Genomic DNA, 111,577 nt, shown 5'->3' with positions numbered 1-111,577 from the left:
GACCTGCAGGCCGGGCCGACGCGGCTCGACGACGTCTTCCGTTCCATCGAAAACTCCTGAGAGGAGCAACCATGTTGACGATCGCCCGCAGCGAGCTGATCCAGCTCTTCCGGAACCGGCTCGTGCTGGTCACCGCCCTGGTGCTGCCGGCAGCGCTCAGCGCGTTCTTCATCGCCCGGCACGACGTCTTCACCGAGATGGGGAGCCTCGGCTACCTCGCGACGCTGACGTTGTTCTTCGTGCTGGGCATCGGCCTCTACACCACGACGGTGACGACGCTGGCCGCCCGCCGCCAGAACCTGTTCCTCAAGCGGCTGCGCTCGACCGCGGCCGGGGACGCCGGCATCCTCGGCGGGCTGCTGCTGCCGGTCACCGCGATCGCGGTGGTCCAGATCGCCGTGCTGCTCGCGGTGCTGGCCGTGGTCACCGGGAAGCCGGCGAACCCGCTGCTGCTGGCCGTGGCCGTCGTGGCCGCCGTGGCGATGATGCTCGCACTGGGCCTGGCCACGGCCGGGCTGACGAACTCGCCGGAACACGCGCAGGTGACCACCCTGCCGATCAGCGTCGGCGTGATGGCGGTGGCCGGCTGGGTCGGCCTCACCGGCACCGGCGAGCTCACGCTGCTCAAGCGCCTGCTGCCCGGCGGTTCGGCGGCCGAGCTGGTGCTCGACGCGTGGAACGGCGGGAAACCGGCCGCCGGCTCCCTGCTCCTCTTCGCCCCGACCCTGGCCTGGGTCTTCGTCGCGGTCGTGCTGGCGACCCGCCTCTTCCGCTGGGAACCGCGCCGCTGAGCGCGGTGCGAACGAAAGGAATTCCGATGCGCAAGACCTTACTGGTGGCCGCGATCGTCGTGCTCGGCGCGACGACCGTCGTCCCCGCGGCCTCCGCCGCGCCGAACACCCTGGACTGGGGATCCTGTCCCGCCGGGGCGTTCCCCACGCCGGACCTGCAGTGCACGACCATGAAAGTCCCGCTGGACTACCGGGAGCCCGGCGGGCGGACGATCGACGTCGCCGTGTCGCGCCTGCCGAGCAAGAACCCGGAGAAGCGGCGGGGCGTGCTGCTGACCAACCCGGGCGGCCCCGGCGGCGGTGGCCTCGACTACCCGCAGCTGCTGAAGTTCGTGAAGCTGCCCCAAGAAGTGCTCGATTCCTACGACATCATCGGGTTCGACCCGCGCGGGGTCGCGCACAGCACGCCGGTGACGTGCGACCTGACGCCGGAGCAGATCGCGGTCGGCAATCTGCCGTACGCGAAGGGCCCGGCCGACGTCGTGAAGCAGGCCGCGATCGCGAAGCGGGAAGCCACGCAGTGCGCCGACGCGAAGACCGGGTCGATGCTGCCGCACCTGACCACGGCGAACACCGCGCGGGACATGGACCGCATCCGGACGGCGCTCGACGAGCCGAAGGTGTCGTTCCTGGGCGCGTCCTACGGGACTTACCTGGGCGCGGTCTACACGACGCTGTTCCCCGAGCGCAGCGACCGGTTCGTGCTGGACAGCAACCTCGGGCCGGGCGGCTACGACATCGACGCCATGCGCGGCTTCGGGCGGGGCATGGAGGACCGGTTTCCGGAGTTCGCGGCCTTCGCCGCGGCGCACCCGGAGTACGGCCTCGGCACGACGCCTTCGCAGGTGACGGCCAAGTTCCACGAGCTGGCGGCGCGGCTGGACCGCGAGCCGGTCGAGGGCGTCACGGGCTCGATCTTCCGCGGTGTGACGTTCGAAGGCCTGTACGTGACGAACCTGACGCAGCTGGCCGAAGACTGGCAGGCGCTCGACCACGGGCGGGCCCCGAAGCCGCCGTCGGCACCGGTGACCGGGGTGGAAAACCTGCTGGCGGCCCGGTTCGCGGTGATCTGCGGCGACTCGGCGTGGCCACGCTGGATCGCGAGCTACCAGCTGGACGTCGCGGTCGACCGGGTCCGCTACCCGCTGCTCGGCGCGGCGAGCGCGAACATCGCGGCGTGCGCGTACTGGGCCCCGCCGGCCGAGCCGCGGGTGCGGATCACCGGCCACGGCCCGGCGAACGTGCTGATGATCCAGAACCAGCGTGACCCGGGCACGCCGTTGTCCGGGGCCCGCAAGCTGCGCGCGGCGTTCGGCGAGCGCGCCCGGATGATCACGATCGACCAGGGCGGGCACGGGGCCTACCTGTTCACGCCCAGCGAGTGCGGGAACTCGCTGGTGACCGGGTACCTGGTCAGCGGGAAGCGGCCGGACGACACCTTCTGCCCCGCGGGGAGCTGACCGTGGGCGGCGGTGCCACCCCTGTCACTCGGGTTGTGCCGCCGCCGTGCGTCGTTCGAGTACGCGGGAAACGGCGGCGTCGAAAACTTCGCTGAATGGGGAAGTGAACTGGGTGAACCTGGCCACCACCGCAGGTCCTGCCCCTTCCGGGGAGCCGGCGTCGAATGGCGGGTTCGGGTTGTACTCCATAGCGAGTTGACAGAATTTCGCCGACTCCTCGCCAAGGATATGAGCGACGAGGGTGAGGCCGAAATCGATTCCGGCTGTCACGCCACCGCCGGAAAGCCGGTTCCGGTCGATGCACACGCGCTCGGTCGATACCTCGACACCCAGCCGTGCCAGGTGCTGACGATTGGCCCAATGCGTCGCCGAACGGTAGCCGTCGAGCAGTCCGGCCGCCGCGAGGACGAGCGACCCATTGCAGACCGAGGTGATGAAGGACGCCCTCGCGCCACGGTTGACGAGGAACGAGATGGCTTTGTCGTCGAGCATCACCCGGTCCACTGCTCCTCCGGGAACGAACAGGATGTCGGGATCGGCAGGACATCCGGCGTACGTCGTGGTCGGCGAAACGGCGATCCCGACGTCGCCGGGCACCGGTTGAAGTGTTTCGGCGACGAGGTGGATTTCCATGCCCGCTGCTGCGAATGCCGTGTACGGGCCGACGAAATCGACGGCAGTGTGACCCTCGAAGAGAAGCATCTCGACAACGAGGGGACGTTCAGTGAAGATCGACATGTCGAAGCTCATGGCGATCACCGTACTGATCCTCGCATCGTAGGAAGAGTGGCTGATATGACAGCATGTGCTATTTTTCTGCCATGCAGGCTCGCTCGCACCCCCGCGCGGTGGCCGAGAAAATCGCCGTGCTGATCCTGGATGGTGTGGTGACCTTCGACCTCGGTGTTCCGCTGCTGGTGTTCGGTTCCTTGCCGGAGCACTACAAGCTCACGTTGTGCGCGCCCGACCTCGGCGCGGTGCTCAGCTCCGACGGTTACTCCTTGCACGTCGGGCACGGACTCGACGAGCTGGCTCGAGCGGACACCGTGGTCGTCCCCGGCTACGACCTGGATCGGCCGATCCCGGCGGCCGCGTCGACGGCGCTGCGCCGGGCGCACGCGGCCGGCGTCCGGATGGTGTCCATCTGCTCCGGCGTCTTCGCCTTGGCCGAGGCCGGTCTGCTCGACGGACTGACCGTCACCACGCACTGGCGGGCGGCGGAACTGCTCACCCGGAAGCACCCGAAGGTCACGGTGAACCCGGACGTCCTCTACCTCGATCACGGTCAGCTGCTGACCTCGGCAGGCGCGTCCGCCGGAATCGACCTCTGCCTGTACGTCGTCCGCCGCGACCACGGTGCCGTCGCCGCCAACACCGCGGCCAGGCTCGCGGTGGCCGCGCCGCACCGCGCCGGTGGTCAGGCCCAGTACATCGAGAGGGCGATCCCGCAGACATCCGGCCGGTCGCTCGCGCGGACGCGGGAGTGGGCGCTGCGGAATCTCGGCGAAGACCTGTCTGTGTCCCGGCTGGCCTCGCACGCGGCCATGTCCGAGCGCACGTTCGCTCGTCGCTTCGTCGAAGAAGCCGGTGTGTCACCGACGCAGTGGCTGCTGGCCGCCCGGCTCGATCTCGCCAAGCAGCTTCTCGAATCCGGTGCCACCGGCATCGACGAGATCGCACGTCGTGTCGGTCTCGGTAGCCCGGCCAACTTCCGTGCCCGCTTCCGCAAGGCGACCGGAACCAGCCCGACAGCGTACCGGCGGACCTTCGGCGTCCGGTGAGGGGTTTCCGGTGGCGGAACCCGTCGGCCCCGAAGAAGCGGCGACGCTCTAATCCTGGCTTCAGGTTGATCGGGGAGACTGAGCCGCAAGCATCGACGGGAAGGGGCGGGCCGGCGTGCGGATCATGATCGCGGATGACGAGGCGGCCATCCGTGAGTCGCTGGAGCGGGTGCTCCAGGTCGAGGGTTACGACACCAGCACCGTCGCCAACGGTCTCGCCGTGCTCGACGGCGTCGGCGAGGACGCGCCGGATCTGCTGATCCTCGACGTGATGATGCCCCGCCTCGGCGGGCTGGAGACCTGCCGGCGGTTGCGGGCGGCGGGCCGGGATCTGCCGGTGCTGATGCTGACCGCCCGGGATCAGGTCATCGACCGGGTCGCGGGGTTGGACGCGGGCGCCGACGACTACCTGCCCAAACCGTTCGCCACCGAGGAGTTGCTGGCCCGGGTGCGGGCCCTGCTGCGCCGGTGCGCGCCGGGCGACGACGAGTCGCAGATCCTGTCGTTCGCCGACGTCCGGATCGATCCCGACCGGTTCGAGGCGTGGCGGGGCGGGCGGCCACTCCGCTTGACCCGGACCGAGTTCTCCCTGCTGCAGGTCCTCGTGCGCAACGCGACCCGGGTGCTGACCCGCCCCGCGCTGTTCGAGGCGATCTGGGGCTTCGACATGAGCGTCACCGCCAACAACCTCCAGGTGTACGTGAGCTACCTGCGCCGCAAGATGGAGGCCGGGGGTGAGCCGCGATTGATCTACACGCTGCGCGGCTTGGGGTACACGCTGCGGGAGACTCCTCCGTGAGCAGGCCCGCCGGCCGGGGCTCGCGCCGGCTGACCCGCTGGTGGCGCCGGCGGTCCCTGCGGACCAGGCTGACGGTGATCGCGGCGACGGCCATCGCGGTCAGCGTGTTCGTGTCCTTCCAGGTGGCCAGCCAGCTACTGGCCTGGGAGCTGCAGGGCACCGCGAAGGATCAGCTACGCGCCGACTCCCGCGTCCTGGCGACGAACGCGGAAGGCGCCGGTCCGGCGCAGGTCCAGCTACCGCCGTATCCCGGCTCCGGCCGGCTGGTGCGGGTCATCCTGCCCGACGGCTCGATCCGGACGCCGGCCGGCCAACCCGCGTTGCCCCCGGTCAGCGAGGACGCGTGGCGCGTGGCGCAGGGCGCGTCGGCCGACCTGATGGAGTCGGGCGACAGCGATGAAGATGGCTACCTCGTCTACACGCTGCGGGCGGGCGACGGCGCGGTCCAGGTGGCCCGCGTCGCCGATGACAGCCCGCTCAACGAGTTCGGGTTGGGCATGCTGCTGATCGGGCTGCTCTGCGTGGTCGGCGGCGCCTTTGTCGGGCGGGCCGTGGCGCGGGCCGGGCTGGCACCGATCGACCGGCTGACCGCCGCCGCGGTCCGGGTCGCGCGCACCCGGGATCTCGACGCCGACATCCCGGATGAGGGCGGTGGGGAGATCCGGCGGCTGATCCGCTCGATCAACGACATGCTCGCCGCGCTCCGGGAATCCCGCCGGGCCCAGCGGCTGCTCGCCGAGGACGCCGCCCACGAGCTCAAGACTCCGCTCACCAGCCTGCGCCTCAACGCCGAGCTGCTGATCCGGCTCGATCGGCGCGGCACCCTGGACAGCGCACTGGCGCCGGAGAGCCGGACCCGGCTGCTCAACGACCTCGGCGCCCAGGTGGCCGAGTTGAGCACCCTTGCCGCCGAGTTGACCGACCTGGCGCGCGGTGACGTCAGCGACGAAAGCACCGAGGTGCTCGACCTCGCCGACGTGGTGGTGGCCGCCGCGACCCGGGCGCGTTCCCGGATGCCCGACATCGAGGTCGCGCTCGACGTGACCTCCGTGTGGGTGAGCGGGCGTCCCGCCGGCCTCCAACGGGCGGTGCTCAACCTCATCGACAACGCCGGCAAGTGGTCTCCCGCGCACCAGCCGGTCCGGGTCCGGCTCCGTGCCGTGGGCGCGTCGGCGGTGCTCGACGTCGACGACGCCGGGCCGGGCATCGACGCCGCCGACGTGCCGCGGGTGTTCGACCGGTTCTACCGTGCCGACAGCGCCCGGGCGTTGCCGGGATCCGGGCTGGGGCTGTCGATCGTGCAGCGGGTCGTCGACGCCCACGGCGGCCGGGTCACCGTCGCCCGGTCCGCACGCGGCGGCGCGCTGCTTCGGGTCGGTCTTCCGGCTGCGGCCCCGCCCGCGCGGCTCACCGCCGGGGGGTGACGACGGCCCGGCTCAAGCGCCCCAATGTGGCCTTGGTTGCGTCTGACGCACCGAAGGCCGCCTTGGGTGCGTCTGACGCACCGAAGGCCACATTGGGGCGCTCGTCGCCAGCGTCAAGATCCGGGACGGGCCTGGGGTCCCGTCCCGGATCTCGTCCGTGCCGCCGCGCTCACCGTCGCAGCGCGGGCTCCTCATCGTGCACGAGCGGCCGGTGACCGTCCGGCAGCTCCACCGGCCGGGACAGCCGGCTCGGCCACCACATCCGCCGGCCGATCAGCAGGGTGAGGGCGGGTACCAGGACCGACCGCACCAGCAGGGCGTCGAGCAGCACGCCGAAGGCGACCAGGAACCCCACCTCGACCAGCATCACCAGCGGAAGCGTGCCGAGGACCGCGAACGTGGCCGCCAGGACCAGGCCGGCCGAGGTGATGACGCCACCGGTGGCGGAGAGGGCTTTGAGCATGCCCCCTCCGGTGCCGAGACGCACGGTCTCCTCCCGGGCCCGGCTGGCCAGGAAGATGTTGTAGTCGACGCCGAGCGCCACCAGGAACAGGAACGCCAGCAGCGGCACCGATGAGTCGATGCCCTTGAACCCGAGGATCGTCTCGAAGACGAACACGCTGCCGCCGAAGGCCGCCGCGAAGGAGACGATCACGGTGGCCATCAGGACCAGCGGGGCCACGATCGCCCGGAGCAGCAGCCCGAGGACGAGCAGGACGACGGCGAGCACCAGCGGGATCACCAGCTTCTCGTCGCGGCTGGTGGTCACCTCGGTGTCGAGGTTCTCCGCGCTCGGGCCGCCGACGATCGCCTCCGCTCCGCCCACCGCGTGCACGGCGGTGCGCACCCGCTTGATCGTGTCGTACTCCGCGACGGTGTCCGGCGCGTCCTTCGGGAACACGGAGATGTCGGCCCAGCCACCGCTGGTCTGACCCGGAATGGCCACTGCCACACCGGGAGTGCCCTTGACGATGTCGAGCACCCGCTCCTGGTACGCCGGCCGCGTGAAGATCGTCATCGGCTGGCCGCCGAGCTCCGGGAAGTGCTGGCGGAGCACGGTGAAGCCGGTGACCGACTCCGGCGCGGACAGGAACTGGTCCTGCTCCCGCAGGGCGCCGGTGTTGCCCGCCAGGCCGATGACGAATACGCCGAGGACTCCGATCGAGCCGAGCGCCGCCACCCACCGGCGGCGGCTGATGGCGGTGCCGAGCCGTCCCCACAGCCCCGGCTTCTCTTGCACGGCCGTGCTGAACCGCGGGATGGCCGGCCAGAAGATCCGCCTGCCGAGCAGCACCAGCATCGCCGGGAACAGCGTCAGCATGGCCACCAGCGCGCACAGGATGCCGGCCGCGCCGATCGGGCCCAATCCGCTGGTGCTGTTCAGGTCCGCGGCGAGCAGGCAGAGCAGGCCGGCGATCACGGTGGCCGCGGACGCGACGATGGCCGGCGCCGCGCCGCGTAGCGCGTGGACCATCGCGACCCGGACGTTCTCGTGGTGGTGCAGTGCTTCCCGGTATCGGGCGATGAGCAACAGCGCGTAGTCCGTGCCGACCCCGAATACGAGGATCGTCAGCAGCGCCGAGTTCTGGTCGTTGACCACGATGCCGAAGCCCTTGACGAGCAGGTAGACGGTCGCCATCGCGGTCAGTGCGGCCGCGCCCACGGCCACCAGCGGGATGAGCCACAACACCGGGCTGCGGTAGGTGAGGATGAGCAGGAGCGCGACGACGAGGAGGGTGGTGAGGAGGACCTGCAGGTCGATACCGTCGAAGATGGCGTCCATGTCGCCGTCGACCGCGGCCGGGCCGGTCACGTCGAGTTCCAGGCCGGCGGGGCGGTCCTTCGCGGCGTCACGCAACGGGCCGACGATGGCCTCCGGTGCGCCGTAGGTCGTGCTCACGTCGAGGGTGAACATCATCGCCTTGCCGTCGCTGGAGGGTCTCGCCTGCGGGCCCCCGTCGTCCTCGCCGGCCGGGGCCACCACCTTCGGTGGGTACCGCTTGGCAAGGGCGTTGTAGTGGCGCTCGACCGTCGCGCGGTCGGCGTCGGTCATGCCGCCGTCGCGGTGGTACACGAAGACGAACGTGTTGTCTTCCCCGCCGGGGAGACTGTCCTCCAGCACCGCGACCTTGGTGGACTCGGCGCCGGCCGGCAGGGTGTCCACGGCTTTGTCGGTGGTGACCGAACTCAGCTTTCCGCTCAGTGGCCCCATGATCACCGCGAGCACCAACCACAAGCCGACCACCAACCACGGCACCCACCGGCCGGTCGACCGACCGGGCGGCACTTCGCCGGGCGGCGCTGCGTTGACTGCCATCACTGGCCTCCTACATAGGGATTACATCGCTTGTCTGACGCCGACTTCCTACCGAGCGAATCTGAAAGGACCGTTAATAACTCCACTGTGGACATAAATAAGTACCGTGGTACCAATCCCTCCCGAAAATGACGACCGCAGTACGATGAAACGGGACGGAATCGGGCCTAGCGTTCAGGCCATGACGAAACCTGATAGTCCACTGCGGAGGCTCGGGGTGGCCGCCATGGCGCTGGCGACGGCGTTCGCGGTTGTCGCCTGCGGGTCGGGCGCCGGCACCAGTGCGGCGCCCGCCGCGGCCGGCTCGCACAGCGCGCACGCGGGCCAGCCGGCGGCTCCACCGCAGCCGTTGCGCGCCGGCGAGCGGTTCGTCGACCTGAAGATGGCTGAGGACTACACGCCCGCGCCGCCGGAGGGCGGCGGCACGGACGAGTACCGGTGCCAGGTGATCGATCCGGGCCTGACCAAGGCGGCGTTCCTGACCGGGACCCAGGTCACGCCGGAGAACACCGCCCTCGCGCACCACGCCATCGTGTACGCGGTGCCGCCGGGCGGCGCTGCCGCGGTGCGCGAGAAGGACGCGAAGACCCCCGGCGCCGGTTGGCAGTGTTTCGGCGGGACCGGCGTGGACGGCGCCGAAGTGGAAAAGGGGGAAGCGTCCTGGGTGGACACCTGGGCGCCGGGCGCGACGGAGACGCTGTTCACCGAGGACGCCGGCTTCAAGCTGGAGCCGGGCAGCCTGATCGTCCTCCAGATGCACTACAACCTGCTCGCGACCGACGGCAAGCCGGCCGGATCGGACCGCTCGGCGGTGCGGCTGCGGCTGACGGACGGCACGCCGCAGACCCGGGAATTCGACACCTTGCCGCTCGACGCGCCGACCGACCTGCCTTGCACCGCCGAGGAGTCGGGTCCGCTCTGTGACCGGGCGGCCTCGATCGCGGAAGTGACGAAGCGGTTCGGGCCGGACGTCGGCGACAGCGCGGACCGCCAGGTGAAGGAGTGCGGCCAGAGCGCGCCGAAGCCCGGTGACACCCAGACCTGCGACCACAAGGTGCCGTCGCCGATGACGCTGTTCGCCGGTTTCGGCCACATGCACCTGCTCGGGCGGTCCATCAAGGTCGAACTCAACCCGGGCACGCCGAACGCCAAGGTCGTGCTGGACGTGCCGCAGTTCGACTTCGACAACCAGCGGCTGGTGAAGCTGCCGTCGCCGGTGGAGCTCAATCCGGGGGACACGCTGCGGGTGACGTGTACGCACGACGCGGGGCTGCGCAAACGGCTGCCGCAGCTGAGCAAGCTGCCGCCGCGCTACGTGGTGTGGGGCGACGGCACCAGCGACGAGATGTGCACGGGCATCATGACCGTCTCCCCCCGCAAGTCCTGACGAAGCGTCGGACGTGTGTGAGCTCACTGAGGTCAACCAGCTCTGAGCTCACCCACGTCCGCACCGAAATGAAGGGCGACTTTCCTTGTCCCCCAAGCCTTCCCTCGGCGAAACAACGCCACGGGCCGATGCGCCGACACCGATCTGGGCGCTCCTGCCGCTACGCGTCTTCCTGGGCGGCACATTCCTCTACGCAGGCCTGTCCAAAATCCTCGACACCGACTACCTGGACCCCACCTCACCTCTCGGCGTCCACGCTCAGATGCTGCACGCCGCGGCAACCTCCCCGATCGGCCCGCTGGTGTCCTTCGCGGCCGAACACCCGACCGTCATCGGCCTGGTCATCGCCATCGGCGAGGTCGCTGTCGGGCTGGGTACGCTGCTCGGGCTGTTCACCCGCATCGCCGCACTCGGCGGGTTTCTCCTTGCGCTGAGCTTCTTCTTCACGGTGAGCTGGACGACGCGCCCGTACTACTTCGGCGCCGACATCGTCTTCGCCGCCGCCTGGACCCCGCTGCTGGTTGCCGGCGACGCGGGCCTGTTCTCCACGACGGCCCGCCTGCGCGCTGCGATACGCCGCCGGCGCCCGCCGAACCACGCCCCGGACGACGTCGAGCGACGCATTCTGCTCTGGGGCGGCCTGATCACCGCGACGGCCGCGGCCTTCGGTGGCAGCGTCATCGCCCTTACCCATCGCACCACCACCAACCCGAAACCGAGCCGGCCGGGGGACCCGGGAACGAACTCCCAGGCGGTGATCGCCGCGGTCTCAGCCGTCGCTGTCGGTTCGTCGACAAGCTTCACCACCCCGAACGGTTCCGCCGCATATCTTTTGCGTCCCTCGACGGACACCTTCATGGCATTCCTCGCCACGTGCACACACCAGGGCTGCCCCGTCACGGCCGCCGGCTCCGGCTTCCGCTGCCCGTGCCACGGCTCCACTTTCGACGGCAACGGCCAAGTGACCGGCGGGCCGGCCACGAAACCCCTGACCAACGTGCCGGTGCGAGTCGTCGACGGGCAGGTCACCACCGCATAGCACCGACGAACGCGCTAGATCGGCCGGGTGAGTCTCAGGTCGTAGGCGAGGATGACGGCCTGGATCCGGTCCCGTGCGCCGATCTTGGCGAGGACCCGCCCGACGTGGGACTTCACCGTCGACTCCGACAGCGTGAACCGTTGCGCGATCTCGCCGTTGGTGAGGCCGTGACCGATGGCGACGAGGATCTCGCGCTCGCGGCCGGTCAGGGAGTCCAGCCGGGGATCCTCCCGCACGGGCCCGCAGAGGTCGTCGCCGAGCCGGTCGTCGAGCGCGTCGAGCAGCCGCCGGGTCAGCGCCGGCGCGATCACCGCGTCCCCGGCGGCGACGGCCCGGATGCCGGCGAGCAGCTCCTCCGGGCGGGTGTCCTGCAGCAGGAAACCGCTCGCCCCGGCCCGCAGCGCGGCGAGCGCGTACCGGTCCACGTCGAACGTCGTCAGCACCAGGATCCGCGAACGCCCACCGGCGGCGACGATGCGCCGGGTGGCCGCGATCCCGTCGACGCCCGGCATCCGGATGCCCATCAGCACCACGTCGGGACGCAGCTCGGTGGTCCACCGGACGGCCTCGGCGCTGTTCTCGGCCTCGCCGACGATCTCGGTGTCGGAGGTGCTCTCCAGCAGCATGCGAAACCCGAAGCGCTGCAGCGGCTGGGTGTCCACCACGAGCACAGAGATCATGAATGGCTGCCTTTCAGGGTCGCGTAGCCGGTCCGGTCGCCGTCCGATGCGGGGCCGGCGCTGACCGTGCCGCCGTGGAGCGCGGCGCGTTCGGCCATGCCGGCAAGGCCGAGACCCGCGTCGCCCGGCGACGCCTACTTCATATCGAGCGAACCTGAAACGACTGTTAAAACGGCGCTCAGGCCGGCGTGCCCAGCCACTCGAGAAGCGTTTCGTACACCACGTTGTCGTGGAGGAGGCTGAAGTGGTGCAGCCCGCCGAGCCAGGCGATGTCGGCGTCTTCGGTCAGGTCGTTGCCGGTGAGGGGTGACACGAGGAGGTCGCCGACGATGCGGCCCCAGGTGCTTCCTTCCGTCCGGGACAGCGTCGCGGACACGAACAACCGGCGGATTCCCGTCTCGTCTTCGGGTCGCCACGGTGATTGGGCGCCGGTTGCCCATTGCGTCCGGTGGACGTAGCCGTGGGCGAGGTCCTGGATGCCGTCGCTGCGGATGGCGAGCAGGCGGGCCAGGGGAGCGGTCAGGGAGGATTTGCTCAGCAGCCTGGCGAGCTGGGCGACGCGGCGTTCCAGTGGTGCTCCGGTGTGCGGGGTGCCCAGGCACACCAGCCGGCTGGCGAGGGGTAGCCATGGCGCGTTCCGCTCTTGTGCTTGGTAGAGGGCACTTCTGGCTACCAGGCCGCCCATGGAGTGTCCGATGAGGATGATGTCGGTGACGGGCACCGGCCAGGAGGCGACGAGCCGGGTCAGGAGGGTGACGAGGTCGCTGCCGTTGTCGGAGACGTGCCGGCCGGAGTTGTAGCGCACGTACACGGAACTGGTGCCCAGGTCGTCGGCGAGGCGTGCTCCGAAGCTGGTGCCGCGGAACCAGCAGCGTTCGGTTTCGACCAGTCCGTGCAGGAAGACGACCAGGCGGCCGGTCGCGTCGGGGAAGGCGGTGGTGAGGGATCGGTGGTCGAGGCCGATCGGTCGTCGGTCGGCCCGGACGGTCATCTCTGCGGTCGTCGCTCGTCCGGTCGTGGGCAGGTGGGCACCGAACATTCCGTGGGCGACACCGGTGGCGAAGTGTGCGGGGGGGCGATTCGAGGACGGAGGTGGCCCAGTGGTCCCGGGTGAGCAGGGCGGGCAGGTGGGACGTCGCCAGGGCGAGGGCTGCCAGCCCGCCCGTCATGTCGCTGAGCGCCGAAGTGGCCGTTTTGATCATGTGCTTTCCTTCGTCCGCGTCGCCGCAGGACCGGCAAGCTTCGAGGGTGGATACCCGCCGCGGGGCGCGCTATGCGGATCGGGGCGGGTTTCGACGTGACGCTCGGCGCACGGCAACCGGTAACGTCGTCAGCCGGCGTTCGGCGTACGCCTGCACCCGTGGATCGCCGCGCAGGGCACGCGAACGGCTCGTCCGTGCCCCTCGCTGCTTTCCTCAGTTACGGTGCTGGGGCAGGACCAGCAGGGTGATGGAGTTCGCCGGGTACGTCGTGGTGACCCGGCCGCGGTTCACCGGCAGATCGTCGCCCCGCACGATCGAGGAGAGATTGCCCGGGCTGTAGGTGAATCGCTGCGCCTTGCCGGTGCCGAACCCGGCGATCGACAGGGGAGAGCCGAGTTCGGCGCCCGTCTTGTTGATCACCATGAGGGTGAGTGCGCCGTCGCAGCGGCGTTGGGCGCCGTAGATGGCGAGCTGTCCCTGGTCGGTGCTGGTCGCCGAGACGCTGACGTCGCCGAACTTGCTTCCGGTCCCGTCGTAGTTGCGGTACATCCGGAACGCGTACGCGGCGGGGTCGGTCGGTCGGGGTTCGCCCCAGATGGTGGCGAGGTCGAGTCCTTCGCGTCCGAAGATGCCGAGGACGTCGGCTTCGGCGAGGGCGCCGTTGATGTCGTCGAGGGCGCCCCAGTTGTATTCGGTGATGGCGGTCTTGGTGCCGGGGTTGTACTGCGAAACCCACTGCTTCATCGTGCGGATGAACTGCAGTGGCGGGGCGTTGACCCCACTCGGGCCGATCCAGGATTCCTCGACGTAGGACGGGTCCCACAGGGAACGCGTGGACCGCAGCCGCCACGCGTTGGCTTCGGGGGTCTTGTCGCCGCTGATCTGGGGGTAGTAGTGCTGGTCGAAGTAGTCGAGCAGCCGCTTGCGGGCGGTGGTGCCGGCGTCTTTCATGTTCTTGAGGAACCACTGGGAGAGGTTGAGTCCGCCGTGGGCGGCGGCGTCGGCGCCCGGTGCGCAGCCGTCGATCCCGGAGGCGAGCCATTCGCAGTAGCCCCAGCCCGACGGGCCGAGCACCGCCGCTCGCGGGTCGGCGGACTTGATGGCCGCGGCGGTGGCGGTGCTCTTGGTGCCCAGTTCGTCGTCGGACACGGGCTGGGGGTGGACGTCGCGGTGGGTGGAGCTCCACAGCACCGGTTCGTTGTCGAGTTCGTAGATCGGGACGCCGCCACGTGCCGCGGAGCCGAACTGGCCGACCAGGTGCGAGACCATTTCGCCCGCGAAAGACGCGTCCGCCGGGACGGAGGTGTCCGTGGGTTCGGCACCGGTGAGGGTGGTGTTGTTCAGGCGGCCGTTGCCGCAGTTGGCGTCCCACTGGTCGAACGCGTCCTGGGCCGGGAAGCGGGTGGCCGGGAACCCGCAGGCGTGCGGCCACTCCGGCCCGTCTTTCGCCACCCAGCCGGACATCGGCACGGTGACGACCTGCTTGATCCCGCGGTCGCGGTTGCGCTGGACGTAGGCCTCGAGGGTGTTGTCCGGGCCGGCGACGATGTTCTCGAAGTACCAGTCGCTGCCGGTGTTGTAGGTGTGATTCTTGAAGTTGTAGCGGCTGCTCGCGTTGCCGCCCCAGCGCGAGACCGGGGTGCCGAGTTCGGCGACGAGCGCGGGATCGCCGCCGTTCATCCCGTAGATGTCCGGGCTGATCGCATGCCGGGCCGCGAAGAGGTCCACCGACAGGCTGAGCCCGGCGGCGGAAGCCGGTGGTGCTCCGGTGGTCAAGAGGGCCGCCACCAGGCAACCGCCCGCGGCGAGGGGCTTGCCGGACCGTAACCGATTACGCCGCTGAGCAGCCACCGGGAACTCCTGACGTCGTCGTATGGGAGCGCTCCCACACGATACCGGCCGGGCGTCGGTCGTCAATCGGCCGAGTGGAAGCCGGTGTTGTCTCGTTTGGTGACCAGCACATTCGCCCCGGCGGCGGCGGTAACTTTCCGCGAAGCCGGGGCGCTGTTCAGGCGGCGGTGTCCGGCCCGGTCGCGGTGCTGTCGAGGGCGGGCAGTGGCCGGCTGCAGATTTCGTGGGCTTCGGCCGCGGTGAGGCCGAGCATGCGCAGCAGGTCCTCGGTCACCTGGTCGGTCGTGGCGGCGTCGTCGCGCTCAGGCTGACAGTGCAGCAGGTGACCGAGGCCGAGCGCGGTCCCGGCGACGGTGACCATGGCGAGTTCGGTGTCGGCGACGGTGAAGCGGCCGGCTCGCACGGCTGCCTCGATGTCGCGGCGGGCACGGGGAGCGAGCCCGCTCTCCGACGTGGCGAGTTCGAGACCGTGGTGCAGGAGGACCTTGCTGAGTTCGGGATGCCGCCGGTGCAGGCGCCCGGTCAGCCGGAAGCTCTGCGCGAAGACCTGTGCCGGATCGTCCAGGCCGGTGGTCAGCTCGTCCAGCAGGGCGCCGTGGACGTCGAGGGCGTCCTCGACCGCGGCCTGGTAGAGCTGCTCCTTCGTCTCGAAGTGGTTGTAGAACGACCCCATTCCGACGTCGGCGGCCTGGGTGATCTCCAGGATCGGGACCGCGGTCTTCCCGTCGGCGATGAGTGCCTGGGCCGCTCGGACCAGGGCCGCGCGGGTGCGCGCCTTCCGCCGTTCCAGTCGGCTCGGAGCGTGCTCCGGCATCCGTGCTCCCGTCTTCGCTGGTCGTCGCCGCATCGTAGCTCATTGCGTCACTGATGAGGAAATCGTCAGAAGCTCTTGACTGATGACATGTTCGTAACTGACGATATCGTCATCAACGTGGATGGAGGGAGCAGCCGTGGGAGATCCGCACAGCGGGCTGCACAGCGAGCAGGGCGCGCTCGCGGGTGAGCACCGCGGCCGGGCGGCGAACCCGGTGATCAAGGTGCACGACCTGGCGTGGCTGGAGTTCGAGAAGCCGGACCTGGAGCGGGCGGAGGTGTTCGCGCGGGCCTTCGGGTTCACCACCGTGTTCAGCACCGGCCGCGAGCTGAACCTGCGGGGCACCGATGCCGGCGCGCCGTGCGTGCTCATCCGCAAGGGCGCCCGGTCGAAGTTCCTCGGACCGGCGTTCCTGGCCGCAACGCCGGGCGACGTCCTGAGGCTGGCCGAAGCCACCGGCCGGCCGGTCGCCAGGCTGCCGGAGACGCTGGGCGGCGTCGTCGTGGACCTGCCCGACCCGAGCGGCCTGCGGGTCCGGGTCGTCTCGGACACCGACGTTCTGCCCGCGCTACCGCCGCAGGCCCCGCATCCGCTCAACTTCGGGCACGAGATCCGGCGGGTCAACGCCACGCAACGCCCGCCCCGGGCCCCGGCACTGGCGCAGCGGCTCGGGCACGTGGTGCTGCAGACGACCCGCTACCGCGCGGCGCTGGACTGGTACCTGGACCACCTGGGCCTGATCGTCAGCGACTTCCTGTACCACCCGGGGCAGCGCGAGCGCGGCCCGGTGATGAGCTTCATCCGGTGCGACCGGGGTGCCACCCCGACCGACCACCACACGCTGGCCATGGTGCTCGGCCCGGCCGACCGCTACGTGCACTCGGCCTACCAGGTCGCCGACCTCGACGCGCTGGCCGCGGGTGGCGAGTACCTGCGCGAGCACGGCTACCACCATTCGTGGGGCATCGGGCGGCACATCGAAGGCAGCCAGCTCTTCGACTACTGGCGTGACCCGGACGGGTTCATGGTCGAGCACTTCAGCGACGGCGACCTGTTCGACAGCACTCTCGAGCCCGGCTGGGCGCCGATGACCGCGTCCGGGCTGGCCCAGTGGGGGCCGCCGGCCACCGCCGACTTTCTCGGCGTCAAGCCCGGCAAGGAGTCGTTGCGCGAACTGCGCGCGGTGTTCGCGGCGCTCCGCGAAGACAACGAATTCGACGCCCGGCGCTTGCTGGGCCTGCTGAAGGTGGCCCGTTCATGAGTTTGACCGTCCTGCGCACCGCCGACGCCTGGTACGTCGTCACTCCGGCCGGGGCGGCGAAGATCCCGACGGCCGCGAAGACCACCGCCGAACTGCTCGCCGACCGCCCGGCGATCACGGCCGCGTCCGCGGACACCGTGCCGGTGGCCTCGCTCGACCTGGTCTCCCCGGTCACCGCGCCCTGCCGCGTGGTCGCCCAGATGACCAACTTCACCTCGCACGTCACGGACGCCGGGATGGATCCGCGGACGGTGCCCCTGACGTTCTTCCGCAAGACGTCCGGGTCGATCAGCGGCCCCTTCGACGACGTCGTCAAGCCGGCCCACGTGACGTTGCTCGACTACGAGGTGGAGATCGGGCTGGTCATCGGCCGGGAGATCCCGGTCGGCAGCGAGATCACCGGGCCGGAGGAGTGCGTCGCGGGCCTGGTCGTGACCAACGACGTCTCCGCCCGCGACATCCAGCTGCCGCAAACGCAGTTCTACGAGGCCAAGTCGTACCCGACGTTCACCCCGGCCGGGCCCGCCCTCGTGCTCTTGGAGGCCGACGAGCTGAAGCGGTTCGCCGACCTGCGGCTGCGGCTGTCGGTCAACGGCACGGTCCGCCAGAACGCGGTCGTCGGCGACGACATGATCTACCGCCCGCTCGAGGCCCTGCGGGCCTTGGCCCGGTTCCAGCGGCTGGATCCCGGCGACCTGGTGCTGACCGGGACTCCGGCCGGCACGGCGCTGTCCGCACCGCCGAAGGCCGTGGAAAAGCTCGCCGCGCTGCTGCCGCCGGCCCTGAAGTGGAAGCTGTTCTTCAAGGGACAGGCGAAAAACCCGAAGTACCTGGCGGACGGCGACGTCGTCGAGGCGTCCGTCGCCACCGACGACGGTGCCCTCGATCTGGGCACCCAGCGCACGGTCGTGAGGTACCGGCGATGACTGGTGTTTCCCGGTGGCCGCGCTACGCCGAGCCCGCCGACCTGGCCGCGATCGAGGCCGTACCGCTCACCGAACGAGGCCTGCCGGAGTCGACCTACGCCCTGCTGCGGCGGGCCGCCGCGGCGTGGCCGGAGCACCCGGCGACCACCGTGCTGCCCGAGGCCGCGCGGTGGCGCGAGCCCGCCCGCCGCACGTTCGGCGAGCTGCTCGCCGATGTCCACCGCTACGCGAATCTGCTGCGCGACCTCGGAGTCCGGCGGGGCGATGCGGTCGCGTTGATGTCGCCCAACTGCGCCGACCTGGTGCCGGCGACCCTGGCCGCACAGCTCGCCGGCGTCGCGGCCCCGCTGAACGGCGGGCTGTCCCGCGACCACCTCGGTGAACTGCTTCGCCTGTCCGGCGCACGCGTGCTGATCACCGCCGGCCCCGAACTCGCGCCGCAATCCTGGAGCACCGCACAGACCTTCGCACCCGAGCTGGCCGCGATCCTCGTGCTGCGCCCGACCGGCGCGGCCGGCGAACCCGCCCCGCTGCCCGCGATCGACGGCGTGCGCGTGGGTTACCTCGCCGACCTCGCGGCCGCCCACGACGGCACCGACTTCGCCGGTGAACCCCCGGCGGCGTCGGATCTGGCCGCGTTGTTCCACACCGGCGGCACCACCGGGGCCCCGAAGCTGGCCGCGCACACGCACGCCAACGAGGTCGCCGACGCGTGGATGATCGCGGCCAACTCGCTGCTCGACGTCGGCTCGGTGGTCTTCGCGGCGCTGCCGCTGTTCCACGTCAACGCACTGGTCGTCACGCTGCTCGCGCCGCTGTTCAAGGGCCAGCACGCGGTGTGGGCGGGGCCGCTCGGCTACCGCGAACCCGCGCTGTACGGGGAGTTCTGGAAGATCGTCGAGCACCACCGGATCGCCGCGATGAGCGCGGTGCCGACCGTGTACGCGGTGCTCGCGCAGTGCCCGGTCGACGCCGACGTCGCCAGCCTGCGCTTCGCCATGGTCGGCGCTTCACCACTGCCGGCCGCCGTGCGCGAAGGCTTCCAGGCGCACACCGGCGTCACGCTGGTCGAGGGCTACGGGCTGACCGAAGCCACCTGCGCCAGCGCGCGCAGCTTCCCCGGCGCCCCGCGCCCCGGCACCGTCGGGCAGCGCCTGCCCTACCAGCGGCTGAAGGTCGTCCACCCGGAAACGGGGGAGGAGCTGCCCAGCGGCGAGACCGGGGTGCTGGCCGTCAGCGGTCCCACTGTCTTCCCGGGCTACGTCGTCGGGCGGGACCGAAACGGATACATCCTGGACGGGCTCGGCAAACTCCGCGACGGCTGGCTGGACACCGGCGATCTGGCCCGCCTCGACGCCGACGGGTTCGTGCACCTGGCCGGCCGGGCCAAGGACCTCATCATCCGCGGCGGGCACAACATCGACCCGGCGATGATCGAGGACGCCCTGCTGACCCACCCGCAGGTGACCGCGGCCGGCGCGGTCGGCCGCCCCGACGAGCACGCCGGCGAGGTGCCCGTCGCCTACGTGACCCTCACTCCCGGGGCCACGGCGAGCGAGGCCGATCTGCTCGCCTGGGCCGCCGACCGGGTGCCCGAGCGCGCCGCCGCGCCGAAGGCCGTCACCGTGCTCGACGCGCTGCCCGTCACCGACGTCGGCAAGCCCTACAAGCTCGGCCTGCGCTCCGACGCGACCCGCCGCGCGATCGCCGAAGCCCTCGCCCCGTTCGACGGGGTGACCGTCGACGTGGTGATCGAGGACGGCACCGTGACCGCCACGATCACCCTCCCGTCCGATGTGGACGAACCGAAGGTGAGGGCCGCCCTCGGCCGCTACACCGTTCCCGCCCGTCTGACATTCCGAGGAAACCCATGTCCGTCTTGATCGCACTGTCCGTCTTCGTGGCGGCCATCTTCCTCCTGTTCGGCGCGGCCAAGCTGTTCGCGCTCGCGCCCATGCGGGAACGCGCGGCGCACGCCGGATTCTCCGTCGACGCCTACCGCGGCATCGGTGCGCTGGAGATCGCCGGAGCCGCCGGTCTCCTGCTCGGCTCGGCCGTGCCGGTGCTCGGCGCCCTGGCCGGCGCCGGCCTGCTCCTCCTGCTCGCGGGCGCACTCGTCACGCACGTGCGCAACCACGACCGGGGCCGCGACCTCGTCCCGGCGCTGGTCTGCGCGGTGCTCGTCGCCGGCTACCTCGTGGCCCTCGGGGTGTCGCCGTGAGGGTGCCCGTCGTCATCGTCGGGGCGGGCCCGGCCGGGCTGACCGCCGCGGCGCTGCTCGGCCGGTACGGCGTCGAGTGCCTGGTGCTGGAGCGGTGGGAGTCGGTCTACCCGCAGCCCCGCGCGGTGCACCTGGACGACGAGGTGCACCGCATCCTCGGGCGGCTGGGGCTGGCCGGGGAGTTCGCCGCCATCTCCCGGCCCTGCCACGGGCTGCGGCTGCTCGATCCGGACCTGCGGGTGCTGGCGGAGTTCCGCCGTTCGCCCGGCGGCGGCCGGCACGGCTACCCGGAGGCGAACATGTTCGACCAACCCGACCTGGAGCACCTGCTCCGCACCCACCTGGCGACGGTCGGCACGGTCACCCTGCGCGGCAACACCGAGGTCACCGGGATCCGGCAGGACGGAACCGGCGTGCGGGTCGAGGTGACCGACCGCGGCACCGATGCGCGCGAGACCGTCCACGCGGACTACGTCCTGGGCTGCGACGGCGCCAACAGCCTCACCCGGACGGCGATCGGCGCGACGATGGCGGACCTGAAGTTCGACCAGCGCTGGCTGGTGGTGGACGTCGCCACCACCGCCGGCCTCGGCCAGTGGGAAGGCGTGCACCAGGTCTGCGACCCGGCCCGCGCGGCGACCTACATGCGCATCGGGAAGACCCGCTATCGCTGGGAATTCCGGCTGCTGCCGGGGGAGACCGGCGACGACTTCGGTCACCTCGACCGGCTGCACCCGCTGATCGCGCCGTGGACCGGAGACATCCCGCCCGGCGACCTGGAGATCGTCCGCGTCGCCGAGTACACCTTCCGCGCGCAGCTGGCGGACCGGTGGCGCGACCGCAGGGTGTTCCTGCTCGGCGACGCCGCCCACCTCACCCCGCCGTTCATCGGCCAGGGAATGGGCGCCGGCCTGCGCGACGCGGCCAACCTCGCCTGGAAACTCGCCGGTGTCCTGGAGGGAACCCTGCCCGCGAGCGCACTCGGCACCTACGAGGCGGAACGCAAGCCGCACGCCCGCGCGATGATCCGGCGGGCGGTGCTGGTCGGCAAGGCCATGACCGAAGGCGGCCGGTTCGGCGACCTCATCCGCCGGGTGGTCGCGCCGCACCTGAACGGCCGCGTCCTCGACAGCGCGACGCCGGCACTGCACCGCACGGACCTGGTCGTGCGGCCCCGGTTCGGGCGGTCCCTGGCGGGACGGCTGTGCCCCAACGCCCTGCTCGACGACGGAACCCGGTTCGACGACGTCGCCGGCGGCCGCTTCGCCGTCGTCACCACGAGCACGCCGTCGGAGACCGAGCGAGCCGCCATCCGGGAGTCCGGCGCGGTCCTCGTCACCACCCGGCGTTCCGGCGAGCTGCACCGCTGGCTGCGCACCGGCGCGGCCGTCGTCCGTCCGGACGGCACGGTGCAGAGCGACGGCAACAGCCTCTCCCGGTCCCTGCCGAGGTTCACCGCGCCCTGACAAGTAGCAACGATGCCCCGACGCCACGAAGTGCCGGGTGTACCGGCCGGACATCTATTCACCGCAAGCGATCCTGGACCCACCGCGTTCCATCGTCGCCGGCCGGCCTTGGCCGCGATACGCACCCCGTCGTCATTCCCGGACCAGGACCGGTCCGCGCGTCCCGGCGCGCAGCCACTCCAGGAACTGGACGATCTCGGCGGCCACGCTGCGATGTGCGACGTCGTTGAGCACGTCGTGCCGGCCGCCCTCGACCAGCACGAACCGGCCCGCGGGGAGCATTTCGGCGAAGGCGCGGGCGGCCTTGGCGTCCGCGACGGGGTCGGCGCCGCCGTGGAGGACGAGCACCGGGGTGCGCGGGAGCACCGCCGGGATGTCGGCGGGCTCCGAGAGCAGGGCACCGCGCCGCAGCCGGTCGTCGGTCTCCAGCAGCGTGCGGTGCTGCCGGCACGCCGTCCGGGCGTCGAGTTCGCCTTCCCAGGAGCGATCGGTGCTGTGCTCGGCCGTCAGCGGCAGGCCGGCCGCGACGACCGCGTGTACCGGCAGCTGCGCGGCGAGGGTCAGTGCGGTGATGGCGCCGGTGTCGCTGCCGAGCAGGACCACCGGGACCGGGCCGCCGCGGAGCACGCCCGCGACGTCGTCCCCGGAAGCCACCGCGACGACCCGGTAGCCGTCGAAGGCCAGCCGGGTGCCGAGGCGGGCGTAGAGGCCCGGGTGCTCGCCCCGGCCGGGCAGCAGCACGACCGTGCCGCGCGCGGTGCCGCCTTCGGCCGGTGTCCACAGTGCACGCGCCGCGGTGATCTTGCCGAGGACTTCGGGCATCGGGTTTTCCTTTCGCAGGCTCAGTCCAGCGTGACCGGTGCCGAACCCTCGAAGCGGTACCCGACGCCGCGGACGGTGGTGATCGGGTCCAGGTGTGGCTCCAGTTTCGCCCGCAGCTTCCGGACGTGGACGTCGACGGTGCGGTCGTTGCCGTCCTGCCGCGGCCACAGAGCCGACTTCAGCGCGGCCCGGGTGAAGACGCGGTCGGGGTGCGCGCGGAGGTAGTGCAGCAGATCGAATTCCAGGCGGGTCAGTTCCAGCGGCCGGCCGAACAGGACCACGCGCCGGGCCCCGGTTTCGATGTGCAGGACCGGGTCCGGGACCAACCGCAGGTGACTTCCCGGCGCCGGGCGGCCGGCGGTGCTCACCTCGACACTGGCGACTCCGTCGAGCGCCGCGGCCAGCCGGGCGGTGAGCACGGCGGCGTCGGCCGCCCGGCTGACGAGGTCGATCCGGATGCCGACGTGGATGACGTCGGTGGCCGCTCGTTGTTCCGGCGAGGTCGTCATGCGTCGGATTGTCGAGGCACCCGCCGGTGCGGCGTTAATCCGCCCGTCAGGTGAAACGGTTTGACCCGGCGGCGTTCCAGTGCCTGGCGAGCAGCTCGTAGGACCGGACGCGGTCGGCGTGCCGGTGGGTGATGGTGGTGACGACGAGCTCGTCGGCGCCGGTCGCGTCCTGCAGCTGTCGCAGCCGGTCGGCGACCGTCGCCGGGGAACCGGCGAACTGGGTGTCGACGCGGTCGGCGACCAGGGCGCGGTCTTCGTCGCTCCAGACGTGGGCGGCGGCCTCCTCGGGGGTGGGGAAGCGGATCGCGCCCTCCGCTCGGCGGATGCTGCGGACCCAGAGGCCGTAGCCGGCGGCCAGTTCGCGGGCGGTGTCGTCGTCTTCGGCGACGACGACGTCGGCCGAGACCGCCACGTAGGGCCGGGGGAGCGCTTCGGACGGGCGGAAGGCCGCCCGGTAGGCGTCGACGGCTTCGAGCACGCTGGACGGGCTGACGTGGTAGTTGGCGGCGAAGCGCAGGGAGTGGCGGCCGGCCACGGCGGCGCTCTGGCCGCCGCTGCTGCCGAGGATCCAGACCTCGGGCCGCGCGCCTTCGCCGGGAACGGCGTGCGCCTCCAGTCCTTCGGCGGACCGGTAGGTGCCGGCGAGGAGGGCGAGGATGTCGTCGACCTGCTCGCCGTAGTCGGGGGACTCGGCGCCGGGCTGCTGCAGGAGCTGGAAGGTCAAGCCGATGCGCGAGGAACGGGCCAGACCGCTGAAGTCGGGCTTCGGTGGGATCAGGAGGCCGTTGGCCGATCGCGCGGGTTCGGACGGCCGCGCGGCCGCCGCGGCGTATTCGCGGATGAGCTGTTTGCCGCTGCGGCCCAGGCCCAGATCGAGGCGTCCGGGGTGGAGGGCGTCGAGGAGGCCGAACTCCTCGACCACGGCCAGAGGGGTGCGGTGGGCGAGCTGGACGCCCGCGGAGCCGAGCCGGATCCGCGTGGTGGCGCCGGCCACGAGCGCGATCAGCACCGGCGGGGACGCTCCGGCGACGCCGGGGTTGAGGTGGTGTTCGGCGAACCAGTAGCGGTGGTAGCCGAAGCTCTCGGTGCGTTGCGCGAGGTCGACGGTGTTGCGCACGGCTTCGGCCACGTCGGACCCGGAGCTGACCGGGACGAGGTCGAGCACCGACAGGGGGACATCAGGCATGGCGGTTCTCCCGATCCGGCGTCGAGCGGATGGTCCACAGGTAGCCCTCGGCCGTCTCGGCCGCACAGGTGTTCAGGATGTGGACTCCCGGGCGCACGGTCGTGGACGGTTTCAGGTTCCGGACATCGTTGACAGTCCACGCACACGTGCTTACTTTCGGTGCATGGCAACGGGATGGACTCTCACACGACCGTGGTCGGCGGCCCGGGAGAGCCGGGTCTGTTGTCGCTGAGCGTGTCTCCGCGACCGATCCGTCCCGAGGAGTTTTCATGCGACCCGTTGCCGATCGTTCGGCCGACCTCGACCGCCTGCTCGCCCAAGGCCCGTTCCCGGCCGCGCTGCGGGCCGCGATCGGGGAGAGCGGGCTGTCCCTGGACCGCATCCGCCACCGCCTCGCCCGGCGAGGCCTCACGGTGAGCGTGCCGACGCTGAGCCTCTGGCAGTCGGGGCGACGGCGCCCGGAGCGCGCGGAGTCATTGCGCGTGCTCGCAGGGCTCGAGCAGCTGCTGGAGTTGCCCTCCGGCTCGCTCGGCGGCCTGCTCGGGCCGCCGCGGCCGCGGGGCCGGGCGCCCGGCCGGAACTCCCGGCTCATCGCGCTCAGCCAGCACGACCGGGCGGAGATCGACGAGGCCGGCCGGCTCGCGGCCGTCCGCGTGCGGGTGGTGCTGCGCGCCGAGGAGGCCGGGGCGCAGCGCTGGCCGGTGCGGTGGGACCTCGAACCGGGCGTGACGCCGAAGATCGTCGCGGACCGCAACTGCCGGGTCGGCAGCGTCGAGCACGACCTCGACCGGAGCCGGCTGACCGCGGAACTGGTGCTGGACGCCGCCCCGGCACCCGGGGAGTCGGTGATCGTCGAATACCGGGCGGCGTTTCCGGCCGGCCCGGCCGCACGGAGGTTCGTGCGCACCTTCGGGCAGCCCGTCCGCGACTACCTCCTGGAAGCCCGGTTCGCCGTCCTGCCGGCGCGCTGCGTCCGGCTCCACGACTTCGGCGGCCCCCGGGAGCTGAGCCCGGACTCCGGCGGCACCGTGCACGTCGCCGAGGCCGATGCTGCCGGCCGGATCGGGATCCGCTGGGAACCGTGAACACGGGTGGGGCCCCGGCAGTCGCCGGGGCCCCACCCTCTTTCCGGTTGCGGCGTCAGGGTGCGATGGAGAGCGTCCGGTTCGGGGTACCGCTGCCCGGGTTCTTCACCAGGTTCGGGGTGGCCGCACTGATCAGCGCCTGGCCGACCTGCGCGGCGGTGGCCGCGGTGTGCGTGGCGAGGTAGATCGCCGCCGCGCCGGCGGCGTGCGGGGCCGCGAACGACGTGCCGTTGCCGGTGTAGGTGGCGGTGTCGTTGGTGTTCCAGGCCGAGGTGATGCCGACGCCGGGCGCGAACAGGTCGACGCCGGCGCCGTAGTTGGAGAACGACGCGCGGGTGTCGGTCTTGTCCGCGGCGGCGACGGTGATCGCCTCGGCGACCCGGGCCGGGGACGACGTCGAGGCGTTGGCGTTGGAGTTGCCCGCGGCGACCGTCCAGGTGACGCCGGAGCTGATCGAGTTGCGGACCGCGGTGTCGAGCGCGGTCGAGACGCCGCCGCCGAGGCTGGCGTTGGCGACGGCGGGCTTCTTCGCGTTGGAGGTGATCCAGTTGACCCCCGCGATCACGCCGGAGATCGTGCCGCTGCCGTCGGAGCCGAGCACCCGCACCGGATACAGCTGGGCACCCTTCGCGACGCCGTACTGCGAGCCGGCGATCGTGGCGGCCACGTGGGTGCCGTGGCCGTACCCGTCGTCGGCGTTCGTGTCGTTGTCGACGAAGTCGTAGCCCTGGTGCACGCGGCCGCCGAAGGTCTGGTGGGTCGCGCGGATCCCGGTGTCGAGCACGTAGACGTTCACGTTCGAGGCGGTGGTGGCGTAGCTGTACTGGTTGTTCAGCGGGAGGTTCTTCTGGTCGACGCGGTCCAGGCCCCACGACGGCGGGTTCTGCTGGACGGCCTCGGCGTGCACGGCCCGGTCCTGCTCGACGAAGGCGACCGCGCTGTCGGCGGCGAGCCGCTTGGCGTGCTTTTCGTCCAGCCGCACGGAGAAACCGGCGAGGTTCTGCGCGTAGACCCGGCTCACGGTGCCGTCGTAGCGCCGGGCGAGGGTGCCGCTGTCGGTGTTCTTCGCGCTGTCCTTCAGCACGACGATGTAGCTGCCGGCGACCGTGCCGGGCTCGGCGGTGCCGAGCACCACGCCCTCCGCTGCCTGGGCCGGGGTGACGCTGGTGAACACGACGGCCGCCGCCACGGCGACCGCGGCTCCGGTGAATCTCGCTGCACGCATTTTCTGCTCCTACCGGGAGGGGGACGTTCCGAGAGCAAAACTAAGGCGGCGGAGGTTTCTTCGGGAGCAGCGGTTTTTTGCGTTTTTGCACGCGCTTTGCGATTCCACCGCGCGGGTTTTCCGCCCTACGAAGGTAGGTTCCCGCGAGGTGGACACGCGGCGGGGGCGTGGCCGACCACCACGGCGGCCGGGCGCCGGCGGCGGCCGGGCTGAGCTCCTCGGTGGCTCAGACGGCCGCGAGCCGCCGGAAGCGGCTGCCGTGGAACACCAGCGGTGGCGTGTCGGCCGTCTGCAGCCGGTGGATCCGCAGCAGGGCGATCAGGTGGTCGCCGGCGTGGACTTCCTCGTGCAGCGAACACTCCAGCCAGGCGCTGGAGCCGCTGACGAAGACGCTGTCGTCGGGGCCGGTTTCCCAGCCGACGTCGCGGAAGCGGTCGCCCTGCCTGGCCGACAGCCGGAGGCAGACGTCGTCCTGGCCCTCGGCCAGCACGCTCAGGCCCAGGCGGGGCCGGTCGCGCAGCAGCGGCCAGGTCGAGGACGTCCGCTGGATGCAGAGCGACACCAGCGGAGGAGCCAGCGAGACCGACGTGAAAGAGCTGGCGGCCATCCCTCGCGGGGTGCCGTCGACGAGGGCGCCCACCGCGGTCACGCCGGAGGGGAAGCAGCCGAAGGCCTCGCGCAGGTGGCCGTCGGACGTCACGGGCTGCAGGTCGATCATCTGCGTCCTTTCCGAAGCGTCGAGTGCCCGACTCCCAAGCGCCCCAAGGCGGCCTTGGTTGCGTCTGACGCACCGAAGGCCGCCTTGGGTGCGTCAGACGCACCGAAGGCCACATTGGGGCGCTTGAGTGCGGGGGAACCGGGGCGGGGTCGGCGAGCCAGGCGGGCTGGTCGTCGATGCTGCGGGTCTCCGCCGGAGGTCTCAGCTGTCCTCGCCGGTGGCCACCGGCCGGGCGGGGTCCGCCGACCAGGCCGACCACGACCCCGGGTACAACGCGGCCGGGATACCGGCGACGGCGAGCGCGGCGATCTCGTGGGCCGCGGTCACGCCCGAACCGCAGTAGACGCCGACTTTCGCGCCGCCGAGATCGCCGTACTTCTCCCGCAGCTCGCCGGTGGGCCGGAAGAAGCCTGCCCGCAGGTTGTCCGTCGTCGGGGCCGACCGGGCGCCGGGGATGTGGCCCGCGCGCGGATCGACCGGCTCGACCTCGCCGCGGTAGCGTTCGGTCGCGCGGGCGTCCAGCAGAACGCCGGTCTCCGCGAGTGCCGCGGCTTCGTCGGTGGTGAGCGTGGGCAGCCTGCCGCCGGTGAGCACCACGTCGCCGGCTGTCGCTGTTTCATCCCCTGTGGACAGTGCGAACCCGTGGGCTCGCCAGGAAGCGAGGGAGCCGTCCAGGATGCGGACGTCGTCGAGCCCGGCCCACCGCAGCAGCCACCACGCTCGCGCGGCCGCGGTTCCGCCGTTGTCGTCGTACACGACGATCGGACGTCGTGCGGTCACGCCCCAGCTGCGGGCGGCGGCCTGCAGGTCACCGACATCGGGCAGCGGATGCCGCCCCGCGGGTCCCGGTGGCGCGGCGAGCCGGCTGTCCAGGTCGACATAGACGGCGCCGGGGATGTGCCCGGCCCGGTAGTGGTCGTGGCCGTGCGGGTCGCCGAGCGCCCAGCGGACGTCGAGCAGCACCGGGGCCTGCCCGGCCTCGATGAGGGCGTGCAGTTCGGCCGCGTCGGCCAGCACGGCCCGCCGGGGCAGGTCGGGCAGTGTGGCGACGAGATCGGCGTCGTCCAGGCTGCCCGGGGCGATCTCGCCGGCTCGGTGGATGCGTTCGGTGAGGGCCGCGTTGTACGGCGCGTCGAGGCCGGCGAGCCGGGCCTGCAGCACGATCTCGCCGTTGAGGAAGTCGGTCTCGGGGGCCGCACCGCGCCGGAGGCTCTGCCAGGTCGAACTCCCGCCGCGCTTGACCGGCTCGCCGAGGTCGACGGCGGGCACGAAGTCGTCCGTGCCGAGCACGGTCCTGGCTTCCTGCTTGAGGATTCGCGCCGCGGCCGCGCGCAGGTCGCTGGGCCGGTAGAGGGCGTCGAGCACGTTCACCGTGTTCCCCACCAGCTTTCCCGCCTTCAAGCGCTGGATGCCGGGGACGACCTCGACGTGGAATCCCGCGGCCGTGAGGTCTTCGGCGATCCCGGCCAGGCGGGGATGGCCGCCGCCGGGGTAGGCGCCGAGCCAGAGGGCACCGGGGGACGGCGCCACGACTTCGCCGGGCTCGAGGTGACTCGACGGCATCCAGACGACGGCACCGATCACCCCGGCGAACCGGCGCAGCGCGGCCCGGTCGTTCTCGAGGCCGTTCTGGAGGAGCACGACCGGCAGCTCGGCGGCGGCCGTGCTCGCGTCCACCGGCTGCCAGGCCCAGGTGCGCAGGACGGCTTCGGTGTCCTGGGACTTGGTCGCCACCACGAGAACGTCGTCGGGGCGCAGCTCGATCTCGTCCGGCCCACCGGCCACCGGCACGTCGATCACCCGGGTTTCGCGCGGCCGCACGTACCGCAGTCCCTTGGTGCGCAGGGCATCCAGGTGGTCGCCGCGCGCGATGAGCGTCACCCGCCTGCCGGCCAGGTGCAGTTGCGCCGCGACGGTCGCTCCGACCGCACCGGCGCCGATGACCACGTAGCGCGTCATGTCAGAACCCCTTGCCCGGATTGAGAATTCCGTGTGGATCCAGGGCCGCCTTGATCGAGCCGTAGACCGCGGTGACGTCCGGGCCGGTCTCACGGGCGAGCCAGTCCCGCTTGAGCAGGCCGATGCCGTGCTCGCCGGTGACGGTCCCGCCGAGGTCGAGCGCCAGCGCGAAGAGGTCGTCCCCGGCCCGGCGCACGGCGTCGGGCAGTTCCGGCCCGTCGTAGGCGACGATCGGATGGAGGTTTCCGTCGCCCGCGTGGGCGAAGGCGTAGATGGCGACGTCGTATTGGCGGGCGATGCGTTCGACGCCCCGGAAGGCGGCGGCGAGCCGGGATCGCGGTACGCAGATGTCCTCGATCAGCGCGCGGCCGAACCGCTCGATCGACGGCAGCGCCATCCGGCGGGCGAACAGCAGCCGCTCGGACGATTCCGGGTCCACGCCGCGTTCCGACCAGGTCGCTTCCCGGCCCAGGACGTCGGCGATCGCCGCGATCTCGCCGTCCGCGGCCGGTCCGTCGGCCTGCGCGATCACCAAGGCTTGCCCGCGTGCGGCGAAGTCGCTGCCTTGGGCGCGATCGATGACCGCGAGGGTGGCGCCGTCGAGCAGTTCGAGCAGGCTCGGTTCACGCCGCTGCCGGATCAGCTCGCTGCACGCCTGCGCCGCGGCTTCGACGCTGTCGTACGCGGCCGCCGCGGTCAGGGTGCGTTCGGGCCGGGGACGCAGGCGCAGCGTCGCGCCGACGACGACACCCAGCGTGCCCTCCGAGCCGACGAACAGGGCCGTGAGGTCGAGCCCGGCGACGCCCTTGACGGTCCGCCGTCCGGTGTGGAGCAGCCGGCCGTCGGCGAGCACCACGTCGAGACCCAGCACCGCTTCCCGGGTCACGCCGTATTTGACGCACCGCATGCCGCCCGCGTTCGTCGCGATGTTGCCGCCGATCGTCGAGAGCTCCGCGCTGGCCGGATCCGGGGCGTAGCGCAGGCCGGACTTCTGCGCCGCCCGGTCCAGCTCCGCGGTGACCACCCCGGCCTCGACCACCGCCAGTTCGTCGTCCGGGTCGATCTCGACGATCCGGTCCAGGCCGCTGACGTCGAGGACGACCGCGCCGCGACCGGCCAGCGCGCCACCCGCGAGCCCGGTCCCGGCTCCGCGCGGGACGACCGGGACGCCGTGCTCGCCGGCCAGCCGGAGCGTGGCCTGGACATCGGCGACGTCCACGGCCCGCACGACGGCGAGCGGGAGCCCGTCCGGGCGCGCGCCGGAGCGGTCGATCGCCGCGGTCGCCAGGTCGGCCGGGGCGGTGGAGACGTCGGTGACAGCGCCGCGCAGGACGTCGAGGAAGCCGGTCATCCCTGGACGTGCTCCACGACGGCGGGCAGGTCGCTGCCGAGCTTGAGGCTTTCGAGGAACAGGACGACGGTGGCGGCCACCGAGCGGTGCGAGACGTCGTTCAGGACGTCGTGGTGCGCCCCGGCGACGAGGCTCAGACGCGCGGTCTTCGCGTCGCGGAAGGGGGCGAACGCCGCCTCCGGGGACGTGACGGGGTCGGCGCTGCCGTGGAGCACGAGAGCGGGCTTCGCGGGATCGCTCACCTCCCAGCCGGACGGCACCGGGCGGGCGAGGGCGCCGCGGACGAAGCCGTCGTCGTCGCTGACGACCCGGCGGTGCGTCGGGCACGCGGTGCGCGCATCGAGCTCGTCGTCCCAGCTGCCGACCGTCGCGCTTCCGGGCAGCGCCGGCCCGGCCAGCACCACGCCGTCGACCGCGGGCAGTTCGCCCGCCAGCCGGGCAGCGAAGGTCGCTCCCGTGTCGGAGCCGGCGAGGACCTTCGGTGCGGGCAGGGTGTCGTCGGCGAGCAGCGCCGCGACTTCCCGCCGGGCGAGCTCAAGGTTGTCGAGGTCGGCCCGGACGACGCGCACCCGGTAGGCGTCGGCCGCGAGCCTGCGTCCGAAGCGCTGGTAGGTCCCGGCAGTCTCGCCCCGGCCGGTGAGCACGACGACGGTGCCGCGCGCGGCAAGGCCGTCAGGCTCGTCCCAGGCGGTGGTGGAATTGGTCACCTCTGCACCCTCGCCCGCGCGGGGCGGACGCGTCCAAGAGCCTTTCGCGATCACTTCCCATGCGCGAGTGTGATGGGTGGCCGGAACACCAGGGGTGTCCCACATACCGGTAGCGGGCTCTCGGATCGTGCTTCATCGGCTCTAATCGGGCCATGACGAACTCGCTCGACCTCGAACATCTGCGCACGCTGGTCGCGATCGCCGAGTGCGGCGGGTTCAGCAAGGCGGCCGCCGTGCGCCACATCAGCCAGCCGGCGCTGAGCCAGCACGTCCGGCTCCTCGAACGCGGGCTCAAGCGCAAGCTCTTCGAGCGCGACGGCCGCAACATGCGGTTCACCCACGAGGGGGAGCGGGTGCTGGCCGAGGCCCGCCGGATCATCGAGGTCCACGACGCTTCGCTGCGCCGGCTCGAAGCCGCCGAGCGGGACCGGACGATCGTCGTCGGCTCCACCGAGCACAGCGCCGAGCAGATCCTGCCGGAGATGATCCGGGCGCTGCAGGCGGCGTTCCCCGGCTATTCGACCCGCTTCGAGATCGGCCGGTCCACCCAGCTCACCGAGGCCGTCGGCAAGGGCACCGTCGACTTCGCCTTCGTCCTCGACCCCGGTGGCCAGGGCGCCGGGCACCTCGTCGGCCGGCTGCCGCTGGTCTGGTACGCCGCGCGCGGCTGGACGGCGCCCGGGGAGACCTGGCCGCTCATCGCCTTCGAGGAGCCGTGCGGCCTCCGGCAGCGGGCGATGGCGGCGCTGACCGGCGAAGGACGGCACGTCGAGGTCACCGCCCAGTCGACGACGCTCGAAGGCGTGCTCGCCGGAGTTCGCGCCGGGCTCGGCGTCGCGCTGCTGCCGAGCGCGGGCGGCCGCCCGTCCGGGCTGAGTGTCCGCGCCGACCTGCCGGAAGCCGGCACGACCCAGCTGCGGATGGTCGCCCGGCGCGGGCTGGCGGCCGAGGTGGAGCGGACCGCGCTGGAGGCCGGGGTGGAGTTCTTCTCGCAACGGCCGCATCTCCAGCTCGTCCCGACCGCGGCCCGGGGTGCCTGAGTGTCCATAACGCGGGCCTATCGGTTCCCATCGCGCACTCGTCTTGGACGGAGATCCGGATGCCGCCCTACGTTCGAACCGTGACCAGCGCACCCGGCTTCGACGAGAAGATCCCCGAGACCGCCGCACAGACGGTCGAGTTCATCAGCCTGTCGCACCTCAACCCGTCGACCGAGCTGAACCCGATCCCGACCCGGGGCATCGACCTGAAGTACTTCCGCACCTACGTCCGCGCCCTCGAGGAGGGCGGGTACGACTACACGCTGCTGCCCTACGGCGCCGGCACCGCCGACTCGTTCGTCGTCGCCTCGGCCGTCGGCCAGCTCACCGAGCGGATCAAGCCGATCGTCGCGCTCCGGCCGAACACGACCTTCCCGCTGGTGGGTGCGCAGAAGCTCGCCACGCTGGACCAGCTCACCGAGGGCCGGGCCGTCGTCCACCTCATCTCCGGCGGCAGTGACGCCGAGCAGGCCCGCCAAGGCGACTACCTCCCGAAGGACCGCCGCTACGCCCGCACGTCGGAGTACATCGACCTGCTGCGCCGCGCGTGGACCGAGCCGGCGCCGTTCAGCCACGAGGGCGAGTTCTACAAGTTCGACGACTTCGGTCCCGGCTTCGCGCCCTACGACACGCCCATCCCGATCTCCATCGGCGGCCAGTCGGACGAGGCGTTCCAGGTGGGCGGCGAAAAGGCCGACGTCTTCAGCTTCTGGGGCGAGCCACTGGACGACCTGCGCGGTGAGATCGAGCGCGTCCACGCGATCGCCCGTGCCGCGGGCCGGACCACCCTGCCGCGGATCTGGGTGACCTTCCGGCCGATCGTCGCCGAGACCGACGAACTGGCTTGGCAGAAGGCACACTCGTATGTTGCCAAGATCGCCGACACGTTCGGCAAGTCCGCCTTCGGCAAGCAGCGCTTCCAGCAGGGTGCGCCGCAGAACGTCGGCTCGCAGCGCGCGCTGTCCTTCGCGGCTCGCAGCGAGCTGTACGACCGGGCACTGTGGACCCGGACCGCCGCCGTCACCAACGCGAGCGGGGCGTCGACGGCGCTGGTCGGCTCGCCCGAGACGGTGGCGGCCGCGATCCTCGACTACGTCGACCGCGGCGCGGACCTGGTCAGCATCCGCGGCTACGACACCCTCAACGACGCCGTCGACTACGGCCGCCACGTGCTTCCGCTGGTGCGTCAGGAACTCGCCCACCGCGAGGCGACCGGCACCCGCGGGACACTCCAGGCCGAGCACCTCGGCAACTACGCCGAGGACTACCGGCGCCACGCGACGGCGGGTCAGGCGTGACGAGCACCGCGTACGACCTGCCCGTCCCGGACCTGACGGACCTCGACGCGGTCACGGCCGAACTGGCCGAGACGGCGGCGGAGTACGACGAGAGCGGCGCCGTGCCGGTGCGGGGCCTGGAAGCCGTCCACCGCGCGGGCTTGTTCACCGCCACCGTCGGCCGCCAGTACGGCGGCTTCGGCGCCGGGCCCGTCGAGACGGCACGCATCCTCACCGCGCTCGGCGAAGGCGACCCCTCGGTCGCGCTGATCGTGGCGAACACCCTGATGGCGCACGCGGCCCAGGCGGCGAACGCCCACTGGCCCGCCGGGTTCTACGACGACGTGCTGCGGCGCTCGGCGGCCGGGCCGGCGCCCGTCAACGCGATCCGGGCGGAGCCGGAGCTCGGCGCCCCGGCCCGCGGCGGCCTGCCTGCGACGACGGCCCGCCGGACGTCGTCCGGTTGGATCCTCGATGGTCACAAGGCCTACGCGACGGGCGGCTCCGCACTGGCCTACCACCTCGTGTGGGTGGTCGCCGACGAACCGGGCACCGACGTCCCGCGCGTCGGCCACGTGATCGTCCCGGCGGACCTGCCGGGCATCACCTGGGTCGAAACCTGGGACCACCTCGGGCTCCGCGCGTCCAACACCCATGACGTGATCTACGAAGGCGTCGAGCTCCCCGAGGAGGCGTTCGTCGAGATCCCCCGCGGCCCGGACGGCGTCTACCGAGACCCGGCAGCCACGGCCGGGCCCAGCAGCTTCGGCCACCCGGCGCTCTACATCGGCGTGGCCAGGGCGGCCCGGCGGGCGTTCGCCGAGTTCGCGCGCTCCCGCGTGCCCGCGGGGCTCGGCAGGCCGATCGCCACGACCGAGCGGATCCAGTCGGTCGCCGGGGAAATCGACCTCCAGATCGCCCAGGCGGAGACGCTCTTGCACGGTGCGCTTGTGCGTGACGACGTGCTCCCGCAGCTGTCGGTGATCAAGGTGGCCATCGCCCGCGCGGCCGTGGCCGCGGTGCAGACGGCGGTCGCGGCACTGGGCAACCCGGGGTTGTCGCGGCGGAACTCCCTAGAGCGGCACCTGCGTGACGTGCTGTGCGTCCGGGTCCACCCGCCACAGGAGGACACGGCCCTGCTCGCCGCCGGCCGCCGGGTGCTCGGAGCCTGACGACCGCGGCGCCGAGGGGTCGTGAGTGGTATTTAGGGTTAGAACCCGAATTACCACTCACGACAACCCGCGGCAGACCACCGTTTGTCACTCACGAGGCCGGGACCAGGGGCGGTGGTTCGTAGGCGCGCACCGGCGGCACGGGTCCGTCGTACGTGAGGACGTTGACGTTGCCGTTGACGCAGTCGGCGACCTCCGGCGCGCTCGGGTCGAACCACGCTCCCGTGTGCATCTGCGCGACGCCGGGCAGCAGCACGTCGGTGACGACGACGCCCGCGAGCAAGCTCCCTTGGGCGCTTCGGACCAGTGCGACGTCCCCTGTGGACAGTCCGCGGGCGGCCGCGTCGGTGGGGGTGCAGGCGCAGCGGCTCGCGCCCGGCGACCTTGAAGGTGACGAGCAGGTCGGTGTGCCGCGCGATGTCGTCCCAGGATGCGGGCTGGTACCGCAGATCGAGGGTCGCCTGCGGGCCGATGAGGTGGGGGAGCAGGACCTGGCTGGCGCCGCGGCTGTAGTCGTTGACCGACCGGGTGTAGCCGCCGAACGCGTTGAGGAACCGGTGCAGCCGGCTCTGCGCGTGGTGCAGCCGGCCGGCACTGCCCCAGCCGTAGGAACCGCCGAAGATCGCCTGGTTGCCGAACCCGGACCGGACCCGCTCCAGTTCGTGGGCGAGCAGGTCGAGGGCGGTGTCCCAGCCGACTTCGACGTACTCGTCCGCGGGGTCGCCGCGGAGGGTGCCCCGACCGCCCTCGAGCCAGCGGCGGCGCACGCTCGGCCGCGCCACGCGGGAGCGATGGCGGTGGGCGTCCACGACGTTGCCGATCGCGGGGGCGGCGTCCGGATCACCGGCGTCGGCGGCGACGACTTCGCGGCCGTCCGCGGACACCTCGACCCGGTAGGTCCCCCAGTGCGCGCTGGTCTCCTGCCATCCCATGGCCGCCACGCTATCCGCGCGGGATCGGGCTGCCGATCAGACTCCTTGATGGGATCCGATCCCCATTTCGTCTTGGACCCGCCGGCCGGCCCGCTCCTAGGTTCGGCGTATGAAGACCTCCCGTGTACTCCGGACACTGCTCAGCCTGGTCTCCGTGGTCGTCCTCGCCGCGTGCGCGCCGGGCGGGGCGGCCACGGGAGGCGGCTCCGGCGAGCCCAAGCCGGGCGGCGGCATCACGTTCCTCATCGACTCCCTCGGCGACACCTGGATCCCCAACAACAGCGCGATCTCCAGCTTCCAGGGGCACATCTGGGGCCACGTCACCGACAAGCTCGTCTACGTCGACGAGAACGGCAAGGCCAGCCCGTGGATCGCCGAAAGCTGGGAGCAGAACGCCCAGGCCACGCAGTTCACGCTGCACCTGAAGAAGGGCGTCACCTTCTCCGACGGCACGCCGCTGGACGCCGCCGCGGTCGTCGCGAACCTCGACATCTGGGCCAAGGGCGACCCGGCGCGGGGGATCAACCCGATCGGGCTGTTCCCGAAGACCTACGACCATGCCGAGGTGGTCGATCCGGCCACGGTCAAGGTCTCCTTCAAGGCGGCGACGCTCGGCTTCATCCCGACGCTGGGTTACCACGGCTCGATCCTGATCTCGCCGAAGACCATCGCGCTGCCCGCCGCCAAGCAGGCCGATCTCGCCAACGACATCGGCAGCGGCCCGTTCGTCGTCGCCTCGTGGAAGGAGGGCGACAGCGTCGTCCTCAAGAAGCGTGCCGGCTACAACTGGGGTCCCGCGGCGCTCAACCACCAGGGCCCCGCCTACCTGGACACGATCACCTACAAGCTCGTCGCCGAGCCGTCGCTGCGCACCGCCGCCGTGCAGTCCGGCCAGGCCGACGTCGCCTACAACCCGTCGCCTCAGGAGCTCGCGTCCTTCAAGGAACAGGGCTTCACGACCGCGACCCCGCGCTATCTGGGCTTCGTCAACGGGTTCGCGGTGAACACGAAGGTCGCGCCCTTCGACGACCTCAAGGTCCGGCAGGCACTGCAGCACGGCATCGACCGGGCCCAGCTCATCTCCACGGTCTACACGCCGGACTGGCTGCCCGCGAAGTCGTTCATCCAGAGCAACGTCCCCGGCGCGACCGACCACAGCGGCGACTTCGCCTTCGACGCGGCCGAGGCGAACCGCCTCCTCGACGAGGCGGGCTGGGCGAAGGGCGCCGACGGCGTCCGCGCCAAGGACGGCAAGCCGCTGTCCCTGACGCTGTACCCGAACCCCTACCTGGCCACCTCGCGAGCGGTCGACGAACTCGTGGCCCAGCAGCTCGGGACGCTCGGGTTCAAGGTCACCCTCCAGGCCTTCGACGTCGTGACCTACGGTCAGCGCGTCAAGGTCGCCAGCCCGACCGTGCCCGCCTACGAGGTCACCCGCAGCTTCATCGACGCCGGCACGGTGGCCGGGGTCCTCACCGACGCCAACAAGGGCGAAAACTGGTTCGGCCTCGGCCAGAGTGACCAGAAGCTCGTCGAGCTCGCCAACGGGGTGGCCCGCGCGGACGACGCCGGCGCGCGCGCCAAGACCCTCGACGAACTGCAGGGGTACGTGCTGAAGCAAGGCTACTTCGTCCCGCTCACGCAGATCGTCCAGCGGATCTACCTGCAGTCGCCGAAGCTGCAGGGCGTCACGTACAACGGCATCGCCTACGCGAACTACTACACCGCCTGGCTCGGCTGAGCCGATGAACCGGAACTACGCGGCCTACGCGCTGAAACGCATCCTCCAGGCGTTCGTCGTCATCCTGCTGGTTTACGTGTTCACCTTCGTGGTGATCAGCGTGCTCCCCGGCGATCCGGTGACGAACACGCTGCGCAACCCGGAGAACGGGTTCTCCGAAGCCGACATCACCCGGATCGCCGGCTACTACGGGCTCGACCGCCCGGTGTACGTGCAGCTGTGGGAGGCCCTGTCCCGGTTCGTGACCGGCGACCTCGGTCTCTCGCTGCGGTCGGGTCTGCCGGTCAGCCGGATGATCGGCGAGGTGCTGCCGTCGACGCTCGTCCTCGCGTCGTCGGCGCTCGCCCTCGCCCTGGTGCTGGCGCTGGCCATCGGCTTCGGCTCGCAGTACCTGCCCAAGCGCTACGGGCAGGGCCTCCTGCGCACCCTGCCGTCACTGTTCAGCTCGGTACCCACCTTCGTGATCGGCCTGGTGCTGATCAACGTCTTCGCCTTCCAGCTCGGCCTGTTCCGGGTGATCGACGCCGACGGCGGACCGGCGACGTTCTTCGCCGCGCTCGCCCTCAGCGTGCCGGTCGCCGCCCGGATCGCCGAGGTGCTGGTCGCCGGCCTCGATCACGAAGCCCGGCAGGAATACGTCGCCCTCGCCCGCTCCCGCGGACTGGGCCAGGCCCGGCTGCTCCTGCGTCATCTGCTCAAACCGGCGTCGTTGCCGGTCGTGTCCGTCGTCGCGGTGACCGTCGGCGAGCTCCTCGGGAGCACCGTCATCACCGAGATGATCTTCGGGCGGGTGGGCGTCGGCACTCTGCTCCGGCAGTCGGCGACCACGCAGGACCTGCCGACGCTGCAAGCGATCGTCACGCTCGCGGCCGTGGTCTTCGTCGTCGTGAACCTCCTGTCCGACCTCGTGTACCCGCTGCTCGACCCGCGGGTGAAGCTCGCGGGCAGGCGCGAGAGGGCGGAGGTGGCGGCGTGAGCGTTTCCACCGTTCCCCTTGCATCGGCGGCGCGGATCCGGCGGGGCATCCGGGTTCCGCCGACGGTCGCTCTGTCGTTCGTGGTCGTGGCGATCGTGCTGGCCTGGTCGTTCGCCCCCGGCCTGTTCACCGGCGCCGATCCCGCGTTCGGCGTCCCGGCGCAGAAGTTCCTCGGACCGAGCGCCGCGCACTGGTTCGGCACCGACCACCTGGGCCGCGACCTGTTCACGCGGGTCGTTTACGGAACCTCGTCGTCGGTGGCCAGCGGACTGATCGCCGTGGGCATCGGCGTGGTGGTCGGCGGCCTGATCGGGCTGATCGCGGGGTTCGCCGACCGCTGGGCCGACACCCTGCTCTCCCGGCTGGTCGACGTGCTCCTGGCGATCCCGCCGTTCCTGCTCGCCATCATCATCGTCACCTCGCTCGGCTTCGAGACGGTCAACGCCGCGATCGCCACGGGCGTGTCGACGGTCGGCATCTTCGCCCGGGTCACCAGGTCTGAGGTGCTGAAGGCCCGCAGCGCGGTCTTCGTCGAGGCTTCCTACCTCCAGGGTGGCTCGTGGTGGCACATCCTGGCCCGGCACGTGCTGCCCAACGCCTCCCGCTCGCTGCTGCCGCTCGCCGTGGTCGAGTTCGGGTTGTCGATCCTCGTGATCGCCGGGCTCGCGTTCCTCGGGTACGGCGACCCGCCGCCGGCGTCCGACTGGGGCCTGCTCGTTTCCGTGGGCAAGAACTACCCGCTGGCGCCCTGGCTCGTCTACGCGCCCGCGCTCGTCATCATCGCCACCGTCCTCTCCGTGAACAGGATCAGCCGATGGCTCCGCAAGACCGCCTGACCCTCGACCGCGTCGAGCTGCCCACGGAACCCGCGACCGGCACGCTGCTGCGCGTCGACGGCCTGTCCGTGGCGTACGGCGACCACGAGGTCGTGCACGACGTCGGCTTCGACCTCCGGCGCGGCGAAAGCCTGGCGCTGATCGGCGAGTCGGGGTCGGGCAAGTCGACGATCGCCCGCGCGGTGCTGCGCCTGCTGCCTCCCGGCATCGGGCGAGCACGGGGGCGGGTGGAGTTCGACGGCCAGGACGTCCTTTCGCTGTCCGAGCGGCGCTTTCGGCCGTTGCGCGGACGCCGTATCGGGTTCGTGCCCCAGGACCCGGGCAACGCGCTCAACGCGGTGCGGACGATCGGCGCCCAGGCGCAGGAAGCGGCCGCTCTCACGGACTCGGCCCGGCGCGAGGAACTGGTGCTGGACACCTTCGCCCAGGTGGGACTCGACGACCCCCGCCGCGTCTACGACTCCTACCCGCACCAGCTGTCGGGCGGCATGCTGCAGCGCGTCCTCATCGGACTGGCCGTGCTGCCGCGGCCGGCGCTCCTCGTCGCCGACGAGCCGACCTCGGCGCTCGACGTCACCGTCCAGAAGCGCATCCTCGACCTCCTTTCGCGGCTGCAACGGGAGCTGGACATCAGCCTGCTCCTCATCACCCACGACCTCGCGATCGCCGCCGAACGCGCGGACTCCCTGGTCGTCCTCAAGGACGGTGTCGTGCAGGAGGCCGGGACCACGGCGACGGTGTTCTCGTCGCCCGCCTCCGAGTACGCCCGCCGCCTGCACGCCGACGTTCCGGCGCTGAATCCCGATCGCTACCGGCATCTGCGGCCCGGCGTGTTCGGCAGCGAACCCAAGATCGAGATCAGCGGTGTGACCAAGACGTTCACCGTCGAAGGCAAGGCGTTGACCGCCGTCGACGACGTGTCGTTCACCGTCCGGGCCGGCACCACGCACGCGCTCGTCGGCGAATCCGGGTCCGGGAAGACGACCGCCGTCCGGCTGCTGCTGGGCCTGGAGGAACCGGACCGCGGCAGCATCAAGGTCGCCGGCGAGGAGGTGACCGGCCGGTCGCCCGCGTCGCTCCGGACGATCCGCCGCCACCTGCAGCTCGTCTACCAGAATCCGTTCACCTCGCTGGATCCGACCTGGCGGGTCGAGCGGCTGGTGCGGGAGCCGCTGGAACGCTACCGCATCGGGACCAGGTCCGAGCGGGTTTCGCGGGTACGCGAGGCCCTCGAATCGGTCGGGCTGGGCGAAGAACTGCTGTCCCGCAAGCCATCCGCTTTGTCGGGCGGCCAGCGGCAGCGGGTCGCGATCGCCCGGTCGCTGGTGCTGCGACCCGACGTGATCGTCCTCGACGAACCGACCTCGGCGCTGGACGTCACCGTCCAGGCCGGCATCGTCGAAGTGCTGCTGACGCTGCAGGCCGAGCTGAAGCTGACGTACGTGTTCGTCTCGCACGACCTGGCGCTGGTCCGCCAGCTGGCGGACACGGTGTCGGTCATGCACCGGGGACGGATCGTGGAGAGCGGGACGGTTGCGGCCGTCTTCGACGACCCGCGGCAGCCCTACACGCGCGAGCTCCTCGAGTCGATCCCCGCCGGCGTCTCATGACCAGGCTCGGCTTCAACACCCGGGTGTCCTTCAGCGACGACGGCGGCCCGGCGCAGGGCCTGGCCGACGGTATCGAGCTGTTCCGCGCGGCCGAGGCACTGGGGTACCAGTCCGGCTGGGTCTACCAGCGGCACTTCGACCACTACCTGTCGTCGCCGCTGCCGTTCCTGGCTGCCGCCGGGCAGCACACGAGCCGCATCACGCTGGGGACCGCGGTACTCCCGATGCGCTACCAGGACCCGATCCTGCTGGCTGAAGCCGCCGGCGTCACGGATCTCCTGGTCGGCGGGCGTCTTCAGCTCGCCGTCGCGACCGGCGCCAATGCGGCCTTCGACGCGGTCTTCGGCGCGGTGGAAACGGATCCCCGGACCGAGGCCGAGCGCCGGCAACTCCGGTTCCTCGCCGCGATCGGCGGCGAGACGCTGCACGTCGTCGACGGGCCGGGCCAGGGCGCTCCGGCCGGGACCGAGCTCAGGGTCACGCCGCACAGCCCGGGCCTGCGGTCGCGAGTCCGGCAGGGCGCGGGCAGCCTCGGTTCGGCGATCCGGGCCGCCGAGCTCGGGATCGGGCTGATCACCGGGACCGTGCTGCAGGGCCTCGCCGACGGCGAGACGTTCGGGGAATACCAGGCGCGCTGCATCAACGCCTACCGCACGACCTGGCGCACCAAGTACGGAACCGAGCCACCTCCGGTGGCCGTCGCCGCGTCGATCTTGCCCGGTCCCACGGCGGAGCTGCGGGAGACCTATGCCGCGTACGACCGGCAGCGGCGCACCGAGGGCATGCACGCGTCCCGGCCCGGGGGAGCGCTGGAGCCGGTGCTCAAGGCCGACCTCCCGGCAGGCATGCGCATCAGCCCGGTTTTCCACGGCACCCCGGACGAGGTCGTCGAAGCGGTACTGGCCGACCCGGGCCTCGCCGGGGCCGACGAGGTCGTGTTCTTTCTGCCGCCCGCGTTCGGTCTCGCGGAGAACGTCCGGCTCCTCACCGATCTCGCGCGCACGGTGGCACCCGCTCTCGGCTGGTCCGCGGGATAGCAGGCGTCATCGGCGGAAGCGCGCTACGGCTCTGCCGTCGTAACGGCATCAGGCAGCGATCGTCAAATTGAGGGATGGGCCGAGAGGTGGCCGGTCAGCCGCTCCCAGTTGCCGGATCCGATGTCGGCCTTTTCCTTTTCGGTGAACGGTGCGTTTTCGAGGAAAGATCTGGCGACGCCGCGGCTGGTGTCGAGGAAGGGAAAGCCGTCTGGCCGGGTGCCGAAGGTGTAGGGGTAGTCGGTCGAGTAGAGCATGCGGTCGGTGCCGACGACCTCCGCTGTCCACCGCAGGTAACGTTCGCTGACGGTGCCGCTGCCGGCCACCCAGAAGTTCTGCCGGAAGTAGTCCGCCAGGGGCCGCTGCAGGTTGGCCATGCCCTGAAGGACACCAACGTGGTCCAGGTAGAACAGGATCACCTCGCCCCAGTGTCCGGCGATCACTTGCAGGTCGGGATGCCGGTCGAAGACTCCGGAGAAGATCATCCGCAGGTACTGCACGCCGAGGTCGTAGTACCAACCCAGGCCGGCGGTCGCCAAGGCCGGCCCCAGGCCGTCGGGCAGTCCTGAGTAATAGGCTTGCTGGACGGCCTGCACTGGCGCCTGCGGGTGAAAGTGAAGAGGTACGCGCAGCCGTTCGGCGGCCGCGTAGAGGTCGTCGAACTCGGGCGCGTCGGCCGGCTTGTCGCCGGTGCGGCCGTACAGCATGGCCCCGCGGAAGCCGTGCCGGGTGACTGCGCGCTCCAGTTCAGCGGCCGCGGCTTCGGGTGCGGAGGTCGGGATCGCCGCGAATGCCTGCAACCGTCGCGGGTTGCCGGCGACGATCTCGGCAAGAGTGTCGTTGGCCTCGCGCGCCACGCTCACGGCGTCGGCCGCGGGGAGGTTCTGCACGCCGGGACTGGTCAGCGACAGCACTGCGACATCGATGCCCTGATCGTCCATGTCGGCGAGGCGTCCGTCGCCGACGTCCTGCAAGCGCCGCGTGACCGGGTGGTCGTCGCCGTAGCGATGTGGTTGGACGCCCGCTCTCGCCCACGCGTCGCGCAGCACAGGGAGGAGCACGTGCTCCTCGACGCCGACTATGTGCAGCTCGTTGCCCACGCTGGCTCACTCCTTCATGATGATTCCGCCGATACCAAGATGACGTTATCACAGGTATTATCGACGTTCGCGACTTACTGATATCGCCGATGCAGGTGCGCTCCGGGCAGCTCGGGTCAGGCGGGAGGTGGGCGGTGGTTTCGGGCGTGCTTCCCAGCCGAGGTGCGCCGCCGGTGCGGAGACGTTCAGCGCGGCGACGACCCGGCCGCGGAAGTCCCGGATCGGCGCCGAGACACCGACCAGGCCCTCCTCGAACTCTTCGCGAACGCGCGCGTACCCGTCGCGCCGGCTTTCCTGGATCTTCGCCCACGGCTCGGGCAGGGTATGCACTTCGGACCGTGGCCGGTCCGCGGCCAGTTCCCCTGGGACCCGCCGGGGTGGACGTCCGAACGCCGGGACTTCATGCTCGCCGAGCCCGTGATGATCGGCCCCGCGGGTGAGGTCGAGGTGCCCCAGTGGCCCGGACCGGGCATCGAACTGGACGAAAAGGCGTTGCGGCGGTGGCGGATCTGACTCATCGGAGGCCGGCCGGCCGCCGCCGCTCGCCGCTCATCACCATGCTCCCCACGTCACGGGTCGTCGAGGAGGTCCTCCTGCGCGGCGGCGCCGCCGAGGCACTGAGCCCCGGCTCGCTGTGGATCGACATGTCGACTTCGACGCCTGCCGAGGCGGACCGCGTCGCCGAGGAGGCGCTCGATGCCCGGGGTGTGCGGCGGCTCGACGCGCCGGTCAGTGGCATGGCCCGCGGAGCGGAGGCGGGCTGTGGTTCTGCCACCTGGTGTCGCCGTCCGAGGTCCTCGCGATGGGCGTCAAGGCCGGCGTCGACCTCGGTGTGCTGAGTTCGGCGCTGCTGGCCGGCCCGGCCGCGTCGCACTTCCTTGAGCAGGACGGTGCCGTCCGCGCTCGTCGAGCAGATCTTCCGCCGCGCGAAGGCCGCCTACGGCGTCGAACGCGACCGGATTCCGGTGATCGCCGCCGACGCCGTCGCCGATGCGGTGACGAAGAACGCGCCGCGGCCCCAGCGAATCGGAGGTCGGCTCGCTGCTCCGTCTGTTTTCTGAGGCGCCGGCTCAAAGTGTCCCGCTCACCGCTGGAACGGCGCCTTGGCCCTGTAACAGAATCTTCCGCCTGACGACACAAGAGCAGACCGAACCGGAGGGCAAGATCGAATAAGAAAGTACGACCATGACGATCTGGATCGCCACTCTCTGCGGAGGAGTGGGCGGGTCGATCCGCGGAATTCTCGCCCTTTACCGGGGGATCACCACCTGGTTGCAGCAACGCCGGACCGTGCACGCATCTCCAGTTCCACGGCCCCGGTTCGCGGAAGCCGCCGACTGGACCGCCGAGCTCGTCGGAATGGCCGCCCAAATCGTCATCGGGGCTCTGGTCGGCTTCTTCCTCACGAACGCCGGTACGGTCACCGGTGTCTCCGGTGCGATCCTCGCCGGCCTCTCGGGCCCGGCCATCCTGGCTCAGCTGGGCGAAGTCCGGCTGACTCAGCATCTCGTTGCCGGCACGCCGGACGACCAGGTCCCGCCCCTGGAAGACCGGATGGGCGATGGCGTCGGCGGGGAGGTACGCCGTGGCGACTGAACCCCTGTGGAAGAGGTCGCTCGGCATCCTGCTCAGTGCCGGCCATCCGATGGTCGACGTCACGGTGAAGACCATTCGTGCGCGACACTCCTTGCCCCGTCGAGCCGCGGCCATCGTACTGGGTGTGGAGCTGGCCAACCGGCCGCCGACCGTGCGAACCACGGTGGACGGCACGGCCGGACCCGTTCGGGTGCGGAAGTACCCTCCCTTGTCCCCGCGTTCACGCTGGCTGGGTTCTCTTGTCACGGCCGCAGCTGTGGCGACGGTCCTCGTCGGGGTGCTGGCGACGGTCATCCCCCTCCTCCGGCCGGCTCGGGAGGTCTCCAGCGCGCAGCAGTGGCCTGCGGCCACCCCGGTGTTCAGCACGAACGCGGCGCTGCCCGCCTCCACCTCGGACTCCAAGCCTGAAGGCACGGCGAGGACGCAGCTCGAGCAGCGGGTCGTGGAGGACCGCGCCTCTGTGGAAGCACTGGTCGGGTCCTGGGTTCCCGAAGTGTCGGCAAAAAAGGTCGGGCTCGTCGTCAGCGGGACCACCTTCGACTACCCCGCCATTCTGGCCGAACATCGGCACCTGCTGGCTGTGTATCCCCAGGCATTGCTGCTGAAATCCCAGGATTACCAGACTTTTCGGCTGCCGGACTACTGGGTGACCGTGGTCGCGATCCCGTTCACCACCGCTGCCGGAGCCAACACGTGGTGCGACAACATGGGTATCGGTCCGAGTGACTGCCTAGCCGCGAGGTTGACCCACACCGCAGGCTCTCAAGGCAACACGGTCACCCGGAACCGTTGATTCGGCCCGGACGGATCCCACCAGGCCATCCGAGCGTCAGTCCAGCAGATCGAGAGCGCGCAGCAGGAAGAACGCGGCCATCCCGAGCACGATGATCGCGATGACGACGAGCGCAAGGATGGGTGCCTTCTTCGACGGCATCGGCTGCGGGTGGGACAGACCGGATGTCTGCCCGGCGTCGGGCGGGGTGTCGCCCGGGGTGACCGAACCGCCGGGTTCCAGGCCCGGCACGTCGTCGGGCTCCGGTCCGGGCGCGGTCATGAGCTCGTGGCCAGGTCGCCGGTCGCGGGTTCTGTCATCGGTGTCACCTGTTCCGTGGGAGGGGCGGGCCAGTGGCCGTGGAGGCGTTCGCCCGCGGGGGCCGGGTGGTGGACGGTTCCCGGTGTGGGCGGCCGGCGCGCGTGGGTGAGCACGGCCAGCCGGAGCAGGGGGCCGACGAGCCGGTCGTAAAGCCGGGGAAGCAGCCGGAATCCGGTGATGACGAGGGGATTGCCCGGGCCGATCGGCACGGACACGTGGCGGCGGGGCCGGTCGGCCAGCCGGGTGATCGCCGCGGCCACCCGTTCCGGTGCCAGTACCGGCCAGGGCGGCCGGGCGGCGTGGCCGGTGTAGTTGGCCGCTTGGTGGTAGATGGGGGTGTTGATGCTGCCGGGGCTGACGATGCAGACCGACACGCCGGGCTCGTCGCGGGTTTCCTGCTGCAGCGTGCGAAGGACGGCTCGCTGCCCCCACTTCGACACCGCGTAGGCGCCCATCTGCGGGACGGTGATCGACCCCAGCAGCGAGTTGACGCCGATGAACGTGCCGGCGTACTGGCGGCGCATCACCGGCAGTACCGCGCGGGCCAGGTGGAGGGTGCCGTGCACGGCGGTGTCGACGACGGCGGTGAACACGTCGGCCGGCATCCCTTCCACACTGCCGTACCCCATCACCGCCGCGGTGTGCACGACGACGTCGATGCGTCCGTGTCGGTGCAGGACCCGGGCGACGAGCCTCCCGGCTGCGTCGGGGTCACTGATGTCCTCGGCCACGGTGTCGACCGCGTCGGCTCCGGCTCGCCGGCAGGCCGCTTCGGCGGTGTCGAGCGCTTCGGCGCTGCGCGAAACCAAGATGAGCTTGCCCGGCTGGGCCGCGAAGGCGACCGCGGCGGCCAGACCGATCCCGCTGGAGGCGCCGACGATCACCACCACCCGCTCGGTGAGTCGACCGGCGGTGCGTGCTGAGCCTGTTTTCCTGCGGTTGTGCACGATGCTCCGTTCAGGTTCGGCAGTCAGGGAACAAGCGCGGAGGCGGCGCACAATGCGGCCCAAGCCACGGCGAAGATCGCGACTTTTCTGCGTGCGGAGCGGTCGGGCAAGCCGTTACCGAAGACGAGGGCGTCCGCGGTATCGGAGGCCACCCGGGCGGCGAGGGCGACCTGCAGCGGTCGGCCGGGTGCGGCGAACATCATGGCGAGGCCGATCGCGGCGTCCCGGGCGCCGATGCCGCCGATCAGCGTCCGCACCTCTTCGGTGACGTCGCCGGCCGGTGTGGTCAGGCCGCACGGTTTGGCCAGGACCTTCGGTGCGGCGATGATGGTCACGCTGTAGGCGGCGGTCGCCGCTCCGAGCACGCGGGTGAGCGCAGGCATCGGCCACTTCCTTTGCGTCGGTCTTGCCGGCCAGGTGTGGTGATTACCCGGTCAATTCGCTGACAAACCGATGCACCTGTGCCGCGACCACCGGGGGAACGACGATGCTGACGACCGAAGGTGTCGCTGGACTGTGGCTCGCGGTCAGGGTGTCGCTCGTGTCGCAGCTGCCGCACGCGGTGAGGGTGAGCGCGGCGGCCGCGGTCAGACCGGATTGGCCGATCGGGAAAGAAATTTTCAGGCTGCGGTGAACGTGACGTTGTGCCACCCGGTCGCGCCGTCGGGCACGGTGCCCGCCCGCTGGTCGGTCTGGGTGTACCCGGACTTGTCGGTGGCCCGGCAGAACACCTGGTGCACCCCGGCCGGGATGGCCACTTCGGTCCACCACATCCGCCACGTGTTCAGGGTGACCTCCTGCGACAGCGTGGTTTCTTGCCACGGGCCCTGATCGACGCGGACTTCGACCTTCTCGATACCCGTGTGCTGAGCCCACGCGACCCCTGCCACGCGCACCTTTCCCTGTCGGACGTTCGCGAAGCCGCGGTGGGAGTCGATGCGGGACTCGGTTTTGATCGGTGCTTCCTGGCTCCAGCCGCGCTTGAGCCAGTACGCCTGGCGCGCGGCCCACGTCGTGACTTCGATGTCCACGATCCATTTCGTCGCCGAGACGTATCCGAAGAGCCCGGGCGTGACCAGCCGCGCCGGGAACCCGTGTTCCAGCGGCAGTGGTTCGCCGTTCATCCCGATCGCGAGCATCGCGCCGCGGCCGCGGTCTTGCGCCGCGGCGACCGGTGTGCCGGAGGTCCAGCCGTCGACGCTGGTGCAGAACAGCTGCTCGGCGCCGGATTTCACGCCGGCTTCGGCGAGCAGGTCGGCCAGGTCGACGCCGATGAAGTTCGACGTGGACACGTAGTCGCCGCCGACTTCGTTGGACACGCAGGTCATCGTGACCGTGCGCTCGACCAGTGGCCGGTTGCGGATGTCGTCGTACCTGTACCGGATTTCGCGCTCGACCATGCCGTGCAGGCGCAGGCTCCAGTCTTCGGTGCGCACCTGCGGCACCGACAGCGCGGTGTCGACGCGGTAGAATTTGTTGTTCGGGGTGAGGAACGGCGGGGTGCCGAGCTTGGCGAAGTCGGCGTCGGCCGGGATCGTCGGGGCGGTGCGTGCCGGGATCAGCCTGCCGACCGCGTCCCGGGACGCGGTGGCGTCGCGGGAGGAGCTGATCAGCCGGCCGCCGAGGCCCGCCGCGCCGGCGCCGACGACTACGCCGGCGCCGCCGAGCAGGAACGCCCGCCGTGACGTGCCGGACTCCTCGCCGGTGTCCGGCTCCCGCCATGCGCGCGGTGCGATCCGGTGCAGCAGCAGGAACACTATGATGCCCACAACCAGGCTGGCGATCGGCGCGAGCAGCGCCACCAGGCTCAGGTCGGGTCGTTCGAACACGGCGAAGGCACCGATGAGGCCGAACAGGGCGATGAGCACGGTGCCCGGCGCCGGCGACCGTCGCGAAAGGACGCCCGCGAGCGCGGCGGCCCCGACCATGACCACGGCCATGCTGCCCAGCAGTACCAGCTTGTCGTAGGTGCCGAAGGTGCGGACGGCGAAGTCTTTCAGTTCGACCGGGGTGAGGTCGATGGCGCCGTTGCCGACCGCGAGGTAGGGCGAGGCGTTGACGCTGATTAATCCGGCCACCAGGTGCCCGGCCGCCAGTGCGGCGGCCAGCGCGAGGACGCCGGTGAACGCGGCCGCGAAGAATCGCAGCCGGGCCCGCGGCGGAGCTTCCGGGGCGTCGAGCTCGGTGGCAGTCATAACGGGGATTCGATGCGGCGCTGCCGAAGTATTGGTCGTGCCGGATCCGGCCCACCCCGATCGGGTGACAGAAGGGAAGCGATACGGGCGCACCGGCAGCGATCTCACGGCGCCTTCCCCGATCCATTGTGGACAGATTGGCTGCCCGGATGTGCGGGCGGCGACGGTCGACGCGCTGCTTCCGCACTCGACCGCTGCGCCCTTTCCTGAACCGCATTCATCGTCTATCGTCGATCAGCGATGAAAGGAGTCGCCGTGCTGGACCGGGAGACTGCCAAGACCTACGCCGAGTGGTTCCGCACGCTCGCCGACCCGACGCGGGTGCAGATCCTCAACCTGCTCGCCGAAACCGGCGGCCCGATGACGGTGGGGGAGATCGTCGAGCAGGTCAGTGTGGGCCAGTCGACCGTCTCCGCGCACCTCAAGGTGCTCGCCGATACCGGGTTCGTGCTGGTCGAGCCGCGGGGGACCGCTCGGCTCTACCGGGTCAACAAGGAGTGCGTCTCCTGCTTCCCGAGCGCTGCGGACGTCGTCATGGGCCGCGGGGTCCGCTCGTTCGCCGAAACCACCGATGAGGGGGCCCGATGAATCCCGACCGCGACGCCGTCCGCGACCGCTACGCCGCTGCCGCCCGGCGAGCCCTGGCCGGCGAGGGAACCGGCCTGCTGACCAGCGACCAGGATGCCGACCGGCTCGGAGCCGTCCACTATGCGGGCGCGGAAATCCCGGTCGAGGTGACCAAGACCAGCCTTGGCTGCGGCAACCCCCTCGCGGTCGCCGAGCTGAAGCCCGGTGAGTCCGTGCTCGACCTCGGCTCCGGCGGCGGGCTGGACGTCCTGCTCTCCGCCCGCCGCGTCGGGCCGGACGGCAAGGCCATCGGCCTGGACATGACCGACGAGATGCTCACCCTCGCTCGCCGGCACGCCGAGCAGGCCGGCGTGACCAACGTCGAGTTCCGCAAGGGCACCATCGAGCAGATCCCGCTGCCGGACGCCTCGGTCGACGTCGTCATCTCCAACTGCGTCATCGCGCTCTCGCCCGACAAGCCGGCCGTCTTCGCCGGCATCGCCCGTGTCCTGCGCGCCGGTGGGCGCCTCGGTGTCACCGACATCCTCGCCGACGACACCCTCACCGATGCCGAACGCGTGGCGCGCGCCGGTGCGGTCGAGTGCCTTGGCGGCGCGCTCACCGTCGACCGCTATCGGACGCTGCTGCGCGAAGCCGGCCTCGCCGACATCGAGATCGAGCTGACCCACGAGGTCGGCGACAAGCTCCACTCCGCGATCATCCGCGCCCGCAAACCGGTCGAGGTCGCGGCGATGACGGCTGAGCACGCGGATCAGGTGCTGGCGATCTACCAGGCCGGGCTCGACACCGGCCACGCGAGTTTCGAGACCGCCGCGCCGGACTGGAAGACCTGGGACGCCGCCCATCTCCCGGACCACCGGCTCGTCGCACTCGATCCGGCGGGACGGGTCATCGGCTGGGTCGCGATCACCTCCGTGTCTTCGCGGTGCGTCTACGAAGGGGTCGTAGAGCACGGCGTTTACGTCGATCCCGAGGCGCGTGGCCGCGGAGCCGGGCGAGCCCTGCTGACTGCGTTGATCGCCTCGACCGAGAGCGCGGGGATCTGGACGATCCAGAGCGGCGTGTTCCCCGAGAACACGGTGAGCCGGGAACTGCACCGCCACGCGGGCTTCCGGGAGATCGGTGTTCGCGAACGCGTCGGCCGGCATCACGGCGTCTGGCGCGACGTCGTCATGATCGAACGCCGCAGCACCAGCGTCGGCTCGTAGGAAGGCGAGCCGGTGCGCCCCTCGATCGCGCACCGGCTCCGGACCTCAATTGCAGCAGTCCGCCGGCTTGGCCGTCGCACCGGTTTCGGCGTCCGCCGTGCAGCACGTCGCCGGGGTGACCAGCGCCGCGCTGTCGCTGCCGTAGGACGCCGAGTCGCCCTTCACCGTGTAGACCTCCCACGGCTCCTTGCCGGGCCCGTGCACCCACACCTTGTCCTGCACCGCGTAGCAGCAGGTGGTGTCGTCCTCGGTGAGCGTCTCCAGGCCCTCGCCGGTGAGTCGCCGGGTCGCCGCGTTGACCTGGTCGGTCGACTCGACCTCGACGCCGAGGTGGTCCATCACTGTTTCCTGGCCGGGCTCGCCTTCGAGCAGGACCAGCTTCAGTGCCGGCTCCTCGACGGCGAAGTTCGCGTAGCCCGGCCGGAGCTTGGCCGGTTCGGTGCCGAACAGCTTCGAGTAGAAGTCGATCGAGCCCGCGAGGTCGCCGACCCTCAGCGCCAGTTGCACCCTGGACATCCTTGCCGCCTCCTTGGATAGATGGTTGTCTAACTAGGCGAAGTTAGATTGCCCTCTATATGCAAATCTGTCAATATAGAGGCATGTCGAAGCAACTGCCGCTCGTCGCGATGGACGCCTGCTGTGCGCCCTTGGCTCGGGAGCCGCTGACGCAGGACCAGGCGGTCGAGCTTTCGCACCTGTTCAAGGCGATGGCGGACCCGGTCCGGCTGCGCTTACTGTCCCTGATCGCCTCCCACGCGGGCGGCGAGGCGTGCGTCTGCGATCTGACCGACGCCTTCGACCTGACCGGCCCGACCATCTCCCACCACCTGAAGGTGCTGCGCGAATCCGGGCTCATCACCGGGGACCGGCGCGGCACCTGGATCTACTACCGCGTGCACCCCGAGGTGCTGGCGCGGCTGTCGGCGGTGCTCACCACCACCGGCGAAGCAGTCACGGCGTGACCGCGGCCGACACCAGGACGGCACCTCGCCTGTCCGTCACGGACAAGTTGCTGCCGGCCTGGATCGCGGTCGCCATGGTCGCCGGGCTGCTCGCCGGCCGCTGGATCCCTGGCTTGAACACCGCGCTGTCCGCGGTCGAGGTGGACGGGATCTCGCTGCCGATCGCGCTGGGGCTGCTGGTCATGATGTACCCGGTGCTGGCGAAGGTCCGCTACGACCGGCTCGGCACTTTCACCCGCGATCGGCGGCTGCTGTGGCCGGCCCTGGTCCTGAACTGGATCATCGGCCCCTCGCTCATGTTCGCCCTCGCCTGGCTGCTCCTGCCGGACTTGCCGGAGTACCGGACCGGGCTGATCATCGTCGGCCTCGCCCGCTGCATCGCCATGGTCATCATCTGGAACGACCTCGCCGGCGGCGACCGCGAAGCCGCCGCCGTGCTCGTCGCGCTGAACTCCGTGTTCCAGGTGCTCGCCTTCGGGCTGCTCGGCTGGTTCTACCTCTCCGTGCTGCCCGGCTGGCTTGGCCTCCCGCGAGCGGACCTCGCCGTGTCCGGCTGGCAGATCGCCAAGAGCGTGCTGATCTTCCTCGGTATCCCGCTGGTGGCCGGCTACCTGACGCGCCGGTTCGGCGAGCGGGGCAAGGGCCGGGATGGGTACGAGTCGGAGTTCCTGCCGAAGATCGGCCCGGTCGCGCTTTACGGGCTGCTGTTCACGATCGTCGTCCTCTTCGCCTTGCAGGGCGAGCAGATCACCGGCCGGCCGCTGGACGTCGCCCGGATCGCCGTGCCGTTGCTGCTCTACTTCGGGCTGATGTGGGCCGGGTCCTACGCGCTCGGCAAGGCCATGGGGCTGAGCTACGAACGCACGACCACGCTCGCCTTCACCGCCGCGGGCAACAACTTCGAACTCGCCATCGCCGTGGCCATCGCGACGTTCGGGGCCACGAGCGGCCAAGCGCTCGCCGGCGTCGTCGGGCCGCTGATCGAAGTCCCCGTGCTCGTCGCCCTCGTCTACGTCTCCCTCGCCCTCCGCCCCCGCTTCGCAAGGAGCCCTCGGTGACTGAAGTCCTCTTCGTCTGCGTGCACAACGCGGGCCGGTCCCAGATGGCCGCCGCCCTGCTGGCCCACCACGCCCAGGGCGCGGTCGAGGTCCGGTCGGCCGGCTCCGCGCCGGCCGGCACCATCAACCCCGCCGTCCGCGAGGCGATGGCCGAACTGGGGCTCGACCTCTCCCGCGAGGTCCCGAAGAAGCTGACGACGGACGCGGTCGAGGCCTCCGACGTCGTCATCACGATGGGCTGCGGCGACGCCTGCCCGATCTTCCCCGGCAAGCGGTACCTCGACTGGCAGCTCGAGGACCCCGCGGGCCAGGACGTCGACGCCGTGCGGCCGATCCGCGACGAGATCGACCGCCGGGTGCGTGAACTGCTCGCCGAACTCTTGGCGGCCGGAGCCTGACCGTGGTGGCTTGATCCTGCCGCCGAAAGGCCCGTCCCCTAGTCTCAGGTTCCGTCAGCCGTCACCGACGTCATGACCCGGAACAACCGGACCGCGCGAAAAGCGCTCGAGCACGAAGGAGCCGGCGGTGCGCACGTTCACCTGCCCGGAATGCGCCAACCTGTTGTTCTTCGAAAACTCCGAGTGCGTGGTGTGCGGGACCGGTGTCGCCTACGACCGCGCGACCCGGTCGATGACCAGAGCGGCCGAAGCCGTGGCGTGCGCCAACGCCGAGCTTGCCGGCTGCAACTGGGTCGCCGCCGGCGGCCCGCTGTGCGGCTGCTGCGCGTTGACCCGGACCCGCCCGCACGACGAGGACGACCGGGCCCGTCCGGCGTTCCGCGCCGCCGAGGCCGCCAAGCGGCGGCTGGTCCACCAGCTCGACGACCTCGGCCTCGCGGTGGTGTCCCGCACCGACGACCCTGAGCACGGCCTGGCGTTCGACCTGCTGTCCAGCGCCGAGCAGCCGGTGACCACCGGGCACGCCGCCGGGGTCGTCACGATCGACCTCGCCGAAGGCGACGACGGCTACCGCGAAGAGCTGCGGGTGCGGCTGGCGGAGCCGTACCGCACGTTGCTCGGTCACTTCCGGCACGAAATCGGCCACTGGTACTGGGATCGGCTCATCGCCGGCCGTCCGGTGCTCGAACGGTTCCGGAGCCTCTTCGGTGACGAGCGCGCCGACTACCGGCAGGCGCTGGCCGAGCACTATGCGACCGCACCGGACGCGGACTGGAACGAAAGCCACGTCAGCCACTACGCGGCCGCTCACCCGTGGGAGGACTGGGCCGAGACGTTCGCTCACCTGCTGCACATCCGCGACACCGTCCAGACGGCCGCGTCGTTCGGTGTCCTCGTCGCCGGAACACCGATCGCGCCGCACCCCGGCAGCCCGGTCGACGCCGTGCCCGAGGAGAGTGGTGGCAGTTTCGACGCGCTTGTCGCGACCTGGATCCCCCTGTCGCGCGCGGTCAACCAGCTCAACCGCAGCATGGGCAAAGCCGACCTGTACCCGTTCGCGTTTTCCCCGGCAGTGCAGGCGAAACTGCGGTTCGCCGACGAGCTCGTCACGGAAAACGCGTAGCGCCCGGGGAAGTCAGGCCGGCGATTCCGGTTCGGAGCCGAGGTAAGGTCGCAGCTGCCGGGTCAGCGACGTGCGTGTCGCCGTGGTCACGGCGACTGGATTCGCCGGGCCGAGGTGCTGTCCGGCGGCCGCGTCGGCGACGAACCGCGCGACCACGGCCGGCGTCGGCACGAGGTCCTCGCCGCCGTGGTGCGCGATGACTTCCGGAGCGGCAGTGGGCTCCGTTTCCACGGCGAGCGACCAGCCTCGCCGTTCACTCCACACCAGCATGACGTCGTGGTCGGGCCGGTCGAGCCAGCGCCGGGGCAACCCGAGGTAGGCGGTGGCGGTGTCGCTGATCTCCACCGTGGTGCTTTCGACCGGGACGCCGACCGCGCTCGCGACCGCCCGGACGTACTGCGCCAGGCCGCGTTCGAGGGTCCGGGTGTCGGATTCGGGGTGCTCCATGCCCGCCACGCTAGAGGACTGCCGACGGGCGTGCCGCCTACGGTTCGCCCTCGCGCACCACCGCGGGCCGGGGGTCGTCGTCGGCCACGGGGATGATCAACGCACCGGAGCGCAGCACCGCGCCGAAACGATCGTCCGGGTGCGCGCAGAGCACCAGTTCGTTCACGATCACGCCGTCGCTTCCCTCCGGTCCACCGCACTGCATTCGCCGCACAGCGGGGCCTGGATGGGGCCGATCGGGGAATCTGCCCGCGATGGGCCGAGGCGGCGGGCGCTCAGCTCCTTCGCGCGGTTGCGCGCACCGCAGGACGCTCAGCGGGCGGGCAGGTCGATCTCGGTGTGGCGGCCGGCGAGCGTCCGGGCGAGTTCGGCCAGCTTGACGTTGAGGCTCTGGGACGTCCGCCGAAGGACGTCGAACGCGGTTTCCGCGTCGACGCCCCGGCGGGCCATGATGATGCCTTTCGCCTGCCCGATCACGTCGCGGCTGTCGATGGCTTTTCGCAGGTGGGCCGCCTGGAGCTCCGCTCGGGTGACGGCGTCGGTGGTGGCCACGGCGAGGGAGGCGTGGGTGGCCAGCAGCAGCAGGACATCGCGGTCGGCGGCGTCGAGCCCGTGCCGGGACCGGGAGTAGACGTTGAGGGCGCCGCTGGACTCGCCGGTGGGCGGTCCGCTGATGAGGGCGGTGGACACGACGGAGCCCATGCCGAGTTCGGCGGCGGCCGGCGCCCACCGGGGCCAGCGCGGTTCGGTTGCGAGCTCCGGGGCGATCGCCACGGCGGGGCCGCCGGGGGTGGCGGCTTCGACGCAGGGGCCTTCCCGGAACCGGTACTGCAGCCGGTCGAGTTCGGTGGCGACCTCGTCGGTTTCGGCGGGGGTGTGGAAGTGGCCGTCGGCGTCGAGCAGGGTGAAGCTGGCGAGGTCGGCGGCCGGGACCATTACCGTGGTGGCGTCGAGGACGCGCTGGAGCACGTCTTCCAGGGTCGGAGCGGCGAGCAGGCTGCTCGTTAGCTGGGCGAACTGCCGGGCCAGGGGCCCGGGGGCGAGCCGGTCGGGCCCGTCGTTCGCGACGAACACGTCCTTGTCACGTTGCCAATCCTGCTCGGTGTCCACGCCGGTCTCCCTGGGTTGCTGCGGAAGACGGCTGCGTTCTCAACCATCGCGACGACCAACGTAGTCCGCGGGGGCGCCGAGCCGCTACGAGCCGTCGCGCTTGCGTGGCGCAACGAAGCGGTGCGCCGAGATCTCTCGGCAGCCTCCACCGTCCCCCGGGTTTAGACCGCAGTCAGCGGGCTATCCGGAACTCGATCGCCCCAGACCCCGGCGGACAGGTACGTCACGGAAAGAGCGATCGACATGACGCAAACGCTGCCACGTCCACCCCAAGCCGCGGAGCCGATGCTGGCGGGCGAAAAGTCGGGCACCGAAACCTTCCTGGTCAAGCTGTTCGCGGTCGTGCCGCTGCTGGCGTTGGCCGCGGCGGTGCCCGTCGCGTGGGGCTGGGGCCTCGGCTGGCTCGACCTCGGCCTGGCCGTCGGGTTCTACTTCCTGACCGGCCTCGGTGTCACCATCGGGTTCCACCGCTACTTCACCCACGGCGCGTTCAAGGCGAACCGCGGGCTGCGGATCGCGCTCGCTCTCACCGGCAGCATGGCCATGCAGGGCCCGGTGATCGGCTGGGTCGCCGACCACCGCCGCCACCACGCCTACGCCGACCGCGACGGCGACCCGCATTCGCCGTGGCGCTACGGCACGTCCGCCGCCGCCCTGGCCAAGGGCTTCTGGTATGCCCACCTGGGCTGGTTGTTCGACCGGGAGAAGACCAACGCGCAGCGTTTCGCTCCCGATCTGCTCGCCGACCGCGACATCGCCCGGATCGACCGCTGGTTCCCGGCGCTGACCGTCCTCACCCTGCTCAGCCCCGCGCTGATCGGCGGGCTGGTGACGATGTCCTGGTGGGGCGCGATCACCGCGTTCTTCTGGGCGAGCCTGGTGCGGGTGGCGGTGCTGCACCACGTCACCTGGTCGGTGAACTCCCTGTGTCACCTGATCGGCGAGCGCCCCTATGCAGCTCGCGACAAGTCCGCGAACTTCTGGCCGCTGGCCATCGCGTCCATGGGCGAGTCCTGGCACAACTCCCACCACGCCGACCCCACCGGCGCCCGCCACGGCGTCCGCCGCGGCCAGCTCGACATGTCCGCGCGCCTGATCTGGCTCTTCGAAAAGCTCGGCTGGGCCACCGAGGTCCGCTGGCCCAAGCCCGAACGCCTGGCCCGCAAGCTCAACCCCGGCTACCCGGCAGTCCCCCGCTGGTTTCGGTAAGCCGGAGCGGCGAGACATCGGACAGGCAGCACCCGGGAGCAGGTCAGGACCGCACCCGCCCTCGCCGGGGGTGCGCCGCCCGCGCTGAGCAATCCTTTGTGGACTCCGGAGTGAAAGGTGCCGAACGGTCCGCTTGTGGTGACCAACGGCCCTCACGCCCGCGGACGTGATCCGGTCATGCTGGGAGACGGCCGACCGGCTTCCGACGGCAGGAGTGCGCCATGCGGTTCCGTGATCGCCGGGAGGCGGGCGAGCGACTGGCGCTGCGATTGCGCCAGCTGCGCGGCGACCGCGCCGTGGTCCTCGGGCTGTCCGAGGGCGGGCTCGTGGTGGCCGCCGAGGTCGCCGACGTCCTCGGGGCGCCGCTGGACATCCTGCTCACCTCCCGGATCGAGGCCGCCGGGCCGCCACCGGTGCTGCTCGGTGCCGTCGGTGAGGGCGGCTTGGTCGTCTGGGACCACGGCGCGATCCGCCGGTTCGACATCTCGGCGGACGGGCTCACCCGGCTCGCCGACGGGGCGCGGGGCGGCTTGGCCCGGCAGGTCGCCGTCTACCGGCGCGACGTCGCGCCGGTGCCGATCGCGGGCCGCACGGTTGTGCTCGTCGATGACGGGGCCGCCAGCGGCATGACCGCGCACACGGCTGTCGGTGTCCTGCGCGCCCGCCAGGTGCGCCGGATCGTGCTCGCGGTCCCGGTCGCCCAGGCACCGGTCCTCGATCGGCTCGCCCGCGAGGTCGACCAGTTCGTCTGCCTGCGTCCGCTGCCCTGGCTGCACGCGGTCCGCAACAGCTACCGGAAGTTCCCGGCGGTGGACGGCACGGAGGCGCTCGAACTGCTGCACCGCGAACCCCGCCTGCCGGACGAGGTCCGCCGGTGACGTCCACGATGGGCCACCGAGTTCAGTCCGGCAGGCGCACGGCGATTTCGGCACTCAGGGTGGCGCCGCTGGTCAGGTCGAGGTGGTCGCCGCTCCAGAAGCGGCCCGGGTCGTACCAGTTCGGCCGGCGGCCCGGCGGCAGCAGGCCCATGGCTTCGTAGGTCAGCGCGACGATCTCGGCGCAGTAACCGGACTCGAGGCCGGTGTCCCGGGCGGCGTCCCGCTTCCTGGACGGCAGCCGTCCGCCGAGCCACCGGGACGCGAGGCGCGCGGTGGAGGGGAACGGTGTGCCGTCGAGCCGCGCGATCGTGCGCAGGGCGGCGTCTTCCAGGTCCGCGGTGATCGGGTGGTCGAGCTGGCGCAGCCAGACCTGCTGGTGGTATCGCTCGGTCCAGACGAGCACGGCTTGGCGCAGGTCGTGCAGCTGGGCGCCGCGGTGGTGGGTTCCCGTCCACACGTCCGGCAGGCTCCGCCCCAGCTCCGCGTGCCACATCAGCGGCGGCAGGTCCTCGATCACCACGGCCATGCCGACGTGGTTGACCGGGCTGTTCGTGACGACGCGGATCGTGCGGTCGGCCGCGGACCGGCCCCGGAACAGCCACAGGTCGCCGGTGCGCGTCATGGCCACGGCTTCGTCGAGATCGAGCTCGGTCCCCGGCACGGCTGTAGCCTAGGCTGATGCGCTGGTGGAAGACAGTGGGACTGGCCGGGCTGGTCGGGGTCGCCGCGACCGGGGTGGTGATCGCGCGTCAGGAACGACGGCGCCGGGCCTACACCCCGGACGAGGTCCGGGAACGCCTGCACGCCCGCCTCGCCGCCACGCCACCGCCGCCTCCCGCCTGATTCTCGGCGGTGACGGCCCGCCCGCGCCGCGCGGCCTAGAGTCGCGGGACCCTTGTCCGGGGGTCGTTCGGCGCGGCGGGCGTAGCCTGGAGCGGTGGATGACAGCCCGCAGCGCGCTCTGCCCGTCATCACGGTCTTCCTGGTCGACGACCACGAACTCGTACGGCGCGGCGTCGCCGAACTCGTCGGCGACGAACCCGGCCTGATCGTCGTCGGGCAGGCTTCGTCGGTGGCCGAAGCCCTGGCCAGGGTGCCCGCGCTGCGCCCGGACGTGGCGGTGCTGGATGTCCGGCTCCCCGACGGCAGCGGCGTGCAGTTGTGCCACGACCTGCGCGAGGCGCTGCCCGGTCTGCGGTGCCTGATGCTGACCTCCTTCACCGACGCGGATTCCATGGTCGACGCGGTCCTGGCCGGTGCCGAGGGGTATGTGATCAAGGATGTGAAGGGGCTGCAGCTGGTCGACGCGATTCGCCGGGTGGGGTCGGGTGAGACGCTGCTGGACGGCCGGGCGGTCACCGCCCTGGTGGCCGAACTGCGTGCGAAGACCGGGGCACCGGGTCCGCTGGCGGGGTTGAGCGAGCAGGAGCTGGTGCTGCTGGACCTGCTGGGGGAGAGCTTGACGAACCGGCAGATCGCCGAGCGGATGTTCCTGGCCGAGAAGACCGTCAAGAACTACGTGTCCCGCCTGCTGGCGAAGCTCGGGCTGGAGCGGCGGTCGCAGGCGGCGGTCCTGGTCACCGGGATCCACGGCGCGCAGCGGCGTCCGGGCGGTTAACGGCCGAACGGGTGGGCGTCGCTGATCACGACGTCCTCGAGCTCCGGCTGCGCCACGGACGGCACAGCGGTGCCGTGGCCGAGGCGCAGCATGATCTGCGGCCAGAGCCCGCCGCCGAGCAGCCGGCGCAGGTCACGCCGGGTCGCCGGAATCGCCATCGCCTGTGTGGAGAGCGTCGCCGACAGCCCGGCGGCGGTAGCGGTGAGAAGGACCCGCTGCAGGGCCTGGCCGGCCTGGAGCCGGCCGACGGCGGTGTCGTGCAGCGAGCCGATGACCACGACCAGCCGGCCGGGTTCGATGTCGAGGTCGGCTCCGCCGCCGGGCCCGGGTGTCGCCGGCGGGGTTTCGGTGCGGTGCATGATGTCGCGCAGCTGGGGCACCTGGTCGTCGGTGATGGTGGCCAGCCAGGCGCGTTCCACTTCGGCTGCCCGCCGGAGCTGCCGCTGCACCGCGTCGGGGACGACGGCGGCGGTGAACGGGCGCCGGTTGCTCTGCCGGTCGGCGATGGCCGCCACGAGTTCCCGGTCGTGCGGGGCGATCGTCTCGTAGCCGTTCGGTCGCACGACGGCGAGCAGGTCGGGCCGATCCGCGGTGGGGAACAGGCGCGTATCGGCGTGGCTGTTCTGCGCCTTGATCGCCAGCCGGAGGTTCAGCAGGGCGGCTCCGCAGTCCAGGAGCCGTTCCCGGTGCCGGCTGTCGGTGTCGGTGGTCAGCGAATCGGCGTACAGCTCGACGGCGTCCGGTGTGCACTGGAACCGCCACGGCCGCGCGTTTCGCAGGGGTGGCGGCGCGGTGGCCGCGAGGAGCACGGATCGCATCTGGGTGGCGCTGAGGTGCCCGACGGGCATGACACCGGTCTTCATGGACGGCTCCGAACTCCTGGACTCCTGGCTGTTCTCCACCGTTCGCCCGGGGCGGCGGCCCGGCCAAGTGCCGAACGACCTTCACCCGGCGGCGAAGGTCGCCGGTTGCGAACCGGTTCGGTGTACGCCGGGATCCCGCCGCGGGCCGGGCAGTTGTGTCACTGTGGAGGCATGCCCGCGGAAACGACGTCGGGCCGGGATCGGATGGACGCGTTGCCGGCGGCCGTCCTCGCCTTCTCCGCCGGTCTGGAGCTCGAGACCACGCTGCACCGGATCGTCGTCGCCGCCACCGGCCTGGTCGGCGCCCGGTACGGCGCACTGGCCCTGCTCGACGAGGACGGCCGGACCACCGGGTTCGCTGTGACCGGCGTCGACGACGCCACCCCGGTGCCGGCCGTCCTCGACGTCCCGCTCCTGGTTCGGGGCGTGGTCCTCGGCCGGCTGTGCCTCGGCGGCGAGCAGCCGTTCACCGCCGACGACGAACGGGCGATCGACGCGCTGGCGGCGGCGGCCGGGATCGCGGTGGACAACGCGCGGCTCTACGAGGAGAGCCGGAGCAGGCAGCGGTGGCTGGAAGCCACCGGGGAGATCTCCGCCGAACTGCTGGGCGGCACCGAGGTCCACGAGGTGCTGCGCCTGGTGGCGACCCGGGCCGCCGAGCTGACCGGCGCCGACGACGCCCTCATCGCGCTGCCCGTGTCACCCGGTGGGGCGCTGGCCGTCACGGTGTGCGCCGGCCCCGACGCCGAGGTGCTGACCGGCCGCCGGATCCCGCTCGACGGGTCGACCTCGGGAGCGGTGCTGCGCGACCACGTCCCGCGCAGCGTGCCGAACCTGGCCTACGGCCTCGGCGTAGACCTCGGGCCGGCGCTCGCGGTGCGGTTGCGCTCCGGCGAGTCCACCGCGGGCGTGCTCGTGGCGATCCGCGCTCCCGGCGCGGCGCTGTTCGACGAGCACGAACTGCAGCTCGTGTCCGCCTTCGCCGACCAAGCCGCGCTGGCGCTGAGGGACGCCGAAAGCCAGACCGCCCGCCGCGAGCTGGACGTGGCGGTGGACCGCGACCGGATCGCCCGCGACCTGCACGATCACGTCATCCAGCGGCTGTTCGCGGTCGGCATGGGAATCGAGGGCACCCGCCGCCGGGCGGACTCGCCCGCGGTCACCGCCCGGCTCACCCAGCACATCGACCAGCTCCAGGACGTCATCGAAGAGATCCGCAGCGCGATCTTCGCCCTGCACGGCCGGCCGGGAGCCGGCCGTGGCCTGCGGGCACGCCTGCAGAACGCGATCACCGACGGATGCGCCGACTCCGCCATCCGCACCACGGTCCGGCTGTCGGGAGCGTTCGACCGGGTGCCCGCCGGGCTGGCCGAACACGCCGAGGCGGTGGTGCGCGAAGCGGTCAGCAACGTCCTGAGGCACGCGCGTGCGGCGGAGCTGGCGGTCACCGTGTCCCTGGACGACGATCTGATGGTCGAGGTCTCCGACACCGGGATCGGGATACCGGAAGCCGTGGCGCGCAGCGGGCTGCGCAACCTCGAGCAGCGTGCCGCGGAAGCGGGCGGTTCGTTGCGGCTCGAACGCCCGGACGGCGGCGGCACCTGTCTCAGGTGGACGGTCCCGGTGCCGTGAGCCGCCGGGAGTGGTGCGGGTAGTCCGGTGCACGGTCCTGGAAGGACAGGATCGCGGGGTTGCGGACGACGCCGTCCTGGATCTCGATGGCCCGTCGCACGGTCTCGTTGTCGTCCCATGTGGAGTGTCCGGAAAGGACTGGACGCAGGTGGGGGAGCAGGGCTTCGCTGATCTCCCAGGTCGCGGAGTTCCACAAGTAGGACGGGCTGTGGTCGACGGCGTAGTAGGTGATGCCGTCGCCGACCGGGAAGGTCGGCCGGGCGAACGTCGTGGGCCGGGCCCAGCTGAAGCCCATGCCTTCGTCGCAGGAGACGTCGACGACGAGGCTGCCGGGGCGGAACGCGGCGACGTCGTCCTCGATGAGGAAGGTCAGCGGCGCATCGGTGTCCTGCAGCACGCAGTTGACGACGATGTCGTGCTCGGCGAGGAACCCGGCCAGCGGCACCCGGCCGTGACCGGTGTGCGCGTGGCTGCGCCGAGGATCGCCCGGGTTGTTCTTGTCGTGGTCGAAGTGCACCATCGTCGCGGAGTGGATCGGCGACCCGACCGCGCTGAGGCCGCGGGCGGTGAGGACTTCGACGTCGTGGATCCCGTGGGCGTTCAGCGCGGTCACCGAGCCGCGCGCGGTCGCGCCGAAGCCGATCACGACCGCCCGCAGCCGGCGACCGTAGTCGCCGGTCGAGCCCATCAGCTGCAGGGCGTGCAGGACCGAGCAGTAGCCGGCCAGTTCGTTGTTCTTGTGGAAGACGTGCAGCTCGAACGAGCCGTCGCGCCGCCAGTGGTTCATCGCCTCGAAGGCGATCACGGTCAGCCGCCGGTCGATCGCCAGCTGGGTCAGCTCGGCGTCCTGCACGCAGTGCGGCCACCCCCACAGCACCTGGCCGGGCCGCAATTCGGCGACGTCTTCCCGCAGCGGTTTGGCCAGCAGGACGACGTCGCACTCGGCGATCAGCTGCTCCCGCGTGCGCAGCCCCGCGACCGCACGCGCCAGGTGTTCGTCCGGCACACCGAAAGGTTCGCCGTAGCCGTGTTCGAGGTAGATGCGGTCCCGGAGATCGGCGTCGATCCGGTCGAGGTGGTGCGGGTGGATCGGTAGCCGCCGTTCGTTCTCCTTGCGGGAACGCGCGACGACGCCGAGACTGAGCTGGTCCACGAGGGCCCCTTTGCTAGAACCCAGTCTTAACACACCCAGCGCAGCCGTCGTGTACGCTGGGTGCTGTCCGAGAGCATTTCGTGCGCAAGTGGTCGAACCTGCGCCGTCCTCGGCCCAAATCCGGTGCTGCCAGTAGCCGGGGACGGGAGCACCGACATGTCGTCGGGCCCGAAAACCACTCTCACCGAAGTGCGGCCGCGCTGAAGCTCACGCCCGGGCTCGTCGACTGGTGACCCCGCATCGGTGACTCGCCGGCCCTTGCCGCTTGCCTGCCTGACGTCGCCCCTCCGGCGGCGTTGCACGAAAGGATTTCCCATCAGTACTCCCACCATGGACAGCTCGTTGTTCAGCCATCCCATCGCGGAGCAATCCCGCCCCGGAACGCTCACCGCACCCCAGGAGAGCCGGTACGGCGGCTTGTTCCGCCAGCCGGTGTACAGCCCGGCCCCCGCCGCCGAAGACGAGGCCGAACGCTCTCCGCGCCGCCGGCCTGCCGCACCCGGCAAGTGGGCGCACGACCCGTCCGGCCGCCGCGCCCGCCGGTGACATCGGTCCTTCGGCACGAGTGCTTTCCCGAAGCGACCAGGGGACCGGATTGCGGGTCGGCGGCCTGAACTGCACAGTCCTTCTCCTGCCGGGCAAAGCCGTGCCAGGTCGCCGCGATCGATTCTCCCTGTGATCGCTCAGGGCAGCTGGGTGCGCATCAAACATCTTCGAGACGGCGCTGCATCGTTTGCTCATCGGTCGTACCGTTGTGGTGGAGCGGTTCAGGACAGAGCCGTTGCACCACACCCGCAGCCCCTTTCACCGAGGGGCCGGCGTGGGACTGGACTGGAGCACGGGCGGTTTGGCCTCACCAGTGAGCCGAGAGCCGAGCCGTCATGCCACCGATGTTTCTTCCCTTGCCCCGCAACGGATCAGCGCACGCGCAGACCGCGTCGTTCACCGTCACCAGGACAGCCGAGTCGACCGTGGTCGCGGTCGCCGGCGAGGTCGACCTCGCCGTCGCCGGCCGCTTCGCCGCACTCATCAACCAGGAACTTCGCTCGAGTCCGCGGGCGCTGCTGATCGACGCCACCGAGCTCACGTTCTGCGCCGCGCGCGGGCTCACCGTGTTGCTCGACGCGACGGCCGACGCTGTCATCGCCGGAGTGCCGTTCGCGATCTGCGGCCGGGGCCGGCCGTTGCGGCGCCCGATCGACGTGCTCGGCCTCAACCAGGCCTTACCGCTTCACAGCAGCACCGCCGACGCGCTCGCCTGGCTGGCGTTTCTGCCCGGCTGAGCGGGGCAGGACATCCGCTGAATTCCCAGGTCCGGCTACGAACTGTCGGGATCATCGCAGTCGACGCGTCCCCAGACGAGCTTGCCGTCATCGTGGGCGCTCGCCCCCCACTCGGCACACACTTGATCGACGACCAGCAGTCCGCGGCCGCCGCTGTGGTCGGGAACGCGGATCCGTGGCTCGCCGGCACCGACGTCGGCGACCGCCACCGTGACCTTGCACGGGTCGTGTGCGTGGTGGATCCGAAGCTGATCCGGTCCATCGGCGTGCCGGTAGGCGTTCTCCAGTAGTTCTTCGGCGACCATCACCGTGTCGAGGCGATCGTTTTCACTCAATGTAGTCAGTCGGCCCTCGATCCATCGACGGGCGGCGGTCAGGGCCGAGGGGGTCGTGCCGGCCAGCTCCAGGACCTGCCAGCCGTCCTGACCGTATGTACTCCATGTGACGAGCACCGTGCGGCTCCTTAACTGTGCCGCGCCGGCTGCTGCGAGCGCGGCACTCCATCTCTTCGGGCTACCCCCGGTGCAGGTAGTTACTCGTCCTTCTGGCCACGATCCGTGACCGCCGGTCGAGGGTGCCGGAGAGAAACACTGGTTGCGCCGGAACTTGTTTCCTCGGCGCGGGAGCCGGGTTGATCACCGAGACCAGGTCATGGTGACACTGGTGCCCTCGGTTCCCTTGTCGATCGTGGCGTGGTCGGCCAGCGTGTGGATGAGCGGGAGTCCGCGGCCGTGCAGCAGACCGGGGCGCGCGGCGGGTTGCCACCGGCCGTGGTCGGCGACGGTCACGGTGAGGCTCTGGTCGCGGCTGCGGGCGAGCAGCGAGAAGGTGCCGAGCTGTCCGGGGTAGGCGTGCACGACGACGTTGGCCATGGCCTCGTAGACCGCCAGCTGCAGTCCGGGAATCCGATCGGGATGCAGGCCGGCGCGGGCGGCCCAGGCGGCGATCTCTTCGCGCAAGTGGGCGAGCTGCGCCGGGTTCGCCGGTGCAGCGGGATGGTAAAGATCCAAGACGTCGGATTCGCTCGTGGCGGAGCAGGGAACGCTTTCGTTGCCGGAATCGCCGGCTGGGGAATTCGGGGTGGGCATCGCGGATCAGGGCGAGGACAGAGCGTCGGTCCGGCTGGGGACGATCGTCAGGATCTTGTCGAGGCAGGTCAGGGCCATGGCCCGGTACGGCATGCCGTCGGCGGGGGCCACCACGCGGACCTGGCTTCCCGCGGATGCCGCCGTGTGGGCGTCGGCCAGGATCGACAGCCCGGAGGAGTCCAGGAAGGTGACCGCGGTCAGATCGATGATCAGCGTTGTGGGGTGCCGGGCGGTTGCGGCGGTGACGGTTTCGCTCACCAGCGGCGCGGTCAGCAAGTCGACTTCGCCGTGCAGGGCGATGACCAGTACCCCTTCGGGGCCTTCGACGACGTTCGAGCTGATGCGCACCGCATCGTCGGGTAGCCCGGGGTCTGCGCTCACGCAGCGCTCTCCATCATCGGCGCCATGAGGTCCTTCTTCCGCGCGAGTGAGGCGGATGCCCGCTTGCCCTGGGTACGTTACCCAGTCGAGCCACTGCTCAAACATCTGTGACCCACGGCCCTGGAGCACAGCGTTTTCCCGATGGCTCCGACCAACGCGGCGCCGGTTCAGCTCGGCGGTTGTAGCGGAAGCCTCTTGCCTTTGCCCTTGTTCTGGCCGTTGCCTCGAGTCTTGCCCTTGGCCTTGCCGTTCTCGGCGCCGGCGGTGCGCACGAGGTCCGGTCCGGTCGCGTCGGTGGGCCGGGACGCCTTCGGTGGCGGCAGCGAGGCAGAACCCTGCGGTGACCCCGCCCTCACCGTCGACTCGGGTGGCCTCTCGGAGGTCGCGGGTGCCGGACTGGGGGGAGTGGCCGATTCGGCGGCGGGCTCCCGCCCCGGTCCCGGTTCCGGGAGGTCGGGCCGGCCGAGGGGCCCGGTCGTGAGTGGTAATTAGGGTTAGAACCCGAATTACCACTCACGACGAGCTGCGGCAGACCTCGGACTTGCTAGCGCTTCAGGCCGTGTTCGATCGCCTCGATGATCCGCGGCCACCTCGCTGACCTTCTCCGCGCGGACCGCCAGCAGGGTGAGCGTTACCGCGGTGGCGGCGGTCGCGACGCTGCCGGCCACGACCCGTCCCCGCCTCCGGCGCACCGGCACGGTCTCGACCGGCTGTCGTAGCAGCTGCAGGACCTCCTCGGCCGTGGGCCGCTGGGCCTGGTAGACCCGGGCCGTGCCGCCGCGGCCGATCAGCCCGGCCACCTCGTAGCGGCCCGCGATCAGCTCAGGGGCATCGGCGGGAGAGCACCACGGCGGGACGCCGGCTGCATCGACCGAAAACCGCGGCGACGTCAGGGGGTCGTCTCCGGCGGGCTCACCGAGCATGGACACCCCTGATCGCTCGGGGCGAGGGCAGTGGGCCGGGCGTGGGATGGACCTCCGCGGGCGAGCAGGAACACCGGCCGCGGGCGTCGGCACGGCACCGGACTACGGCTGCTGGGCTGAACCGCGCAAGGCCTCCGACCCTACGTCGCCGAACGGGCGCCGGCTGCGCCCGTGTGCGAATCCCGACACTGTGGTTCACCCCGGCGGCGAGTGGGCACTTCGGCTCGTCACGCAGGAAGGGATAAGGAGCGATGACCGTTGTCGCGCGCGGTGCCGGACCTGGTCGCCGCCGACGGCGCGATTTCGCTGGAGGCGGAGACGACGGCTTCGGGCAGTCGTCGGTTACGTGAGGTCGCCGGCGCGCCGGCGATCGGCACTTGCCGCGGATCGGTGGTCGGCGGCCTTGCGGCGATGTTCCTGCGCGGCGGCGCCGCGGCCGTGCGCGGCATCTTCGTGTCGCTCGGCGGCGCGATCGTGAGCTTGTGCCGCGCGTCGCAGCGCGGCCTGCAGGCGGGCACGCGCGGCCCGTTCCCGCTGCTGCGCCGCCTGGAGCGCAGAGTTCGCGCGCTGCTTCCCCGCGTCGGCGTCGCCGGAGCGCCGGTGGGTGGCAAGGTCCGCTCGCCGCCGGCGGAGGTCGTCCACGCGCTCCGCGGCGAGGCGCGCGGCCTCCGCGGCGACCGCGCCAGGATCGACCGAGGCGTCCATCCGACGACGATCCCACGTTCCCCCGGCGCGGTGTCAGCCGGCGACCGGCGGTTTCACCGGAGCACTGGTCGGCTACCGGGTGTGTGTTGGCCCTGGCCGCGCTGGTCCGACGCCCCGGAGACCGCGGGACGGCGGATGTTAAGCAGCGCCGGGGAAAGTTGTCACGCGGCAGCGGCCTGGTAACCCGCCGGTGTTCCGGAGGAAACCGTCCGGAAATGGTTCGCCGGTGCACTGATCGGCATGACCTTCCAGCTCGACGGCCTGCACCGGCCGGTGATCGTGGTCGGCGGTGGCCAGGCGGGACTGTCGATGTCCCACTGCCTGACCAGTGCCGGGGTCGGGCACGTGGTGCTCGAACGCGAGCGCGCGGGGCACGAATGGCGGACCCGCCGCTGGGACAGTTTCTGCCTGGTCACGCCGAATTGGCAATGCCGGCTGCCCGGGTTCCCCTACCCGGGCGACGATCCGGACGGGTTCATGGTCCGGGACGACATCGTCGCCTACCTCGAGGCGTACGCGAGGGAGTTCGACGCCCCGCTGTACGAGGGAGTCGAAGCGACTCGGCTGCGGGCGCTGCCCGGCGGCGGGTTCCGGCTCGCGACCTCGGCCGGTGAGCTGACCGCCGATCACGTCGTGCTGGCCACCGGTCCCTATCAAGTGCCGCTGAAGCCGCGGACGGCCGAGCGGCTGCCCGAGCACGTGCTCCAGCTGCATTCGGCCGAGTACCGCAACCCGGCGCAGCTGCCGGATGGCGAGGTCCTGGTGGTCGGCACCGGGCAGTCCGGCTGCCAGATCGCCGAGGACCTGCACCTGGCCGGGCGCCGGGTGCACCTCGCCGTCGGGTCGGCGCCGCGGGTGGCCCGGCGCTACCGCGGCCGGGACGTCGTCGCCTGGCTCGACGCCATGGGCTACTACGCCCGGGGGATCGACGAGTTCGCCGACGCGGATGCCGTCCGGTTCCGGGCGAACCACTACGTCACCGGTCGCGACGGTGGGCACGACATCGACCTGCGCGCGTTCGCCGCGGACGGCATGCAGCTCTACGGCAGGCTGACTGGTGTCCGAAGTGGACAATTGAACTTCGGGGACGACCTGCGGCGCAACCTGGACGCGGCCGACGCGGTCTCCGAGGGCATCAAGGATTCGATCGACACCTTCGTCGCGCACCGCGGGATCGCGGCACCGCGGGAAGCGCGCTACCAGCCGGTGTGGCAACCGCCGGAGGGCTCGCGCACCCTCGACGCGGAAGCGCTTTCGGCCGTCGTCTGGAGCACCGGGTTCGGCCGCGACCACCGCTGGATCGACGTCCCGGTGTTCGACGGCAAGGGTTACCCGACCCACCACCGCGGCGTCACCAGCTGTCCCGGCCTGTACTTCCTCGGCCTGCCGTGGCAGCACACCTGGGGGTCCGGGCGGTTCTGCGGGGTCGCGGCGGACGCGGAGTACCTGACCCGGCGGATCACCGGCGGCGGTCGCGCGGACGTCCGGTGGCTCTCCGGCACGCCGGTGAGCACCTACCCGGCCGACGACGACTGGGTCGCGCCCCGGACGGTGGCGTGATGCGCTGGACCAACGACGCCCACCGGCACCTGGGCGTGCTGCCCGCGTACCCGTTCTACGGCGGTCCGCCGGTGGCCCCGGCCATCGGCAGCCGCGCGACGATCGGCGAACTGCTGGCCGACCTGGACCGCGAGGGCACCGAACGGGCGCTGGTGATCCCCAACTACGGTGTCCCGGACCCGGCGATCGCGTTCTCCTTCAACGAACTCTGCGTCGAGGCGGCGAGCGAGGACGACCGGATCAGCGCCGCGCTCTGGGTGTCCCCGCGTGCCGAAGACGCCGACCGCACCGAAGACGCCCTGAAACTCGCGGGCGAGGAAGGCGTGCGGGCGCTCAAGCTCAGCTTCCTGCTGGGCGGCAAAGCGTCCGACCCCGCCTGCAAGCCGCAGCTGGACCGGATCTTCGCCACCGCGCGGGAGCACGACCTCGTCGTGCACGTCCACACCTCGCCCGGCGCGGCGTCGGACATCGACGAGGTCGGCAAGCTCGTCGACGCCTACGCCGACGTGAACAAGCTGCACCTCGTCCACTTCGGCGGCGGGATGAGCGGGCACATCAAGCTCGTCGGCGGCCGGTTCTTCGACTGGATCGCCGCCGGCAAGCAGGTCTACACGGACCTGTCCTGGGCGATCGGCTTCACGCCGCGCTGGCTCGTCGAGGAGATCTCGCGCCGGGGTCTCGGCCACGACCGCGTGCTGTTCGCCTCCGACCAGCCGTGGGGCGATCACGAGGGCGAACTCGCGAAGCTGGCCGCCGCGGCCGGCGACGGCGAGTTCGCCGACCTGGTTTTCCGCGGCACGTTCGACGTGCTGTACGGACCGAAGAAAGGGAAATAGACCGATGGCAGAGCTGACCGAAACCGAGAAGACCAGCCTCGACGAGATCCCGCACCCGTCGCTGCCGCAGGGGTCGAGCCTCTACGGCGGGACCAAGGTCTTCCCGGACTACCAGGCCGAACCCGGCCAGAGCTACTTCACGCTCGTGCACGGCATCGCGCACGAGTCGTCGGTGAGCTTCGTGGCGATCCTGCAGGCCACCCGCGCGCTGCGGAAGGGCTTCGAAGCCGCGATCTACTTCTACGGCCCGGGTTCGCTGAACTGCCTGGCCACCCGCGGCTTCCCGACCACCGGCAACGCCGCGTTCCCCGGCGAGCTGAACATCAACGACCAGCTCAAGACGTTCATCAGCGAAGGCGGCAAGGCCTACTGCTGCCGGTTCGGCCTGTCGCTGCACGGCGCACGCGAGGAGGACCTCATCGAGGGCGTCATCCCGACCCACCCCCTGGATGTGCAGGACGCGCTGATCCACTACGCGCGCAAGGGCGCGATCATCAACTCCACCTACATGTTCTAGGAGCGGTAGTGCGCGTTGGCATCGATCAAGAGTTGGACATCCGCGCCGACATCGCCGTCCGCGGGGTGCGGGTGGACGCACCTGTGCAGCGCAGCAAGGGCGCCGGGCCGAGCGACGACGGCCACCTGGTCGTCGACGGTGCCAACGCGACCCTGCCGCTGAACGACGACAGCCCGTACGAGGTTCGCGACGGCCGCATCCACCGCGGCAGCGTCGACCTCGGCCTGAGCGTGACACCGGTGGCGCGGCCGCGGTTCTACGATCTGTCCACTTCGGACGGGGTGCCGTACCGGAAGATCGCGCTGCTGCACGGCAAGGACGTCCTCGCGACGACCGTCGTGCAGACGTGCGTCCGGTACCCGGAGGACCAGCGCTGCCGGTTCTGCACCATCGAGGAGTCGCTGCGGGCCGGAGCCACCGTGGCCGCGAAGACCCCGCAGCAGCTCGCGGAGGTCGCCGAAGCGGCGGTGCGCCTCGACGGCGTCCGGCAGATGGTGATGACGACCGGCACCACGGCCGGGCCCGACCGCGGGGCCCGGCACCTCGTCCGGTGCGTCCGGGCGGTGCTCGACGCCGTGCCGGGCCTGCCGATCCAGGTGCAGATCGAACCGCCGGGGGACCTCGGCGTGCTCAGCGAACTGCACGAAGCCGGAGCGACGTCGATCGGCGTCCACGTCGAGTCCCTCGACGACGACGTCCGGCGGCGCTGGATGCCGGGCAAGTCGACCGTGCCGCTGGCCGAGTACGAGGCCGCGTGGGCGGAGGCGGTCCGGGTGTTCGGCCGCAACCGCGTCTCGACGTACCTGCTGATCGGGCTCGGCGAGGACCCGGACGACCTGATCGCCGGGGCCGGGCGGCTGATCGGCATGGGCGTGTACCCGTTCGTCGTCCCGATGCGGCCGATGCTCGGCACTCTCGCTCGCCGTGACGGCGCCACCGCCCCTTCGCCGTCGCTGGTCGCCGAGGTCACCGGCCGAGTCGCGGCGCTGCTGCGGGCCGCCGGGATGACCGGGGCCGGTCAGGGCGCGGGCTGTGCCGCGTGCGGCGCCTGCGGGCTGCTCAGTGCGGCGGGAGGCTGACGTGGACCACGACATCCTCGCGCTGCTCGGCGACGTCCGCAGCGTCGCCGCCCGCCCGGCGTTGCACATCGAAGAGGCCGACCACAGTGGACTGGCGGCGTACCGCGCGTTGCGGCACGACGCGTTCGTGGCGCGGCAGGGCCTGTTCGCCGGGCACGACCTCGACGACCACGACAGCGACTCGCGCACGATCGTCCTGGTCGCGCGGGACACCGCCGGAGCCGTGCTCGGCGGCGTCCGGCTCGGCCCGGCGACCGACGGGCCCGACCTCGGCTGGTGGCGGGGCGGGCGGCTGGTCGTCGCGCCCGGCTCGCTGCCCGGGATCGGCTCGGCGCTGGTCCGCGCGGCCTGCGCGCGGGCCGAGACCGAGGGTGCGCTGCGCTTCGAGGCCACCGTCCAGACCCGCACCGAGCGCCTGTTCACCCGGCTCGGCTGGCAGCGGGTGCGGCCGGTGACCGTCGCCGGCCGCGGCCACGTGCTGATGCGGTGGCCGATCGGCCGGATCGCCGAGCTGGCCCGGTCGACGAAGGCCGCGCTCGGGCCGCTGCTGCGCGGGCTGACCGGTGTGCCCGGCTTCGTCGGCGACGACGGCGTCCCGCTGCCCGGCACCGATGTCGTCGCGGCCTGCGACGCGATCATCCCGGCCATGGTCGAGCGCGACCCGGAGTGGGCGGGCTGGTGCTCGGTGCTGGTCAACCTCAACGACCTGGCCGCCATGGGCGCCACGCCCACCGGGTTGCTCGACGCACTCGGCGCCCGGGACGCGTCGTTCGCCGCCCGTGTCCTCCGTGGACTACGGAAGGCGAGCGAGGCGTACGGCGTGCCGGTGCTCGGCGGGCACACCCAGTTCGGCGTCCCGGCTTCGCTGTCGGTGACGGCACTGGGCCGGACCACCGACCCGGTCCCCGGTGGCGGCGGACAGCCGGGCCAAGGCGTCTGGCTCACCGCCGACCTCGGCGGCGGCTGGCGGCCCGGCTACACCGGCCGCCAGTGGGACTCGACGAGCTTCCGCCGCACACCCGAGCTGCGCGCACTGCTCGGCTCGGTCGCGGCCGCGCGACCGGCCGCGGCCAAGGACGTCTCGATGGCCGGGATCGCGGGCACCCTCGGCATGCTCGCCGAAGCGTCCGGCTGCGGCGCGGTGCTGGACGTCGAACGGGTGCCGCGACCGCGGGGAGCGTCCACAGGGGACTGGCTGACCTGCTTCCCGGGCTTCGCGATGCTGACCACGGGGGCACCCGCACCCGCGAGCCCCGCGGTCACGGCGAACTGCGGTGAACTGGTCCCGGGCACCGGCGTCACGCTGCGCTGGCCCGACGGCGAAACGACGGCCGCCATCGACGGCGGCGTCACCGGATTGGGGAACTCATGACCACGCTCAGGATGGCCGCGGTGGCCGCGCCGTTCGACCGCGATCTCGAAGCCGACTTCGCCCGCATCGAGAAGCTGATCGGCGAAGCGAAGGCCGAAGGCGTCCGGCTGCTGGCCCTGCCCGAGGCCGCGCTCGGCGGCTACCTGGCCAACCTCGACGGCGGCGCCGAGGGGCCGCCCGCACTGGCCGCCGACGGTCCCGAGCTGAGACGGCTGGCCGCACTGGCCGGCGACCTGGTGGTCACCGCCGGGTACTGCGAACTCGACGGCGGCCGGCGCTACAACTCCGCGGTGTGCGTCAGCGGCGACGGCGTCCTCGGTCACCACCGCAAGGTCCACCAGCCCCTGGCCGAGAACGCCAGTTACGGCGCGGGCGGGGAGTTCGCCGCCTTCGACACGCCGGTCGGGCGGCTGGGCATGCTCATCTGCTACGACAAGGCGTTCCCCGAGTCCGCGCGGGCCCTGGCCCTCGACGGTGCCGCGATCGTCATCTGCATGTCCGCCTGGCCCGGCAGCCGGACCCACCCGGCCGCCGACCTCGCCGAAGACCGCTGGAAACGCCGGTTCGACCTGTTCGACCGAGCTCGCGCGCTGGAGAACCAGATCGTCTGGCTCTCGGCCAACCAGTCCGGCGCCTTCGGCGACCTGCGGTTCGTCGCGAGCGCCAAGGTCGTCGACCCCGGCGGCGAGATCCTCGCCGACACCGGCGTCGCCGAGGGCATGGCCATCGCCGAACTCGACGTCCACGAGGCGCTGGCCACCGCCCGGCGCTCGATGGGACACCTGGCCGACCGACGGCCCGATGCCTACGCGTTAGTGTCACGTGGATGGGGCAGATCCGCATAGGGGCCGTGGCCGCGCACTTCGGCCGCGACCTCGACTTCGACCTCCAGCGCATCGCGACGCTGATCGACCACGCGCGCTCGTCCGGCGCCGCGCTGCTGGTGCTGCCGGACGCGGCCCTCGGCGGCTACCTCGCCGACCTGCGCCACCCGGACCCGGACGCGCTGCCACCGGCGCTCGACCCGGACTGCGCCGAGCTGAAGACCATCCGGTCCCTGGCCGCGGAGATGGTCGTCTGCGTGGGCTACTGCGAGGCCGACGGGCCGCGGCGCTACAACTCGGCGGTGTGCGTCACCGGTGACGGCGTGCTCGGCCGGCACCGCAAGGTCCACCAGCCGCCGGGGGAGAGCGTCGCCTACGAGCCCGGTGACCGCTTCGCCGCGTTCGACACCCCGATCGGACGGCTGGGCATGCTGATCGACTACGACAAGACGTTCCCCGAGTCGGCCCGTTCCCTCGCCCTCGACGGCGCTGACGTCGTCGCTTGCCTGAGCGCGTGGCCGACCAGCATCACCAACCGGGCGCCGCGAATGGCCCAAGACCGCCAGTCCCGCCTCTTCGACCTCTACGACCAGGCCCGGGCGGCGGAGAACCAGGTTGTGCTGGTCTCGTCCAACCAGACCGGCGCGATGGGCGGAATGCGGTTCCTCGGCCAGGCCAAGGTCGTCGGGCCCGGCGGCGAGATCCTCGCCCGGACGTGGTCGAAGGCCGGGATCGCGGTGGCCGAGCTGGACGTCGCGCAGGAGATCGCCAACGCCCGGCGCGTCCTGCACCACCTGGGGGAACGGAAACCGTCGGTGTACCGGGAGGCTTGATGCGGATCGCCCTGCTGAGCTACTCGACCAAGCCCCGCGGCGGGGTCGTGCACACGCTCGCCCTGGCCGAGGCGTTGGCGGAACTCGGCGAGGACGTCACCGTGTGGACGCTCGGCCGCGGCGGCGACGCGGCGTTCTTCCGGCCGGTCGACCCGCGGGTCCGCCTGGCGATCGTCCCGTTCCCCGACGTGCCCGGCGAAGGTGTCGGCGAGCGGATCCTGCGGTCCATCGCGGTGCTGCGCGCGGCGTTCACCCCGGACGCCTACGACGTCGTGCACGCACAGGACTGCATCAGCGCGAACGCCGTCGACGCTTGCGTCCGCACGATCCACCACCTCGACACCTTCACCACGCCCGAGCTGGCCGCGTGCCACGAACGCGCGATCGTCCGGCCGTACGCGCACGTCTGCGTGTCGGCGTCGGTCGCCACCGAGGTCCGCGCCGGCTGGGGGATCGAGGCGGCGGTGATCCCCAACGGCGTCGACTACGACCGCTTCGCGACGGCTCGCCGTTCTTCGGCACGGGGGCGGTATGTCCTGGCCGTGGGCGGGATCGAGCCGCGGAAGGGCTCACTGGACCTGTTGGAGGCATACGCGCTGCTGGCCGAGCCGGACCTCCCCCTGCTGATCGCCGGCGGCGAGACACTCTTCGACTACCGCGAATACCGCACCCGCTGGGAGAAACGCGCCGCCGAGCTGGGCATCGAGCCAGTCGTCCTCGGCCCGGTCGCACATGACGAGCTGCCGTCGCTGATCGCGTCGGCGGCGGTGTTCGCGTTCCCCTCCACCAAAGAGGGCTTCGGACTGGCCGCGATGGAGGCCCTCGCCGCCGGGGTGCCGGTGGTGACCCGCGACCTACCCGTGCTGAGAGAGGTCTTCGGCGGAGCCGTGCGGTTCGCCGCCGACCCGCCCGGCTTCGCCCGGGAGCTACGCGCGGCGCTCGACGGCGCCGACCCGGCGCCCGGGCGGGCACTGGCCCGGCGCTACACGTGGGCCGCGGCCGCCGAAGCCCACCGGGCTTTCTACCGGGGCCTGTGACCGGTTTGCCTGGCGACGCGGGCAAGGCGGCGATCCGTTCGCCGGTGGCCGAGTTGCCCACGCGCGGCATCACCAGCTGACCTCGCCGGTGCACACCCGTTGCGGTCGCATCGGCGGCAATTTCGCGCAGGCCGCCGGCCCGGCATCGCTACGCCGCCGAGAACATCCTCGCCGTGGCGAACGCCGTCCACCACGCGACCGGCAACCGGGTGCGGGAGCTGCCGACCACCCCTGGACAAGCCGCTCTGAGCGACGTCCGGCGTCCTGGATGGCGGGGTCGCGGTGGAGGACGATGGCGGGGGAGGGGTGGTTCCGATGCCGCGTGAGGCGGAAGCCGGGGTGCTCCATGCTCGCCACGCCGGTGCGCACGGTAAGGCACGAAGGGATTACGGCTGGGCTACCGGCAGCACGTCATCGCAGCGCCGGTTGCGCTACACGGGTGACGACGGGTACACGAGAGTGTTGATCTTTGGGGTTCGAGGTAACCCGACCCGCCGGAATCTCGACCGAACCGGATAACGGATAGCGACCGTTGTCACGTCGGAGCGGGCGCTCGGCGGGGAGGCCGACAGGGCCGCTGGAGCAGTCGGGAGGCGGCCGGAATGAACGCACAACACCCGTTGCTCGGAGCGTTGACGTACCGGGCGCGGCACGCCCGCGTGCAGCCGCGGTGGTGGCTGCTGCCGGCGTTGCTGATCGTGGCCGCCGTCATCGCGATCGCCGACAGCCCGGGTGTGTTCGTCGCGGTGAGTGTGGTGGCCGCGGCGGCCGGGGTGTTCGGCGGGCTGTGGCGGCGGTGTTCGCGCGCCGCCGCTCAAGTCGAGGAGATACTCTCGACCGAGCTGGCTGCCGGTGAGGAGCCGCCCGGAGAGAGCCGTGGCCCGGTTCAGCGCGGTGGCGACGCGCGACCACCTGGTTGAGCCCACGTGGTGCCCGGCCGCCGGTCATGAGCACCGACATCCCCCGGTGTCCTCGTGGATGATGCGACGGCGCAGGCAGCTCCCAGGTCGAGGGTGCCGGAACGGCACCCTCGACCTGATCGAGAAGCCACGGCTCACCGACCTACGCCTACTAGTGCAGGGACAGTTCTTCGGTCGGCGTGGCAGTGGTGGCTGGTCTGCCGGGACAGGAACGGCCAACTCACCGCTCACAGCGGCCAACTCACACACCGGAACGGCCAACTCACCGGGCACGCGGGTGAGTTGGCCGTTGCGGTTGGTGAGTTGGCTGTTGCGGTTGGTGAGTTGGCCGCTGCGGGCTCCCCGCTGTAGGTAGTCACGTGACTGTTGGCCTAACGTGCCTTACCGCTCACGACCAGCCGCGGCAGACCGGCCAGCCGGGTTTTGCCAGGTCGCGCGCACAAGTGTCCCTGTAGTACTAGCACGCGTAGTTACTGCCCCTACCGGAAAGGTAGTAGTCGGAAACCCAGCCGAAATACCCGCCATAATGCACGGCGGACCACGTCGAGACACCATTGACCGTGTCGCCGAAGCGGTAGCAGTTGAGCGAGACCCAGTTGCCCCAGGGTACCCGGGTGAGGAGCTGGCAATTGCCGCCGGGCCCGGTCCGCATCGCCGGCCCGCTGTAGCCCGACACCTGGTTGACTGCCTGGGCGGAGTAGGGGTCGTAGTCCGGCGCGGACGGCCCGCAGGTCACCGCGGCGACGGCGGGCGAGGCGGTGGCGAGGGCGGGCGAGGCGGTGGCGACGGAGAAGCCGGCGATGGCCAGCGTGGTGGCCGCGATACCAAAACCGAATTTACGTAGACCTGTACGCATTGATCTCCCCTGATTCAGAGCAATTGATGATTTCGTGTGCAATTTCTTCTGATTCATCGGCGTGCTGCAGCCGACCCGGTCCGGCGGTCGGCCCCGCTGCAGTGCAGACGGTGGGCCACCGGTTCGTCATGACCACACCGCGTTCCGGCAATCGCCTGGTCAGCGGTCGCACGGCGGGTGGAGGCGGAGTAGTAAGGGGGGCGGGGAGGTAGGCATCGTGGGGGTAGAGCTGCGGGTGCTCGGGCCGGTCGAGTTGCGGGTCGACGATCGGCTGGTGGAGGTCGGTCATGCGCGGCAGCGGTGTGTGCTGGCGGTGCTGCTGGTGGAGGCGAACCGGGTCGTCACGGTGGAGCAACTGCTGGACCGCGTGTGGGCGGAGCGGTTGCCCTGCAAGGCACGGCAGGTGGCGAGCAACTACGTGTCACGGCTGCGGCGGGTGCTGGCGGGCGAAGTCGCCATCGTGCGGCAGGGCGGCGGATACGTCCTGCAGGTGGATCCGGAGGCTGTGGACCTGCATCGGTTCCGCCTGTTGGTGAAGCGGGCACGCGGGCGGCGCGGGGCGCGGGCGCTGGTGTTGCTGGAGGAGGCAGCCGGACTCTGGCAGGGCGAGGTTTTCGACGGGCTGGACACGCCGTGGATCGCCGCGGTCCGGGAAAGCCTGACACGGGAGCGGTTCGCCGCCGACCTCGACCGCGTGGACCTGGCGCTCGCGCAGGGGAGACACGCGGCCTTGTGCGCCGAGCTGGCCGAGCGAGCAGATGCGCATCCGCTGGACGAACGGGTCGCCAGGCAGTTGATGCTCGCCTTGTACCGCAACGGCCGCCAAGCCGAGGCCCTCCTGCGATTCGACAGCATCCGCGCCCGCTTGGCCGACGAGGTGGGTGCCGATCCGAGTCGGGAACTGCGCGACCTGCACCGGCGAATCCTGAACACGGACCCCGCTCTTGCGCACATCGCCGCGCCTGACGTGCCGCGGCAACTGCCTGCGCCCCCAGCGTTCACGGGCCGCACCGCCGAACTGACGCTGCTGGACGAGACACTGGCCGAAACGTCCGGCGCAGTGCCGATCGCCGCGATCGGCGGGGCCGGAGGGATCGGCAAGACCTGGCTGGCCCTGGCGTGGGCGCACCGCCGGCTGGACCGGTTCGCGGACGGGCAGCTGTTCGTGGACCTGCACGGGTTCCATCCCACCGCACCGCCCGTCGCGCCCGGCACGGCGCTGTTCGGCTTCCTCACCGCACTGGGAGTCGCCCCGGACCGCGTTCCTGCCGGCCTGGACGCCAGAGCGGCGCTGTACCGGAGCCTGGTCGCGGGGCGGGAAATGGTGGTGGTGCTGGACAACGCCGCCACCGCCGACCAGGTGATCCCGCTGCTGCCTGGTGGTCCGGCGTGCACCGTGCTGGTCACCGGCCGCACCAGGCTCGCCTCCTTGATCGACCGGCACGGCGCCCGCCACCTGCAGCTGGACGTCCTGCCCCGCGCCGAGGCCTGCGCCCTGCTGTCGGCACGCTTGGGCGCCGACCGGGTGGCTGCCGAGCCCGACGCGGTCGACGAGCTGGTCGAGTTGTGCGGCGGCTACCCGCCGGCCTTGTCTTTCACCACCCGCCAGGCCGCGACCCGCCCCGGCAGCTCGCTGGCCGAGGTTGCCGCGGATGTCTACGCGCGGGTCCTTGCCGCCACCCCGCCCCCGACCCAGACCGTCGAGTTCCCTGCACTGCGAAACGCGCGAGACCTGGTCGTGCGGCGCTCGATCGACGGGGAAGTGGCCGCCGGCAGGGTGTCACCGCCGTCCCCGGTCGAGCAGGACTGGGTCGGTCTGCGCCCGCACCTCACCCGGCTGGTCGGGCGCGCGGGCGACGCGGCCCGGTTGGCCGCACTCCTCGACCGCGAACGTCTGGTTTCGGTGACCGGGGCCGGTGGTTGTGGCAAAACGGCGCTGGCGGTGCATGTCGCGTACGAATCAGCATGCCGGAGGCAGCTGGCGGGTCTCGCGTTGGCCCTTGCCACGGTCAGGTCGGTCGAACAGGTCGTGCACGCCCTGGCCGCGCTGCTTCGCGCCGGCGATGGCGGGGACGACCTCGACGGCGCGTACGCGGCTGTCGAGCGGGCGCTCGCGGCCGGACCGCGGCTGCTGGTGCTCGACAGCTGTGAGCACCTCGTCGGCGACGTCGCGGACTTGGTGACCCGGATGTTGAGCACTTGCCCCGAACTGGTCGTGCTGACGACTTCCCGGCAGCCGCTCGGCGTACCGGGCGAGGCCGTGTTCGCGCTGGAACCGCTGCCCGTTCCGGTACCCGGTGCACCGGACGAGGCGGTGCTGGGCGTCCCGTCGGTCGAGCTTTTCGCCGAACGCGTCCACCGCGCCGCGCCATCGATCACCATCACCGGCGCGGACGTCGACCACGTTGCGGAACTGTGCCGCAGGCTCGATGGGCTGCCGTTGGCGCTCGAACTCGTTGCTGCCCGGGCTCGCGCCTTCCCGCTGCACGAACTCGTCGAGCGGGTCGGCCGCGACTTGACGCTGCTGTTCCGCACGTCGTCGAGTGGTGACTCGCGGCACACGACCCTGGACGCGACCCTCGATTGGTCCTTCCGGCTGCTGCCGCCCGATCAGCAGCGCCTCTTCGCGCGGATGTCGGTGTTCGCAGCCGGGTTCACCGCCGAGGACGCCGCAGAGGTGTGCGGGTTCGCGCCGCTGCGCTCCGGTACGGTCGCGGCGAAACTCGCCGCGCTCGTCGATCGCTCGCTCGTGCAGCCCTGCGACGTGGCCGGGATCCGACGGTACCGGCTGCTCAACGTGATCCGGACGTTCGCCGGATCCCGGCTCGTCGGCCTCGGAGAGTTCGAAACCACGATGCGCCACCACCTCGATCGGTGGCTCGCGCTCGCCAGGGACATCGACCGGCTGCCCCGCTACTCCGATCGCGAGCTGCGGTGGGCGGCCATGGAGCCGGACGCGGCGAACCTGCGCCAATGCCTGCAGTTCGGCCTCGACACCGACCACGCGCTCGACGCGGCCGAGATCGTCGCCAAGTCATTCGAGTTCTGGCTGGTGAACAAGGGTTATCTCACCGAGGGACGCGCCTGGCTGCAACGGATGCTGGCACTGCCCGGCCTGGCCGCCCGTCCCGAGATCCGCGCGCTGTTGCGGTTCCACCGCGGGCTCGTCGTCAAGATGCTCGGCGACATTCCCGGCAGCCTGACGCTGTTGTGCCCGGTGGTCGGCGAACTGGCCACCCACCGGCGTCGTGAACACCTCGAGGCGCGGGCGGGCGTGCTCAACGCCAAGATGCTCGCGCTCGACCCCTCGGTGCTGGACGACGTGGAGCCCGCGGTCGCTGCTGCGCTGGATTGGCCGAACAGCGACGACGCCCGGATGGTGTTCAATTCCGCCGGCAGCACGATGAACACCTGGGGCCGCTACTCCCGAACGTTGGAAATCGGTGCGGCCTACGACCAGTGCAAGCTCGACCTCAGCAGTTCCTCGATGGCCGCGAAGCTCACCGTGATGGTCGAGGCCCTGCTCGGCCTCGGTGACCTCGCCTGTGCCACCGCGCTGATCGACGACCTCATCGGCCTGGCCGGCCGGGTCACCCACGCCGCGGAGCAAGCCGCTCCGCGCCGGGTGATCGCCTCCCACTACCTGGTATGCCAGGAACCCGACCGGGCGCGGCGCTTCCTCGACGAGGCCCTCACCACGCTGAGCACGGCGCTACCGCTGCTGACCTCGCGGTTCGTCCCGCTGCAGATCCTGCTGGCCGAGGCGCAACGACAGTGCGGCGACCCCACGACCGCCCGCCACACCCTGCAGGACGTCCTGCTGAGTGCCCGCGGCCGGTCGGACTTCAAGCACACCTTCGCCGCCCCGCTGTGCGCGGCACTCATCGCGGCCGACCTGGGTGACACCGAGGCCGCCCACCGTCTGATCATCCGCTGGAACCATGCCCGGCGCACGCACGGGCTGCCCGTGCCGGTCGGCTTCGTCACGCCGGCCACCACACTGGACCTCGATCCGGCACCGGCCGGCCGACCGGCCAAGGTGTGGCACCCCGCGGCCTTCACCGCCTGCCTCGACGCGACCGGCACCTGGTGCGCGCAGCCGGGTCCCGCTCACGTGCCAGGGTGATCACGACCCTGATCGGCATGTTCCGACCGGCCTCCGGCCATGGCGTCGAAGGCCGGTCACGGTGTCACGAGCGCACGAACGTCCAGGTCACCGGGATGGTGCCCAGATCGGTGTCCGCCAGCTGGGCGAACGCCGGCTGGCTGAGGTCGATGTGCGCGCTGTCGCAGCTCGGGCACTTGTCGGCCACGGGCACGGTGATGGTCCGGCCGTTGTACGACACCCGGATGGACACGCCCCGGCACAGCGGGTCGTTGTTCGGGTTGGTCGTGGTCCAGTACGCGGTCGGCGCCGCGACGAGCAGCTGGGTGGCGACGTTGATCTGCGTGCCGCAGGCGCCGAAGCCGGCGTCGTTGTAGTAGGTGGCGCGGCCATTGACCGGCTGGTCGAAAGGAATGTCGGCCCATGCCGTACCGCTCGTGGTCAGGGGAAGTGTGGCTGCGGCGGCCAGCACGACGAGCTGTCATCGTTGACAATGGGGCGGAAACCAGTCGATTCGAAATCTACCGTGCGCCTGCCGCGGGGTGGTGCTCGAAGCGGGCGATCTCGCGGAGGGACTCGACTGCCTGGCGCACGGACGCTTCCCACAGCACCTCGCCGTAGCCCGGGGTCGCCTGCGTGGGGTCTCCGACGACACCGGGGGTGCCGAAGTCGTTCGAGAGCCAGCCGAAGCTCACGGGGCGGCCGTTGAAGCCGATGTGCTCGAAGGCCGCGAGGTGTTCGGGCACCCAGCGCTCGGCCCGCGAGAGGTCCACGAGGTCGGGGCGCAGGTGCAGGACGAGGGAGGTTTCCGCGGCGCCGCCGTGGATGCCGAGCTCCCGCTCGTCGAGCCCTTCGCCCGCGGGCGGGGCCGCGCGGACGAGCGAGGGCATGAGGAAGGTCTTGAGCCCGGAGCATTTGCGGATTTCCCGCAACGCCACTTGCAGGAGCGCGACGTTCCCGCCGTGCCCGTTGAGGAACACGAGCGTCCCGGCGCCCATGAGCGCTACCGACCGTCCGATTTCGACGGTGGTGCGCAGCAGGGTCTCGGCGTCGAGCCAAACCGTGCCGGGCGCCCAGCTGTGCTCGTCGGATTTCGTGTAGGTCAGCGTGGGGAGCTGCCAGACGTCGATGCCCTCGGCGGCAGCGCTTTCGACGGCGGCGCCGGCCACTGCTTCCGCGATCAGGGCGTCGGTGCTGAGCGGCAGGTGCGGCCCGTGGTGCTCGATCGCGCCGGTGGGGAGGACGATGATCGATTCCCGGCCGATCCGGTCCGCGAGGGACGGGCCCGCGAGTTCGGCGAGGGCGCGGTTCATATCTTGGCCTGCGCGGGCAGCGTCACGGCGAGCTCGGGCACGCCCAGGTGGCCGGGGTTGAGCAGCCCGTCCGGGTCGGTGCGTTCTTTGAGCGCGAGGAGCTCCTCGACGCCGTGATCGACGTAGAACTGGTGCGGGCTGTGGACGCGTACGCCGAGTTCGACGAGCTTCGCGTACCCCGCGTAGACGTCTGCCGCGCCCGTGTATTCCGCGACGAGCATCCCGATGGGGAAGCGGTGCGCGGCTTCGATGTGCAGGATACCGCCGGGGTACACGGCCTCGACCTCGTGGATGCGGTCGATCAGCGCCTCGCCGCCGACCTCGACGTGGAAGTAGTCCTTGCCGGGGCTTTTCTTCTTGAGCCACCAGATGGGGTGGTTGTAGGAGAGCATCGAAACCCGGATCGTCTGCTGGACCCCTGCGCGCACGTCTTCGACCGAGCCGCGGGCTCTTGCGATGAGCGACGACGCCGTATCGAGCGCCGTCACGTCGATGATCGCGCGCAGGCTCGCGCGCCCGGCGGGGATCGCCGGGTCCGTGGGGAGCCGTTCCGCCACGGCGGCCCGGTCCGCGCTCACCAGCCGGGGCAGCGGCTCGATCTCGCGGAGCGTCCGTACCGCGCCGAGCGCCTCCTCGAAGGTGGGGAAGCTCGCGTACACGGCCCGCCAGTCCTGGGCCGTTTCGAGCCGGACCGTCGCGCGGGCGATCACCCCCGCGGTGCCGTAGGTGTGCACGAAGGTCCGCGCGTCGTCGCCCTCGACGTGGGTGAGGGCCGGCGTGGTACCCGGGAGGGCGACGTCGAGCGCGACGACGAAGCCCTCCCAGTTCGTGCCGTGCGCGATCGACCCCGTGCCGCCCGAGCCCCCGGAGAGGAAACCGCCCAGGGTGGACTGCGCGGTCGACGGATACATCCAGAGCTGCTGGCCGCTCGCATCGGCCGCTCGTTCCAGGAGTGCCAGGGAGGCGCCGGCTTCGGCCGTGATGACGCCGTCGCCCACTTCGACGACGGCGCGGGCGCGCGTCGTGTCGAGGATCAGGCCGCCGTGCAGCGGGATGCCCTGCCCGTAGTTGCCCGTGCCCTTGCCACGGGCCGTGACGGGGACGCGGTGGCGGGTCGCGGCGGCCACGACCGCCGCGATCTGCTCCGCGTTCGCCGGGTAGGCCACGAGGTCGGCGAGGCCGAGCGGGAGCTGCTCGGAAAGGATGGGGCTCATCGTGGCTTCGTCGACCGAGGCGCGCTCGCGGGTCTTGAGGTCGGCGCTCACGCCGCGCTCGCCGAGCAGCCCGGCGAGTTCGGCGCGCAGCGCCTCGATGGTCTCAGTGCTGGTCATGGCGCTCCTGTTCACCAGCCGAGGCCGATTTTCGGGTCGAGGAACTGGTTCGTGACGAGGTCGCCGGGGACGAGGCCGCTCTTGACGTGACCGCCCGTCTTGGAAAAGACCGGCGCCGCGATCTTGATGAACTCGGACACGCGCTGGTCGTCCATCGCGCCGACGTGCTCGTTGCCGGCGTCGGTGGCGATCTTGAGGTCCTTCATCTGCGCGACGGCCGCCTTGCCCACGGCGGCGTCGTAGGTCCAGCCGTTGTTGTAGGCCTGCACGAGCTTGACGATGAGGTCGTTCGTCGCCGCCGGGTTCTTCAGGAAGTCGACATCGGCCTGCTGCATGACGGGCACGAGCTTCTTGAGGCACGGCGAGAGCGAGGCCAGTTCGGTGGTGCGGACCGACATCGTCTGGGGGTACGGGGACCACCCGGTGTCCGCGACGAGCTGGAACTTCAGCGGCTTGCCCCACGCGGCGACTTCGTTCTGGTAGACGTACGGCTCAGCGGTCGCGAAGCCCTGCTGCGCGTCCTTGCCCTTGGCGGTCACGAACTTCGCCGGGGCGCCGTCGTAGCTCCCGTCGAGGATGCCGGCGGGCAGGTAGCCCGCGTCGGTGAGGTAGGCCATGTAGGCGGCGCCGTTGAAGTACCGGACGACGCCGCCGTTCGCCTGGAGCTTGGTGCCGAGGTCCTTGATCGTGGCGACGTCCGGGTAGGTCTTCGGGTCCCACATGATCATCATCGGCGACTTGTCGTTCTGGGCGAACACGGCCGTGGTCGGCATGTCCCCGGAGAACTGGACGGCCTCGTCGGTGGAGACGTAGCCGAGGGTGATCGACTTGTCCTGGTTCATCTGGGCCGAGACCTTCGAGAAGCCGATCGCCGGCCCGCCGGCGCGGACCTGGAGCTTGACGCCGGTCGGCCGGCCGTTGGCGTAGAGGTCGCTCGTCACGGACTTCTGGCCGGCATCGATCGCGGGGTTGGGGCCGAGCATTTGGTAGAGGTGCCCGTGGTCGGCCTCGGGGTTCCAGTCGGTCTGGACGACGACCGTCGACGGGCACACGCCGGCGAGGTCGACGGTGGGTCCGGTCGGGACGGGCGCCGCGGGCGCTGCGCCGGCGTCGGCCGATCCGCTCGCGCCGCAGGCGGTGAGGGCGACGGCGAGCGTGGCGACGGACAGGATGGCGGCGGCAGTGCGGGATCGGGTGCGCATGGAACTCCGTTTCGGGGGTGCGGGGTGGGTCAGGTGAAGTCGAACCAGCGGCCGACCGCGAGCCGGCCGATGAGCCCGAAGGCGAGGAAGACGGCGATGCCGTAGAGCGAGGCGATGATGATCGTCGCGTACAGCTCGGGACCCATCAGCCGGGACGCCGTGACCTGGATCAGGACGCCCAGGCCGGGATCGCCGCGCTGGAAGAACTGGTCGCCCACGATCGCGCCGATCACGGACAGGCCCGCGGACGTGCGGAGGCCGACGAAGATCGAGGGGAGCGCGGCCGGGATCTGCAGCTTGACCAGGCGGGTCAGCCGACCGGCGCCTTGGAGCGCGAACAGCTCGCGTTGCGCACGGTCGGTGGAATGCAGGCCGAAGAGGGTGTTCGAGACCATGGGGAACAGCGCGATCATCACGGTGACGATCACGCGGGAGAGGAAGGCGTAGCCGAACAGCGCCCCGATGAGCGGCACGAGCGCGAGGATCGGCACGCACTGAAGCACGACAGCGTACGGATACAGCGCCTTCTCGAGGCCCTTGGCCTGGGCCATGACGGTGGCCCACAGGATCCCGAGGACGATGGCGGCGCCGAGCCCGGCGAGCGAGACGACCGTCGTGCGGCCGAGTGCGGTCCACAGTTCCGCGTTGAACCCGGTCGGGGCGCCATCGGGGCGGGTGTCGTTGATGATCGCCGTCAGCACGAGGTGCGGGTACGGCACGAGGTAGGGCGACTCGACCACCTGGTCGTAATACGCCGCCGCCGCGTACCACAGCCCGGCGAAGACGCCGAAGGCCACGACGGGCTGCCACCACGACGCCGGTTTCCGGCTGCGGCGGGGCTTCAGGCCGGAGCGTGCGGCGGTGGTGCGGCGTACCGCGGTTTCCTGCAGCGTGGGCATCAGCGGTGCCCCTTCCTGAGCGCGTGCGAGACATCGCCGACGAGCTCCGCGAACTCGGGGGTGAAGCGGATGTCGGGATCCCGCGGCATCGGGAACGGCACGTCGAACCGCGCGACGATGGAGCCCGGCCTCCCGGACATGACGACGACCTTGGTCGAGAGGTAGACGGCCTCGGAGACCGAGTGCGTGACGAACAGCCCCGCGAAGCGCTGCTCGGTGAACAGCCGCAGCAGTTCGTCGTTGAGGCGTTCGCGTGTGATCTCGTCGAGCGCCCCGAACGGCTCGTCGAACAGGAACAGTTCGGGGTCGAGCGTGAGCGAGCGCGCGAGGGAGACGCGCATCTTCATGCCGCCCGAGAGCTGTTTCGGAAGGTGCTTCTCGAAGCCGTCGAGGCCGACGAGGCCGATCGCGGCGGCCGCCTTCGCGGTCCGGTCCATTTTGGACGCCCGGTTGAGCTCGGCGAGGAGTTCGACGTTGCCCCGGACCGACCGCCACGGAAGGAGCGTCGCGTCCTGGAAGACGTAGCCGATCCGGCTCGTGTTCACGTCGGTCGTTCCGCCCGAAGCCGATTCGAGGCCCGACGCGATGCGCAGCAGCGTCGACTTGCCGCAGCCGCTCGGGCCCACGATCGAGACGAATTCGCCGCGGTCCACGGTGAGGTCGACGCCGCCGAGCGCCGCCGTGCCGTCGGGGAAGACGAGGTCGACGTCGCGGAAGTCCAGCAGGGTCGAACGGACGGCGGGCTCGGCCGCGGTCGTGGTGGACATGCGATTCCCTTCAGGATGCGGGGACGAAGACCGGCAGTGCCGGGAGTTCGCGGTGTGCCTCGGTGATCGCGACGACGCGGCCGCGGTGGATGACGATGCGGTCGGCGGGCGCGGTGGCGATCGCGTCGACGAGGTTCACGGCCCGGATGGCGAGGAAGTCGGCTTGGGCGCCGACCACCGCCCCCGCGGGTGGCAGCCCCATGACGGATCTCGCACCGGTGCTCACGAGGCCGTAGGCCTCCTCCGGGGAGAGATGGCCCGCCGTGACGAGCAGCGACGCGGTTTCGAGTGCGTCGCCGCGGCCCACGGGGTTGAACGGATCGCGCACGTTGTCCGCCCCGGCCCCCAGGCGGACGCCCGCGTCGAGAAGCTCGCGCAGCGGCGCGAGACCGCGCGGCGTCGAGACGGGGTGCTCCCAGCCCTGGAGGTAGAGATTCGTGATGGGAAGGGTGACGATGCCGACGTCCGCGGCCTTGACGTCCGCGATGATCGCGTCCCGGCGCGCGGCTTCGAGGGTGCCGAGCCGCACGCAGTGGCCTGCCGTGCGCGAGCGGCCGGCCGGCCAGTCGCGCACCGCGCGGGCATAGGCGTCGAGGGTGACGGGGCCGGAAAGGTTCTCGTCGGCGTGGAGGTCGGCACCGATCCCGCGCCGCTGCGCGAGCGCGAGCAGCCGCGCGAGGTCCGCCGCGGGATCGGGAGCGAGGTGCGGAGCGCCGCCGACGAGGTCGACGCCGGCGTCCAGGACCGCTTCCACGTGCTGGTCGGGGCAGTCCGGTGCGGCGAGCGCCACGAGTTCGATGTCCATCAGGCCCGCGAGCTCGTCCCGGACCTGTACCAGGGCACGGGCTCCGCGCGTCACGTCTTCGAGGCCCGCGCCGCCGTCGCCGAGGACGTCGACGTGGGACCGGATCGCGGTGGTGCCCGCGGCGAGCATCGCGAGGGCCTGCGCGCGGGCGCGCTCGACGATCGACTCGACGCTCATCGCCGACGCATGGCGCCGCCACGCGTCGATCGCGGAGCCGAGGTCACCGAGCTTCGGGTTGACGGCGTCGAAGCTCCGGGCTTTGTCGAGATGCGCGTGCGGCTCGGCCGGGGCGGGGAGCAGCAGCCGGCCACGCAGATCGAGCGTCGGCCCGAGCGGCTCGGCCGTGCCCGCGGCGGCGATCCCGGTGACCACGCCCGAGGCGATCGAGAGGTCGACGACGCGCCCGTCGGGCAGCTTCGCGTTGCACACCGCGGCAATCGGGCGGGGCAGCGAGTCGGCCATGTGCTCTCCGGTGTCGGGGTGGTGCGGAACCGCGGGGATGGTGTAAATGTTGACCGCATCAACATTGGCCGACAGTACGGAGCCGAGATTGCCGATGTGTAAAACCCCGTGTTCTTTGTGTTGCCCCTGCGACCCGGTGCGGCGCTCACCGTGAAGGAAGCCGACCCCGCGCCGTCACGCGTCGTGGACGAGCAGTCCGAGCGAGTCGGCGCGCGCATCCGCGAGCTGCGCCGCTCTCGTGGCCTCACGCTCGTCCAGCTGGCGGGGCGCACCGGACTTTCGCACCCGTTCCTCAGCCAGCTGGAGCGGGGCCACACCCGGCCGAGCATGGTTTCGCTCGACCGCATCGCGAAGGCGCTCGGCACGACCCAGGTCGAGCTCATCGCGGCCGGTGCCCCGGGTCTGCCGGACGCCGAGAGCGGGCGAGCCGACGTGCTGCGCGCCGGTGAGGGCGCCCGCAACCGGTTCCCCCACGGCGAGGTCAGGCTGCTCACGCGCGGCAGGCGGGCGTTCGATCCGATCGAGTGGACCGGGACCAGCTCCGAATTCGGGGACTACTTCCGCCACCCCGAGGACGAGTTCGTCCACGTCGTCGGCGGGGCGCTCCTGCTGGACCTCGAGAAGGACGGGACGGTCCGGCTCGACGTGGGGGACTCCGTCTACTACCCGGGCGGCACGGCACACCGCTGGTGCTCGCCCGACGGATCACGGTTCCACCTCGTCGTGGTGAAACAGGCGTGCTGACGATCCGGGGCGCCGACCGCATTCTCGTCGATTCGTCCACTGAGGACAGTGGTGATCTCGCGCTCGACGACGGTTCCCCGCACCGGACGGTACTCGACGCCTCAGGGTGCGTGGTGACGCCGGGGCTCGTCAATGCCCACCACCACCTCCTGCAGAGCGCGTTCCGCACCCTGCCCGGAACGCGGGGGGTGCCGATGGCCGACTGGCTGCCCGCGATGGCCGCCGCCTACGGGCGGGTGGGCCACGACCCGGAGGCCTACGCCGTCGCCGCCTCGGTGGGTGCCGCCGAAAGCCTCCTGTGCGGTGTCACGACCATCGCGGACCACCATCTGAACTGGCCGCACGGCGCCGCGATCGCGGACACGGTCGCCCTCGCGAGGGCGACGGCCGAGGCCGTCCGGTCCCTCGGTGCCCGGCTCGTCTTCGTGCGCGGCTCGGCGCGGGACGATCCGGAGTGGGCGGGCGAGTCCGCCGACGCCATCGTGACCGCGCTCGTTCCCGGGGCCGCCTGCGGGATCTCGCCGGACGGCATGCTCCAGGTCGCGGTCGGCCCCGCCGGGGTCCATTCCGACGCGCGGGAGACGTTCGCGGCCCTTGGTGCGGTCGCGGCCCGCTACGGCCTGCGCCGCCGGACTCAGGCCAACGAGCAGGTCGACACCGCGATCGCCGTCGAGCGCTACGGGCGCAGGCCGCTCCAGCTCCTCCACGAATGGGGCTGGCTGGCACCGGACGTCACCGTTGCACACCTGTGCGACGTCACGCCGGGGGAGATCCGCCTGCTCGCGCGGGCGGGGGTGACCGCGACCCACGCGCCGGGGTGCGACGTGCCCATGGGGTGGGGCGTGGCGCCGGTCGCCGCGCTGATCGAGGCGGGCGTCGTCGTCGGCCTGGGGACCAGTGGCGGGGGAAGCAACGACGCCGGGCACCTGCTCGCCGATGCGCGGCTCGCCCTTCAAGTGTCCGGTCTCGTGGGGGCACAGCTTCCCGCGCGCACCGTGCTCGGGATGGCCACGGCGGGTTCCGCCGCGGGGCTGGGCCGGCCCGAGCTCGGGCAGCTGGGTGCCGGGTCGGCGGGTGACCTGTGCGTGTGGGACGTGTCCGGTGTCGCCGATGCGGGCGTGCACGATCCGATCGCGGGACTGCTGTGGGCGTCGCCCGGCCGGCGGCCGAAGCACGTGGTCGTCGGGGGACGTGTTGTCGTGCGGGACTACCGGCTGGTCACGGCCGACGAGGCGGAGGTCGCGGCGCGCCTGCGCGAACGGCTCGCCCGCACACCACCGACGGTTTAACTGGATCGTGACAGAACGGCGAGGGCGGGGTAAAGGAAAGCCCGGACGCTGGCTGCATGACCGAAGCCGAGGTACCGCCGAAGACCGGCAAGCGAGCGAGGACCTCGATCAGCCGTGAGCTGATCGAGCTTGCGGCGCTGTTCATCGCCACCGGGGTCGCGGATCTGTTCGTCAGCACGTTGTCCCACAACAGCGTCGGGCCGGTCGTGCTGTTCGCGTTGGGTGGGCTGCTGGTGGCCACCGCCGGGTGGCGCCGGTGGTGGACCCACCGTCCGCGGCCGGAGCGGGCGCGCGGCACCGCGGACGAAGATCCACTGCGGACCGGGGTGGCGTGGCGGGTGCGCGCCACGGTGCGTGACGTGCCGGGGAGTTTGGCGGGGGTGACGGCCGCGTTGGCGGCGCACCGCTACGACATCGTCTCGTTGCAGGTGCTCGCGGTTCCGGACGGCGTGGTCGACGAGTTCCTCGTCCGCGCGCCGGACGGCGCGGCGGCGGCGGACATCGCCACGGTCACCGAACTGGGCGGTGGCCGGGACGTGCGGGTCGTCCCGGCGGACGTGCACGAGTTCGTCGACCTGCCGACCCGCGTGCTGACGATCGCGGCTGCGGAGGAACCGGACCTGGCCCGGTTGCTGACGGCGGTGCTGGGGGCTTGCGGCATCGAACGGAAACCCGCCGGGCGTCGCGGAAAGAGGGCCGGTGAAGGCATCGACGGAACGGTGCTGAGGCTGGTGGACACCGACGGCGTTGTGGTGGTGGTGACCCGGCCGTCGCTGCCGTTCACCCCGGTGGAGTTCGCGAGGGCCAAGGCCGTGCTCGACCTCCGGCGGCGGCTGGCCGGACCACGGGGTGGTGAACCCGGCGGGCTCGCCGCGGCACCGGCCGGTGGCCGTGATCGACCGCCGGAGGCGAATCCGGGCTGAATCCCCGGCCGTCGAGCAGGGCGGGAGAAACCCTCCGTTGCCGGGTCTTGTTCCGCTGTGTGGACGTGCTGGCCGTCCGGGAACCGGGTCCCGAGAATGCCTGCATGACGGCGTTGAACGAAGAGACCGCCTACGACCGGGTGCGCGTCGCGCAGTGGCAGGCGGGACAAGCTCGCATGCCGGGATTGAGCCGGCGCGGCCTGCTGCGGCTGACGGCGGCCGGTGGGCTCGCCCTGGCCGCGGCGGGCACGGCGGCCGGCCCGGCGATGGCCGCGGGCCCGATCGTGAAACCCCTGCCGCCGGAGCTGTTCGACGTCCACGGCAGCAACGCCGAGACGCGCTGGGAAGCGATGAGCGGGCAGGGGTACCTGACGCCGGTCGATCGGTTCTTCGTCCGTGACCACACGTCGACGCCGGTGCTGGATGCCGCCGGCTGGCGGCTGAAGCTGTTCGGCTCCGGGCTGCGCGGCGGGCCGGTCGAGTTCACCTACCGGGACCTGCGCGCACTGCCGTCCGAGACGCTCACCGCGTTCATCGAATGTGCGGGCAACGGGCGGAGCTTCTTCACCAGCCAGCAGGGCCAGACCGTCAGCGGGACGGCGTGGAAGCTCGGCGCGGTCGGGGTCGCCCGCTGGCGTGGCGTCCGGCTGGCGACGGTGCTCGCCCGGGCCGGGCTGTCCCGCCACGCCGTCGACGTCCTGCCGGAGGGCCTCGACGCGGACTACGTGACGGGCGGGGTGAACCTCGGCAAGGTGCGCCGGCCGCTGCCGGTGGCGAAGGCGCTGGAAGACGTCCTGCTGGCGTACGAGATGAACGGGCAGCCGCTGCCGCCCGACCACGGGTTTCCGGTGCGGCTGGTGGTGCCGTCGTGGGCCGGGATCGCGTCGATCAAGTGGCTGGGCCGGATCGAGGTGTCGGCGACGCCGCTGGTGTCGCCGTGGAACACGCAGTACTACCGGTTGCTGGGCCCGGACTACCCGGCCGAGGGCACGCTCGTCACCGAGCAAGTGGTGAAGAGCGCGTTCGAGCTGCCGTGGGGCGCGACGCTGACGGCCGGGCGGCACGTGCTGCGCGGCCGCTCCTGGTCGGGCCACGGCCGGATCCGGCGGGTCGAGGTGAGCACGGACGGCGTGACCTGGCAGCCGGCGAAGCCGATCAGCCCCGCGCTCGACCGCGGGTGGCTGCGGTGGGAGTTCCCGTGGCGGCCGCGCGAGGCGGGCGAGTACACGCTGCGGGCGCGCGCCACCGACATCACCGGCGTGCGTCAACCGGACGTCGCGCCGTACAACACGCAGGGGTACCTGTTCGGCGCGGTGGTCCGGCACCCGGTCACGGTCGGTGCGGCATGAAGCGGCTGGTTCGCGCACTGACCCGGGCGTTGACCGGCGTGGGCTGGGTGCTGGTGCTGCCAGTCCCGCCGTTCGAACCCGGGGTGGCGGTGCCGGTGCCGCGGCCCGTGGCCGACGTCCCGCGGGTGCCGCTTTCGCGAAGGGAAAGGGAAACTTTCCGCAGAATCGTTTCGGGCTGAGCGGGTTAGCCGCGGCGTGAAGGATGCCCGGCGGGTGGAACGACTTGACGGCACCCGGCTCGACGGCGGCACGATGACGGCATTGCACGAAGCGGACGGAGCCGCGTGATGAGATTCCAGGTCCTGGACATCCTGCCCCACCTCACGAATCCGGTGACCGGTCGCCGGGTCCGGACGGACGAGCGCTTCGCCCAGTCGTTGACGTCCGCGCGGTATGCGGAGGAGTTCGGGTTCGACGCCGTCGCGCTCGGCGAGCGGCACGCGGGGCAGTTCTTGAGCAGCGGCGTCACCGTGCTGCTGGGGGCGATCGCGGCGACGACCAGCCGGGTGCGGATCCAGACCGGGGTGTCGGTGCTGTCGATCCACGACCCGCTGCGAGTGGCGGAGGACTACGCGACGGTCGACCAGGTGTCCCGCGGGCGGCTGGAGCTGGTGATCGGCAAGGGCAACGAGCTGCGCCAGCTGCCGATGTTCGGGATCGGGAACGGCGATCAGTGGGACGCGCTCGCCGAGAAGTACGAGCTGCTGCGGCGGCTCTGGCGTGAGGAGGACGTCACCTGGTCGGGTCGTTTCCGGGGGCCGCTGGACGGGGTGAGCAGCCTGCCGCGGCCGTTCGCCGGCGCGCCGCGGGTGTGGCACGGTTCGGCGACCACGGTGACGTCGGCGGAGCTGGCGGCGAAGTGGGGTGATCCGCTGTTCTCGGCCAACGCCCTGCAGCCGCGGGACCGGTACACGGTGCTGATCGAGCACTACCGCAAGCATTACGCCGAGCACGGCCACGACCCGCGCTTCGCGTTCGTCGGTGCGGGTGCCGGATTCCTGTACCTGGCGGACACCACGCAGGAAGCCCGCGAGGCCTTCGGCCCGACCTACGAGAAGATCGTCGAGTTCTTCAACCAGCCGGGGAACCACACGCCGGGAAACCCGATGGAGTTCCCGACGGTCGACGACGCCATCGAGCGCGGGCCGGTCCTGGTCGGCAGTCCCCAGCAGATCGCCGAGAAGATCCTGTGGTGGCACGAGGCCTACGGACACGACCTGCAGTCGTTCAGCCTGCCCACGATGATCCCGCACGAGCAGCAGCTGGACATGCTCGAACGGTTCGCCTCCGAGGTCGTGCCCGTGGTGCGCAAGGCCGTGCCGACGACACTGTGGACGGACCAGGACCCGTACGGCGGGCGCCCTGCGGTGCACGGGCGCACGGTCCCGGATGCGGCGGCAAGCATCGAGGGGGCCGTGCTGTGACCGGGAAGTCCTGAGGCGCCGTCACGGCAATGCCTCGCCTGATGCGGCGCTCGTCAGCAGGGGGACGAGGGCATCGGGGCGGTCCAACGGGATGATGTGCCCGCAGTCCTCGATGAGGTGAGCCGTGAGGTCGTCGGTCACCGGGCGCAGCTGGCGGGCGAGGGTGTCGCCGACCGGGTGTGCGCCGATCGCGACGGTGGGCACGGTGAGCCGGCCGGCCGCGGTGGCGTGCGCGATCTGCGCCGCGCTTTCGGGCATGGCCCGGTAGTGGCCGAAGGCGCTCCGCAGGGCGTCCCGCCCGGTGTACGCGGCGATGAAGTGGTCCCGGATCGCGGGCGGCACGCCACGGCCGCGGGTGCCGGCGTCGAGGAACCAGCTGATATAGCCGGCCTCGTGCCCGGCCAGGACCGTCTCGGCGAGGCCGGGGACGGCGTGGAAGCCGAACCACCACGGCGGCCCGCCGGCGAGGAAGTCCTCGGCTCCGGGCAGGCGCCCGAGCAGCGACTCCATGAGGACGAGCCGGCGGACCCGCTCGGGGCGCCGCATGGCGAGCAGGAACGCGGGCGGAGTACCGGCGTCGATGCCCACGACGGTCGCCTCCGGTTCGGCCAAGGCATCGAGGAGCGCTTCGGCGTCGGCCGCGAGGGTGCCGGCGTCGTAGCCGTCGGCGGCGCGGGTGGTCGCGCCGAGACCACGCAGGTCCGGGGCGATGACCCGGTGGTGGCGGGCCAGGTGCGGGATGACGGCGGTCCACAGCCGCCAGGTGTGCGGGAAGCCGTGCAGGAGGAGGACCGCGGGCCCGTGCCCGGTGATGGCCACGGTGATGTCGATGCCGTTCGCCGTGACCCGCTGCTCGCGCACAGTGCCTCCTGGTGGTTACCATTGGTTACCAGATGAGGCTAGGTAACCGGCCCGGCCAGGCCAAGACGGCACTTTCCCGACAGGTGGTGAGCTCCAGGTGACCCCCTCGCCGAAGGGCACGCGCGGCGACCTCTTCGACCCCGCCTGCCCGACCCGCAAGCTGCTGGACCGGATCGGCACGAAGTGGACGTCCATGGTGGTCAAGGTGCTGGCCGAGGCCGGTCCGGACGAGGTGCGGTTCGCCGAACTGCAACGCCGGATGCCCGGCGTCTCGCAGAAGATGCTGTCGGTGACCCTGCAGAGCCTCACCCGCGACGGCCTGGTGGAGCGCCGGGTGGAGCCGGCGGTCCCCCCGAAGGTGCACTACCGCCTCACCGGCCTGGGCCACTCCCTCGAAGTGCCGCTCGCCGGCCTGCGCACCTGGGCGGAGGAGAACATGCCGGCGATCGACCGGGCCAACGCCGTGGCGCGGGACTGAAGCCCGGGATCGTCACTTCACCTCGTTCAGCTTTCCGGTGGCGACGTCGAAGACGAAGCCCCGCACGGAGTCCTTCTCCGGGATGAACGGGCTGTTCCTGATCCGCGCGATCGACTGGCGGACGTCTTCGTCGAGATCGGTGAAGGCTTCCGCGGCCCAAGCGGGCTTGACCCCGACGTCCTCCTGGATGGACTTCTTGAAGCCGTCGTCGGTGAAGGTGAGCATCCCGCAGTCGGTGTGGTGGATGAGGATGATCTCCTCGGTGCCCAGCAGCCGCTGGCTGATGGCGAGCGAGCGGATCTCGTCCTCGGTGACGACGCCGCCGGCGTTGCGGATGACGTGGGCTTCGCCCTCGTTGAGACCGAGGACGCCGTAGACGTTGATGCGGGCGTCCATGCAGGCGAGCACGGCGACGTGCTTGGCCGGTGGCAGCGGCAACGGTCCGGTGAAGTTCGCGGCGTAGTCGGCGTTGTTGGCCAGAAGCTCGTCGGTGACCGACATGGTGGTCCCTTTCGCGTAGTGGGGTGGACCGAGTGGACGCGCTCGTGCGGTCATCCGCAACTGTGCCCACGACCTGGGAGACCATCCATTGCGGACTGCCGGGCGCTTCGTCCAGGATCTGGAATCCGCGGGCAGTTCGTTGACCCGCCTCGGCACGCTTCCTAGAGTTCGTCGTGTCCGCGGAAAGCGCCCGCGCTTTTCTTCCCTTTCTTTTTCCGGAACAGGTACCCCCATGCCCGAATCCGTCTGGGTCGCCCAGTCTGATCCGCGGGTCCGGCCACTGCTCGCCGACCTCGCCCGCGAATACGCGACGCGGTACCACCGCGCGCTCATCGACGAGCACCACAAGCTCCGGGAATACTCGGACGAACATTTCTCGCCGCCCGAGGGTGGCCTGCTGCTGCTCGTGCAGGACGGCCAGGCCGTCGCCGGCGGTGCCTTCCAGCGCTACGACGGGGAAACCGCGGAATTCAAGCGGATCTGGACCCATCGCGCGCACCGCGGCCACGGCTTCGCCCGCCGTGTCGTCGCCGAACTGGAGGCCGAAGCCGGCCGTCGCGGGTACACCCGCATCTTCCTCACCACCGGCCCGAACCAGCCCGAGGCTCGCGGGCTCTACCTGGCCACCGGCTACACGCCGCACTTCGACGTCCACGCGGTGCCCCGGACGCGGTTGTCGTTCTCGAAAGCACTTCCGGCCGCGGTGGGGGCCAGATGACCAGCGATCTCGGAACGCGACCCGCTCCCTCCGCGATACCCGAAGAAGCTCTGAAGATCGTTCCCGCGCGGCACCCGCTGACCTGGATCGCCGCTGCGGTCGTGGCGGTTCTCGTCGCGATGGCCGGTCATGCGCTGGTGACCAACAAGGCGTTCGACTGGCCGACGTTCACCCGGTTCGTCTTCCAGAAATCGATCCTGGAAGCGGTCGCGCTGACGCTCGAACTGACCTTGTTCGGCGTCGTGGCCGGTTTCCTCCTCGGTACCGTGCTGGCGTTGATGCGCATCTCCCGGAATCCGCTGCTGCGCGCGGTCAGCTGGACCTACACGTGGATCTTCCGGTCGGTTCCGCTGATCCTGCAGCTGCTGTTCTGGTACAACCTCGCCATCCTCTACAACGAGATCTCGTTCGGCATCCCGTTCGGGCCGTCGTTCGTCTCGGTGGGGACGATGAGCCTGATCCCGCCGTTCCTCGCCGCCGGTCTCGGTCTCGCCCTGCACCAGGGCGCCTATGCCGCGGAGATCGTGCGCGCGGGCTTCCTCTCGGTGGACGCGGGGCAGCGTGAAGCGGCCGCGGCGCTGGGCATTCCGGCCGGGCGGCAGTTCCGCCGGATCGTGCTGCCGCAGGCGATGCGCACGATCGTGCCGACCGCGGCCAACGAGATCGTCGGCCTCCTCAAGGCGACCTCCCAGGTCTACGTCATGGCGTTGCCGGAGCTCTTCTACCAGGTGCAAGTGATCTACACGCGCAGCGGCCGGGTGATTCCATTGCTGCTGGTGGCCACCGCGTGGTACCTCGCGCTGACCACCGTCCTGTCGGTCGCGCAGTTCTCCGTCGAACGCCACTTCGGCCGGGGCGACCGGCGGGCGCTGCCCCCGACGCCGCTGCAACGCCTGCGAGCAGCTTGGCGGCGGGCATGAGCGCGGACTACATGGTAGACGTCCGAGGCGTTCACAAGAGCTTCGGTGCGCTGAGCGTGCTTGACGGCGTCGACCTGCGGGTGCGCCGCGGCGAGGTCACCGTGCTGCTGGGGCCGTCCGGGTCCGGGAAGTCGACGCTGCTGCGGCTGATCAACCACCTCGAACGCGCCGACCGCGGTTTCATCAGCGTCGGCGGCGAACTGATGGGCTACCGCCGCTCCGGCGACCGCCTGCACGAACTCAACGAACGCGAGATCCTCAAGCAGCGCACCCGGATCGGGTTCGTTTTCCAGAACTTCAACCTGTTCGGGCACCTGACCGTGCTGGAGAACGTCGTCGAGGCACCGATCTCCGCGCAACGCCGTCCGCGCGCCGAAGCCGAGGCCAAGGCACGCGAACTGCTGGCCCGCGTCGGCCTCGAAGACAAGGTCTCCGAGTATCCGCGGCGGTTGTCCGGCGGCCAGCAGCAGCGGGTGGCGATCGCGCGGGCGCTGGCGCTCGAACCGGACGTCCTGCTCTTCGACGAGCCCACCTCCGCACTCGACCCGGAGCTGGTCGGCGAAGTCCTGGACGTGATCCGTGAGCTGGCGCGGGCCGGCACGACCATGGTCGTCGTCACCCACGAGCTGGGCTTCGCCCGCGAAGTCGCCGACACCGTCGTCTTCCTCGACGAAGGCCGCGTGGTCGAACAAGGCCCGCCCGCCGACGTCCTCGACAACCCCCGCCACGCCCGCACCCGCGCCTTCGTCGAAACAGTCCTTTGAGGAGAGTCATGAAACTGAAAACCCTCCTGCTCGCTTCGGTGTTCGCGCTCGCCGCGTGCGGCAGCCCCGAAGCAGCGACCGCTCCCGCCGCCGACCGGCCCGGCGGCGTCAACATCACCGCGAACCAGGACCGCGTCCGGACGCAGAAGGTCGACGCGGTCGCCGCGCTCGTCCCCGCCGACATCCGGGCCCGCGGCACCCTGGTCGTCGGGACCACCGGCAACGGCACCCCGCCGCTGTCGTTCCGCGCCGACGACGACAAAACGGTCATCGGGGTCGAGCCCGACCTCGCCCAGCTGGTCGCCGACGTCCTCGGCCTCGAGCTCGACCTGCGGGCCTCGTCGTGGGAGAACCTGTTCCTGTCGGTGGAGAACCGGCAGTTCGACGCCGGGTTCTCGAACGTCACGGTGACCGAGGAACGCAAGGACAAGTACGACTTCGCGACCTACCGCAAGGACACCATCGCGTTCGAGGTGAAGAGCGAGAAGAACCTGGCGGTGAAGGAGCCGAAGGACATCGCGGGGCTCACCGTCGGGGTCGGCGCCGGCACGAACCAGGAGCAGATCCTGCTGCGCTGGGACCAGCGGAACAAGGCGGCCGGGCTGGCGCCGGTGAAGTTCCAGTACTACCAGGCGCCCTCCGACTACTACCTGGCGCTGCAGTCCGGCCGCATCGACCTCTACGTCGGCCCGAACCCGACCTCGGCCTACCACGTCGCCGTCGACGGGAAGACCAAGGTCGTCGGCACGGTGTCCGGCGGCGGCGCCGTCCCGGCGGACATCGCGGCGATGACCAAGAAGGACGACGGCCTGGTGAAGGCCCTGCAGCAGGCACTGGACACGGTGATCAAGAACGGGCAGTACGCGGAGGTCCTCAAGCGCTGGAACCTCACCTCGGAGGCGCTGCCGGCCTCGGAGATCAATCCGCAGGGTCTGCCCCGGAAGTGAACCGGCTCAGCAGACGCCGGGCGATGTCGGTGTTGCCGAGACGGTGCGGGAGGAGCTGGAACAATCTCGGCATCGCGCTGGGCGCGTTGCCGGCGGGCGGGGGCGTCGCGGCCGACACCCGCACGCGTATCTGCTGGTGATCGGCGGCAGCGCGTCGTACGCGGCGAGCACGGCGATCGCAAGGAGCGACGATGGCTTTCCGCCGAGCCCGAACAGCCTGCCCACGGGGAGGGTCACCGTGGTGGCCACCGCCGTGCCGACGAGGATCAGGCCGCCGAGCTCGGCCAGGTCGCCCAGTGCGAACGGGCCCCGCGCGGAGGACTGTAAACCCCGCTGCGCCGTCGGGACAGCGCGGCGGCAGTTCTTCCAGTGCTTGGGAAACCCGGTTCTCATCTCGTGGATGCCGTTGCCGTGCTGTGCTGCCGTACCCCACGCTGCCGATCATGACCCAGCTCCACGAACCTCTGAAATTCGCCTATTGGGTGCCGAACGTCAGTGGCGGGCTCGTCACCAGTGAAATCGAGCAGCGCACCGACTGGGGGTACGAATACAACCGGGATCTCGCGGTCATCGCCGAGAACAACGGGTTCGAATACGCGCTCACGCAGGTGCGCTACACCGCAAGCTACGGCGCCGCCTACCAACACGAATCGACTGGCTTCAGCCTCGCCCTTCTCCTGGCCACGCAACGGCTGAAAGTGATCGCGGCCGTGCACCCCGGGCTGTGGCACCCCGGTGTGCTGGCCAAGTTCGTGGCGAGCGCGGACGTCCTGTCCGGCGGGCGCGCCGCGGTGAACGTCGTCAGCGGCTGGTTCAAGGACGAGTTCACCGGGCTCGGCGAACCCTGGCTGGAACACGACGAACGCTACCGCCGCTCCGAAGAGTTCATCCGGGTCCTCAAGGAAGTGTGGACGGACGACCACGCCGAGTTCGCCGGCGACTTCTACCGGATCCACGATTTCGACGTCAAGCCGAAGCCGCATTCGAGCGAGGGTCGCCCGCATCCGGAAATCTTCCAAGGCGGTAACTCCACGGCCGCCCGCAAGCTGGCCGGTCGGGTGTCGGACTGGTACTTCAGCAACGGCAAGGATTACGACGGGTTCAGCGAGCAGGTGGCCGAGGTCCGCGGGTACGCCGCCGAGAACGACCACGCCGTCCGGTTCGGTCTGAACGGTTTCGTGATCGCCCGCGAAAGCGAGTCCGAAGCGCGGGACGTGTTGCGTGAGATCGTCGCCAAAGCCAACGTGGAAGCGGTCGAGGGTTTCCGTTCCGCCGTGCAGCAGGCCGGCAGCTCCACCGCCGACAAGAAGGGCATGTGGGCGGACTCGGAGTTCGCCGACCTCGTGCAGTACAACGACGGCTTCCGCACCCGGCTCATCGGCACCCCGGAGCAGATCGCCGAACGCGCCATCGAATACAAGCGGAGGGGCGCGAGCCTGCTGCTGCTCGGCTTCCTGCACTTCCAGGAGGAGGTCGAGTACTTCGGCAAGCACGTGCTGCCGATCATCAGGGAACTCGAAAAGGACCTCGACCACAGCGCCGCGACACCCGAACCCGTGAGGAGCCTGGCATGACCGACTGGATCGAACGCGCCCGCGAGGTCGCCGCCAAACTCGCCGTCGACGCCGTCGAACGCGACCACCGTGGCGGAACCCCGTACCAGGAAGTCCAGCTGCTGAAGGACAATGGACTGGTCACCCTGCTCGGCCCCGTCGAGCACGGCGGCGGTGGGCAGACCTGGGACACCGCGTACCGGGTGATCCGCGAGATCGCCAGGGCCGACGGCTCGATCGGCCAGCTGCTGGGCTACCACTACCTGTGGGCCTGGGCGGCGCGGCTGGTGGCCACCGATGCCCAGGTGGCCGCCGTCGAGGAGCTCTACACCAGCGGCAACCTGTTCTTCGGCGGCGCGGTGAACCCGCGCGACTCCGACCTGACGATCACCGAAGACGGCGACTCGATCGTCTACACCGGACACAAGTCCTTCTCCACCGGCAGCAAGGTCTCCGATCTCACCGTCCTGGAAGGCGTCCTCGAAGGAACCGAAGACCACATCTTCGCGATCGTCCCGTCGCAGCAGGAAGGCATCACCTTCCACGACGACTGGGACAACATCGGCCAGCGCCTCACCGAATCCGGCAGCGTCACGATCGAAAACGTGCGAGTGCCGTGGGCGTCGGCCGCCGGGTACGTCGACCGGAAGTTCCAGCCGCTCGTCTACAACACACTCAACGTGCCGGCCATCCAGCTCGTCTTCACCAACTTCTACCTCGGCATCGCCCAAGGCGCACTGGAGACCGCGCTCGCGTACACCAAGGACCGGACCCGGGCCTGGCCCTACGGCGGCGACGACAAGCGGGCCGCTTCGGAGGAGTGGTACATCCTCGACGGCTATGGCGACCTGCAGTCGAAGCTGTGGGCCGCGGAAGCCCTGGCCGACAAGGCGGGCGTGGCGATTTCCCGCGTGCTGCACGCACCGCGCGAGGAACTGACGCCCGAAGCGCGCGGCGAAGTCGCCGTCCTGATCGCCGCGGCCAAACAACGCACGGTGGACACCGGCCTGGAGATCGCGACGAAGATCTTCGAGCTGACCGGGGCCCGGGCGACCGCGTCGAAGCACGGCCTGGACCGCTTCTGGCGCAACCTCCGGACCCACTCACTGCACGATCCGTTGCCCTACAAGCGCCGCGAGGTGGGGGAGTACGCGCTGCTGGGCCGGTATCCCACTCCGACCTGGTACACCTGAGCGGAGTTCCGGCCGGGGCGAGGACGCCCCGGCCGGATACTTCGGCGGCGCCGGCTTCCGGTCGATGAGATCAAGGAGGTTCGCCGGGAACTTTTCTACGCTGTGTCCAGCCCGGCGAGCCGGCTACGGACGGTGCCGGCTTCGGGATCACTCAACCGCACCAGGATCCGCAGGGCCTCTTCGAGGGCCTGTCGCTCGGCGGTCCGGTCACCGATGGCTCGCTGGGTGTCTGCGATCAGCCGATGAGTTCGCACCTGCCAGAAGAAGCTGCCGTGGTGGCGTCGATGGTGCAGTGCTTCGGCATAGGAATTGAGGGCGAGGTCCGGGAGTTCCAGTTCGGCGTACACGCGTCCCAGGCATTCGAGGGTGTGGGCCTCGCCGTCGGGTTCCGTGCGGAGGGTGCGGAACAAGTCGAGTGCCCTGCGGATGAGGACCAGTGCCTGGTCCGGTTCGCCGAATTCCAGGTGCCACCAACCGAGGTTGCCGGTGGCTTTTGCCAGCCACACCCGGCGTCCGCACCCGTCGGCGAGGTCAAGCGTACGTCGGGCGAGTACGAGCGCGTCGTCACGTCGCCTCTGGACCACTGCGATGTAGCTCAAGGCGTAGCAGGTGTGGGCTTGCCCGACGCGATCGCCGGAGCTCTCGAAGTACACCAGCGCCGATTCAAGGTGTTCGACGGCTTCCGAGAGTTGTTCGAGCCGGATGTGGGCCCGGCCGAGCAGGCGCTGCGTCATGGCGATGGCCCAGCCGTCGCCGGTACGTCGCGCGGCGATCAATGCCGATCGTTGTGACTGCAGGAAGTCGTACCGGTGTCCCTGCCGATCGAGGTAGGTGACGAGCGTCATGGCCAACCGCCACACGTAAGCGTCCGGAACCACATCGTGGTGCATCGACGTCGTGGCGAGGATGCCGGCACGTTCGGTGTCCAGCCAGGCCAACGCCTCGGTGGAACTGGCGAACCCCTCGGCGAGTCCGGGTGCGCGCGGCGGCGCGAGCGGCAACGAGTCCCACGGCGAGCCGAGGTGTTCGTTCGCGGCGCAGGCCGCGTGCAAGTAGTAATCCGCCAGACCTGCGATTGCGGTTTCGGCCACCGTGGCTTCAGTGGTCAATTCTCGGGCGTACCGCCGGAGAAGGTCGTGCATGCGATACCGGCCCGGGGAAAGCTGTTCGATGAGGTGCGTTCGGACAAGTTCGGTCAATGCCACGCGCGTCGCCGCAAGATCGACCCCGGACAACGCGGCCGCCGATCGCGGGGTGAAGTCGGGGCCAGGATGCATGCTCGTCATCCGGAAGACGGTCGCCGCTGTCGGGGTCAACGCCCGGTACGACCAGGAGATCACCGCCCTCACCCCCAATCCCGGCTCACCTGTGTCCAGCCCGTCCAAGCACGAACGTTGCTCGCACACCTGCACGGACAACGCTGCCAGAGAGAGTCTCTCCTCGACGAGCCTCCCGCCGAGGATCGCGACGGCCAGCGGCAACCGGTCGGCGTAGTCGATGAACCGCGCGACCGCCGAGGGCTCCGCGGCGGCACGTTCGGCGCCGAGCATGCGGGTGAGCATGTCCTTCGCCTCGTCCAGGGAAGGGGGTTCGAGCGCGATGCGCCGCGCGCCGAATCGGGCGATGAAGTTGGTCAGGAGGCGACGGCTGGTCACTACGACGCGGCAAGCCGAACCTCCCGGTAGCAGTGGCTCGACCTGCCGGCTGTCACTGGCGTTGTCCAGGACGATGAGCATCCGTCGGCCGGCGGTGAGGCTCCGAAACAATGCACTCTGCCTGGATAAATCGCCCGGCCACGAATCGGGAGCGAGGCCGAGAGCGTCGAGGAAGGTCCGAAGCGCTTCACCGGGAGGCATCGGCGGCGCTGACGGATCCGCTCCACGAAGATCGACGTAGAGCTGACCGTCCGGAAAACAGCCCGACCGCGAATGCGCCCAATGAAAGACCAACGTGGATTTGCCGACTCCGGGCATGCCGTTCACCACGCAGGAATGAGCTCGCTCATTGTCGGTGGTCAGCAGACTGTCCAGAATGTCGAGCTCGCCGATGCGGCCGACGAAGTGATCCGCCGACGGCGGAACCTGTCGTGGGACCAATTCGCCGGCTGACGCGGCTTGATGCAGGTGGATGTCTCCGTTGACCGCTTGGGTCTGCACGACCGCACCTGGAACCGCGCCATCGACTTGGTTGCCACCCCAGGAGACGTTCACGGCGATCGATACTAGTGGGGGTGAGGCTCCCTGTAGAGGGCCGATGCTACGACACCTGAGTGATGTGAATGAACGGTCCGACGGTGATCAATTTCGAGTTCTCCATATCGACACATTGTCGGAAAATTCCTCTCCTGCTTCGCGTTCTCGACGGCCGAACGCGGCCGCCGCAGGTCGGGCTTCGAGCGCGGGCGCTCCCGCGCCGCGCAGTCGGGTGAACCATCCGCGCAACTCCGTGATGTCTGTCATCGCGCATGCACTGCCCGATTTGTCCAGTTGGCGCGGCGAGAACGGCCACTTTGCTCAAGAACCGGCTTTGCCGGTGACGAGTCCTGGGAGCGAACCGCGGCGCTTCCGCAGCCGTCTTTACTATGTGGCGGTGCACGGGGGGAAGATGGCGTTGGCCGAGATGCTGGCAGGGCTGCGGAGCAGCCGCGGCCTCTCGCAGGAGCAGTTGGCGGAGTCGAGCGGGATCAGCGTCCGCGCGATCGGGGAGATCGAGCGGGGCGCCACCCGGCGTCCGCAGCGCGAAACACTGCGTGCGCTCATCGGGGCGCTGGGCCTGACGCCGGAGGAGCAGGAGGCGTTCGGCCGGTCCGCCCGGACGGCGCCGCCGCCGGACACCCGCCGCAGGCGGACCGCGGCCCGCCCGGCGTTGCCCGCGCCGGTCACCTCGATCGTCGGCCGGTCCGGCGATCTCGCCGCGGTGCTCCGCCTGGTCCAGGATCCGCCGGTGCGGCTGGTCACGATCACCGGCACCGGCGGGGTCGGCAAGACCCGCCTCGCGCTCGAGGTCGGCTGGCGGGTGGCGAGCCGGTTCGAATCCGTGCACGGCCTCGACCTGAGTGCCCTGCGGGACGCCGACGACGTCCCGCAGGCGCTGGCCGAGTCCCTGCGGACGCCCGACCCGGTCACGCTGATCGGCGACGGGCGGTGGTTGCTGGTGCTCGACAGCTTCGAGCACGTGGCCGCGGCGGCCACCACCGTGGCCACGCTGCTGGCCGGATGCCCGGGGCTGACCGTCCTGGTGACCAGCCGGTCGCCGGTGCGACTGCGGGGGGAACACCTCTGGCCACTGGCCCCGCTGTCCACTCCGGACAGCGACGACCCGGCGGGCCTGGCCGGCAACGCGGCCGTGCAGCTGCTGGTCGAACGCACCGCCGCGGTCCGGCCCGGGTTCGCGCTCACCAGGGACAACGCGGTCGCGGTCGCGGCGCTGTGCCGCCGTCTCGACGGCCTGCCGCTCGCACTGGAGCTGGCCGCCGCGCGGCTGCGCACCCAGGCACCGGCTCAGGTGCTCGCCCAGGTCCGCGACCTGCACGGCGACACCGTGGACCTGGCCGACCGGCACGTGAGCCTGCGCCGCACGGTCGAGTGGAGCACGCGCGGGCTCACCGATCCCGACCGGCGGTTGTTCGGCCTGCTGGGCGCGTTCTCCGGCGGCGCCGACCCGGTCGACGTCGAGGCCGTGCTGGGCGCACCGCCGCTTTCGCTGGCGACGCTGGCCGCGCACAGCCTGGTCACCGTCACCGAACGGGCCGGCCACCCCCGGATCGGCATGCTGGACACCATCCGCGAGGTCGTCGAGGACCAGCTCACCGGAGTGGGCGATCGCGAGGCGCACGCCGGGCACTTCCTGCGCCTGGTTCGCGATGGCGATCCCCGGCTGGGCGATGAGCAGGACAACGTCCGGGCCGCGATCCAGCACGCCGTCGACGCCGCGCCGGCCCTGTTGTGCGTGGCAACCGTGCGCGCACTGACCAGGCACTACGTGGCCCGGGGGCGGTTCGCCGAGGGACGGCGGATGCTCACGGGTGCGGCCGGTGCCGCGCTCACCGAGCAGGCCCGGGCGTGGGCGTGGCACGGCGCCGCGGTCACCGCCAACGAGAGTGGCGAACCGGAGGTGGCGCTGGCGCTGGCCGCGTCGGCCGCCGAGGCGTTCGGCGCCGACCCGGACGGCCGGGCCGCGACGCTGACCCTGATCGGCAACGCCCACAAGTTCGCCGGCCGCTACGACGACGCCGCGGCCGCGTACACCGGCGTGCTGGACCAGGCGATGACCATGGGCGACGCGCGCCGCGAGACGATCGCGCTGAACAACCTGGGCGCGCTGGCGCACGACCGCGGCGCGTACGCCGAAGCGATCGAATACCACGCCGCTGCCCTGCGCCGTAAGCGCGAGCTGGGCGACCGGCGCGGCGTCGCGGTGGCCCAGCTCAACCTCGGCGCCGTGCGGAACGACACCGGCGACCACGCCGGCGCGGCCACCCTGCTGACCGAGGCCGCCGCCACGTTCGCCGCTCTCGGCGAACCGGGCTCGGAGGCGTTCGCGCTGGCCCTGCTGGCCCAATCCCAGGCAGGCCTGGCCCGCTGGGACGACGCCACCACCACCGGCCGGCGGGCCTTGGAGCTGGCCCGGCGGGCCGAACACGCCCAGGCGACCGGGCTCGCGCTGCTCGCCCTCGGCGAGACGGCCGCCGCCGGCGGCGACGCGGGTGGCGCCGCCCGGCTGTTCCACGAGGCGCTGACGTTCCCCATCGGCCTGCCGGACCAGGCCCGCGTCCGCGCGCACCCCGCGATGGCCGCGGACCGCTGATCGGTGCGGAAACAGTCGGTTCTGCCGACTTTTCCGCCGGTTCCGCCTGGAGCCGGACGGGTGGTGATCCCTAGGGTTCGCGCATGCTTCAGCTACCTCGCGTGCTCCGCACCGCCGTGCTGGTTCCGCTCGCGACCGCCGCACTCGTGCTGAGCGGTGCCGCGCCCGCCTACGCCGACCGGACCATCTACCCGCCGGTGAGCGGCGACGTGCTGGCCTGGCAGACCAATGAAGGCAGCTGGCTCGGCGGTCCCAAGTGCGTGCAGGTCGACAAGGGACGTCTCGACGACTTCGCCCCGGTCGACCAGCTCGCCTGCGACTACGGCAACAACCAGCGATGGCGGATGGGGCAGGCCACGGACGACCCGAACGTGTTCTGGCTGCAGAACGTGCGCACCGGCAAGTGCCTGGACGACTACGCCTACGGAACGAACCAGGGAAACCCCATCATCCAGTACACCTGCCTCGTCGGCACGAACCAGCAGTGGCGGATGCTCTGGGACTACTACAACGGGGTCGCGGAGTTCCAGAACGTGCACAGCGGCCTGTGCCTTTCGGTGGACGCCATCAACACCGACAACTATCGCCGGTTGGTGCAGAACCCCTGCTACGGCTTCATCAACGAACGGTTCCAGCCGGTCCAGCCGGCTCGCTGAATCTTTTGGACAAAGAAGGGCAATGATGAGAAGTCAGAGAACCGGCCGCGGCACAGTCGGACTCGCCCTGTGCGCGGCGGCCATCGCGGCGCTGGTACCGGGTGGCATCGGTGGCACTGCGGACGCCGCAACCGCGGCCTCCACCACGTTGATCAGCGTCGCCGTCGACGGCAAGCCGGGCACCGGGGCGAGCGGGGAGCCGTCGGTGTCCGCCGACGGACGGTACGTGGCCTTCCGGTCCTCGGCCCGGAACCTCGTCGGCGGCGACACCAACGGGGTCGACGACGTGTTCGTGCGGGACCGGGTGGCCGGGGTGACCACCCGCGTCAGTGTCGACCGCAACGGCGTCGGGGGGAACGGCGCCAGCTGGGCACCGTCCATTTCGGCCGACGGCCGTTACGTCGCGTTCGTGTCGGACTCGACGAACCTGGTTCCGGGCGACACCAACGTGTTCCGGGACGTGTTCGTCCACGACCGGTTGATCGGGTGGACGAGCCGGGTCAGCGGCGGGTTGCTGGGCGCCCCGGGCAACGACGACAGCCTCCACCCGGCGATCTCGGCCGACGGGCGGTTCATCGCGTACGACTCGTTCGCCGGCAATCTCGTTCCCGGCGACACGAACCGCGTCCGGGACGTCTTCGAGTACGACCAGCAGTCGGACCGTACCGTCCGCGTCAGCGTCGATTCGAGCAGCGTGGAGGTCAGGGGCGCGAGCCAGCTGCCGTCGATCTCGGCCGACGGCCGCTACGTCACGTTCGAATCCGACGCCACGACCCTGACCAGCTCCGACACGAACCAGGCGACCGACGTGTTCGTGCACGACAAGCTGACCGGGCTGACCGATCGGGTGAGCGTCAACGCCCACGGTGACCAAGGGCAAGGCACCAGCAATTTCGCCGCGATGTCGGCCGACGGGCGTTACGTCGCCTACCAGTCGGCCGCGGGGAACCTGCTGCCGAATCCGGGGGACACCAACGGCAAGGTCGACAACTTCCTGGTCGACCGGCAGACGTCGACGGTCACCCGGCTGAACGTCCTCTCCACGGGCGCGCAGGACAGCGACGGCACCACCCAGGGCGTCCGGCCGTCGATCTCGGCCGACGGCCGGTACACGGCGTTCGACTCCTTCGCGTGGAGACTCGTGCCGTTCGACCGCAACAGCGTGGGGGACGTGTTCGTCCGCGACCGCGACACCGCGACCACGACCCGGGCCAGCGTCGCCGGGAACGGCACGGAGGGCAACGGAAACTCCGCGACGCCGTCGATCTCGGCCGACGGCAAGCACGTCGCGTTCCAGTCCGTCGCCACCAACTTCGCGACCGGCACCGATATGTGGACCCCCAACGTGTACCTGCGCGACCTCGGCTGATCCTCGCCTGCCGTCGTTCGGTGCTGAGCCGAGGTCTTCAAGCGTGTTCGATCGCCGCGGCGGTGTCGAGGCCGAGGAGTTCGATCGCCGTGGCGCGCATTTCGACCTTGCGGACCTTGCCGCTGACGGTCATCGGGAAGTCGTCGACGAGGTTGACGTAGCGGGGGATCTTGTAGTGCGCGAGTTTCCCGCCGGCGAACGACCGGATGGTCTCGGCGCTGAGCTCGGCGGCGCCGGGACGCGGTTTGATCCAGGCCATGATCTCCTCGCCGTACCGTTCGTCGGGGACGCCGATGACGTGGACGTCGTGGATGTCGGGGTGGGTGTGGAGGAACTCCTCGATTTCCCGTGGGTAGACGTTCTCGCCACCGCGGATCACCATGTCCTTGATCCGCCCGGTGATGTTGAGGTAGCCGTCCTCGTCCATCGTGGCGAGGTCGCCGGTGTGCATCCAGCCGGCGGTGTCGATCGCCTCGGCGGTCTTGTCCGGCTGGTCCCAGTAGCCGAGCATCACCGAATAGCCGCGGGTGCACAGCTCGCCGGGCTCGCCGCGGGGGACGGTCCGGCCGGTCTCCGGGTCGATGATCTTGATCTCGACGTGCGGGTGCACCCTGCCCACGGTGGACACCCGGCGGTCGAGCGGGTCGTCGACGCGGGTCTGGGTGGACACCGGCGAGGTCTCGGTCATGCCGTAGATGATCGTCACCTCGGTCATGCCCATCCGCGTCACGACCTGCTTCATCACCTCGATCGGGCACGGCGAGCCGCCCATGATGCCGGTGCGCAGCGACGAAAGGTCGAAGCTCGCGAAATCCGGGTGGTTGAGCTCGGCGATGAACATCGTCGGCACTCCGTAGAGGGCCGTGCACCGGTGCTCGGCGATCGCGGCCAGGGTCGCCGCCGGGTCGAAACCCGGTGCGGGGTAGACCATGCACGCGCCGTGCGTGGTGGCGCCGAGGTTCCCGATCACCATGCCGAACGTGTGGAACAGCGGGACGGGTATGCAGATCCGGTCGGCTTCGGTGATTTCGCAGACCTCGGCGGTCAGGAAACTGTTGTTGAGGATGTTGTGGTGGGTCAGGGTGGCGCCCTTGGGGTGGCCGGTGGTGCCCGAGGTGTACTGGATGTTGATCGCGTCGTGCGGGGACAGCGCGGCTTGCCGCCGCGCCAGGACCTGCGGATCGCCGTCGTGGTCGGCCAGCGCGTTCCACTCCGGACTGCCGATCACCACCACGTCGTGCAGGTTCGGCAAGCCCGGCCGCACCTCGTCGATCATCGCGGCGTAGTCGGCACCCCTGAAGCCCGGCGCGGCAACGACCGTGCGCACCTCGGCCTGGTTGAGCACGTAGGACAGTTCGTGTTTCCGGTACGCCGGGTTGACGCACACCAGGATCGCGCCGATCTTGGCGGTGGCGAACTGCACCAGTGTCCATTCGGGACAGTTGGGCGCCCAGATGGCGACCCGGTCGCCCTTCTCGACGCCCAGCCGGATCAGGCCGTGCGCGAGCGCGTCGACCTCGGCCTTGAGGTGGGTGTAGGTCCAGCGGCGGCCGGTCGCGTGCTCGATGAGAGCGTCGCGATCGCCGTGCATGGCGGCGGTGCGGTCGAAGTTGTCGCCGATCGTCTCCTCCAGCAGCGGGAGATCGGTCGCGCCGAGGATGTGGGACAGGGTGGTCATCGTGTTCCTCCGTGTGCTGCGGGCAGGTACTTGAGGTAGGCGAGTGCCGCCCAGGGACGGCAGGCTTCGTGGCCGTAGTAGGCGTTCATGTCGCGGTCGAACTCCGGCGCGCGGCGGTAGCCGAGGCGCGCGTAGAGCGCCAGTGCCGCGGTCATGAAGCCGGAGGTGTGGAAGGCGAAGACGGGGGCGCCCGACTCGCGGGCCCGGTGTTCCAGCGCGGCCATCAGCGCGTTGGCCACGCCCCGGCCGCGGAAGTCGGGATGCACGCCCATGCCCCGGCCGCCGGCCCAGCCACCCGGCCAGCCGAGGTTCTGCACGGTGGCGTCCGGGTAGAACGCCGCGTAGCCGGCGATCTTCCCGTCGACCTCTGCGACGAGCAGTTGCCCGTGGCAGGCGTGCCGATCGAGGTCGAGCAGATCGGCGCGGTAGGCGTCCCAGACCTCGGGGGCGACTTTGCCCGCGTACTGGGCATAGGCGGCGCTGAGCACGCGGCGGATCGCCGCGTGGTCGCCGCGCCCGGCCGTCCGCACCCGCACACCGGCGGGGCGGGGAAGGGCGAGCGCGGCCAGTACCCCGGTACCGGCGAGCGCCGCGCCGACCCACAGTGCCGGCACGAAGCCGGCGACGAGCCGGGCGGGGGAACCGAGATCACCGTGGGCGGCGAAGATGGAGGAGATCGCCGCGACCCCCAGGACCACGGCGATCTCCCGCACGGCGGTCGCCGCACCGGAAGCCTGCCCCTGCTCACCCGGCGCCACCGCGCCGAGGACGGTGGCGGCCGCCGGCGCGAAGAACAGCGCCGAACCCGTACCCAGCATGATCAACCCCGGCACCAGCGCGCCGTAGGCCACGCCCGGCGCGGTCACCGCCGCGAGCCAGGCCAGGCCGGTGGCGACCAGCCCCACCCCGAGCGCCATCAACGGACGCGCGCCCCACCGGTCGGAGAGGACACCGGCCAGCGGCGCCAGCAGCATCGGCATCACGACCATCGGCAGCATGCGCAACCCCGCCTGGAGCGGCGAGGCACTCAACCCGGTCTGGAGCAATTGGGTGACCAGGAACAGCGCGCCGAACAGCGCCGCGTACTTCAACAGCGCGGTGAGATTGGCCGCGGCGAAGGCCCGGTGGCGGAAGAAGCGCATCGGCAGCATCGGCGCCGGCGCCCGCGTCTCCCAGACCACGAACAGCACAAGTGCCAGTACGCCGAACGCCAGCGCCACCACCACGTCGGGGCGAGCCCAGCCATCGCCGCCCGCCTGGATCACGGCCCACACCACGCCGGACACGCCGGCGCCGCTGAGTGCGACGCCACGCAGGTCGAGCCGGTCGTGCGGGCCATGGCTCTCCCGCAGGCACCGCCAGGCCACCGGCACCAGCACCAGACCGAGCGGAACGTTCAGCCAGAAGATCCACTGCCAGCCGGCTAAACTCGTGAGCGCACCGCCCAGAAGCGGCCCGGCGGCCACACCCAGGCCGCCGACCCCGCCCCACGCGCCGAGCACCGCGCCGCGGCGGGCCGCCGGGGCGGC

Annotated in this window: 112 protein-coding genes and 1 pseudogene (2 of these 113 running past the window's edge); 67 read left to right on the top strand and 46 right to left on the bottom strand. The window is 71.1% G+C overall.

Going from position 1 to position 111,577, the window contains the following annotated elements:
- The 3 genes in view from ACLJQF_RS11380 to ACLJQF_RS11370 are tightly spaced (at most 26 nt apart) and all read left to right on the top strand, a layout consistent with a single transcriptional unit that may run on beyond the window.
- Positions 1-60: the final stretch of an ABC transporter ATP-binding protein gene (locus tag ACLJQF_RS11380; protein WP_410608223.1), read on the top strand. Its footprint begins 825 nt before the window's first position; 60 of the gene's 885 nt are visible here — the last part of the coding sequence; its start codon lies beyond the left edge, outside the window; the stop codon is at positions 58-60.
- A gap of 11 nt (positions 61-71) precedes the next feature.
- The gene (locus ACLJQF_RS11375; RefSeq protein WP_410608222.1) at positions 72-791 is read left to right on the top strand and encodes an ABC transporter permease; all 720 of its coding nucleotides are present in this window, start codon (positions 72-74) and stop codon (positions 789-791) included.
- 26 nt (positions 792-817) lie between these two features.
- A complete protein-coding gene (locus ACLJQF_RS11370) occupies positions 818-2,251 on the top strand; it encodes an alpha/beta hydrolase (RefSeq protein WP_410608221.1) in 1,434 nt (477 codons plus the stop codon).
- 24 nt (positions 2,252-2,275) lie between these two features.
- On the opposite strand, the gene ACLJQF_RS11365 is transcribed toward ACLJQF_RS11370, so the two are convergent.
- Positions 2,276-3,001 carry a DJ-1/PfpI family protein gene (locus ACLJQF_RS11365; protein ID WP_410608220.1) on the bottom strand — a complete coding sequence of 242 codons (726 nt, stop codon included), beginning with the start codon at positions 2,999-3,001 and terminating at the stop codon, positions 2,276-2,278.
- 71 nt (positions 3,002-3,072) lie between these two features.
- Here ACLJQF_RS11365 and ACLJQF_RS11360 point away from each other — a divergent pair, with 71 nt between their 5' ends.
- The 3 genes from ACLJQF_RS11360 to ACLJQF_RS11350 all read left to right on the top strand — a co-directional run bounded on the left by ACLJQF_RS11360 (position 3,073) and on the right by ACLJQF_RS11350 (position 6,255).
- Positions 3,073-4,032 carry a GlxA family transcriptional regulator gene (locus ACLJQF_RS11360; protein WP_410608219.1) on the top strand — a complete coding sequence of 320 codons (960 nt, stop codon included), beginning with the start codon at positions 3,073-3,075 and terminating at the stop codon, positions 4,030-4,032.
- Positions 4,033-4,147: 115 nt separating this feature from the next.
- The gene (locus tag ACLJQF_RS11355) at positions 4,148-4,831 is read left to right on the top strand and encodes a response regulator transcription factor (protein ID WP_410608218.1); all 684 of its coding nucleotides are present in this window, start codon (positions 4,148-4,150) and stop codon (positions 4,829-4,831) included.
- Complete coding sequence (locus ACLJQF_RS11350) at positions 4,828-6,255, top strand: ATP-binding protein (protein ID WP_410608217.1); 1,428 nt, start codon at positions 4,828-4,830, stop codon at positions 6,253-6,255. The genes ACLJQF_RS11355 and ACLJQF_RS11350 overlap by 4 nt, the downstream gene beginning before the upstream one ends.
- A gap of 169 nt (positions 6,256-6,424) precedes the next feature.
- Here ACLJQF_RS11350 and ACLJQF_RS11345 read toward each other — a convergent pair whose 3' ends face one another.
- Positions 6,425-8,572: an MMPL family transporter gene (locus ACLJQF_RS11345; protein WP_410608216.1), complete on the bottom strand. Its 2,148-nt coding sequence runs from the start codon at positions 8,570-8,572 to the stop codon at positions 6,425-6,427.
- 181 nt (positions 8,573-8,753) lie between these two features.
- On the opposite strand from ACLJQF_RS11345, the gene ACLJQF_RS11340 reads away from it, so the two are divergent.
- Together ACLJQF_RS11340 and ACLJQF_RS11335 are read left to right on the top strand one after the other, a co-directional pair.
- A complete protein-coding gene (locus ACLJQF_RS11340; protein WP_410608215.1) occupies positions 8,754-9,959 on the top strand; it encodes a hypothetical protein in 1,206 nt (401 codons plus the stop codon).
- Between the two features lie 85 nt (positions 9,960-10,044).
- Positions 10,045-10,998 (top strand): TQO small subunit DoxD, encoded by a 954-nt coding sequence (locus ACLJQF_RS11335; RefSeq protein WP_410608214.1) that lies wholly within the window; start codon positions 10,045-10,047, stop codon positions 10,996-10,998.
- 14 nt (positions 10,999-11,012) lie between these two features.
- Here the strand turns inward: ACLJQF_RS11335 and ACLJQF_RS11330 are convergent, their stop codons facing one another.
- The 4 genes from ACLJQF_RS11330 to ACLJQF_RS11315 all read right to left on the bottom strand — a co-directional run bounded on the left by ACLJQF_RS11330 (position 11,013) and on the right by ACLJQF_RS11315 (position 15,545).
- Positions 11,013-11,678, bottom strand: a complete 666-nt coding sequence (locus ACLJQF_RS11330) for a response regulator (protein WP_410608213.1) — start codon at positions 11,676-11,678, stop codon at positions 11,013-11,015.
- 178 nt (positions 11,679-11,856) lie between these two features.
- Positions 11,857-12,669, bottom strand: a complete 813-nt coding sequence (locus ACLJQF_RS11325; protein ID WP_410608212.1) for an esterase/lipase family protein — start codon at positions 12,667-12,669, stop codon at positions 11,857-11,859.
- A gap of 424 nt (positions 12,670-13,093) precedes the next feature.
- Positions 13,094-14,668 (bottom strand): glycoside hydrolase family 44 protein, encoded by a 1,575-nt coding sequence (locus tag ACLJQF_RS11320; protein ID WP_410608211.1) that lies wholly within the window; start codon positions 14,666-14,668, stop codon positions 13,094-13,096.
- Positions 14,669-14,888: 220 nt separating this feature from the next.
- Positions 14,889-15,545, bottom strand: a complete 657-nt coding sequence (locus ACLJQF_RS11315; RefSeq protein ID WP_410608210.1) for a TetR/AcrR family transcriptional regulator — start codon at positions 15,543-15,545, stop codon at positions 14,889-14,891.
- 136 nt (positions 15,546-15,681) lie between these two features.
- Between ACLJQF_RS11315 and ACLJQF_RS11310 the strand changes: the two genes are divergently transcribed.
- Genes ACLJQF_RS11310 through ACLJQF_RS11290 form a run of 5 tightly spaced genes read left to right on the top strand, consistent with a single transcriptional unit; the run spans position 15,682 to position 21,419 of the window.
- A complete protein-coding gene (locus tag ACLJQF_RS11310; RefSeq protein ID WP_410608209.1) occupies positions 15,682-16,806 on the top strand; it encodes a VOC family protein in 1,125 nt (374 codons plus the stop codon).
- Positions 16,803-17,732, top strand: coding sequence for a fumarylacetoacetate hydrolase family protein (locus tag ACLJQF_RS11305; RefSeq protein WP_410608208.1), 930 nt, complete (start codon positions 16,803-16,805; stop codon positions 17,730-17,732). Before ACLJQF_RS11310 ends, ACLJQF_RS11305 begins: the two co-directional genes overlap by 4 nt.
- The gene (locus tag ACLJQF_RS11300) at positions 17,729-19,615 is read left to right on the top strand and encodes an acyl-CoA synthetase (RefSeq protein ID WP_410608207.1); all 1,887 of its coding nucleotides are present in this window, start codon (positions 17,729-17,731) and stop codon (positions 19,613-19,615) included. The genes ACLJQF_RS11305 and ACLJQF_RS11300 overlap by 4 nt, the downstream gene beginning before the upstream one ends.
- Positions 19,603-19,953, top strand: a complete 351-nt coding sequence (locus tag ACLJQF_RS11295; protein WP_410608206.1) for a DoxX family protein — start codon at positions 19,603-19,605, stop codon at positions 19,951-19,953. The genes ACLJQF_RS11300 and ACLJQF_RS11295 overlap by 13 nt, the downstream gene beginning before the upstream one ends.
- On the top strand, positions 19,950-21,419 hold the full coding sequence (locus ACLJQF_RS11290) for a bifunctional 3-(3-hydroxy-phenyl)propionate/3-hydroxycinnamic acid hydroxylase (RefSeq protein WP_410608205.1): 1,470 nt from the start codon (positions 19,950-19,952) through the stop codon (positions 21,417-21,419). Before ACLJQF_RS11295 ends, ACLJQF_RS11290 begins: the two co-directional genes overlap by 4 nt.
- 132 nt (positions 21,420-21,551) lie before the next feature.
- Here ACLJQF_RS11290 and ACLJQF_RS11285 read toward each other — a convergent pair whose 3' ends face one another.
- Genes ACLJQF_RS11285 through ACLJQF_RS11275 form a run of 3 tightly spaced genes read right to left on the bottom strand, consistent with a single transcriptional unit; the run spans position 21,552 to position 23,936 of the window.
- Positions 21,552-22,241 (bottom strand): alpha/beta hydrolase, encoded by a 690-nt coding sequence (locus ACLJQF_RS11285; protein WP_410608204.1) that lies wholly within the window; start codon positions 22,239-22,241, stop codon positions 21,552-21,554.
- A gap of 20 nt (positions 22,242-22,261) precedes the next feature.
- On the bottom strand, positions 22,262-22,750 hold the full coding sequence (locus tag ACLJQF_RS11280) for a winged helix-turn-helix domain-containing protein (RefSeq protein ID WP_410608203.1): 489 nt from the start codon (positions 22,748-22,750) through the stop codon (positions 22,262-22,264).
- 46 nt (positions 22,751-22,796) lie between these two features.
- Complete coding sequence (locus ACLJQF_RS11275) at positions 22,797-23,936, bottom strand: LLM class flavin-dependent oxidoreductase (protein ID WP_410608202.1); 1,140 nt, start codon at positions 23,934-23,936, stop codon at positions 22,797-22,799.
- 269 nt (positions 23,937-24,205) lie between these two features.
- Between ACLJQF_RS11275 and ACLJQF_RS11270 the strand changes: the two genes are divergently transcribed.
- Positions 24,206-25,021, top strand: a complete 816-nt coding sequence (locus tag ACLJQF_RS11270) for a hypothetical protein (RefSeq protein ID WP_410608201.1) — start codon at positions 24,206-24,208, stop codon at positions 25,019-25,021.
- 55 nt (positions 25,022-25,076) lie between these two features.
- On the opposite strand, the gene ACLJQF_RS11265 is transcribed toward ACLJQF_RS11270, so the two are convergent.
- The 5 genes from ACLJQF_RS11265 to ACLJQF_RS11245 form a co-directional block, all read right to left on the bottom strand.
- The gene (locus tag ACLJQF_RS11265; protein WP_410608200.1) at positions 25,077-26,246 is read right to left on the bottom strand and encodes a S8 family peptidase; all 1,170 of its coding nucleotides are present in this window, start codon (positions 26,244-26,246) and stop codon (positions 25,077-25,079) included.
- A 226-nt stretch (positions 26,247-26,472) separates the two neighbouring features.
- Entirely contained in the window at positions 26,473-26,964 is a 492-nt protein-coding gene (locus tag ACLJQF_RS11260; RefSeq protein WP_410608199.1) for a flavin reductase family protein, read from the bottom strand.
- Positions 26,965-27,165: 201 nt separating this feature from the next.
- A complete protein-coding gene (locus tag ACLJQF_RS11255; RefSeq protein ID WP_410608198.1) occupies positions 27,166-28,923 on the bottom strand; it encodes a rhodanese-like domain-containing protein in 1,758 nt (585 codons plus the stop codon).
- A 1-nt stretch (position 28,924) separates the two neighbouring features.
- Positions 28,925-30,274: an FAD-binding oxidoreductase gene (locus tag ACLJQF_RS11250; protein WP_410608197.1), complete on the bottom strand. Its 1,350-nt coding sequence runs from the start codon at positions 30,272-30,274 to the stop codon at positions 28,925-28,927.
- Positions 30,271-30,981 (bottom strand): alpha/beta hydrolase, encoded by a 711-nt coding sequence (locus ACLJQF_RS11245; protein ID WP_410608196.1) that lies wholly within the window; start codon positions 30,979-30,981, stop codon positions 30,271-30,273. The genes ACLJQF_RS11250 and ACLJQF_RS11245 overlap by 4 nt, the downstream gene beginning before the upstream one ends.
- Positions 30,982-31,133: 152 nt before the next feature.
- On the opposite strand from ACLJQF_RS11245, the gene ACLJQF_RS11240 reads away from it, so the two are divergent.
- From ACLJQF_RS11240 to ACLJQF_RS11230, 3 genes are all read left to right on the top strand, one after another.
- A complete protein-coding gene (locus tag ACLJQF_RS11240; protein WP_410608195.1) occupies positions 31,134-32,021 on the top strand; it encodes a LysR family transcriptional regulator in 888 nt (295 codons plus the stop codon).
- 80 nt (positions 32,022-32,101) lie between these two features.
- Positions 32,102-33,319, top strand: a complete 1,218-nt coding sequence (locus tag ACLJQF_RS11235; RefSeq protein ID WP_410608194.1) for an LLM class flavin-dependent oxidoreductase — start codon at positions 32,102-32,104, stop codon at positions 33,317-33,319.
- Positions 33,316-34,470 (top strand): acyl-CoA dehydrogenase family protein, encoded by a 1,155-nt coding sequence (locus ACLJQF_RS11230; RefSeq protein WP_410608193.1) that lies wholly within the window; start codon positions 33,316-33,318, stop codon positions 34,468-34,470. Before ACLJQF_RS11235 ends, ACLJQF_RS11230 begins: the two co-directional genes overlap by 4 nt.
- A 91-nt stretch (positions 34,471-34,561) precedes the next feature.
- Here ACLJQF_RS11230 and ACLJQF_RS11225 read toward each other — a convergent pair whose 3' ends face one another.
- Together ACLJQF_RS11225 and ACLJQF_RS11220 are read right to left on the bottom strand one after the other, a co-directional pair.
- Positions 34,562-34,798 (bottom strand): molybdopterin dinucleotide binding domain-containing protein, encoded by a 237-nt coding sequence (locus ACLJQF_RS11225; RefSeq protein WP_410608379.1) that lies wholly within the window; start codon positions 34,796-34,798, stop codon positions 34,562-34,564.
- Between the two features lie 97 nt (positions 34,799-34,895).
- Positions 34,896-35,402, bottom strand: a pseudogene (locus tag ACLJQF_RS11220) (molybdopterin-dependent oxidoreductase); the annotation flags it as partial.
- A 109-nt stretch (positions 35,403-35,511) separates the two neighbouring features.
- On the opposite strand from ACLJQF_RS11220, the gene ACLJQF_RS11215 reads away from it, so the two are divergent.
- Genes ACLJQF_RS11215 through ACLJQF_RS11195 form a run of 5 tightly spaced genes read left to right on the top strand, consistent with a single transcriptional unit; the run spans position 35,512 to position 41,602 of the window.
- Positions 35,512-37,143, top strand: a complete 1,632-nt coding sequence (locus tag ACLJQF_RS11215; protein ID WP_410608192.1) for an ABC transporter substrate-binding protein — start codon at positions 35,512-35,514, stop codon at positions 37,141-37,143.
- A 4-nt stretch (positions 37,144-37,147) separates the two neighbouring features.
- Positions 37,148-38,119, top strand: a complete 972-nt coding sequence (locus tag ACLJQF_RS11210; protein WP_410608191.1) for an ABC transporter permease — start codon at positions 37,148-37,150, stop codon at positions 38,117-38,119.
- Entirely contained in the window at positions 38,116-38,955 is an 840-nt protein-coding gene (locus tag ACLJQF_RS11205; RefSeq protein WP_410608190.1) for an ABC transporter permease, read from the top strand. The genes ACLJQF_RS11210 and ACLJQF_RS11205 overlap by 4 nt, the downstream gene beginning before the upstream one ends.
- Positions 38,934-40,565 carry a dipeptide ABC transporter ATP-binding protein gene (locus tag ACLJQF_RS11200; protein ID WP_410608189.1) on the top strand — a complete coding sequence of 544 codons (1,632 nt, stop codon included), beginning with the start codon at positions 38,934-38,936 and terminating at the stop codon, positions 40,563-40,565. The genes ACLJQF_RS11205 and ACLJQF_RS11200 overlap by 22 nt, the downstream gene beginning before the upstream one ends.
- The gene (locus ACLJQF_RS11195; protein ID WP_410608188.1) at positions 40,562-41,602 is read left to right on the top strand and encodes an LLM class flavin-dependent oxidoreductase; all 1,041 of its coding nucleotides are present in this window, start codon (positions 40,562-40,564) and stop codon (positions 41,600-41,602) included. Before ACLJQF_RS11200 ends, ACLJQF_RS11195 begins: the two co-directional genes overlap by 4 nt.
- Positions 41,603-41,664: 62 nt before the next feature.
- Here ACLJQF_RS11195 and ACLJQF_RS11190 read toward each other — a convergent pair whose 3' ends face one another.
- Together ACLJQF_RS11190 and ACLJQF_RS11185 are read right to left on the bottom strand one after the other, a co-directional pair.
- Entirely contained in the window at positions 41,665-42,699 is a 1,035-nt protein-coding gene (locus ACLJQF_RS11190) for an amidohydrolase family protein (RefSeq protein WP_410608187.1), read from the bottom strand.
- A 57-nt stretch (positions 42,700-42,756) separates the two neighbouring features.
- On the bottom strand, positions 42,757-43,029 hold the full coding sequence (locus ACLJQF_RS11185) for an IclR family transcriptional regulator C-terminal domain-containing protein (protein WP_410608186.1): 273 nt from the start codon (positions 43,027-43,029) through the stop codon (positions 42,757-42,759).
- Between ACLJQF_RS11185 and ACLJQF_RS11180 the strand changes: the two genes are divergently transcribed.
- From ACLJQF_RS11180 to ACLJQF_RS11160, 5 genes are all read left to right on the top strand, one after another.
- The gene (locus tag ACLJQF_RS11180; RefSeq protein WP_410608185.1) at positions 43,024-43,212 is read left to right on the top strand and encodes a hypothetical protein; all 189 of its coding nucleotides are present in this window, start codon (positions 43,024-43,026) and stop codon (positions 43,210-43,212) included. The genes ACLJQF_RS11185 and ACLJQF_RS11180 overlap by 6 nt on opposite strands.
- 44 nt (positions 43,213-43,256) lie before the next feature.
- A complete protein-coding gene (locus ACLJQF_RS11175; protein ID WP_410608184.1) occupies positions 43,257-43,538 on the top strand; it encodes an NAD(P)-binding domain-containing protein in 282 nt (93 codons plus the stop codon).
- 51 nt (positions 43,539-43,589) lie between these two features.
- A complete protein-coding gene (locus tag ACLJQF_RS11170) occupies positions 43,590-43,760 on the top strand; it encodes a hypothetical protein (RefSeq protein ID WP_410608183.1) in 171 nt (56 codons plus the stop codon).
- Between the two features lie 124 nt (positions 43,761-43,884).
- Positions 43,885-44,295: a hypothetical protein gene (locus ACLJQF_RS11165; RefSeq protein ID WP_410608182.1), complete on the top strand. Its 411-nt coding sequence runs from the start codon at positions 43,885-43,887 to the stop codon at positions 44,293-44,295.
- A complete protein-coding gene (locus ACLJQF_RS11160) occupies positions 44,285-45,088 on the top strand; it encodes a hypothetical protein (protein ID WP_410608181.1) in 804 nt (267 codons plus the stop codon). The genes ACLJQF_RS11165 and ACLJQF_RS11160 overlap by 11 nt, the downstream gene beginning before the upstream one ends.
- 36 nt (positions 45,089-45,124) lie before the next feature.
- Here the strand turns inward: ACLJQF_RS11160 and ACLJQF_RS11155 are convergent, their stop codons facing one another.
- From ACLJQF_RS11155 to ACLJQF_RS11140, 4 genes are all read right to left on the bottom strand, one after another.
- Positions 45,125-45,349: a DUF6480 family protein gene (locus ACLJQF_RS11155; protein WP_410608180.1), complete on the bottom strand. Its 225-nt coding sequence runs from the start codon at positions 45,347-45,349 to the stop codon at positions 45,125-45,127.
- The gene (locus ACLJQF_RS11150; RefSeq protein ID WP_410608179.1) at positions 45,346-46,275 is read right to left on the bottom strand and encodes an SDR family NAD(P)-dependent oxidoreductase; all 930 of its coding nucleotides are present in this window, start codon (positions 46,273-46,275) and stop codon (positions 45,346-45,348) included. The genes ACLJQF_RS11155 and ACLJQF_RS11150 overlap by 4 nt, the downstream gene beginning before the upstream one ends.
- A gap of 83 nt (positions 46,276-46,358) precedes the next feature.
- Positions 46,359-46,718, bottom strand: coding sequence for a hypothetical protein (locus ACLJQF_RS11145; RefSeq protein WP_410608178.1), 360 nt, complete (start codon positions 46,716-46,718; stop codon positions 46,359-46,361).
- 237 nt (positions 46,719-46,955) lie between these two features.
- Positions 46,956-48,530: a molybdopterin-dependent oxidoreductase gene (locus ACLJQF_RS11140; protein WP_410608177.1), complete on the bottom strand. Its 1,575-nt coding sequence runs from the start codon at positions 48,528-48,530 to the stop codon at positions 46,956-46,958.
- Positions 48,531-48,785: 255 nt separating this feature from the next.
- Between ACLJQF_RS11140 and ACLJQF_RS11135 the strand changes: the two genes are divergently transcribed.
- Positions 48,786-49,118: an ArsR/SmtB family transcription factor gene (locus ACLJQF_RS11135; protein WP_410608176.1), complete on the top strand. Its 333-nt coding sequence runs from the start codon at positions 48,786-48,788 to the stop codon at positions 49,116-49,118.
- On the top strand, positions 49,115-50,326 hold the full coding sequence (locus tag ACLJQF_RS11130; RefSeq protein WP_410608175.1) for a GNAT family N-acetyltransferase: 1,212 nt from the start codon (positions 49,115-49,117) through the stop codon (positions 50,324-50,326). The genes ACLJQF_RS11135 and ACLJQF_RS11130 overlap by 4 nt, the downstream gene beginning before the upstream one ends.
- A 45-nt stretch (positions 50,327-50,371) precedes the next feature.
- Here the strand turns inward: ACLJQF_RS11130 and ACLJQF_RS11125 are convergent, their stop codons facing one another.
- Complete coding sequence (locus tag ACLJQF_RS11125) at positions 50,372-50,842, bottom strand: ArsI/CadI family heavy metal resistance metalloenzyme (protein WP_410608174.1); 471 nt, start codon at positions 50,840-50,842, stop codon at positions 50,372-50,374.
- An 83-nt stretch (positions 50,843-50,925) separates the two neighbouring features.
- Between ACLJQF_RS11125 and ACLJQF_RS11120 the strand changes: the two genes are divergently transcribed.
- From ACLJQF_RS11120 to ACLJQF_RS11105, 4 genes are all read left to right on the top strand, one after another.
- Positions 50,926-51,288 carry an ArsR/SmtB family transcription factor gene (locus ACLJQF_RS11120; RefSeq protein ID WP_285992580.1) on the top strand — a complete coding sequence of 121 codons (363 nt, stop codon included), beginning with the start codon at positions 50,926-50,928 and terminating at the stop codon, positions 51,286-51,288.
- A complete protein-coding gene (gene arsB / locus ACLJQF_RS11115; RefSeq protein ID WP_410608173.1) occupies positions 51,285-52,346 on the top strand; it encodes an ACR3 family arsenite efflux transporter in 1,062 nt (353 codons plus the stop codon). The genes ACLJQF_RS11120 and arsB overlap by 4 nt, the downstream gene beginning before the upstream one ends.
- Before the next feature lie 44 nt (positions 52,347-52,390).
- The gene (locus tag ACLJQF_RS11110) at positions 52,391-52,744 is read left to right on the top strand and encodes an arsenate reductase ArsC (protein WP_410608378.1); all 354 of its coding nucleotides are present in this window, start codon (positions 52,391-52,393) and stop codon (positions 52,742-52,744) included.
- A 127-nt stretch (positions 52,745-52,871) separates the two neighbouring features.
- Positions 52,872-53,867: a putative zinc-binding metallopeptidase gene (locus ACLJQF_RS11105; protein WP_410608172.1), complete on the top strand. Its 996-nt coding sequence runs from the start codon at positions 52,872-52,874 to the stop codon at positions 53,865-53,867.
- A gap of 12 nt (positions 53,868-53,879) precedes the next feature.
- On the opposite strand, the gene ACLJQF_RS11100 is transcribed toward ACLJQF_RS11105, so the two are convergent.
- The 3 genes from ACLJQF_RS11100 to ACLJQF_RS11090 form a co-directional block, all read right to left on the bottom strand.
- Positions 53,880-54,314, bottom strand: a complete 435-nt coding sequence (locus ACLJQF_RS11100; protein ID WP_410608171.1) for a DUF6292 family protein — start codon at positions 54,312-54,314, stop codon at positions 53,880-53,882.
- Positions 54,315-54,351: 37 nt separating this feature from the next.
- A complete protein-coding gene (locus tag ACLJQF_RS11095) occupies positions 54,352-54,486 on the bottom strand; it encodes a hypothetical protein (RefSeq protein ID WP_410608170.1) in 135 nt (44 codons plus the stop codon).
- A gap of 140 nt (positions 54,487-54,626) precedes the next feature.
- Entirely contained in the window at positions 54,627-55,424 is a 798-nt protein-coding gene (locus tag ACLJQF_RS11090; RefSeq protein ID WP_410608169.1) for a GAF and ANTAR domain-containing protein, read from the bottom strand.
- A gap of 243 nt (positions 55,425-55,667) precedes the next feature.
- Between ACLJQF_RS11090 and ACLJQF_RS11085 the strand changes: the two genes are divergently transcribed.
- Positions 55,668-56,633, top strand: coding sequence for an acyl-CoA desaturase (locus tag ACLJQF_RS11085; RefSeq protein WP_410608168.1), 966 nt, complete (start codon positions 55,668-55,670; stop codon positions 56,631-56,633).
- Between the two features lie 221 nt (positions 56,634-56,854).
- Positions 56,855-57,511, top strand: a complete 657-nt coding sequence (locus ACLJQF_RS11080) for a phosphoribosyltransferase (RefSeq protein ID WP_410608167.1) — start codon at positions 56,855-56,857, stop codon at positions 57,509-57,511.
- 22 nt (positions 57,512-57,533) lie between these two features.
- On the opposite strand, the gene ACLJQF_RS11075 is transcribed toward ACLJQF_RS11080, so the two are convergent.
- Complete coding sequence (locus tag ACLJQF_RS11075; RefSeq protein ID WP_410608166.1) at positions 57,534-58,172, bottom strand: hypothetical protein; 639 nt, start codon at positions 58,170-58,172, stop codon at positions 57,534-57,536.
- A 17-nt stretch (positions 58,173-58,189) separates the two neighbouring features.
- Between ACLJQF_RS11075 and ACLJQF_RS11070 the strand changes: the two genes are divergently transcribed.
- Together ACLJQF_RS11070 and ACLJQF_RS11065 are read left to right on the top strand one after the other, a co-directional pair.
- The gene (locus tag ACLJQF_RS11070; RefSeq protein ID WP_410608165.1) at positions 58,190-58,354 is read left to right on the top strand and encodes a hypothetical protein; all 165 of its coding nucleotides are present in this window, start codon (positions 58,190-58,192) and stop codon (positions 58,352-58,354) included.
- A 94-nt stretch (positions 58,355-58,448) separates the two neighbouring features.
- Positions 58,449-59,129, top strand: coding sequence for a response regulator (locus ACLJQF_RS11065; RefSeq protein ID WP_410608164.1), 681 nt, complete (start codon positions 58,449-58,451; stop codon positions 59,127-59,129).
- Here the strand turns inward: ACLJQF_RS11065 and ACLJQF_RS11060 are convergent.
- Positions 59,126-59,992 (bottom strand): hypothetical protein, encoded by an 867-nt coding sequence (locus ACLJQF_RS11060; protein ID WP_410608163.1) that lies wholly within the window; start codon positions 59,990-59,992, stop codon positions 59,126-59,128. The genes ACLJQF_RS11065 and ACLJQF_RS11060 overlap by 4 nt on opposite strands.
- A gap of 171 nt (positions 59,993-60,163) precedes the next feature.
- Here ACLJQF_RS11060 and ACLJQF_RS11055 point away from each other — a divergent pair, with 171 nt between their 5' ends.
- Positions 60,164-61,624 carry a GAF domain-containing sensor histidine kinase gene (locus tag ACLJQF_RS11055; protein ID WP_410608162.1) on the top strand — a complete coding sequence of 487 codons (1,461 nt, stop codon included), beginning with the start codon at positions 60,164-60,166 and terminating at the stop codon, positions 61,622-61,624.
- Here the strand turns inward: ACLJQF_RS11055 and ACLJQF_RS11050 are convergent.
- Positions 61,599-62,777, bottom strand: a complete 1,179-nt coding sequence (locus ACLJQF_RS11050; protein ID WP_410608161.1) for a N(5)-(carboxyethyl)ornithine synthase — start codon at positions 62,775-62,777, stop codon at positions 61,599-61,601. The genes ACLJQF_RS11055 and ACLJQF_RS11050 overlap by 26 nt on opposite strands.
- Before the next feature lie 330 nt (positions 62,778-63,107).
- Here ACLJQF_RS11050 and ACLJQF_RS11045 point away from each other — a divergent pair, with 330 nt between their 5' ends.
- Complete coding sequence (locus ACLJQF_RS11045) at positions 63,108-63,323, top strand: hypothetical protein (RefSeq protein ID WP_410608160.1); 216 nt, start codon at positions 63,108-63,110, stop codon at positions 63,321-63,323.
- Between the two features lie 344 nt (positions 63,324-63,667).
- A complete protein-coding gene (locus ACLJQF_RS11040; protein ID WP_410608159.1) occupies positions 63,668-64,060 on the top strand; it encodes an STAS domain-containing protein in 393 nt (130 codons plus the stop codon).
- 35 nt (positions 64,061-64,095) lie between these two features.
- Here ACLJQF_RS11040 and ACLJQF_RS11035 read toward each other — a convergent pair whose 3' ends face one another.
- From ACLJQF_RS11035 to ACLJQF_RS11020, 4 genes are all read right to left on the bottom strand, one after another.
- Positions 64,096-64,512, bottom strand: a complete 417-nt coding sequence (locus ACLJQF_RS11035) for an ATP-binding protein (protein WP_410608158.1) — start codon at positions 64,510-64,512, stop codon at positions 64,096-64,098.
- Between the two features lie 183 nt (positions 64,513-64,695).
- Positions 64,696-65,070, bottom strand: coding sequence for an ATP-binding protein (locus ACLJQF_RS11030; protein WP_410608157.1), 375 nt, complete (start codon positions 65,068-65,070; stop codon positions 64,696-64,698).
- Positions 65,071-65,154: 84 nt separating this feature from the next.
- Positions 65,155-65,529 carry an STAS domain-containing protein gene (locus tag ACLJQF_RS11025; protein ID WP_410608156.1) on the bottom strand — a complete coding sequence of 125 codons (375 nt, stop codon included), beginning with the start codon at positions 65,527-65,529 and terminating at the stop codon, positions 65,155-65,157.
- A 506-nt stretch (positions 65,530-66,035) separates the two neighbouring features.
- The gene (locus ACLJQF_RS11020; RefSeq protein WP_410608155.1) at positions 66,036-66,452 is read right to left on the bottom strand and encodes a hypothetical protein; all 417 of its coding nucleotides are present in this window, start codon (positions 66,450-66,452) and stop codon (positions 66,036-66,038) included.
- 258 nt (positions 66,453-66,710) lie between these two features.
- Here ACLJQF_RS11020 and ACLJQF_RS11015 point away from each other — a divergent pair, with 258 nt between their 5' ends.
- From ACLJQF_RS11015 to ACLJQF_RS10970, 10 genes are all read left to right on the top strand, one after another.
- Positions 66,711-67,340: a hypothetical protein gene (locus ACLJQF_RS11015; RefSeq protein ID WP_410608154.1), complete on the top strand. Its 630-nt coding sequence runs from the start codon at positions 66,711-66,713 to the stop codon at positions 67,338-67,340.
- A 57-nt stretch (positions 67,341-67,397) separates the two neighbouring features.
- Positions 67,398-68,717, top strand: a complete 1,320-nt coding sequence (locus tag ACLJQF_RS11010) for an MSMEG_0569 family flavin-dependent oxidoreductase (protein WP_410608153.1) — start codon at positions 67,398-67,400, stop codon at positions 68,715-68,717.
- Entirely contained in the window at positions 68,717-69,553 is an 837-nt protein-coding gene (locus tag ACLJQF_RS11005) for an amidohydrolase family protein (RefSeq protein WP_410608152.1), read from the top strand. Before ACLJQF_RS11010 ends, ACLJQF_RS11005 begins: the two co-directional genes overlap by 1 nt.
- A 4-nt stretch (positions 69,554-69,557) precedes the next feature.
- Positions 69,558-70,070, top strand: coding sequence for an MSMEG_0572/Sll0783 family nitrogen starvation response protein (locus ACLJQF_RS11000; protein WP_086864132.1), 513 nt, complete (start codon positions 69,558-69,560; stop codon positions 70,068-70,070).
- 8 nt (positions 70,071-70,078) lie between these two features.
- Positions 70,079-71,149 (top strand): MSMEG_0568 family radical SAM protein, encoded by a 1,071-nt coding sequence (locus ACLJQF_RS10995; protein ID WP_410608151.1) that lies wholly within the window; start codon positions 70,079-70,081, stop codon positions 71,147-71,149.
- Position 71,150: 1 nt separating this feature from the next.
- Positions 71,151-72,521, top strand: a complete 1,371-nt coding sequence (locus ACLJQF_RS10990) for an MSMEG_0567/sll0787 family protein (RefSeq protein WP_410608150.1) — start codon at positions 71,151-71,153, stop codon at positions 72,519-72,521.
- Positions 72,518-73,366, top strand: a complete 849-nt coding sequence (locus ACLJQF_RS10985) for a carbon-nitrogen hydrolase family protein (protein WP_410608149.1) — start codon at positions 72,518-72,520, stop codon at positions 73,364-73,366. The genes ACLJQF_RS10990 and ACLJQF_RS10985 overlap by 4 nt, the downstream gene beginning before the upstream one ends.
- Entirely contained in the window at positions 73,348-74,178 is an 831-nt protein-coding gene (locus ACLJQF_RS10980) for a carbon-nitrogen hydrolase family protein (protein WP_410608148.1), read from the top strand. The genes ACLJQF_RS10985 and ACLJQF_RS10980 overlap by 19 nt, the downstream gene beginning before the upstream one ends.
- The gene (locus tag ACLJQF_RS10975) at positions 74,178-75,215 is read left to right on the top strand and encodes an MSMEG_0565 family glycosyltransferase (RefSeq protein WP_410608147.1); all 1,038 of its coding nucleotides are present in this window, start codon (positions 74,178-74,180) and stop codon (positions 75,213-75,215) included. The genes ACLJQF_RS10980 and ACLJQF_RS10975 overlap by 1 nt, the downstream gene beginning before the upstream one ends.
- A gap of 602 nt (positions 75,216-75,817) precedes the next feature.
- Positions 75,818-76,135 carry a hypothetical protein gene (locus ACLJQF_RS10970; protein WP_410608146.1) on the top strand — a complete coding sequence of 106 codons (318 nt, stop codon included), beginning with the start codon at positions 75,818-75,820 and terminating at the stop codon, positions 76,133-76,135.
- A gap of 457 nt (positions 76,136-76,592) precedes the next feature.
- Here the strand turns inward: ACLJQF_RS10970 and ACLJQF_RS10965 are convergent, their stop codons facing one another.
- Positions 76,593-77,048: a hypothetical protein gene (locus tag ACLJQF_RS10965; RefSeq protein WP_410608145.1), complete on the bottom strand. Its 456-nt coding sequence runs from the start codon at positions 77,046-77,048 to the stop codon at positions 76,593-76,595.
- Between the two features lie 160 nt (positions 77,049-77,208).
- Here ACLJQF_RS10965 and ACLJQF_RS10960 point away from each other — a divergent pair, with 160 nt between their 5' ends.
- Positions 77,209-81,117, top strand: a complete 3,909-nt coding sequence (locus ACLJQF_RS10960; protein ID WP_410608144.1) for a BTAD domain-containing putative transcriptional regulator — start codon at positions 77,209-77,211, stop codon at positions 81,115-81,117.
- A 64-nt stretch (positions 81,118-81,181) separates the two neighbouring features.
- Here ACLJQF_RS10960 and ACLJQF_RS10955 read toward each other — a convergent pair whose 3' ends face one another.
- Genes ACLJQF_RS10955 through ACLJQF_RS10925 form a run of 7 tightly spaced genes read right to left on the bottom strand, consistent with a single transcriptional unit; the run spans position 81,182 to position 87,875 of the window.
- Positions 81,182-81,568, bottom strand: coding sequence for a cysteine/serine endopeptidase inhibitor (locus ACLJQF_RS10955; RefSeq protein ID WP_410608143.1), 387 nt, complete (start codon positions 81,566-81,568; stop codon positions 81,182-81,184).
- A gap of 49 nt (positions 81,569-81,617) precedes the next feature.
- Positions 81,618-82,409: a creatininase family protein gene (locus tag ACLJQF_RS10950; protein WP_410608142.1), complete on the bottom strand. Its 792-nt coding sequence runs from the start codon at positions 82,407-82,409 to the stop codon at positions 81,618-81,620.
- Positions 82,406-83,740 (bottom strand): FAD-binding oxidoreductase, encoded by a 1,335-nt coding sequence (locus tag ACLJQF_RS10945; protein WP_410608141.1) that lies wholly within the window; start codon positions 83,738-83,740, stop codon positions 82,406-82,408. Before ACLJQF_RS10945 ends, ACLJQF_RS10950 begins: the two co-directional genes overlap by 4 nt.
- A gap of 11 nt (positions 83,741-83,751) precedes the next feature.
- Positions 83,752-84,942, bottom strand: coding sequence for an ABC transporter substrate-binding protein (locus ACLJQF_RS10940; RefSeq protein ID WP_410608140.1), 1,191 nt, complete (start codon positions 84,940-84,942; stop codon positions 83,752-83,754).
- A 29-nt stretch (positions 84,943-84,971) separates the two neighbouring features.
- Complete coding sequence (locus ACLJQF_RS10935; RefSeq protein ID WP_410608139.1) at positions 84,972-85,841, bottom strand: ABC transporter permease; 870 nt, start codon at positions 85,839-85,841, stop codon at positions 84,972-84,974.
- Complete coding sequence (locus tag ACLJQF_RS10930; RefSeq protein ID WP_410608138.1) at positions 85,841-86,608, bottom strand: ABC transporter ATP-binding protein; 768 nt, start codon at positions 86,606-86,608, stop codon at positions 85,841-85,843. The genes ACLJQF_RS10935 and ACLJQF_RS10930 overlap by 1 nt, the downstream gene beginning before the upstream one ends.
- A gap of 10 nt (positions 86,609-86,618) precedes the next feature.
- Positions 86,619-87,875, bottom strand: a complete 1,257-nt coding sequence (locus tag ACLJQF_RS10925) for an amidohydrolase family protein (RefSeq protein ID WP_410608137.1) — start codon at positions 87,873-87,875, stop codon at positions 86,619-86,621.
- 117 nt (positions 87,876-87,992) lie between these two features.
- Here ACLJQF_RS10925 and ACLJQF_RS10920 point away from each other — a divergent pair, with 117 nt between their 5' ends.
- The 6 genes from ACLJQF_RS10920 (at position 87,993) to ACLJQF_RS10895 (ending at position 93,604) form a co-directional block, all read left to right on the top strand.
- Positions 87,993-88,619 (top strand): helix-turn-helix domain-containing protein, encoded by a 627-nt coding sequence (locus ACLJQF_RS10920; protein ID WP_410608136.1) that lies wholly within the window; start codon positions 87,993-87,995, stop codon positions 88,617-88,619.
- Positions 88,613-89,908 (top strand): amidohydrolase family protein, encoded by a 1,296-nt coding sequence (locus tag ACLJQF_RS10915; RefSeq protein ID WP_410608135.1) that lies wholly within the window; start codon positions 88,613-88,615, stop codon positions 89,906-89,908. The genes ACLJQF_RS10920 and ACLJQF_RS10915 overlap by 7 nt, the downstream gene beginning before the upstream one ends.
- Before the next feature lie 56 nt (positions 89,909-89,964).
- Positions 89,965-90,831 (top strand): hypothetical protein, encoded by an 867-nt coding sequence (locus ACLJQF_RS10910; RefSeq protein ID WP_410608134.1) that lies wholly within the window; start codon positions 89,965-89,967, stop codon positions 90,829-90,831.
- Positions 90,832-90,935: 104 nt separating this feature from the next.
- Positions 90,936-92,180: a sulfite oxidase gene (locus ACLJQF_RS10905; RefSeq protein ID WP_410608133.1), complete on the top strand. Its 1,245-nt coding sequence runs from the start codon at positions 90,936-90,938 to the stop codon at positions 92,178-92,180.
- Positions 92,177-92,359 carry a hypothetical protein gene (locus ACLJQF_RS10900; protein WP_410608132.1) on the top strand — a complete coding sequence of 61 codons (183 nt, stop codon included), beginning with the start codon at positions 92,177-92,179 and terminating at the stop codon, positions 92,357-92,359. The genes ACLJQF_RS10905 and ACLJQF_RS10900 overlap by 4 nt, the downstream gene beginning before the upstream one ends.
- Positions 92,360-92,467: 108 nt before the next feature.
- The gene (locus ACLJQF_RS10895) at positions 92,468-93,604 is read left to right on the top strand and encodes an LLM class flavin-dependent oxidoreductase (RefSeq protein WP_410608131.1); all 1,137 of its coding nucleotides are present in this window, start codon (positions 92,468-92,470) and stop codon (positions 93,602-93,604) included.
- Between the two features lie 21 nt (positions 93,605-93,625).
- On the opposite strand, the gene ACLJQF_RS10890 is transcribed toward ACLJQF_RS10895, so the two are convergent.
- The gene (locus ACLJQF_RS10890) at positions 93,626-94,465 is read right to left on the bottom strand and encodes an alpha/beta fold hydrolase (RefSeq protein ID WP_410608130.1); all 840 of its coding nucleotides are present in this window, start codon (positions 94,463-94,465) and stop codon (positions 93,626-93,628) included.
- Between the two features lie 97 nt (positions 94,466-94,562).
- On the opposite strand from ACLJQF_RS10890, the gene ACLJQF_RS10885 reads away from it, so the two are divergent.
- Positions 94,563-94,943, top strand: coding sequence for a winged helix-turn-helix transcriptional regulator (locus ACLJQF_RS10885; RefSeq protein ID WP_410608129.1), 381 nt, complete (start codon positions 94,563-94,565; stop codon positions 94,941-94,943).
- Between the two features lie 12 nt (positions 94,944-94,955).
- Here ACLJQF_RS10885 and ACLJQF_RS10880 read toward each other — a convergent pair whose 3' ends face one another.
- Positions 94,956-95,444: a beta-class carbonic anhydrase gene (locus tag ACLJQF_RS10880; protein WP_410608128.1), complete on the bottom strand. Its 489-nt coding sequence runs from the start codon at positions 95,442-95,444 to the stop codon at positions 94,956-94,958.
- Positions 95,445-95,676: 232 nt separating this feature from the next.
- Between ACLJQF_RS10880 and ACLJQF_RS10875 the strand changes: the two genes are divergently transcribed.
- The 6 genes from ACLJQF_RS10875 to ACLJQF_RS10850 all read left to right on the top strand — a co-directional run bounded on the left by ACLJQF_RS10875 (position 95,677) and on the right by ACLJQF_RS10850 (position 101,539).
- Positions 95,677-96,162: a GNAT family N-acetyltransferase gene (locus tag ACLJQF_RS10875; protein ID WP_410608127.1), complete on the top strand. Its 486-nt coding sequence runs from the start codon at positions 95,677-95,679 to the stop codon at positions 96,160-96,162.
- The gene (locus ACLJQF_RS10870) at positions 96,159-97,082 is read left to right on the top strand and encodes an amino acid ABC transporter permease (protein ID WP_410608126.1); all 924 of its coding nucleotides are present in this window, start codon (positions 96,159-96,161) and stop codon (positions 97,080-97,082) included. The genes ACLJQF_RS10875 and ACLJQF_RS10870 overlap by 4 nt, the downstream gene beginning before the upstream one ends.
- Positions 97,079-97,846 carry an amino acid ABC transporter ATP-binding protein gene (locus ACLJQF_RS10865; RefSeq protein WP_410608125.1) on the top strand — a complete coding sequence of 256 codons (768 nt, stop codon included), beginning with the start codon at positions 97,079-97,081 and terminating at the stop codon, positions 97,844-97,846. Before ACLJQF_RS10870 ends, ACLJQF_RS10865 begins: the two co-directional genes overlap by 4 nt.
- An 8-nt stretch (positions 97,847-97,854) precedes the next feature.
- Positions 97,855-98,793, top strand: coding sequence for an ABC transporter substrate-binding protein (locus tag ACLJQF_RS10860; RefSeq protein WP_410608124.1), 939 nt, complete (start codon positions 97,855-97,857; stop codon positions 98,791-98,793).
- Positions 98,794-99,236: 443 nt separating this feature from the next.
- On the top strand, positions 99,237-100,367 hold the full coding sequence (gene sfnG / locus ACLJQF_RS10855) for a dimethylsulfone monooxygenase SfnG (protein ID WP_410608123.1): 1,131 nt from the start codon (positions 99,237-99,239) through the stop codon (positions 100,365-100,367).
- A complete protein-coding gene (locus tag ACLJQF_RS10850) occupies positions 100,364-101,539 on the top strand; it encodes an acyl-CoA dehydrogenase family protein (protein WP_410608122.1) in 1,176 nt (391 codons plus the stop codon). The genes sfnG and ACLJQF_RS10850 overlap by 4 nt, the downstream gene beginning before the upstream one ends.
- A gap of 95 nt (positions 101,540-101,634) precedes the next feature.
- On the opposite strand, the gene ACLJQF_RS10845 is transcribed toward ACLJQF_RS10850, so the two are convergent.
- Complete coding sequence (locus ACLJQF_RS10845; protein WP_410608121.1) at positions 101,635-103,749, bottom strand: ATP-binding protein; 2,115 nt, start codon at positions 103,747-103,749, stop codon at positions 101,635-101,637.
- 379 nt (positions 103,750-104,128) lie between these two features.
- On the opposite strand from ACLJQF_RS10845, the gene ACLJQF_RS10840 reads away from it, so the two are divergent.
- The 3 genes from ACLJQF_RS10840 to ACLJQF_RS10830 all read left to right on the top strand — a co-directional run bounded on the left by ACLJQF_RS10840 (position 104,129) and on the right by ACLJQF_RS10830 (position 108,370).
- A complete protein-coding gene (locus tag ACLJQF_RS10840) occupies positions 104,129-106,345 on the top strand; it encodes an ATP-binding protein (RefSeq protein WP_410608120.1) in 2,217 nt (738 codons plus the stop codon).
- A gap of 83 nt (positions 106,346-106,428) precedes the next feature.
- Positions 106,429-107,001: an RICIN domain-containing protein gene (locus ACLJQF_RS10835; RefSeq protein WP_410608119.1), complete on the top strand. Its 573-nt coding sequence runs from the start codon at positions 106,429-106,431 to the stop codon at positions 106,999-107,001.
- Positions 107,002-107,026: 25 nt separating this feature from the next.
- Positions 107,027-108,370, top strand: coding sequence for a TolB family protein (locus tag ACLJQF_RS10830; RefSeq protein ID WP_410608118.1), 1,344 nt, complete (start codon positions 107,027-107,029; stop codon positions 108,368-108,370).
- A 37-nt stretch (positions 108,371-108,407) separates the two neighbouring features.
- Here the strand turns inward: ACLJQF_RS10830 and ACLJQF_RS10825 are convergent, their stop codons facing one another.
- Positions 108,408-110,048: an AMP-binding protein gene (locus ACLJQF_RS10825; RefSeq protein WP_410608117.1), complete on the bottom strand. Its 1,641-nt coding sequence runs from the start codon at positions 110,046-110,048 to the stop codon at positions 108,408-108,410.
- On the bottom strand, positions 110,045-111,577 hold the 3' portion of the coding sequence (locus ACLJQF_RS10820; RefSeq protein WP_410608116.1) for a DHA2 family efflux MFS transporter permease subunit. 363 nt of this gene lie beyond the right edge of the window; 1,533 of the gene's 1,896 nt are visible here — the last part of the coding sequence; its start codon lies off the right edge, out of view; the stop codon is at positions 110,045-110,047. Before ACLJQF_RS10820 ends, ACLJQF_RS10825 begins: the two co-directional genes overlap by 4 nt.

The organism is Amycolatopsis sp. lyj-109 (assembly GCF_046548995.1).
In the GTDB taxonomy this organism is placed as follows: domain Bacteria; phylum Actinomycetota; class Actinomycetes; order Mycobacteriales; family Pseudonocardiaceae; genus Amycolatopsis.
This window is presented reverse-complemented; position numbering and strand designations above follow the sequence as displayed.

Coding starts and splice junctions, on each gene's coding strand:
- ACLJQF_RS11375 (WP_410608222.1), top strand. CDS start 72: ATGTTGACGATCGCCCGCAGCGAGCTGATCCAGCTCTTCCGGAACCGG.
- ACLJQF_RS11370 (WP_410608221.1), top strand. CDS start 818: ATGCGCAAGACCTTACTGGTGGCCGCGATCGTCGTGCTCGGCGCGACG.
- ACLJQF_RS11365 (WP_410608220.1), bottom strand. CDS start 3,001: ATGAGCTTCGACATGTCGATCTTCACTGAACGTCCCCTCGTTGTCGAG.
- ACLJQF_RS11360 (WP_410608219.1), top strand. CDS start 3,073: ATGCAGGCTCGCTCGCACCCCCGCGCGGTGGCCGAGAAAATCGCCGTG.
- ACLJQF_RS11345 (WP_410608216.1), bottom strand. CDS start 8,572: ATGGCAGTCAACGCAGCGCCGCCCGGCGAAGTGCCGCCCGGTCGGTCG.
- ACLJQF_RS11340 (WP_410608215.1), top strand. CDS start 8,754: ATGACGAAACCTGATAGTCCACTGCGGAGGCTCGGGGTGGCCGCCATG.
- ACLJQF_RS11330 (WP_410608213.1), bottom strand. CDS start 11,678: ATGATCTCTGTGCTCGTGGTGGACACCCAGCCGCTGCAGCGCTTCGGG.
- ACLJQF_RS11325 (WP_410608212.1), bottom strand. CDS start 12,669: ATGACCGTCCGGGCCGACCGACGACCGATCGGCCTCGACCACCGATCC.
- ACLJQF_RS11315 (WP_410608210.1), bottom strand. CDS start 15,545: ATGCCGGAGCACGCTCCGAGCCGACTGGAACGGCGGAAGGCGCGCACC.
- ACLJQF_RS11305 (WP_410608208.1), top strand. CDS start 16,803: ATGAGTTTGACCGTCCTGCGCACCGCCGACGCCTGGTACGTCGTCACT.
- ACLJQF_RS11300 (WP_410608207.1), top strand. CDS start 17,729: ATGACTGGTGTTTCCCGGTGGCCGCGCTACGCCGAGCCCGCCGACCTG.
- ACLJQF_RS11295 (WP_410608206.1), top strand. CDS start 19,603: ATGTCCGTCTTGATCGCACTGTCCGTCTTCGTGGCGGCCATCTTCCTC.
- ACLJQF_RS11285 (WP_410608204.1), bottom strand. CDS start 22,241: ATGCCCGAAGTCCTCGGCAAGATCACCGCGGCGCGTGCACTGTGGACA.
- ACLJQF_RS11280 (WP_410608203.1), bottom strand. CDS start 22,750: ATGACGACCTCGCCGGAACAACGAGCGGCCACCGACGTCATCCACGTC.
- ACLJQF_RS11275 (WP_410608202.1), bottom strand. CDS start 23,936: ATGCCTGATGTCCCCCTGTCGGTGCTCGACCTCGTCCCGGTCAGCTCC.
- ACLJQF_RS11270 (WP_410608201.1), top strand. CDS start 24,206: ATGCGACCCGTTGCCGATCGTTCGGCCGACCTCGACCGCCTGCTCGCC.
- ACLJQF_RS11265 (WP_410608200.1), bottom strand. CDS start 26,246: ATGCGTGCAGCGAGATTCACCGGAGCCGCGGTCGCCGTGGCGGCGGCC.
- ACLJQF_RS11260 (WP_410608199.1), bottom strand. CDS start 26,964: ATGATCGACCTGCAGCCCGTGACGTCCGACGGCCACCTGCGCGAGGCC.
- ACLJQF_RS11255 (WP_410608198.1), bottom strand. CDS start 28,923: ATGACGCGCTACGTGGTCATCGGCGCCGGTGCGGTCGGAGCGACCGTC.
- ACLJQF_RS11250 (WP_410608197.1), bottom strand. CDS start 30,274: ATGACCGGCTTCCTCGACGTCCTGCGCGGCGCTGTCACCGACGTCTCC.
- ACLJQF_RS11240 (WP_410608195.1), top strand. CDS start 31,134: ATGACGAACTCGCTCGACCTCGAACATCTGCGCACGCTGGTCGCGATC.
- ACLJQF_RS11215 (WP_410608192.1), top strand. CDS start 35,512: ATGAAGACCTCCCGTGTACTCCGGACACTGCTCAGCCTGGTCTCCGTG.
- ACLJQF_RS11210 (WP_410608191.1), top strand. CDS start 37,148: ATGAACCGGAACTACGCGGCCTACGCGCTGAAACGCATCCTCCAGGCG.
- ACLJQF_RS11200 (WP_410608189.1), top strand. CDS start 38,934: ATGGCTCCGCAAGACCGCCTGACCCTCGACCGCGTCGAGCTGCCCACG.
- ACLJQF_RS11195 (WP_410608188.1), top strand. CDS start 40,562: ATGACCAGGCTCGGCTTCAACACCCGGGTGTCCTTCAGCGACGACGGC.
- ACLJQF_RS11180 (WP_410608185.1), top strand. CDS start 43,024: ATGCACTTCGGACCGTGGCCGGTCCGCGGCCAGTTCCCCTGGGACCCG.
- ACLJQF_RS11175 (WP_410608184.1), top strand. CDS start 43,257: ATGCTCCCCACGTCACGGGTCGTCGAGGAGGTCCTCCTGCGCGGCGGC.
- ACLJQF_RS11165 (WP_410608182.1), top strand. CDS start 43,885: ATGACGATCTGGATCGCCACTCTCTGCGGAGGAGTGGGCGGGTCGATC.
- ACLJQF_RS11155 (WP_410608180.1), bottom strand. CDS start 45,349: ATGACCGCGCCCGGACCGGAGCCCGACGACGTGCCGGGCCTGGAACCC.
- ACLJQF_RS11145 (WP_410608178.1), bottom strand. CDS start 46,718: ATGCCTGCGCTCACCCGCGTGCTCGGAGCGGCGACCGCCGCCTACAGC.
- ACLJQF_RS11140 (WP_410608177.1), bottom strand. CDS start 48,530: ATGACTGCCACCGAGCTCGACGCCCCGGAAGCTCCGCCGCGGGCCCGG.
- ACLJQF_RS11130 (WP_410608175.1), top strand. CDS start 49,115: ATGAATCCCGACCGCGACGCCGTCCGCGACCGCTACGCCGCTGCCGCC.
- ACLJQF_RS11125 (WP_410608174.1), bottom strand. CDS start 50,842: ATGTCCAGGGTGCAACTGGCGCTGAGGGTCGGCGACCTCGCGGGCTCG.
- ACLJQF_RS11120 (WP_285992580.1), top strand. CDS start 50,926: ATGTCGAAGCAACTGCCGCTCGTCGCGATGGACGCCTGCTGTGCGCCC.
- ACLJQF_RS11110 (WP_410608378.1), top strand. CDS start 52,391: ATGGCCGCCGCCCTGCTGGCCCACCACGCCCAGGGCGCGGTCGAGGTC.
- ACLJQF_RS11100 (WP_410608171.1), bottom strand. CDS start 54,314: ATGGAGCACCCCGAATCCGACACCCGGACCCTCGAACGCGGCCTGGCG.
- ACLJQF_RS11085 (WP_410608168.1), top strand. CDS start 55,668: ATGACGCAAACGCTGCCACGTCCACCCCAAGCCGCGGAGCCGATGCTG.
- ACLJQF_RS11080 (WP_410608167.1), top strand. CDS start 56,855: ATGCGGTTCCGTGATCGCCGGGAGGCGGGCGAGCGACTGGCGCTGCGA.
- ACLJQF_RS11070 (WP_410608165.1), top strand. CDS start 58,190: ATGCGCTGGTGGAAGACAGTGGGACTGGCCGGGCTGGTCGGGGTCGCC.
- ACLJQF_RS11060 (WP_410608163.1), bottom strand. CDS start 59,992: ATGAAGACCGGTGTCATGCCCGTCGGGCACCTCAGCGCCACCCAGATG.
- ACLJQF_RS11055 (WP_410608162.1), top strand. CDS start 60,164: ATGCCCGCGGAAACGACGTCGGGCCGGGATCGGATGGACGCGTTGCCG.
- ACLJQF_RS11045 (WP_410608160.1), top strand. CDS start 63,108: ATGGACAGCTCGTTGTTCAGCCATCCCATCGCGGAGCAATCCCGCCCC.
- ACLJQF_RS11040 (WP_410608159.1), top strand. CDS start 63,668: ATGTTTCTTCCCTTGCCCCGCAACGGATCAGCGCACGCGCAGACCGCG.
- ACLJQF_RS11020 (WP_410608155.1), bottom strand. CDS start 66,452: ATGCTCGGTGAGCCCGCCGGAGACGACCCCCTGACGTCGCCGCGGTTT.
- ACLJQF_RS11010 (WP_410608153.1), top strand. CDS start 67,398: ATGACCTTCCAGCTCGACGGCCTGCACCGGCCGGTGATCGTGGTCGGC.
- ACLJQF_RS11005 (WP_410608152.1), top strand. CDS start 68,717: ATGCGCTGGACCAACGACGCCCACCGGCACCTGGGCGTGCTGCCCGCG.
- ACLJQF_RS11000 (WP_086864132.1), top strand. CDS start 69,558: ATGGCAGAGCTGACCGAAACCGAGAAGACCAGCCTCGACGAGATCCCG.
- ACLJQF_RS10985 (WP_410608149.1), top strand. CDS start 72,518: ATGACCACGCTCAGGATGGCCGCGGTGGCCGCGCCGTTCGACCGCGAT.
- ACLJQF_RS10980 (WP_410608148.1), top strand. CDS start 73,348: ATGGGGCAGATCCGCATAGGGGCCGTGGCCGCGCACTTCGGCCGCGAC.
- ACLJQF_RS10975 (WP_410608147.1), top strand. CDS start 74,178: ATGCGGATCGCCCTGCTGAGCTACTCGACCAAGCCCCGCGGCGGGGTC.
- ACLJQF_RS10970 (WP_410608146.1), top strand. CDS start 75,818: ATGAACGCACAACACCCGTTGCTCGGAGCGTTGACGTACCGGGCGCGG.
- ACLJQF_RS10965 (WP_410608145.1), bottom strand. CDS start 77,048: ATGAATCAGAAGAAATTGCACACGAAATCATCAATTGCTCTGAATCAG.
- ACLJQF_RS10950 (WP_410608142.1), bottom strand. CDS start 82,409: ATGAACCGCGCCCTCGCCGAACTCGCGGGCCCGTCCCTCGCGGACCGG.
- ACLJQF_RS10945 (WP_410608141.1), bottom strand. CDS start 83,740: ATGACCAGCACTGAGACCATCGAGGCGCTGCGCGCCGAACTCGCCGGG.
- ACLJQF_RS10940 (WP_410608140.1), bottom strand. CDS start 84,942: ATGCGCACCCGATCCCGCACTGCCGCCGCCATCCTGTCCGTCGCCACG.
- ACLJQF_RS10935 (WP_410608139.1), bottom strand. CDS start 85,841: ATGCCCACGCTGCAGGAAACCGCGGTACGCCGCACCACCGCCGCACGC.
- ACLJQF_RS10930 (WP_410608138.1), bottom strand. CDS start 86,608: ATGTCCACCACGACCGCGGCCGAGCCCGCCGTCCGTTCGACCCTGCTG.
- ACLJQF_RS10925 (WP_410608137.1), bottom strand. CDS start 87,875: ATGGCCGACTCGCTGCCCCGCCCGATTGCCGCGGTGTGCAACGCGAAG.
- ACLJQF_RS10910 (WP_410608134.1), top strand. CDS start 89,965: ATGACCGAAGCCGAGGTACCGCCGAAGACCGGCAAGCGAGCGAGGACC.
- ACLJQF_RS10905 (WP_410608133.1), top strand. CDS start 90,936: ATGACGGCGTTGAACGAAGAGACCGCCTACGACCGGGTGCGCGTCGCG.
- ACLJQF_RS10900 (WP_410608132.1), top strand. CDS start 92,177: ATGAAGCGGCTGGTTCGCGCACTGACCCGGGCGTTGACCGGCGTGGGC.
- ACLJQF_RS10895 (WP_410608131.1), top strand. CDS start 92,468: ATGAGATTCCAGGTCCTGGACATCCTGCCCCACCTCACGAATCCGGTG.
- ACLJQF_RS10880 (WP_410608128.1), bottom strand. CDS start 95,444: ATGTCGGTCACCGACGAGCTTCTGGCCAACAACGCCGACTACGCCGCG.
- ACLJQF_RS10875 (WP_410608127.1), top strand. CDS start 95,677: ATGCCCGAATCCGTCTGGGTCGCCCAGTCTGATCCGCGGGTCCGGCCA.
- ACLJQF_RS10870 (WP_410608126.1), top strand. CDS start 96,159: ATGACCAGCGATCTCGGAACGCGACCCGCTCCCTCCGCGATACCCGAA.
- ACLJQF_RS10865 (WP_410608125.1), top strand. CDS start 97,079: ATGAGCGCGGACTACATGGTAGACGTCCGAGGCGTTCACAAGAGCTTC.
- ACLJQF_RS10860 (WP_410608124.1), top strand. CDS start 97,855: ATGAAACTGAAAACCCTCCTGCTCGCTTCGGTGTTCGCGCTCGCCGCG.
- sfnG (WP_410608123.1), top strand. CDS start 99,237: ATGACCCAGCTCCACGAACCTCTGAAATTCGCCTATTGGGTGCCGAAC.
- ACLJQF_RS10850 (WP_410608122.1), top strand. CDS start 100,364: ATGACCGACTGGATCGAACGCGCCCGCGAGGTCGCCGCCAAACTCGCC.
- ACLJQF_RS10835 (WP_410608119.1), top strand. CDS start 106,429: ATGCTTCAGCTACCTCGCGTGCTCCGCACCGCCGTGCTGGTTCCGCTC.
- ACLJQF_RS10830 (WP_410608118.1), top strand. CDS start 107,027: ATGAGAAGTCAGAGAACCGGCCGCGGCACAGTCGGACTCGCCCTGTGC.
- ACLJQF_RS10825 (WP_410608117.1), bottom strand. CDS start 110,048: ATGACCACCCTGTCCCACATCCTCGGCGCGACCGATCTCCCGCTGCTG.